This is a genomic window from Aminiphilus circumscriptus DSM 16581 (assembly GCF_000526375.1).
GTDB classification, from domain to species: Bacteria; Synergistota; Synergistia; order Synergistales; family Aminiphilaceae; genus Aminiphilus; species Aminiphilus circumscriptus.
Genome location: NZ_JAFY01000002.1, coordinates 1 through 115,343 on the forward strand (window position 1 = coordinate 1; position 115,343 = coordinate 115,343).

A 115,343-nucleotide genomic window follows, 5' to 3' on the forward strand; every position below is an offset into this window, starting at 1 on the left:
TATGTGTTTCCATCCCTCGTAGGAAGGCTCACAACTGGGAAGGACTCAAGCTCTGCCTCGCTCATTGTTGGAGTTTCCATCCCTCGTAGGAAGGCTCACAACCTGGCATTGGTACGGTGAGCACAGAGCGAGAGCCAAAGTTTCCATCCCTCGTAGGAAGGCTCACAACACCGTCCTGCGCACCTTCAGGCCCCGAAGATAGTTGGTTTCCATCCCTCGTAGGAAGGCTCACAACCACCCCAGGGGGAAGATCGAAGACCGAGCCATACCCGTTTCCATCCCTCGTAGGAAGGCTCACAACGGCGTGCGTTTTTCGCTGCAGGCCTTGGGATGAGATGTTTCCATCCCTCGTAGGAAGGCTCACAACCGGACTGCCCCACAGAGGCGACGTGTATGACGTCGGTTTCCATCCCTCGTAGGAAGGCTCACAACGAGCAGGCGCACCAAGGCCACTCGGGGCGGCAAAATCGTTTCCATCCCTCGTAGGAAGGCTCACAACGATTCGAGACCCCTCCGCCTCCGCCACCGCCGCCGCGTTTCCATCCCTCGTAGGAAGGCTCACAACTGGATCTGCAGATTCGATACTGGTAGGCCCTTGCGAGTTTCCATCCCTCGTAGGAAGGCTCACAACACGTGGCGTACTGGATCGGAAGGGACCGGGTGACCGTTTCCATCCCTCGTAGGAAGGCTCACAACCCATGAAGGAGGTACGCAAATGGCGTTCAATCTGAAGTTTCCATCCCTCGTAGGAAGGCTCACAACGGAGACGTCATTGATCTCCTGCGAAAAGCACTTGAGATGTTTCCATCCCTCGTAGGAAGGCTCACAACAGAGGATGATTGATATGCCTACATATCTGAATGAAGTTTCCATCCCTCGTAGGAAGGCTCACAACGAGGCAGCCACAGGGTTGCTCTGGAGCGCGGCTATCCTGTTTCCATCCCTCGTAGGAAGGCTCACAACGAAATGACCGTTCAAGAGTTCCGAGCCGACGCCGATGTTTCCATCCCTCGTAGGAAGGCTCACAACGCGCACCCTGCGCCATATTCCCTCGTCGGTGCCACGTTTCCATCCCTCGTAGGAAGGCTCACAACCGACCGCGAACGAACATCAGTGGCCATCGGACGTGAGTTTCCATCCCTCGTAGGAAGGCTCACAACTCCCCAGATTGCCCCCGTCTATCTACGGGGACAAAGTTTCCATCCCTCGTAGGAAGGCTCACAACGAGAGTATGCTGGCGCTCTTTGGGCCAGGGAATTTCGTTTCCATCCCTCGTAGGAAGGCTCACAACATGGACGGGAGTATGAGGTTGTAGTGGTCGATCATAGTTTCCATCCCTCGTAGGAAGGCTCACAACCTTGTTTGGGCGCTCAGTTAGTCCCCGGATTTTTGGTTTCCATCCCTCGTAGGAAGGCTCACAACGACAACGCTCGACGGGATCTCCATGGAGGATGTCTCGTTTCCATCCCTCGTAGGAAGGCTCACAACTTCCCCCTTCTCAACCACCTCCCAATTCATAATCCGAGTTTCCATCCCTCGTAGGAAGGCTCACAACTATGACTGCGGTCGAGGTTGCGAAGGAATGCCTTCTGTTTCCATCCCTCGTAGGAAGGCTCACAACCGAGCGATGCCATTGCTGCCGAGTTAGCTGAAATTGGTTTCCATCCCTCGTAGGAAGGCTCACAACCATTTCGACAACAAGGCCTGCGATGAGACCAGCCGCGTTTCCATCCCTCGTAGGAAGGCTCACAACGTCCCTGACGAGATGCTTGGACTCACTGTCGCCAGTGTTTCCATCCCTCGTAGGAAGGCTCACAACGAGCGGGTGCGGGGTCTCGTGTCTGGATCTGGTTGGTTTCCATCCCTCGTAGGAAGGCTCACAACTCATCGAATCTTCTGGTTTCGTGGAATTCCATGGAAGTTTCCATCCCTCGTAGGAAGGCTCACAACCCAGAGTCGAGATCCGCGACGGCACGACGACCGCGCGTTTCCATCCCTCGTAGGAAGGCTCACAACCGCTTGTGATATCAGGCTCCCTACTGTCGATTGAAAGTTTCCATCCCTCGTAGGAAGGCTCACAACCCGCCGCGACACTCATCATACCCGCTTTTCCGTCGGGTGGCCAGAGCAAGAAACATTACGGTTGTCAAGATGCGTGTTGCGTCGAACTCGTTGCCGTCACAGAATTCGGGAGTCTTGCCTCGCTGCGTCGATCTCCCGGGTTTTACTCGCTACCGAGGGTGGACGCAGGCAAACTTCAAAGGCGGCGTCGGCTGGTCCCACATGGTGAACTTTCCCGGAGCAGAGCCACACAAACATGGACAGAAGAACAGGCACCACAGGGGCAACAAGAACAACAGCAACAAACACAACAACAAGGACGATAACGGTGTGGGCTCCAGACGGCGGACGAGGTAATCGACATGAGGCAACAAAACAGCAAGGACGACAGGAACGACAGGCGCATGAGAGAGTTTCGGATCCGGCATTGCCTTGACGCTCCGTCAGAGAAACTGATCCCCGCTTCCCCGCTCCTGACCCAGGATTTCCCGGGTAGCGTAACGCTCGGTGCGCCAGGTGTAGAAGATAACGCTGTCGTATTCCCTGTCGAGAACGTGCCGCATGTCCGCCTTGAGCTGCTGGTAGACCGCGGGCGAGAGTTCACCCTCGAAGACAGAGTTCTGTACCCAGGACAGATAGCGCCGCCCCACCTTCAATGCCCGGGCGACTCGCTTTTCCCCCACATCGTAGACCATGATGACGAACACGGCTACCACCTGGAAACAAAGGGCTCGTAGGGATGATCCCCGAGAATGTGCTTCTCCAGCTTGTAGGCTTCCATGCGCAAAAGAGTTCTGTAGCTCACCTTGCGGTTCAGCGTGGAGTGGTCAATGGTGCCCTGGAGGCGCTCCTCCCAGGTTTTGAGGACGATCTCCCGCCCCGCGTCGGTGAGCAGCACGCCCTCGCCGGAGGTGGAAAAATGTTTCGGCTGAAGCGCCTTTCGATTCAGCAGGGAAAAGATGACCCGATCCACGAGGATTGGTTTGAAAATCTCCGCCAGATCAAGGTTCAGGCTGAATCTGCGAAAGTTCGTCTCGTGCAGGTAGGCGATGCGCGGATCCAGATGCGTCCGGTAGATCTGGGAGAGCACCGCCACATAGCACAGGGAATTGCAGAAGCTGATGAGTGCATTCATCCGGTTTCCCGGCGGACGCCGGCTCCGGCCTCCGAAGAGAAAACGCTCGTCCTCCACGATGGCGTCGAAGGCGCCGTAATAGGCGTCTCTGGCATTTCCCTCGAAGGCCATGAGCTGTGCCACGTCCTCGGCGTCCTCCAGGCGTTCGCGAAAGCGACGGAGTTCCGCCGCAGCTTCGTCGATGCACTCTCGACGCTCCGGAATCTCCTTGCGATTGGCGTAGTAGGCAAGGACTTTCTCCATGTTCGACGTCGCCCCGTCCACGAAGCGCCGCGCCAAGACCAGGCGCTCCGCTCCGTCGAGGTAGGCCTTCACCTGGGCCACCACTACCGCGCCCGCGTTGAGGTGCTCCCGTGGATAGTAGGTTCCCTGATAATAACCGTAATGATTAAAGAAATGAAGGATCAGTTGCGTCGTCGTTGCGAACTCGAGAAAACGCTTGTTCAGCGTCACCTCCCCGAACACGAGAATTTCGTCCGTCGTCTCCACGGGAACGAAACGCCGTCCGGTCTCGCTCTCCACGACGATGGTGTTGTCCTTGCGCTTCAGCTCTCCCGATGAAAGAAGGTACAGCGTACGTCCCATTCGTTACCTCCCCTCGCGCATTCAGAAGCCTGGGGGAAAAACTCGGGTTCCGCGTTTGGGTGCAGAGCTTTACTTTAGGAAGCCTCTGAATAAGGCTGCGTCAGCCTCGCAGAGCCTGGTGCGACCCGAGTCAAGGAAAAGCGCAAGGCCTTTATTCAGAGCTTCCTTAGTGCTTGGAGACAAGGCTCGGGTCCCGCGTTCAAAGTCGCCGGTCTGGCTTCGGGCGCCCCTTCCACCCGATCGTTCAAGCCCCACGCCACTCCGGTTCTGCCCGCTTCGGCTCCGGCACGCATCCGGATCGGAGCACCTTCAACTCCAGCACCATTCGCCGTAGGCACAGGACCGGCAATAGGCGCAGCGCGCAAGAGGCGGCGGAGAGGCAGCGCTCGCAATGGCCCTGATCTCCTCGTAGATCCGGTCCAGGCGCTTCCGGAGGGGTTCGTCCAGGAGCACCTCCTCCCGGCGACGCTCCTGGGGAAAGAGCAGAACCCCCTTCGCCTCCTGGCCCTGCTTCTCCAGCTCATACAGATAGTGACCGAGCTGGAGCCTTGCGGCGGCCATGCTTCGCGAACTTTTCTTCACCTCCGCCACGACGAGGGTGCCGCCCTCTTCGCGGAGGATGTCGAAGCGGTTGTCCCCAAAGGAAATATCGTGCCGGTCGCGGACGTAGGTTTCCCGGTCGTTCAGTCGCCCGAGGCGGAGCAGTTCGTCCCGCCGGTCAGGCTCCACGCCGCGGGCCATGAGCCACACCTGGCGCGAACAGATCGCGGCGTACCAGACCAGCGTTCCGCCGATGCGGGCGGATTCAGAAAGAATCGGGCCAGTCATCGTCCTGCCGCGTCCTGGTGAAAAAGGCTTGCGAGATGCAACACTCGAACATGGGACATCTCCTCTACACAAAGCAAACAATCTGAGCATAGTGTATCACCTGATCCATCCCTAGGGTAAGTTTACCACGAATATTTCAGAGACTTTCCAATTTCAGCTGATTATGATAACATAGAGCGAGGAATAACCTTAACTAAAAATTTTTCAGAATTGTCGGATAAGATCTCGCTTGCGTTGGAAATCAGCTCGACCACGTCCACGGATTTCACGTTTTGTTTAAAAGTTTACTTTAACTATTGAAATAAATTCTTCATTTTATTGAGTTAAATAATTATTTCCACAAAAAACTTTAGAGTATTGTTGTGGCCAGAGTCATTGACATATCTTACTAACTAAAATTGCGAGCGAGAACCCTGTCAGATTCAGGCACGCGAAGCCCTCTCTTAAAGCACAAATATGAATAAAAAATAATTCACTAAAGAAGGTGGCGCTCCATGGGCTTTCTTGATGCAATAAAAGCACTTGGAAAAATGGAAGAAGAACTTACACAAGAGGGGGAGAGCGTTAAAAAAACAAATGAAAAAAACGATCCATTGGTAGAAATCGCCAATCTTCTTCAACTTCCTTTACCCTTGCCAAAGGGGAAGGGTACTCCGCCAAAGGTCATACGCATATGGTGCAAGGTTAGTGATTTGGAGAAAAATCTCGTCAACGAAGATCTCCCTCTCGACATCTTGGGCATAGAAAAGATTGACATGGTGGAGTACAGCGCCGGTGGGGATGCACCTGACCCAGAAGACATTAAAAAAAAGTATTTGTATCACTCCCCTGCTGGGACGAACATCAAGTGGCAATACTCCCCCTTGTATAAGCTGGGAAAGGCGAAAAAAAACGCAAACGCACAGGAAGAGCTTGTGGGAGAAGGCGGCTCTTGGAACGAGAATACAGAAACCAGGTTTTTCAAGCTTAAAAAGAGCGTTTTGCAAGCATATGAGACGTGCAGTGTGTGGACATCTGGAAGTGTCGAGCGAATCATGAAGGACCTCGAGGAGCACGTTGAGAATCTCGCTTCTCTTTGGAAAGATGCCAATGCCTCGACGCTTTTAGTGTTCGGCGCCAAATCTCCGTCAGGGGAATTTCTTTGGCCTGGTGAAATTCCAGCTTATCGCAGATATTTCAAAGAGAAGGTTAGGGAGAAGCTTGCCTCCTCTCCAAAGAAGACTAGAGAGAAGCTTGCCTCCTCTCCTACCTTGCGCTGCTCCTCTTGTCTTAGTGAAATCCATGCTTCCGAGCCTCATTTTAACCTGGATAAGATTTTCAAGTTTGCCACTCTTGACAAACCGAGCTTTCTGCCGGGCAACCAGGGGAAAGCCGTGTCCGGAAAGATCTGGCCCCTTTGTCAGAATTGCTGTGGCCTGATGTCTCGGGGAAGAGGGTATATCGAGGAACACTACATGCGAAGCGGCATCTTTCCGGGGCTTCACGTCTTCGTGATCCCGGAGTTGCTCTTCACCGATGGCGATATGTCGAAACATCTTCCGGCGGTGGCCGAAGAGACCAAGGATTTTCTGAGGCGCGGCATCAAGAAAGAGAAGAAACTCTTCAGTTTCCTGGCCAATCAGAAAGAGTCGCTGGTTTTCCATTTCCTGTTCTGGGAGAAAAACAATTCCCAGGAGAGAGTACATCTCATGGTTGAGGACATACCGCCGTCGCGACTCAAGCGACTGGAAGAAAAATGGAAGGGAGCAGTGACCGCATACCCTTTCACCCCTAAAGGCGAACTAACAAAACCTCAGCGTGATTATGTGGAGTCTCTGGACTACGCCTTTGGAGCCATCAGCAACTTCTTTCTCTGGAATGCCAAGGATGAAAGCCAGAAGAAGTGGCTTCGGGACAGAGCATTGAACATCATCGGAAGGCTCATGGGAGAGGAACAGGTGGATATAAGGGAGGCGAAGCGCCTCGCGGTTTCCAGGCTTCCCGCCCATTTCCACAACAGTGACAACAGAAGGGAAAAGAGCAGAGATAAAGGGGATGAATCCGGCATTAGGGAGGATCCTGTGATAAGCATGGCGCGGGTTGTGGATTTTCTAGTTCGAACGAATGAGAGGTGAATGTGCGTGAAACTCGACTTCTTCGATCGCTTTTCAGACCCCTATGTACAAACCGACGCGGGCAGGGGGGTGTTTTTGAGCGGCATCGTGCTGAGCATTGTGGCGTCACAGCAGGCGGAGAACCTTTTGGACGCACCGCTCTTCAAACAGATCTCCTTCGGAAGGATGCAGATGCGGGACCTCGAGAAACTCCTCTCTCGTGTACCAGAGCTCTCAAAGGCTTACCATCTGGAAAATGCGGGCAGAGTAGCACAACTTCTTGGCACAGCAGGCGATCTTCTGCTCTCGGACAAAGGGAAAGATCTCGGAGTGGATGGCAATTTCGCTTTCGCAATAGCTTTCGTCAACGCGTGGCGCTACTATAAAGACATTTTTCCAGAGGAGAAAATTGCACCTTCGGAGTCGAATGATCTAGACGCAAAAACAGAATAATTATAATCAAATTTTTTATTTCATAAAAGGAGGAATCACATATGGCCTTTGAGAGGCGCAGAGAATTTCTCTTCCTCTACAGCGTGAGGGATGCAAACCCGAACGGAGATCCTCTGAACGGCAACGCCCCGAGGAAGGACGAAGAGACGGGACAAATCCTGGTCTCTGACGTGAGGATAAAGCGAACCGTTCGGGATCAATGGATTCGCGAGGGAGGCAAGAACGTCTTCGTGGACGGAAAGGCCGTAACCCTTAACAAAAGAGTAGATGAGCTCAAGAGACAACTAGACAAAAAATTAAAAAATAATAAATCAGGAGACTCAATAAAAGACATAATAAATTCATGCATAGACGCAAGGTTGTTTGGCGTTACTTGTACTATTAAGGAAGAGAAAGCATCCGGCAAAAGCAAGAAAAACAAGGCCGCTGAAAACATGGAGAATGCGGAGGAAAATGTCTCCAGCAAAGGGAAGTCTTTTTCCTGGTGCGGTCCAGTGCAGTTTAAGTGGGGACGGAGCCTTCACAGAGTCCGGGAGCAGTTCGTCCAGGGCACTGCGGCTTTTGCCACGGAGGGAAAAGAGCAGCGCTCCTTCAGAAATGAGTATATCGTGCCCTTCTGCGTGATAGCGAGCTACGCCATAGCCAATCAGCACGCCTCAAAAGACTCGGGGGCCACAGAGGAAGACCTCAATGATCTTGTAGATACCCTCTGGAAGGGTACTGAAAACCTCATCAGCCGAAGTAAGGTGGGACACACACCCCTCCTGCTTCTAGAGATCACTTACCGAGAGGAATTTGATGGCCTCATAGGAGCCTTGGACGAGCGCGTGAGCCTCAAAACCCTTGACTGCAAAACGTTGGACGAGAACGCCCAGTACGCCCTGCGATCTCTGGACTCGGTATTGTTGGATATCGCCCTTCTTTTAAAGGCAGTGGAATCTAAAAAGGACAATATCGACCAACTTCGGCTGATCCACAACGGACAGCTCAACATCTCTGGTAAAGACGAACTGAAGAACATCCTCGGAGAAGAAAGGGTCAAGGAAGAGACGAGGTGAGGTCAATGGCCCTGGCTTTCGATATCAACGGCCCCATGGCTATGTTCCGAAAATCCTACACCACCACCTCGTCGATATCGTTTCCCTTTCCGCCTCCTACGGCAATAGCAGGGCTTATCGGTGCCATAGTGGGGTTTAAGAGTGGGAGCCACTCCAATGGCTGCGCTGCCGATTTCTGGGAGGAGATGAAAGGGAATCGTGTTGCACTGCGGATACTCCATGCCGGAACCATTGCCCGTCATGGACTCAACTTTTTCGATCACAGAGACAACACTCACAGCCCAGTGAAGCACCAGTTCGTCCTGTCGCCAAAGTATAGAATCTACGTGGAAGGAGCGGTGGAAGAACGTTTGAGGCCTCGCCTCGAGGCGGAAAGCTTCGTCTACACTCCATATCTTGGCGTGGCGTATGCCCTGGCAAACATATCTTACGCCGGTTCTTTTGAGCCGACGACTCTGAACGTAGAAGACGAAGAAGATAAAAAAATATGCGTGGACAGCGTGATCCCCTGGAAAGAAAACATGTCCATCGACGTTGTAGCTTCCGGGGGGGCGTTCAGGGAACGGATGCCCTTCTCCATGGATCGCCAACGTGCCCTCGAAAGAGTTATCGATGTGCTCTATAACCCAAAGGGCCGCAAGCTCTGCCTGACAGATAAAGGAGACGCCTATGTCACGAGATGCAATGATGACGTGGTGGCCTGGTTCCCTCACTGGTAAGAAAAGCCATCCGGACAAATGTCTCGTCGACCACCTGGAGGGTGTAGCAGCCTTGGCGAAACGCCTGGCCCAGACCCATGGCGTGCTAGACAAAGCGGACATTGAAAAGCTTTTTGATATGAGCCTTACCCATGACCTGGCAAAAGCACGGGACAAATGGCAGCGGTACCTTGAGGGAAAGGGAGAAGGAACGCCTCACTCGGAAAGCTCCTCCTTTTTCACCCTGGATCTAACGCACGATGTGATGGCAGCCGAACTAGTCCGTTGTCATCACGGTTCACTCAAGAACATTGAAGACGTGAAATCCTTTTGGGTAAATGATGACTTTAAACTATGCGATATCGTCTCAAAAATAAAAGAAATCTTGCCGGAATGGGAACCCTCGCTGAACGACGCAACGTGGGAAAAGATTAATAATGACCTGCTCTTCGAATTTAAGACAGACGAGAACTTTTGGTTAAGATATCGCGCTCTACTATCGTATTTTATTGCCGCCGACAGAATGGATGCCCTGGGAGTCTCGGGCTTCGACCCCACGCCTCTTCGGTTCAAGCAACCCAGCTTCGACCAAAGGAATGACCTCGACAAGTGGAGGCAAGAAGTCCGGGTTGAGTGTCTTGATAATGCAAAGTGCAGGGGAGAACCCGGAGTGTATACCTTGACGCTTCCCACCGGGACGGGAAAAACCACCATCGGCCTTGAGATAGCCCATATGTGGGCGAAAAAACACGGTTATCAGTCCATCATCTACGCTCTACCGTTCATCAGCATCACCGAGCAGAATGCAGAGGTAGCCCGTCGGCTCCTCGGCGAGGACGCAGTCCAGGAAGATCATTCCATGATTAAACGAGGTGGGGATGACGACACTCCGTCTCCTTTGAAAAGAATGGAGGCACTGTTTCGTTATTGGCATCTTCCGGTGGTAATTACCACCATGGCTCACCTCTGGGAGGTTCTTTATGGTGACAGGGTCAACTCCACCATCAATTTCCATCAGCTCGGGAAGTCGGTGGTTATTTTGGACGAACCCCAATCTATTCAGGCAGAGCACTGGGCAGGATTGGGCAAGACACTGCATCTCGTTTCGAAAAAGTTCAAAACCGCTTTTATTCTCATGACAGCAACACAACCCCATATAGCGGAATCCGCCACGGAAATCGCTCCGTGTGCATGCCAAAAACCCATATCAAATAGATACCACTGCAAGATCCTGCGCGAGGAACTCTCCCTCGGGAAATTACCGGATGTACTTAATCACCATCTTCCCTTAAAAGAGCCCTCGGGGCTCATCGTGGCCAACACCCGCAGAGAAGCGCTCAAAATCCACAAAATCATGTGCGAAATGCAGGAAAAGCAACAAATTTCTCGGGGGCCGGTCCTTTTCCTCTCCACGTGGATGACACCGGCGCACCGCAGGCGAACCTTGAAAAAGCTCAGGGACCTCGAGAAAGAAGATCATCCGCGGTTTCTGGTTTCTACGCAGGTAGTGGAAGCAGGGGTAGACCTGGATTTCCATTGGGTAGCCCGGGACGAGGGCCCCTTAGACAGCGTAATACAGGTGGCGGGCCGCTGCAACCGCCACGGCAAGCGTAACGTCGGCATGGTACTGGTCGTGAGGCTCAAGAATGATAGAGGAAAACGTTTCTCCCGCATGGTTTATGACTCTATATTGCTTCAGGCCATGGAGGAAGTAACAAGCGAAATTTCGGAGTTCGAGGAGCGTCAGATCGGAGATGTGGTAGGTAAATACTATGAACGAGTCTCGGGAAGCAAAAAAGGCAGCGGCCTTTGGGATGACATCGTCAAGGGAAAATGGGCGACGCTGCCTCCCCTTTACGCGAAAGAAAGACCAGCGCTGGTGACGCTGGTGGTGGAGGCGGAAGATTCCAACGTAGGCGAACTTGTGGATTTTTTAATCAAAGAAGAATGGAATCTCAAAAACATAGAAGAAAAGAAGTCTTTTCTCAGGGAAATTCAACAACATGCCGTAGAAATTCCTGAAAAGCTTCTTCTAAAATGCCGCGAAAAGTCTTCCTCTATTCTTTCCTCCAAAAATCCGTTAAGACAGATCAACAACAGCGACATGTGGTTCCTGTCGAAGGAAGCTGTGAGCATACTCTACGACCCGGTGACGGGCTTCACTCCCCCAGAAGAAGAGGACGACGACATAAATGGGTGCTTCGTCTGATTCTTCTGAAGGAGTGATCCTACCGTACTTTTAATGGACATTCTAAAAAGTAAGTACAACACCTATCAGAGGTAGACCATGAGCGAACGCATGACCGCCGAGTTGGTGCGCGATGTGCTTCGAATGGCATTCCCCGTTCATTCGGACTGTGGGAGCCGCTATTGCTCCGCCTTGTACCGAGATTTACCCACGCGGCACGAACTGTGCTGTCGCATGGGCGATAAGGAAAACTGTTTCGACAACGCATGCACCGAGAGTTTCTTCATTATTCCCTTGAGATCGAGGCGATTCACGACAACGACAACCACTTTCCACGCAAGAGGTGTTCCGACAAACGGTCTTCGAGTATATTCCGTCACCTACAACCGCGTCCGGCGTCACACTACTTTCGGAAATGTGAGTTCCGAAACTTTCGAAGCGATGTTTGCCGCAAAGTCGTGTGTCCACGACTACTGATGGGCAAAATCAGAGGGTTATCTGGATTATCCTCAAGGGAGCCCTCGATTCCCAAATAAATCACATGAATTCACCTTTTACAAAAAATACGTGATACAACTCCCCCTCAAGGCCGCCCTCCGGCCCGGAACCTTATCCGCAAGGAACCGCGGAAACCGCTCCGGTCGCCTCCTCCGCATCTCCCGCCTCCCGCACCAGTTCGACGCATCCCCAGCCGCTCGAATTCTTCGCACCCAGCCCCGCGTCTAGTGCGAGCTGCAACAGCTCCTGCGGCCCTTCGAGACGGAACAGGCCGTCCCACCCCTTCACCGGAAAGGTATCCCCGGGAGAAAAAAAGCCGGTCACGCGATGCACCCTTCCCACGGGGCGAAAACGAAGCAAAGGGTCTTGCGAAACCTCCGCGTCGTCGCGTTCGCCGGGGCAGTTCTTCTCCGCAGTTCCGGCGAGAGCGGCCTGTTTTTTTCGGAGGTTCGACGCAATCTGTTCTGAAAAGGCCGTTTCCTGCGGCTCGTAATACACCGTGTAGGGGCGCCCGTCCCCTCTGCGCAGCGTGGAGTAGACCGTAATGGGCGAGAGCGTGCGCAGCAGGACCCGCGTTCCTGCCACCACGGGAGCCGTCACTTCCACGCCGGAACAGAGCAGTTCGTTGTTCCCCAGACGGAACAGCCGCCCCGAAAGAAGTCCCTGGGCGCACTCCTCGAGAATATCCAGCACGGGAGAAGAAAGGACGAACGAGAGAGGCGAGTCGAAGAGAAGAACGTCTTTCTCTCTTCGAGGAGGGGAGACGCTTTGAAGCCGGGAGAACGTGAAGAGGCGGAAGGAACGTTTTTCGAAGAGAAATCCCGGACCGTGGAGGAACGCCGCGAGGTCCTCCGAGAGGAGCCCGTATACGGCGGCCTGCAGATAATGCCGATACGCTTCGGGGAGACGCACGGGACCGCTCTGTTTGGATTCAATATGAACCGTCATGCGCATGGCGCTTTCTCATTTTTCCAAGAAACAAACAACATTGCCAATCCACCTCCAAAAAAGAGGAGCTTTTTCTCAGTATATTCATCCTCTCTTATTTTTCAATCCTGCCGCAAGTCCCGATTGTCCGCCTTCACCCCCGCGAAATCCCACAATTCCTTGTGGAATCTCTGAATAAGGCTGCGTCAGCCCCACAGGGCGCCTCGTAGAGCCTGATGCGACCCGAGTCAAGGGAAAGTGAAAGACCTTTATTCAGAGCTTCCTTGCGATTTACAAAGGCAATCCCTCATAGGAAACCTAAGTCATATGTGTTGTTTTCCACGAGAGCAATAATGTTTCCAACCCTGATAGAAATATTTTTCAAATAGTATCACGCAAAATAATAACCTTAACCACCATAGCCACTGGAAATAATTTACTGCCTTAGAGTATTTAAAACAAAAATCAAAACATCTTCATCCTTGGGCATCTTGATATCTCACCTCCAGCTTCTCTCTCATGATAGTCGCATCATAACACCAACCCTCGACTTGCATATTTCAACAAGAGATATAATCAAAAAATTTTTTGAACGTAAAAAAAACCCCCTCTTAGATCTCGAGATGCTATGCAACAATCCTTCCTGGTTCACCGCACAACTCGGAGAGCCCTTCCGTGCGAATCGTCAGGAATACCCGAAAACGGCCCTGCCCATGACAGCCACAGTCGCTCCGGCCCGTTCCATCTCCTCCAGACAATCCCGACTCAGGTCGCCGTCGACCCAGATCTCTGCAGCGGGAAACAGACGCGTGCTCATTCGTACTTTGGCAATCATGACCGGGAGAAACTCTTGCCCCCGGCCATCAGGTTCCGCGGTGAGGACCAGGACACCATCGAGGCGATCCGCCAGGTACAGGAGGGGTTCCGGTGATGTTTTTGGGTTGAAGGCCAGTCCCGCTCGAAGCCCGGCTTTCCGGGCCAAGGCGAGAAAATCCGAGGGGTAGTCCAGGGCCTCCACGTGGGCAAAGACAATGGAAGCCCCCATCTCGGAGATGTCCTCCAGGTAGGTCGACGGCCGGTTTACCATGAGATGAAAAGAAAATGGAAGAGCCGTGACCCTCCGGAATGCTCGGACGGCCTTCATCCCGAAGGTGATATTCGGGATGAAGTTTCCGTCCTCAATATCGATGTGTAGATCCCGGTAACCTCCCTGCTCCACCGCACAGAGCGCCTCGCGCCAGCGCAGCGGATCGGCGGAGGCAATGGAGGGGGAAATTCTCATCGCCCGGTCTCTCTTTCCTCCAAGGCGGCAGGAGGAAAGAGCAGAAGGCGCAACGCCTCTCCCTCCGTCTCGACGTTTCCGAGACGCTCCAGCAGCGTCGGATTCTGCAGGAGTTCTACCAGTTCTCGGATCAACCCTACCTGCTTCTCTCTTTCCCTGATCGCCAAGAGGAAGACGATCTTTGCCGTGACCGTGCTGGATCCGTCTGTTCCCATCAGTCCGAAAGCCGCGGGCGACGCAAGGATACCGACAGCGATTCCCGAGGCGGAGACCCGGTCCGGATCGGCATGAGGAATCGCCGTTCCCAGAGGTAGCGTGGGCAATCCGGTGGGATAGATCTTCTCCCTCGCAACGGCGTCATCCGCGTACCCCGGCTCCGCGAACCCCTTTTCGACCAAGCGAGACGCGAGAGCACGAATGACCGTCTCCGCATCGGAGGCCTCCACGTGAACCGCGATGAGATCTTCCCTCAGAAGGTCGGCAAGCGAGCGCTGCATCAGACACGCATCCCTCCGCTCACGCGCCGAAGAGAAGCTGGGTGATCTTCATCATGATCCAGGCAATCCAGTTTCCGTTGGAAAGCCCGGAGATCATCGTCGCTCCCTCGGGAATGGCGTAGACACCGCTCGACCGGGCGATATCGGTGATGACCGGCGCAAAAGAGCCGGCGAGATAGAGAATCATCGCCATGATGATCGTGCCGTAGAGAATCGTGCGGAAAAGATTCCCTCTCGTCATGGGCGGAACCATGCAGACAAAGAACGCAGTGGCCGCCAAGTCCGCGAAGGGCAATACCCGGTTGCCCGGAAGAACGAAGGCGAGAAGAAGCGTGATCGGAATCAGAACAATGGCTGCCGCGATGGTGATGGGGTGTCCTATGAGAATGGCCGAATCGAGACCGATGTAGAAATCGCGCCCCTTGAAGTGCTTCTGCATGAACTGTCTCCCCGCCTCAGAGAGAGGAGTCAACCCTTCCATAAAAATTGCGATGATGCGCGGAACCAGCAGCATGACCGCCGCCATCTGAACCGCCAGGAGAAAGGTATTTTTCGCGAAACCATAGGCGAAGAAGCCCAGGAACAATCCCAGGACCGCTCCCATCGTGACGGGCTGTCCGAGAACGCCCAACTTCTCCCGGATAGTCTTTTCGTCCCAGTTTATGTTCCTCAGACCGGGAATGCGCTCCATGATCCAGTCGAGAACGGCAATGATCGGGACGCTGGTGACGCACCACCCTTGGGGAATGGAGATGTTCGGCAGGTGAAAGAATTCCTGCACTCTCTTCGCCGTATAATCCCCGATGAGCAAGGCAATCACGCAGTGTGCTCCTCCAGCCGCGAGGCCCAGGATCAGCCCCTTGCCGCCGCCACCCGAGACTAAATAGACCACCGATCCGGTGAACGCGAAATGCCAAAAATTCCACATGTCCACATTGAGAGTTTTCGTGGTTTTCGTGAGGAGCATTACGATGTTGATGCCGAAAGCCAGTGGAATGATGAGGGCACCGATGGTAGTGCTGAACGCGATTGCAGCACCCACTCCCCACCCGACGTCGACCGCTTCGAGCTTGACGTCGGTAGCGGCAATAAGGGCCTTGGTCGCAGGATCCAGGGCGCCCAGCAACAGACCGATCACCAAGTTCAGTCCGACGAATCCAACACCCACCGTAATTGCCGAAGTGAGGGCCCTTCCCGGCTTCTGCCCCAGGATCAAGCCCAGGCAAAAAACCACGATTGGAAGCATGATGGTGGGACCCAATCCCGTCATGAAATCACTGATCGTCTTGATGCTTTCCATCTCTTACCCCACTCCTTTCGATTACGTGGCAGACATGTTTTCGTCGAGTTTGGCGGCGATTTCGTCCACGAGCTCCTCCATGCCGATTCCCGTCAGGAAAGCAATAGCGCTGGTGAATACAGGGACGGAAAGCTCATAAGGGACCTGAGCCGTCGAGACGACCGCGTCGGCATCTTCCGCATAGGCTGGTATTTCCGGAACGCGGCACTGCACGATCTCGACACGGTCCTTTCCACGCTCGGCAAGCATTTCCTTCAGCTTAAGAGCGACATGCGTCGATGTGGCAATACCGGTTCCACAAGCTACAACGATCCGATACGTTCTTTTCACCGCATCCATGGACACTCCACCTTTCCCGAGAGAATCAAGGGTGAACGCGTCGAAAACGACACATTCCTCCGCCAGCGACTCGGACGTTCCATGGCGCCACCGCCAATCCGCAACCCGCTTCTCCCAACGCATTGAGTCATCCACCGTGTTTGATCCGCCCCCTTTCGCTCACCCGCACGTCTCAGGCGAGCGTGACCGCCACGCCATTCCTGCGGAGAGCATCTAGAGCTGCAGGGTCGGCTCCCCTATCGGTAACGATCCGCGTGATGCGTTCCATACCGCAGATTTCCACCAGGGCCGTCTTTCCGAACTTGGAACGGTCCGCGACGACGATCACTTCACACGCCGATTCGATGAGGAGCTGCTTGACGGCCGCTTCTTCGAAGTTCGCATTGAAGATTCCCCGGTCCGGGTCAATGGCGTCCGCCCCGAGGAAAGCCTTATTCACCCGCACGCGGCGGAAGAAACGTTCCGTCTCGCTCCCGAGAGTCAAACCGAACCCCCGACGAACCCTGCCCCCCGCCAGAAGAACCGAACTCGTCGGGTTGTAGTCCACCGTTCCGGCAATCAGAAGATCGTACGTCATGACCGTCAAGTGCCTGAGATTGATCAGCCTCCTGGCGACTTCCAGCGTCGTCGAACCCGCATCCAGAGCGATGGCCTCTCCATCCGCCGCCAGCGCGGCTGCAACGGCGCCGATACGACATTTTTCCTCCAGGTTCTTGAACTGTTTTTCCGCATAACTGTCCTCGAAAGCCGTACTGGTCCCGGGAGAGACAGCGCCGCCATGGGTCCGGCTCACCAGCCCCTTGGCGCTGAGTGCTTCGAGATCCCGCCGAACCGTGGCCTCGGAAACTCCGAGATGACTGACCAGACCCTCCACCGTCACCCCGCCACCGGAGCGAATTGCTTCCAGAATTCTTCTCTGGCGCTCCGCCGGAAGAATCGAAGGATGAGCCTGCCTCTGCATATTCCGTTCCTCCCCGTACATGGGATGAAGAACCGCTGGTCCCGCAGCGCATCGCACAGCGATTCTCGATTCATTAGACACCAGTGTACGGGAGGCACACAAAGAAATCAATATCGATCATTTTTTTTGATTGATATTGATCAGTAAAAGTCACCGTGGCAGCGACAAAGCAAGAAGACATGCACGGCAGGAGAAGATCCGGCCTTTACCGAAGGCCGGATCTTTTTTCAAGACACACAACTCCGGGAGATCCGACGGGAAAGGACCATTAAACGCCGGGCCCCGTCTTTGAGAGTGGGATTTTCTGCGGATACGGAAAAAATCCGGGAACATCCTCGAAGAAGAGGGCTTTGTCCCCGCTACTTTTCGCCGTAGTGACTTTTCGGAAGATATAGGGAAGCTCTGAAGAAAGACCTTTCGCTTTTCCTTGACTCGGGTCGCGTCAGGCTCTGCGAGGCGCCCTGCGAGGCTGACGTAGCCTTATTCAGAGATTCCATAGGGCGAGGCTTGAGAGAAGCGCCGCAAGCACGCCGCAGGCGAGCTTGAAGGCGCTGTCATAGAGCAGCGGCGCCAGAAACCCCGAGACGACGGCGAGGATGAGGGTCTGGACGAAGGCCTGCAGCGAAGCCGCCAAGCCCCGGCTTTCTGGAAAGAGTGCAAGGGCCGTGACGGTGATCCCCGGCGCAGCGATGTTCATGCCGAAGGCGTAGAGCATGAGGGGCAGGACCGCCCAGGGGAGTGCGGGGGCAAACAGGGCGGTGTAGGCCACGTTGCACAGCGCCGCCACCCCCATGACGCCGAAGCCGATCCGGATGATGGCCCCGGTGGAAAAAGCGGCGCGTCAGCCGCGCCGAGGTGGCGGCCCCCGTGACCATGCCGGCCACGAGGGGAACGAAGAGCCAGCCGAATCCGGTCTCGGGCTGGTGGAGGATGTTGATGACGAAACTGGCCGCCGAGCCGATGTAGAGCCCGAATCCGATGAAGAAGGTTCCCATGGACAGGATCAGCCGGAGAAAGCGCATGTTCCGGACGACCTTTCCGTAGTCGGCGAGGATGCCCGCGGGTCGGAAGCGGTGGCGCATCCCCCGGGGAAGGCTCTCCGGAAGCAGACGGAAGAACGCGACGCTCATGAGCAGGGCAAAGGCCGCGAGGAAGAGAAAGACCGATCTCCAGCCGAAAAGCACGTGCAGCCATCCGCCGAGAATGGGGGCGATAGCGGGAGCGAGGCCGAAAACCATGGTGATGTAGGACATCACCCGGTGCGCCTCTGCACCCGAGGCGAGATCCTGCACGACCGCCCTTCCCACCACGGCTCCGCCCGCCGCCGCAAGATCTTGCACTCCTCGACGCGGCGTGCCCTGCACCGCGGCGCAGGGCACGCTTCCACGACGGCGCGACCGTCGCGAGGGCGGCGTTCCGCCGCAGCCTTACGCGGCGGAACGACACGAAACCTACAACCCGAGCAGCGGCAGGAGCGTGTCCAGGTCCTTGTCACCCCTGCCGGAGAGGTTCACCAGGAGGATCTGTTCCTTCTCCATCGAGGGAAGCCTCTTCAGCGCGTAGGCGAGCGCATGGGAACTCTCGATGGCGGGAATGATGCCCTCTTCCCGACAGAGGCGCCCGAAGGCGGTGATGGCCTCCTCGTCGGTGACGGCCACATACTGCACCCTCCCGGTATCTTTGAGATAGGCGTGCTCTGGGCCGACGCCAGGATAATCGAGCCCCGGAGCAATGGAATAGACCGGAGCGGGCTCGCCCGCGTCGTCGGCGAGCACATAGGTGTTGAAGCCGTGGACGACGCCGGGAGAACCCGCTACGAGAGTGGCCGCGTGGGCGCCGAGGCCGAGGTGCAGCCCCTTGCCCGCGGGCTCCACGCCCGTGATGGCCACCTGCGGGTCCGCAAGAAATCCGGAGAAGATGCCGATGGCGTTGCTGCCGCCGCCGACACAGGCCACCACTTCGTCGGGAAGCCGTCCCTCCCGCTGGAGCATCTGCGTCCGGGCCTCGCTGCCGATGACGCTCTGAAAGAAGCGGACGATTTCGGGATAGGGAGAGGGGCCGACGGCGGAACCGAGGAGATAGAACGCCTCGGGATCCTCCATCCACGCCGCGAGCGCGCCGTCCACCGCCTCTTTGAGCGTGGCCTGACCGAAGGAGACGGGGACCACCGTTGCGCCGAGGGCACGCATGCGCCCCACGTTGGGAGCCTGACGCGCCACGTCCACCGCGCCCATGTAGACAACGCACTCCATGCCGAGCAGCGCCGCCGCGGTGGCGCTGGCCGTTCCGTGCATTCCCGCGCCGGTCTCGGCGATGAGGCGCTTCTTTCCCATGCGCTTCGCCAAAAGCCCCTGTCCGAGAGCGTTGTTGATCTTGTGCGCCCCCGTGTGGTTCAGGTCCTCCCGCTTCAGAAAGAGCCGCCCGCCGCCGCACGCCCTGGAGAGGTTCCGGCACTCCGTCACGGGGGAAGGTCTGCCCACGAACTCCACCAGCACTTCGTCCAGCTCCTTCCGGAACGTCGGATCCGCCACGGCCTCGTCGAAGGCCTTCTCCAGCTCTTCCAAAAGCACCGCGATCCCCTCGGGAACGAATCTGCCGCCGTAAGGGCCGAAATAGCCCCGCTTCGTCCGCGCCGCACCCTGTTCGTTCAAAACCGCCGTTCCGCCTTTGCTCATCTCTGCCATGTTCCTCGCCTCCTCTGGTTTCTTTCGATGTCCCTCCGCTGCGCTGCGTTTTTCTTCCCCTTCTCACCGCTCCTCTTCTTTCCCCTTCCCTTCTCCACTCCTCGCCTTTTCTCTGCTCTCTTCCTTCTTCTCCATGCCCCTTTCTTCCGGGCGCTCTTTTCCGTTCGCTCCGCGTTCTCCCGCTTGCGTTCGCGTCGTCCGCGCCCGCCGCTTCGCGACGGACCGACATACAAAAAGGGCCGTCGTCGCGACGGCCCCGAAAAGGACAACGCAGGGGGCCGCGGGAATGCGCCTGTCCCGCGGCCCCCCTTGAAAAACAGGTCAAAGGCGGCGGGACCCTAAGGCCACCACCACCAGAAATGCGTCAGACGAAAACCGTTCCTGGACACTGCACCCTTCTGCGTCATGGACGGGACCATACCACGGAAACCGCGCCTCTGTCAACGCCGTTCCGTCGCCCCTCCACCGAGCGAGAACCCCGTCACGACGGCACCCGCCGAAGCGAGACACGACATCCCCCACTCCAGCAACAGGCAGCGAAAATGACCCGGCGGCCTGTCCCGGACAGATGCACCTTCTCCCGAAGCCGTTGCACGCGACACAACAATCCCGACATCGAAAAACTTTATTGCCCTCGGATCCAACTGCGTCCATGCTCTTGTATTGCGCTACAGGACTTGTTATAATACCTTTATTATCTTACTAAGTTAGATTATATCTAACCACAAGGGCCTCGTCGCTGCAAAACGCTCCCGCGTAAAACACGGTTCCGGTCCAGCTCCTTCGGCACGGCAGCGGCGTGCGGACAAAATCCGCCGCGGAGCACCCGCACTCGGAAAAAAGCACGACATCCGCCGTCGCGGCGATTTCTGCACTTCGAAGACACGGCGTTTTTCCCGTTCATGTTCATGTTCACGTTCATCACAAACACGCATCGATGAAAAAGGAGGAACTCCGCACATGAAACCGCCCACGAGCATCGAAAAAGCGGCCTCCGTCCTGGACAGACTGGCCGAACCGCCCTACACCATGTCCCTCACGGAGGTGGCGGATTTTCTCTCCATGAGCAAGCCCGGTGCGCTGAGCATGCTCGACGCCATGGAACAGTGCGGGTTCGTCTTCCGCGATTCCCTGACAAAGCGTTACACCCTCGGGGCCTCTCTCGTCCGGCTCGGCAAGGCCTTTCTGGAGCAATCCGATCTGGAGGACACGGTCATGCCCCATCTGGTCCGCCTCAAGGAGACGACGCCCGGAGGAAGGGGACACACCTATCTGAGCATCTGGGACGGGCGGAAGTGTTTTCTGCTCCTCTCCGTGGATTTTCTCCACGACCGGCGGACCTACGGTCCCTACGAGGGAGGCGGAATTCCACTCCACGCGGGACTCACGGCGATCCTCCTGGCGGCCTACCAGGACCAGGCGACGATCCGGCGCATGCTGGAGGCGGCGGTCCCGCTGAAGAAAGTGACGGAGAACACCCTCACGGACATCGATCAGATCATGGAGCACTATCGCAGAGTCCGCGAACAGGGGTACCACCTGGGCAACGAAGGATACCGCATCGGTTTCGTGGGCATCGCCGCACCGGTGTTCGACAAGGACGGCAGAGCCTTCGCCGCGGTGGCCCTCTCCTGTCCCAAGACACTGCTCTCCCGGGAGGCGCTTGTGGAGAGCTACCTGGACGGCGTGCTCGAAACGGCCCGGGTCATCACCCGAAAGATCGCCCTTCGGGGGTGATTCCGCCCGAAGCCGCCACCGCCGCAGGTTCCGAAGCGATGGCACGGCGCCGGACGGGATGTCCTGTCCGTTCGGCGAGCGGACAAAAACGACGGCGCAAAGGGGCGCCGCAGGAGGAGCAGGAGAACGAAATGGAAGGTGAAACGATCATGCGCGGAGAAACCGCTCCCGGGAAGGACGTCTCCGCCGGGAAGTTCTTTTCGGAAAAACGCTTCATCGAAGACTACGTCCGCCGCAACCGGGAGAACATGCTCGACTTCTGGGAAGCACTGGTGAACAGAGAAAGCTTCTCCGGGGACAAACCTTCGGTGGACGCCCTGGCGGCGTGGCTCGCCGAACGCTTCGACGAGATCGGAGGAACCTGCGAACTTCTGCGCTTTGCCAAGGCCGGGAATGGCCTCGCCGTCACGCTGAACGGAAACGCGCCCGGCAGGCCGGTCCTTCTGCTCGGCCATTACGACACGGTCTTTCCCCCGCTCGCGGAAGAGCGGCGGACGTTCCGTATTGAGGATGGGCGTGCCTACGGCCCGGGGGTCCTGGACATGAAGGGGGGCATCACCATCGCCTTTCACGCCGTCCGGGCCCTTCTCGAAGGGGGGTTCAGGGAGCGCCCGATCCGGGTTCTCCTCGCGGGAGACGAGGAGACCGGGCACCCCGAGTCCGACATGGGGGAGCGTTTCCGCGCCGCCGCCGCGGAATGCGTCGCGGCCTTCAACCTGGAGACGGGCGCTCTCGACGACGGGGTCATCGTGGAACGCAAGGGCATGAGCCGTTACCTTCTCGACGTGCGGGGCAGAGCGGCCCACGCGGGGCGCGACCTCGAAGAGGGGCGGAGCGCCGTGCTCGAGGCGGCGCACAAGACCGTCGCCATCTCCGCCGCGTCGGGAGAGGACATGGGCTTCAACGTGGGTGTCTTCCGGGGAGGCACCGTGGCAAACGTCGTGGCGGACAGGGCGGAGCTGCACATCGACGTGCGCACCCGCACCACCGGCGCCGCCGCCCGGGCGGAAGCGCTGCTCCGGGACGTGGCCCGCCGCAGCACCGTGGAGGGTACGGAGGCGAACCTGTCAGGGGGAATGTTTTTCCCTCCCATGGAACGCACCCCGGGCAACCTGGCGCTCTTCGAACATCTCCGGTGGGTGGCGGACTCTTTCGACCTGCCTCCGGTGCACCCCGCCGCCTCGGGGGGGAGTTCCGATTCGGCCTTCACCGTCGCGGCGGGAACCCCCACGGCGGATCAACTCGGCGTCAAAGGCAGGCACAACCATTCCCCCATGGAGTGGGCTGACGTGGCCTCGCTCTTTGAGCGCACACGCTTTCTCTTTTGCGCCGTCGCCACCCTGGGGAACTTCGAGAAAACGTGGACGGCAGCGGAACGAAAGGATTCCCACGGGAAGAACCACGAGAAGGGGGGTGTCTGAAGACAGAGGCGGAGAGGACACATCCCTTTCGTGTCGGCGCGACAGGGAGCGGACGCGGCACGCAGCCTCCGGCACGGGTTCACCCGCGTCCTTCGGTGGTTCCACGGCCCCATTTGGAGAGGAGTGAAGGAAATGAAAAGGAAAATCGCTCGTGTGTGTCTCGGCCTCCTGTTGACACTGAGCCTCGTCGTTCCCGCGATGGCCCGGGAGCTGGTCATCGTGGCGGCGGAGGAGATCGAGAACACGGACATCCAGCAGTGCACCACCAGCTTCGCGACGCACGACTTCCTCTACGCCCCCATGCTCGTTCTCGACAGCGACATGACTCTGCAGAAGGGATACGTGTCGGACTGGAAGGTCTCCGAGGATGGAATGGTCATCACCATGACCATTCCGGAGGGACTGAAATTCTCCAACGGCGACCCCGTCACGGCGGAGGCGGTGATGCGCTCCTTCGTGCGCTACGCGGAGACATCCTCCTTCGGGGCGGATTTCAAGAAGGACTGCAGCTTCAGCGTGAACGGCAACGACTTCATCATGACCTGGACGGACTCCCCCGCCGCGAACTTCGTGGACATGGCAAGCGCCTTCACGGGCCTGGTGGACGTGGCCGCCGCGGAACGCACGGACAAGGACGAATTCGCCCGCAAGGCCGTGACGTTCGGCCTCTTCGCGGTGGACGAGTGGGTCCAGGGATCGCACATCATCCTCAAACGCAATCCGTACCACCGGACGAACATTCCCTTCGTGGAGAACAAAGGCATCGCCCTCGTGGAATCCGTACGAGTGCGCTTCGTCCCCAGCGGCTTCACCCGCGTGTCGGAAATCCAGGCGGGCAAGGCGGACATCGCCTTCAACATCCCCATCGAGAACGTGGACGAACTGGAGAAGAACGACAACGTCGAGATGATCCGCTATCTCCTCGCGGGAGGGAGCATGTACTACCTGAACGACAAGGTTCCCGGCCTGAATGATCCCGCAGTGCGCCAGGCGATCATCCGGGGCATCGACAAGGAGGAACTCGTGGCGGTTCTGGACGACAAGGCCCAGGCCCGGTACGGTTTCATGCCCCCCACCATGTCGGGCTACAGCGAGGCCGCGGAGGAAGCGTTCTCCCGGGACTTCGGCTACGACATGGAAAAGGCGAAGGGGCTTCTTGAGACCGCGGGGTGGAAGGCCGGCAAGGACGGCATCCGCGAGAAGGACGGCGTGCGGCTGAGCTTCACCATGATGGTTCCTCTGGACATTCCCGAGATGGCCTCCACGGCGCCGCTGATCCAGGCCCAGCTCAAGAAGCTCGGCATCGCTGTGGAGATCCGGGAGTTCGAGCACAACTACGTGAAGAACCAGACGCGCAAGGGCGAGTACGAGATCGCCGGACGACGCTACAACTGGCCCGACGGCAGCATGGTGAACTACCTTTTCGAATCGACCTACAAGTACACGAGCGACCCCGAGGTGGACGAGGTGCTCAAGGTCGCCGTGAACGAGACGAACCCGGCGAAGCGCATGGAGCTCTACGCAAAGGGGCAGCGCCTGGTGCTGGAGAAGGGGCTCGGCGTTCCACTCCTCACGCCCTTCCGCTACCTGGCGTTCAGCAAGCAGATCAAGGGATACAAGATGACGGGGAACACGATCCTTCTGCTCAACGACGTGGAATTCGTGAAATAGACTACCCGCCTTCGGAACGCGCCGGAGATGGACGGAGAAAGCCCTTCCGCCGCCCGCGCGTTCCGCACCGAAGCATTTTTCGCGGCAGCGTCATCTCCGTCGCTTGTCACGGGACTTTTTCCCGTCACGGCGGCGGGCTCCTGCGGGGCTCTCTTTCGGAAATGTCCCGGCGGGCATCCGTCCGTGAAGAAGCCCTCCGGTAACGACGCGGCGGACAAAGAAGGCGGAACAAGAGCGACGGAAGGAGGATCTCCGTTGGGTGATTTTCTCGCGTTCACGGCAAAACGTCTCTTCCAGGGAGCACTCGTGGTGCTCACGGTCTCCTTCGTGCTCTTCTCCATCATGCACATGATGCCCGGAGACCCCATCCAGCTCATCGACAATCCAAGGGCATCGGAGGAGACCATCGAGCGCCTCCGCAAAGAATGGGGACTCGACAAACCCTTCCTGGTGCAGTACGGCTACTGGCTCGGCAACGTCCTCCGGGGCGATCTGGGAAGATCCATCACCACGGGGCAGTCCGTGACGTCCCTCATCGCGGGGCGCTTTCCCTTCACGCTCAAGCTCACCCTCACGGCACTGCTGCTGCAGTATCTCGTCGCCACGCCCCTCGGACTCTGGGCGGCCTACAAGCGGGACTCCTGGTTCGACAAGTGCTGCGTGGTGGTCACATCGGTCCTCCGGGCCATTCCCTTCTTCTGGCTGGGCATCCTGCTCATTCTCGTCTTCAGTGTCCACTTCGGCCTTCTTCCCGTCTCGGGGGCTTCAGGGCCGGCATCCTACATCCTGCCCGTGCTGACCCTCATGCTCCCCCGTCTGGCGGAGACACTGCGCATCACCCGCTCGGAGGTGCTGGAGATTCTCCGGGAAAAGCACGTGGCCACGGCCTACGCCAAGGGACTGAGCGAGCGGGCCGTCATGATCCGCCACGTGCTGCGCAACGCCCTCGTGCCCGTGACAGTCATGTTCTTTCTCGCCGTTCCCTGGCTCATCGGGGGCTCCATCATCACCGAAACCATCTTCGCCTGGCCGGGCATGGGGCGTCTGCTCTGGAAATCCGTGTCGGTGCAGGACTTCCCGGTCGTGCAGGGCATCGTGCTCCTCATCGCCATCCTCACCGTGGTGAGCACCACTCTGGGGGACCTCCTCACGGGGCTGCTGGACCCGCGCATTCGGGTGGAACTGAGGAGGGAACAGGCATGAAGACGGAAGCGTTCCGCACCCACCTGGGCGAGGCCTGCCGCAACAGAACCTTTCTCGCGGGGTTTCTCATTCTGGCGAGCGTGGTGGTGGTGGCCCTCTTCGCCGAACGCATCGCACTCCGCCCCTACGACGAAATCAGCGTGCGGGAGAAGCTGCAACCCCCCTCGGCGTCCCACTTCTTCGGCACGGACCATCTCGGGCGGGATCTCTTCTCCCGGGTGATCCACGGCTCCCGGATCACGCTGAAGATCGGCGTCATCGCCGTGACCATCCAGGTGCTTTTGGGCGTCACCCTGGGACTTCTCGCCGGTTTCTACGGCGGCTGGCAGGACAAGGTGATCCTCTTCTTCACCGACGCCACCTGGGCACTGCCGCCGACGATCCTCGCCATCGCCATCTGTGCCGCCCTCGGCCCGGGGCTGACGAACGTGATCATCGCCGTGGCGCTCGTCTCTTGGGCGCGGTTCACTCGCGTCATCCGCGCCAAGACCCAGAGCATCAAGAATCTTCCCTTCATCGAGTCGGCCCGGGCCTTCGGCGAGAACGACGCGGCGCTCCTCTTCCGCTACATTTTCCCCAACGTGGTTCCCGTGACCATCGTGCTGGCAACCCTTTCCCTCCCCGCCACGATCATCACCACCACGGCCCTGGGCTTCCTCGGCCTCGGCGCGCAGCCGCCCTCGCCGGACTGGGGCGTGATCCTCTCGGACGGCATGACCTACATGACCCGCGCCCCCTGGCTGAGCGTCTTTCCGGGGTTGGCCATCATCTACGTGGTGCTCGGCTTCAACCTCATCGGCGAGGGACTCCGGGATCTCCTCGATCCCCGGCTGAAGATCTGACGGGAGAGACGGAACGATGACGAACGTGTGGAACAACCCAAACGGACACGAAAAACGCTTCCACCGCCATGAGAGAGGAAACGGCACCGCCGGAGACACTCTTCCCGGGGCCGGGGCAAGAAGCGAAGGCGAATCCCTGCGCACGGGACCGGGCGGTGCCGACGGAACGGCACTCCTTTCCGTGGAGAACCTGGCGGTTTCCTTCCGCACGGCCCGCGGAACGAGCCGCGCCGTGGACGGGGTAAGTTTCTCCATCCGCCCCCGGGAGATCTACGCTCTGGTGGGCGAATCGGGATGCGGCAAATCGAGCACCGCCCAGGCCGTCATGGGTCTTCTCTCGGAGACGAACGCACCGGGACGGCGCATCACCGGCACGATCCGCTTCGGGGAGCGGAACCTTCTCGATCTGCCCGACCGGGAACTCTCCGCCATCCGGGGAAGCCACATCGGCATGATCTTCCAGAACCCGCTGGACTCCCTGAATCCCCTCTACACCGCGGGGTACCAGACCTGCGAGGCGGTTCTCCTGGACGGCCTCGCCAAAGCCCCCGCGATGCGGCGAGTGCTGGAACTCTTCCGGGGCGTCCGCCTGGCGGACCCGGAGCAGAAGCTCCGAAGCTATCCCCACGAACTCTCCGGCGGCATGCGCCAACGGGTGATGATCGCCATGATGCTCGCCCGGCACCCCAAACTGCTCATCGCCGACGAGCCCACCACGGCGCTGGACGTGTCGATCCAGGCCCAGATTCTCGACCTGATGCTGGAGCTGCGAAGGAGCTTCAACATGGCGATGCTCCTCATCACCCACGACTTCGGCATCGTCTCCGAGACGGCCGACCGCGTGGGTGTCATGTACGCGGGCAAGCTCGTGGAGGAAAACGAAGTCTTTGCCCTCTTCGACGCGCCCCGGCACCCCTACACGCGGATGCTCATGCGCGCTCTTCCCAGGGGGACCAAACAGGGCGGGCGGCTGGAGAGCATTCCCGGAACCCTGCCGGATCCGACGGAGCCGTACCGGGGGTGCCTCTTTTTCGAGCGCTGCCCCCTGCGCGTGGGGCGCTGTGCGACGGAGGAACCCCTCCTGCGCCGCCTCGGAGAAACCCATCGCGTGGCCTGCTGGCGCGCGGAAGAGGAGGAACAGCCATGACCTGCGCGCACCCCCTGCTCGACGTGCGTCACCTGAAGAAACACTTCCGCGTCTCCGGCGGTTTTCTGCGGAAACCGGGCACGGTCAGGGCCGTGGACGACGTGAGCTTCCGTCTCGACGCGGGGAAGACCCTCGGCCTCGTTGGCGAGAGCGGCAGCGGCAAGACCACCGTGGCCCGGCTTGTGCTGCGCCTTCTGGCCTGCACTTCCGGGGAGATCCTCCTGGACGGAGAGAACCTGGCCACCGCTCCTTCCGGGGAGATGAAGCGCCTGCGCCGGAAGATGAGCGTGGTCTTTCAGGACCCGAACGCCTCGCTCAATCCGCGGATGACCATCCGCCGCTCCCTGGAGCGCCCTCTCCAGGTCAACGAGGAGGGTGCGGACGACCCGGAGGAGCGGATCCGGGAAGCCATCGCCCGAGTGCATCTCCGGGAGGAGGTGCTGCACCGCTACCCACACCAGCTCTCGGGAGGCCAGCAGCAGCGGGTCTGCGTGGCCCGGGCCATGCTCCTGCGCCCCAGGCTGCTCGTGCTGGACGAGCCGACCAGCGCCCTGGACATCTCCGTCCAGGCCCAGGTGCTCAATGTCCTGACGGACCTGCAGCGCACCCTCGGCCTCGCCTATCTCTTCATCTCCCACGACCTGCACGTGGTGCGCTACGTAAGCGACCACACGGCGGTCATGTATCTGGGAAGGATCGTGGAGACCGGTCCCTCGGAAATGGTCTTCGAAAACGCACTGCATCCCTACACGCAGGGGCTCTTCTTCGCATCGCCCCCGACGTCGCCCAGAGAGCGCGGGCGCAGGCGGACCCTGCTCTCCTCCGATCCGCCGAGCCTGCTCGATCTTCCCCCGGGGTGCCGCCTCGCACCGCGGTGCCCCTACAGAACCGACCTGTGCGACACCGAGGAACCCGCCATGAGAGAGGCCGCTCCGGGACATTTCGTGGCGTGCCACCGGATCGCGGAATGAGCAGCCTCCGGGCGGAGCGACACCTTGCCGCCCGGAACGGAGAGACCTTCGGACCCCGACGACAAGGAGACGATACCGTGTACGACCTGCTCATTCGCAACGCGACGATCTACGACGGAACGGAAAACGAAGAGGCCCTGCACGGCGCCATCGCCATCGCGGGAGATACCATTGCCTCAGTGGGACACTGCGACGGAACGGCCCGAAGAACCCTCGACGCCGACGGCCTCGTCGCCTGTCCCGCCTTCATCGACATCCACTCCCACGCGGATCTCAACATTCTTGCCAAACCCACCGCGCCGAACTATCTGAAAATGGGGGTCGGCACCGTGGTCACCGGCCAGTGCGGCATCTCCATGGCTCCTCTCGGGACGACGGAAGAACTGTTCGCCCTCTCGAAAAACAGCACCGGCGGCGCCGTGCCGGAGGATGCGCGTTTCCGGTGGACCTGGCGCGGCTTCGGCGAGTTCTGCCGCCTCGTGGAGGAGATCCGCACCGGCGTGAACATCCTCCCCATGGTGGGACACGGCAGCGCCCGAACCGCCGTGAGTAGCTTCCGGAAGGAACCTCTCGGCGGGGAGGACATCGCCCGCCTGGTGAACCTGCTCGACGACGCGCTCCGGGAAGGCGCATGGGGCGTCTCCACGGGGCTGTTCTATCCTCCTGGGTGTTTCTCTTCCGAGGCGGAGATGGACGCCGTCTTCCGCCTTCTGGGGCGGAGAAAGGCGCTCCACGCCACCCACATGCGCGACGAGAGCGACTTCGTGGTGGAGTGCGTGGCGGAGAACATCGCCCTGGCGCGACGCTGGGGCTTTCCGCTCCAGATCTCGCACCACAAGGCGTCGGGCCGGAAAAACCGGGGGAAGGTCCGCACCACCATGGAGATGCTCCGTCGCGCCAGGGACGAAGGCCTGGACGTCGCCTGGGACGCCTATCCCTACCATGCCAGCTCCACGGGAATCACCATCTGTCTTCCCGACAGGGCTCTGGAGGGGGGCAAGGAGGCGATGCTCGCCCGGCTCCGCGATCCCGACACGCGAACCGCGCTGCGGCGGGAGATGCTGGAGAATCCGCACAGCATCTTTCCCCGGGAGTCGCCGCCGGAGTCGATCATGATCGCCAACTGCCCCGCCCTCCCCCGCGACCAGGGGCGCATGCTGAGCGACATTCTCGGAAACGGGTCTCCCGAAGAACGGACGGAACGTTTCTTCGACTGGCTTCTCGCCTGCGGCGGCGACGCCCGGGCCATCTTCTTCGCCATGGACGAGGAGGACGTGGCATACGTCATCTCCCGGCCCGGAACGATCATCGGCTCGGACTCACGGATCGCCGATCCGGCGGACGACGGCGCGCCCCATCCCCGGGTCTTCGGCACCTTTCCCCGTTTTCTGCGCCATTTCGTCCTGGAGAGAAACCTTCTGTCCCTCGGGGAGGGAATCCACCGCATCACGGGTCTTCCCGCCAAGAGGCTCGGCCTGCGGGACCGGGGCGTTCTTCGCCCTGGAGCCAGGGCGGATATCGTGCTCTTCGATCCCTCCCGCCTCGACGGGGGCCCCGGATTCGGTGAGCCCCCCCGCTTCGCCGAAGGGATCGTCCATCTCTTCGTGAACGGGGTCGCCGCCGTGGAGGAAGGGCGCCTCACCTCCAGCCGCTCCGGCCGGGTCTGCCTGAAGACATCCACAGGGACGTGATCTTCGAACCGCCTCCCATCCTCCGGCACGCCCCCCCGGAGCTGCACACCGCTTCCGGAACGGGCCGCTCGGAGGGGAAAAACCGCGTTTCGTTCACCGAGCCCGGAACCGCTCTCACCCGACCGAGCCAGGTTTCACCGCGGACCGGGCGTCCCGCCGGATCATTCCGTGTGCTTCTCCGGAAGCGGCTAAAATCGGCACGGTACCCGCGAAAGAAGACCGGGTTGTACAATTTGGACGGACAGACAACACATCTTGCACCGAAGGACATTTTCCTGCCGAGGAGGCATGTTCCCCCATGGAGAGCCGGTTTCAGACAGATCACGATATCCAGCGCTTCCACCCCACCCGCATGGAAATCTCCCTCTCCAGCCTGAGACGAAACTACGCGACCGTCCGCGAACTCCTGCCCCCGCAGTGTGACATCATGGCCGTGGTGAAGGGCGACGGCTACGGGCTGGGCATGCATCCCGCGGCGGAGGCTTTTTTCGGCGAGGGGTGCCGTCGCTTCGCCGTGGCCACGATCGATGAAGGGCTCTCGCTCCGGGCGGCGTTGCGAGACGTGGAGATTCTTCTCCTGGGAATTCCTCCCGTCTCCGCCACCGAGGCGGTGGTGCGACAGAACCTGTGCGCCACCTGCGGCGACATGGCCTTCGCCTCGGCCCTGCGCGACGCGGCGAGGGCGGTGGGCAGGCGGGGACGGATCCATCTGAAGGTGGACACCGGCCTCGGGCGGATCGGCTTTTTTCCGGACGAACTCGTCGAGGCGGCCCGAACGATCCTCTCCTGGGGCGACCTGGAAATCGCCGGAATCTATACCCACTTCGCCACCGCCGACGAGGAGAATCTGGACTACACGCGGGCGCAGTACCGGCGTTTTGCGGAGAGCATCAAGGACCTGGAGCGCAACGGCATCTCCCTTCCACTGCGGCACGCCTGCAACAGCGCGGGGCTCATCAACGTCCCCGAGGCACATCTCGACGCGGTGCGCGCGGGGCTTCTCCTCTACGGCTACCGGAGCGGCTTCGAAAACCGTGTTGTTCCCAAGGCGCCCGCCGTCACGGTGAAGAGCGCCCTCGCATCCGTCCGGACCCTTCCACCGGGGCATCCCGTGGGATACGGCCTGCGCTACGTCACCAGGGGCACCCAGCGGCTCGGCATCATCCCCATGGGCTTCCACGACGGCCTGGTGCGCTCCATGAAGAACACCCAGTTTCTCCTCCGGGGACACCGCGTCACGGCGGTGGGCGCCATCTGCATGGACTCCGTCACCGTGGACCTCACCTCCCTTCCGGACGCCGCCGTGGGAGACGAGGTAGTCTTCATCGGTCGCCAGGGGGACGAGGAAATCACCGCCCAGGAAGTGGCGGACCGTCTGGACACCATCGTCGCTCAGGTTTTTTCCTTCTTTTCTCCCCGGGTGAAGCGCATCTACCTCGACTGAGGCTCCCCACGGGCACCTTTGCTCCGGTACACCCGCACCACCGGAATCCGTGACGAGGCGGGCGCTTTCTTCGGAAAACGCGCCCGCCTCTCCCTCTTCCGGCAACGCGCTCCCGCCCAATGCGTCCTCATTGCCATCGCCATGCCGCACCCTTTGCGAGCATAAGCGCCGATGCGCACTGAGCCATCGTTTCTTCCGTGGCTTCGTCCTCCGAAACCGGACTTCCCCGGCAGATGCCTGTTCACGCACCAAGAACCGCCGCGATTCCTCCATCGTCATGAAGATTTATGAAGACGTCGCCCCTGTTCGTCATGGGTGCCCTTTTCTCGTCCCGCTCAGGGGCAATAAGATCAGTGCCCTGTTACACCAAGGCACACATTCCTAGTCTCCGCCATGTGCTCCTTTGCTATAATCGAAGCCACCTCTACGTGAAAGCCATAGATGAAATGAAACGAAACGTGACGTACAAGGAGTTTTCCCAGAAAGGCAGGAAGCTCTTCGGGCACATCACCCGAAGGTCTTGAAACGCGAGGGAACGTGAAAGGAGTTTTTCCAGAGCCTGCGCGTCGTTCTGCCCCTGCGGCGGGGCCCAAAGGGATGCGCGCCGGACGCACCTGCCGCGCCTCGGCATGGAGGAGGAATTTTTCTGTCCCTGACTATTTCCACCTACTACAGCCTTGCGGAACTGCGGGAAGGGCTCGCCCGGCACGAGGCGGCGCACACGAGCGCACCGCCGGTCTTTCTGGTGCCTTCCTCGGAGGATCGGGCGCTGCTCCGGGCGCTGCTTCCCGAACCCGCGACGCTTTCTCGGGAGCGACCTCGGGTTTGGCTCTGGAACGACCTCTACCGCGAGGCGGCGGACCTGCTCGCCCCGCAGGAGATCCTGCGGCGGCAGATCGATCCTCCGGACCACCACCTCATCCTCCTCCGGCTGGTGGCGGAGGAACGCCGCACCGCCGCGGAAACGTTGCTCCCGCCGTTGCGGCACCGCGGTTTCGTGACGATCCTGGGCGAACAGGTCCGAGAGCTGCTGCGGGAGGATGTCTCCCCCCGGGACCTGGCGCTCTCCCTGGGATGCGGAGATGCCTGCGGCACCTCCACCGCAGCGGCGGAAGCGCCCGCTCCTCCTTCCTGTCCGAAGGACGACCCGGCGGCGGCCCTCCTCTGCCACCTCTACCACCGCTACCTGGACTACCTGGAGCGCCAGGGGCTCGCGGACAGTGCCGCCGTGCCCTCCCTGACGCGGGATCTTCTGGCGCGCCTCCGCACCGCGCCCGCTCCGGCGGGGGAGCTGGTGCTCGTGGGCTTTCTCTCCTTCACCTCCGCCCAGTTGAATCTGATCCGGGAGCTCGCGGCGATCCTTCCGGTGACGCTCTTTCAGCCCGATCCCCGCCTCGACGGCGTCTACGACGCCCGGGAACAGCTTCGGGCCGCAGTCAGGGTTGGCGCGGCTCCGTCAGGCATCGAAATCGTTTCCGACGCCTCCGGCGGCGCGGGCACCGCGCCCCAGCGGTGCCTCGAACTTCCCGTTCCCGACGTCTCCCGCCAGGCGGACCAACTGGCCCGGGAATTACTGCTCTGGCGGGAGGGGATGGGGCGCCTCGCCCCGCTGGGAACCTTTCCAGGTTGGGGAGCACTGGCCCTCCTGGCGACGGAATCCGACGCGCCGCTCTTCACCTGGGCTTTCCGGCGCTACCGCATTCCCTTCGTCCGCGCCGAAGGCGAATCCGCCGCGGCGTCACCCCTGGGATATCTCCCCAGGGCGATCTACGGCGCCTTCCGCGAAAACTGGCCCCCCATAAAGACGGCGCATCTTCTGGCCTCTCCCTGCCTGCTCGGCACGCTGCACACCCAGGAGTTTTTCCTCCGCGCCGCGAGCAGCCCAAAAGAGCGGGGAGAGAAGCTGGTGCGGCATTGCCTGGGGCGCCTTGCCCACCGGCACGAAGACGGCGAGGCGATCTTCGAGGCCCTCCTGGCCTTCTGCCGCCGCATCGAGGAGGGGGACACCCCGCGGGGCCTTCTGGAGGCACTGCGCCTTCTCGCCGCGGGACCTCCCTCGTGGCTCTCCCGCCTCGCCGCTTTCGCCGAGGACGACCCAGGCCTGGATGAATCGGTGCGCCTGCTCGCGGGATCCCTCGCGGAACTGGAGCGGAAGTGTCTCTTCCTGGACGAACTCACCCCCTCCCTCGGCGAGGCCGGAGAGGTGCGGCTCCGCGGCGGAGACGCCCTGGCCTTTCTCGCCGAATGGGCGGAGAACGCCACCACCTCGCCTCCTCTCGGCACCGCGGAGAGCCTGCGGCTGTACGACCGGCAGCCCCCGGTCCTCGCGGGAGCGCCGGTGTGGATTCTCGCGGACGTCACGGCGGCCGCCTGGCCAGGGACGCTCCGGCAGGCCCCCTTGGCGGGGGAGGCGCTCCGGGAGCGGGTGAACGAGACCCCCCGCGCGAGGGGCGGGGCGATGCATCTTCCGCTGCTTGCGGAGCGCCGGTTGGCGCGGCAGGCCCTCTTCAGCCGCATGACCGCCCTTGGAGAACGCGCGACGATCTTTTTGCGCCCTCTTGCGGACGACAAGGGACGCCCCCTCGCACCGTCGCCCTTCGTGCAGCACCTCCGGGAGGATCCCCGGTGGCGCTTCGTCGAGCCTGCCCCGCCGTGCGAGACGTCCCGCGAGGGCGGTGACGACGACCGGGACGAACCACGCGATGCACGCTCCCGGGAGACAAAAACACTTCCGCCGGGGGGCTTTCTGCCGGTGGAGACGGAAATGTGCTTCTTCCCCGCGGAGATCCGCCGGAACGCCCCTCCCTTGTCTCGAAAGCCCTTTCCCCGGGTGGCAACCTTGGGCGTGACTCCGGAGGCGGAACAGGCTCCCTGCGCCACCGCTTCTCTGAGCGATCTGGACATTTTCGTCTCCTGCCCCTTCCGCTACTGGTGCACCCGGGTATTGCGCCTGGAGGAGCCCCCCCGGGAGCTCTTCGACAGCGCCGCGGCGGGACAGGCCCTCCACACGCTCTGGCAGCGGGTGTGGCAGCGCCTCGCCGAGGAGGAGCGCTTCGCCGAGGCGGGAAATCCCCTGTTCTTCCGGGCCCTCGCGGAGGAGGAGTGGCACCGCCTCTTTCCGGAAGAGGGCGAAGGAACTCCCTCCCCGGAGGCGCTCTATCCCCAGCTCGTGCGCGATCCCCGCCTCGCCGCCGCCGCGGCGCGCCTGCACCGTCAGGTCCTCGCCCTGGCGGACGCCCAGGCCGCCACGGAGGCACGCCTCGTCGAGGCGAAGATCCGCCGCCTTGGCGTTCGCCTGGAGGTGCCCTGCCCGGACCTGACGATTCAGGGCGTCCTCTTCCGGGGGCGGTGCGACCGCATGGATCTTCTCGACGCGGGAACGGTGATTCTGGATTACAAGCTCGGCGGGGCCGCGCGCCTGCGGTCGCGTCTCCAGACCGCCGCCTACGCGGTGGCCTTCGGCCTCGATTCCTGCGGCGGCTTCGGCTTTCTGGGACACGGCGACGGCGCGACAGCGGGAGTTTTCGCGCCGGAGGTGAAGTGGAGCTACACGGGCAAGAGGGCGACGAAGCGGGACACCACGCCCGAGGCGCGCATGGAGGAGGCCCGCCATGCCCTCGAGGGCATGGCGACGAGCCTGAAGGAAGGGCGCTTCGAGGCGGACTACGAGAGCGACCTCTGCCCAGGCTGCTCTTTCCGGGGACTCTGCCGGAGGAGCGAGTACCGGGGCGAGGGACGCGGCGAGGAACCGGACGGACCGGAGGACTTCCCCGGAGACGGAGCGGACGATGCATAAACGACAGAAGTCTCTTTCCGAAGGACTGGCGCCCCTTCTCGCGGGGGCGCGCCCGGAGCAGCGGGAGGCCGTGACGGCGCCGGAGCCGCTGGTGGTGGTGAGCGCCGGAGCCGGCACGGGGAAAACCTTCACCCTGGCGGCGCGCTTCGCCTGGCTCCTCGCGTCGGACCCCTCCTGCCGGATCGAGGAGATCCTCACCCTCACCTTCACCGACAAAGCCGCGGGAGAGATGCGGGAACGCATCCGCACCACCCTTCGAAACCTGTACGAAGGGGCTCCCGAGGCGCTCCCCCATCTTCGGGACGCCCTGGCACGACTGGACGACGCCTACATCGCCACCATCCACGCCTTCGCCTCCCGGGTGCTCCGGGAGGCGGCCCTGAACCTGGACCTGGACCCCCGGGCCACTCTGGCCGCTCCCCCCTGGGAGGAGCAGTTCTGGGAGGACGCGGAGGAAGCACTCTCACAGTTCGACCCGGAGTGGTTCGCCTCCCGCCTCGCTCCGCCCTGGCGCGAGCGGGCAAGAACTTTCTTCGCCCAGGAGGATGTGCTCTCCCTGGCGGGAGGTTTTTCCGCCGCGGACCTGGCGACCCTCGCCCGAACCTGCGCGAGCGTCATCGGCGGCGCGGGAAAGACGCCGGAGACGCTCTGGAACTGGGACGAGGAGGCGGACCGCGCCGCGGCGGCGCCGCTGCTTCCAGCGCTGCGGCAACGGTGGAACCAGGCCTGGGAACTCTGGCACGAGAGACTTTTCCCCGAACTGGAAACGGTTCTCTCCAGAGAGAAGAGCGCCTTCGCGGGGGCTCTCGGGGAGTTCTGGAAGGCCTGGAAGCACGAAAGGGCCGACGCGACGGAAACGGAATCAGCGGCGCCGGGCGCGGCGCGCTTCCTCGGCGCCCTTCTGGAGGGACCGCTGGCGAAACTTCCTCCGAAGAGCGACGCAAAGAGCCGCATCGAGGAGATGCTGGGGCGCCCTCTCAAGGAGTGGCGCGACGAGGCCCGCGAGGACTGGCAGGTTGCGGCGATTCTCCTGGCGACTCCCTTTCTGGGAGAACCGGAACGCTCCTTTCGCACGCTCCTCTTCCGCCTCGCCTCCCTGGTGTGGCAGACCTGGAACGAAACCAGAGCCTCCGCGGGAGTGCTCACCTTCGACGACCTCATCCGCTTCGCCGGCGAGGCCCTCGCACCAAACGGGCGAGACGGAGCGGAGGCGATGTCCCCGGGAACACGTCTCCGCTTCCGGCACATTCTCGTGGACGAGTTTCAGGACACGGATCCGCTCCAGGACCGGCTCCTCCGGCGGCTCTGGCGCCCCGGAGAGAACACGCTCTTTCTCGTGGGCGACCTCAAGCAATCCATCTATCGCTTCCGCCACGCGGACCTGCGCCTTTTCGCGGCATACATCCGTGCCGCCCGGAGCGGAACCTGCGCCTCCCTTTTGGAAGACGGCGCCCCGAAGGCGGCTTCCGCCGCCCGCTACGTGTCCCTCGCCACCTCCTTCCGGAGCGCTCCGGGAGTGCTGGAGGCGGTGAACACCCTCTTCGGATTCCTCTGGCGGAAAGGGCTCTCCGGTGCCTCGGAGGTGCCGCTTCCCTACGAGCCGCTCCGCTCCCCCGAGGGAGAGAACGGCGCTTCGCCTTCCGGAAGTCCCGACAATCCCGAAACCACCGAAAAAGAAGGCGCCGGCCCTCTGAGACCCCTCGGAGAGACCTTCCCGGGAAAAGCGAACGCCGCCGTGCCTCGCGGAGACGATGCGCCCTCTCCGGACACCCGCCTCCGGAACGACGGCACACCGCCCCCCCTGACATTGCTCGTGGCGGTGCGCGGAAAGGGTTCCGGAGAAAACGGCGCCCCCTCCGGTCCTTCCGGGAAGGGGCGCGGCAACGACGCGGAAAGCGGAAGCACGCATTCCGGCGAAACGGAGTCCGCCGCGACAGCCCCCGGTGACGTACTCCCGGGAGGGGACGACGGTGAGGAGGAAAAGCTCGCCTCGGCGCGGAGCCGCCTCGCGGAGGAACTGGCGGCGCTCCTGCTCGCCTGGCGGCGCGAGGGATGCGCGGTCCGGGAGAGAGAGGGAACCACCGTCGTGCACCGCCTCCTCCGCTGGGGAGACGTGGCGGTGCTCACCCCCGCACGAAGCTTCTACGGCGTTCTGGAGCAGGCCTTTGAGCGGGCGGACATTCCCGCCCGCTTCGAGAAGAACCGCTCCTTCTTCACCCGGGGCGAGGTCTCGGACCTGACAAACGGTCTCGGCGCCCTGGCCGATCCCGAGGACGATCTGCTCCTGGCGGGATGGCTGGCCTCTCCGTTCTCGCTCGTTTCTTCCGAAGAGGCCCAGAGGATGCTGGACGAGGCGGCGACACTGCGGCATTGCGGCACGAGGGGCGAAAAAGCGGCGCCTGGACGGGGAATGCTGCATTCCCTCCTCGCGGAACGACATCCTCTCGGGGCGGAGCGCTTCGAGACACTGCGACGACGAGCGCTTTGCGAAGGCCCCGCGGCGGCCCTCGCCTCCCTGACGGAGGATCTGCGCTGGCTCCGGAGCTACCCCGCCGCAACCCGGTCCAGGGTGGCGGCGAACCTGCAGCGCACTGTGGAACTAGCCCGGGAATACGAGAGCACCTTCGGCCCCTCCCTGGCGGGCTGCGCCGCCTACCTCGGGCGGGCGCTCCGGCGGGAACGGGACGTGGAGGAATCCGGCGGCGACGAAGGCGCCGACCAGGTGCGCATCCTCACGGTGCACGCCGCGAAGGGGCTCGAATTTCCCGTGACGGTGCTCTTTGGCTTGGAGCGAACCCCCTTGACGGGACATCGGGAAGGGGCACTCCGGACCTCCCGCGCCCTGGGCGTCGTGGCAACCCGCACACCCGACGGGGAGAGCGATCCCGCGATCCTTCCGGCGAAACGCCTCGCCAAGGCCCTGGAGGAGCAGGAGGAGCGGGAGGAGCAGGCCCGCCTCTTCTACGTGGCGGCCACCCGGGCCAGGGACGCCCTGGTGCTCTGCGGCGTGGCGAAGAGGAAAGAACGGGACGGAGAGGCGAACCTTTTTCCACCGGAGCATTCCTGGCTCGCCTGGACTCGGGATGCTCTGGGAGATTTGGAGCGGCATCCGGCGGTCCGTCTGCTGGAGGTGGAGGACGCGCTTCCGGAAACAGGCGCTCTTTCCGGGAGCGCGCCGGAAGCGGGCGCTCCCGGCGTCGCCGGAGCTGGAGCAGCACCGGAGCCGGAGGGCCGGTGCGTTGTGGTGCACCTTTCTCCCCGGGAGGAGATGCCGCGCTCTCTGGAGCGCCTGAGCGCCACCTCCTTCGCCCTGTGGGAGTACTGCCCGAGGGCGTGGCGCAGACAGTACCGGCAGGGAAGGGATCTGGAGTGGGAGCGCTTCCGCGAGGGAGGAGAGAGTGAAGGCGGGGCCGATCTCGGCAGTCTGGCCCACGAACTTCTCAAAAGGTGGAATTTCCTCCCCGACTCCCTGGACCGGCTGCTGCCGGTCTCTCCCGACGCGGCGCGGCAGCTTCTGGCGAAACGCCTTCCGCCGGCTCTTCGGGGTGTGCTCAGGAACCGGAGTGCGCTGACGCACCTCCGGGGCTGGCTTTCCGCCTTCGCGACAACGGAGGAGGGACGGCGTCTCGCTGGCCTCGCGGCGGAGGAAAGCGTCCCGCTCTTCCGGGAATGGCCCTTCCACATCTCCCTGGAAACGCTCGTGCTGGAGGGCGCCATCGACCTCTTCTGGATCGACGGCGAAGGGCTCCATCTCCGGGATTACAAGACCGGTCCTCGGAGGAGCGCGCCGGAAACGCTCCATGAAGACCAGCTCCGGTTCTACGCCGTGGCAGTCCTGCGACGCATCGAGGAGGGGCGTTCCTCTTTCGGGGAAACGCCCCGGACCATACCACAGGCACTTCCACTTCCGGCGGACCTGCGGATTCTCTACCTCCGCCCCCCCCTTCAGTCGGTTTCCGTGACGTTTCCGGAAACCACCCAGGGCTTACGGGAGCTGGAGCAGCGCATCCTCCGCGCCGGGAAAAACGCCGCGAACGGCCCATGGCCCCGGGGACACGGATGCGCACGCTGCCCCTGGAGACAGACCTGCGGCGACGCGTCGTAGATCCACCCCGCATCCTTCGGAAGCGGAGACCCGGATCGCCGCAAGGTCCTTCGGGTCATTTCGTCGACGAGAAGAGCACTGTTTGGACATTTCCCTCCGGAACAGACTCCGCCTCCCGCGGAGATGGAGCATCGCCTCCGGCGCTCGCGGGCACGTCCGGGGAGAGCGCCCCCGCGGGATGCTCTCCCTCGCGGAGGAGTGCCTCGGGAAGAATCTCCGCCACCTTGCGCCAGATCCGCTCCGCATCCAGCGCCAGGTCGGGGAGGTGACGCCGCACCAGGGCGAGTCCTGCGGCGAGGCTCCGCACCTCGCTCTCGGAAAGCCCCAGATTCAGCAGATATTTCCCCGTTCCCCGCAACACGTAGAATCTTTTCGACCGATCGAAGCCAACTTCCACCTGGAATTCGTTCCGCAGATATTCCAGGTCCCGCTGCAGCGCCCGAACCGCCCCGCGTCTCGTGTTCGTCCCGTTGCGGTAGCCAAGCTCATCGAGTATTCTGTCCGTCGTTCCCCGCCGGTTCATGAAAAAAAACTGCATCAACCGATTGAGTCTCGAAATGCGGATGGAACTGAGATCCTTGCCCATGCACCATTCCTCCTTCCAGAACATGCCGCGTCCTTGCGGCTTTGGCGAAAACTTGCCCTCGCGTGCCCCGTGCACGCCTCCGGAGAATCCGAATTCTCCCGGTGATACACAGAGAGCATACCGATGCGAGGCGACAAGATAGGCGATACGGGGCAAAACGGACGCCCCGTCTTCGATGAGGACAGGTGTCAAAAGGCATCCTTTTGATTTGTATTTTTTATCGAAACAGGAGCCGTTCTTCAAAAAACACGCTTGCGACGGAACGGAGTGCATGCCGACACCATCGGAAGCGGAACGTGCGCTCCTCCTGCCCGTGTTCGTGTGCTGTCACCACCCTGCGCATCTCTCCCGATGCGTGCCGGGGGACCGAAAACAGGGCGGACGCCGTTTCTGACCACGACGACGCAGGAGAGGCCGCGGAAACGCCTGAGGGTGCAAACAAACATGCGGAAGAAACCGGGCCAGAGAACACGCGAACGGAAGCAGGAAGAGACACGGCGGAGGTGGTTGTGGGATCACCGGATGGCGACATTTCCGAGGCTGGGGAAGAACACCCCGGAGAGGAAAGCGCAGAACGAACAGCGCGGGGAGTTCCCGAAACGCAAGGAACTCCCCGCGGACAAGCAGCGACGGCGGAAAGCGTTTCCGTGGAACGGATCCTTTCCTCCGCTACGTCTCCGACCGGAGCTTTCTCTTCGCGATTTTTTCCTTGTACATACTCTGGTCCGCCTCATCCATCAGTTCCGAAAGCGTACAGGGTGTCTCGGGGAGGCGCATGGACACGCCGAGGCTCAGGGAAAGGCGGACGGAGGGGTTCTCGTTTCGCACGTTGGCCTGCTCCAGGGTGTGGCGCAAACGCGCCATGACCGCGCCGATTCCCTCCGGGCCGTCCTGAACCAGAAGGACCGCAAACTCGTCGCCGCCGATGCGGCCGAGGACATCCGCGGCGCGGAAGGTGCGCCGCAACACATCCGCGGTCTCCCGGAGAACCCGGTCTCCCTCCTCGTGGCCGAAGGTGTCGTTCACAGCCTTGAAGCCGTCCAGGTCGGCGAAGAGACAGACCACGGAGAAGCCGAGGCGGTCCGCCAGGGCAAGACGCTCCTCCCCGAGCATGAGAAAACCCCGGCGATTGTAGAGGCCCGTGAGAGGATCCGTGATGGCCTCTTCCTTCAGACGCTCCCGAAGGAGCACCATCTCGGTGATGTCCCGGATCGTCACGAGGCGAACCACCTCGCCGTCCCAGCTGGAATTCACCACCCGCATGTCCCCCACGAGAATGTCGCCGTTCGGGCTGGTGATGTTGATCTCCCGTTTGCCCTCCTCCTCCAGGGGAAAGAGAAAGGGCGTCCCCGTGAGTTCCTCCGCCCGGACATCGAAAAGCAGCTCCGCCGCGGGATTCACGTAGCGCACCGTCCCCTGGGCATCCACCACCAGCACCGCATCCCCCGTGGTCTCCATGAGGGTCCGGAAGTTGGCCTGGGCCTGCTTGATCTCCTCCAGGGCGTGGCGGTAGTCCCCGTTCAGTTTCTGGAGCTGGGTGCTCTGGAGGACCGCCGCCTCGAAGGTGGAGAGCAGCAGGTCGATGATCTGAATGCGGTCCGCGGTGAGGCGGTGATGCTGCCCGGCGAAGAAGACCTCCACGGTCATCTGGGCGTGCCCCTCCCTGCGGAGTTCCAGATTCACCAGAATATGGTGGAGCCGTCGCAGGAGATGGGCGTCCTCGTAGGGTTTCGTCAGAAAGTTGTCCGCGCCGCACTGAAGCCCCCGGATCACGTCCCGGGGATCCGAGAGGGACGTGAGAAGAACCACCGGCACATCCCGGAGCGTTTCGTCGCCCTTGATCCGGCGACAGAGTTCGTATCCGTCCATCTCGGGCATCATCACGTCCGTGATGACCACCGTCGGTTTTTTCTCCCGGGCGAAGGCCAGACCCTGAAAACCGTTCCGGGCGATCCGAACGCCGTACCCGTGTTCCTTCAGGAGGCGTTCGAGTCGCTTCGCCTGAGTGAGGCTGTCCTCCACCACCAAAATCTCCGAGGCATTCCGCAATGCCGCCGTCCGATCTTCCATCACAAGTCCATCTTGCATACTCATCACCACGATTTCTTCACTTTTTTGTTCCAATTCCTTTATTTTTCCAGAACGATCCTCGCCAGCACCTGGGCGATGCGATGCGGCGGCAACACGTGTTCCGCTCCACCGTAACGAACCGCAGCGCCGGGCATCCCCCAGGCGACGGAACTCTCCTCGTCCTGGGCGAAGGTGAGGCCACCGCTCTCGCGGATGCGTCGCAGTTCCGCCGCGCCGTCCTCTCCCATTCCCGAGAGGAGAATCCCCGCGACGGCACCGCCGAAGGACTCCAGGGCGGAACGGAAGAGCCGCGACGCGGAAGGCCGGACACCGTGCTCGGGCGGCGCATCGGTGAGATGCACCACCCCTCCGGAAAGGACTTCCGTGTGGCGTCCGTCCGGCGCGACATAGACCCTTCCGGAGGAAATCCTCGTGCCTTCGGCGGCGAGCTCCACCGGAAGGGATGAGCTTCCCTTGAGCCATTTCACGAACCCCGGGGTGAATCCGGGACTCATGTGCTGCACCAGAAGGATGGGCAGGGAAAACTCCCGGGGCAGTTCCGAAAGGAACGTGCGGACCGCCACGGGACCTCCCGTCGAGGCGCCTCCCACCACGATCCGAAGCGCCCTGTCGGAAACGGGAACAACCAGCGCGGAACAATGGGCGGCCGCACCCGGAGGTTTGGAAATCCGGGAACGCACCTGCGTCGCCGCCGCCTCCCGCACGGTTTTCACGAGTTCGGCGGCACGCTCTCCCGAGAGAGAATCCGGCTTTGGAAGAATCGCCACGGCTCCCGCCGCCATGGCCTGGAAAGTCTTCTCCAGCTCCAGAGGTTCCCAGCCGGAACTGATCACCACGATGGGCACGGGGCGCAGGGCCATGATACGTCGGGTGGCCTCGAAACCGTCCATGCCGTCCATGTGAATGTCCATAGTCACCACATGAACGGTGTTCTCCTCGAGGAAGTCCAGGGCCTCTTCGCCGCTCGCCGCCTGTCCCACCACGCGAATGTCCGGCTCGCGCCGGAGAAGGTGCTCGAGGTACTTCCGGAGTACCGCCGAATCGTCAACAACGAGAACGTCGATCATTCTTCGCCCCACCTCCGGAGGAAACGCCTCACACGAGGCGGCGCACCACTTCGAGCAGGTGTTCCTGGTCGAAGCTGCTTTTCACGATATAGGCGTCGGCACCGACGGAAACGCCCCGTTCCCGATCCTCCCTCGATTCCAGCGAGGTGACGAGCACCACGGGGAGATGGGCGAACCGCGGTTCCGAGCGGATGCGTGCGGTGAGGTCGAAACCGCCCAGCCGGGGCATCTCCACGTCGGAGACCACCACGTCGAAGGGCTCTTCCTCGAGGGCATTCCATGCCTCCATGCCGTCCACCACGGCCCGGACCTCGAACCCAGCGGAGGCGAGGACGTTTCGGAGCAGCGTTCGGGACGTGATGGAATCCTCCGCGAGAAGAACCCGCCTCGCCCCAGCCCTTCCATCGGAATGCGCCTCCTTGGACCGCCCGGAAAGAGCGGCACCGCTCCCCAGAGCGGAACGGATCAGGTCGGAGGCGCTCAGGACGAGCGCGACATCTCCGGAGCCGAGCACCGTGGCGCCCGCCACGTTGCGGACCCTTCGAAGCTGCGGGCCGAGGTTTTTGAAGAGGATCTCCTGTTCGCCGAGAATCCGTTCCACCTCGAAGGCAACAGCATGTTCTCCTCCCCGGGACGCCCTGGTGTCGCACCGCACCACCAGGAGTGAGACCTTCCGCTCCCGGGAGGTTTCTCTCCGCGCTCCCCCCGGGGCGGAGAATCGCCGCTCCGGCTCCGCTCGGGAAGGCGCCGGCCCTGTTCCGAGCACTTCGCCGAGACGACGGAACACCAGGGGGCGCCCGTCCAAAAAGACCGTGTCCCTGTTCCCAACGGTCTTGATCTTCCCCGCGGGAATACGGGCCACCCGCTCGACATTCGCCGTGGGCACCACAAAGAGCCGTCCCGCCTCCTCCACCAGCAGACCCCGGAGGGTGGCGAGCGTCAGGGGAAGGGAAAGGCGGAAGGTCGTCCCCGCACCGGGCGTGGATTCCACGGCGACGCTGCCTCCGAGTTTTTCCACGCCTTCCTGGACGATGGCCATGCCAAGTCCTCTTCCGGAGATGCCCGTGATGATCCGGCTCGTGGAAAACCCGGAGCGGAAGATGAGGAGAAGGGCTGCCCGATCGTCCAGATTTCCCGCCTCCTCGGCGGAGACGATGCCCATTCGCACCGCCTTCTCCCGGACTTTTTCCGGATCGATGCCGCTTCCGTCGTCGGTGACACACACCTCCACACGCCCTCCGGAGGCGCGGGAGACCGTGATGGCAAGCGTCCCCCGGGGAGGTTTTCCCGCGGCGGTTCGGGCCTCGGGGGTCTCCATGCCGTGGTCGACGGCATTGCGCACCAGATGGATGAGCGGGTCCTTGATGCCCTCGAGAATGCGCTTGTCCACCTCCACTTCGCTGCCGCGGATCTCCGTTTCCACGTCCTTTCCCAGTTCCCCGGAAAGATCGCGCACGATTTTGGGAAACCCCTGGAGGATTGCACCGAAGGGGAGCATGAGCACCGTCTTCGCTCCCTCCAGAAGATTTTGCACCAGCGTTCCCGCTTCGGTCTGATCGGCCCGGAGGGATCTCCTGAGTCGGCGGAGGCGCTCCTCCAGATCGGCGAGGCGGGTTCGGTTGTCCGCGAAGACATCCCGGAACGGCGCGGACGCCGCGGGCGAGAGCGCGTTCCACAGACGGAGCGAAGTCTTTTCCCATTCCTCCCTCCAAAGAACCACTCCGGAGAGAAGTTCTTCCAGATCCGCGAGACGCTGCTGCAGCGAGAGCTTCACCGAGAGGAGTTCCTCCGCCTGGAGAAAGAGCGCGTCCAGCTTCGCCGCGGCGATGCGGATCGTCTCCTGGGCGGCGAGCTTCGGCAGCGGGATCTCCTCGCCGGTCTTGCCCTCCCGGGCAGGCACTCCTTCGGCACGACGGGGAAGCGCGGAAGGATCGGGGGCATTCCGTCTCTCCGGCACGGAGGGCACAACGGCGTTTCGGGGCTGCACCACCTCGTCTCCGCGAGGCCGCCGCTCCGTTCCGGAGAGAGAACCCTTCGTCGAGGCCCTCGTCGGAAACGGAGGCGCGGGGGGGGCTGCGGCGACTCCACCGGAATGGGCCGGAGGCGCTTCGGACTGTTCCGGTGGAGTCGGACGCTCCGCCCTGGAAAGCGGACGCGGCGGCATCCTCTCTTCCGAGGAGATGTCCCGGGATGCGGGAAGGATGTTTTCGAGGCGGGGGAGTTCCGTTCCGGGAAGTTTCCGTCCCGCCGCAAGACGTTCCAGCTCCTTGATGCAGTCCTCCGCCTTCGCGCTCTCTTTTCCCGCCACAAGGGCGGCCACGGCGTCGATACTGCGCTGGAGCAGGTCGAAATCCTTTCTCTCAAGAGAGAAGAAGCCGGACTTCAGGCCGGAGAAGACGCTCTCCATGGGCTGGCACAGGGCGGCCACGGCGGGAAGCTGCACCGCATGGGCCGCTCCCTTCAGGCTGTGCGCGGCCCGATACACCGCCTCGATGACGGTGCTTCCGGGATTCTCCTCCAGCTCGATCAAGCCGGACACGATGGTCTGGAGGTGCTCCTCCGCCTCGAGGACAAAGTCCCTGCGCAGCTCTTCCAGAAAAGCCTGTTCCGAGAGATCGGGCATTCCACTCATGCACCCGCGCCGCTCCTACAGTCTGTAGCGTCCCAGCAGATCCGTCAGCCGCCGTCCCATGTCCTTCAGGCCCTCCGCGGCGCCCTCCAGATCCTTCATGCCCGCCACGTTCTGCTGTCCCGCTTCTTTCACGTTTTCCATGGCCTGGGTCACCTGGTCCACGCCGAGGAGAAGCTCCTCCGTCGCCGCGGCGATCTGGACCGCCGCCTGGGCATTTTCACCGAAGCGCTTCATCATGGCCTGAATGGACTCCTGCGAGGGGACGGCGTCCCGGGCTCCCTGCTCCACCGCCTTCGATCCCTGTTCCGTGGCCATCACGGCCGCTCCCGTGGCCTTTTGGATATCCCGGAGGATGCGCTGCACCTGCTTGGCCGCCTGCCGGGACTCCTCGGCGAGGCTCTTGATCTCTTGGGCCACCACGGCGAATCCCCGTCCCTGTTCGCCGGCCTTCGCGGCTTCGACGGCAGCGTTTACCGCCAGAAGGTTGGACTGCTCCGCCAGATCCTCCACGGTGTCGGTGATCTCCCCGATTTCCTGGCTCTGCTCGCTGAGCTTGACGATGGTCTCCGCGATGAAGCCCATCTGGTCGTTGACGCGCTGGAAGCCGTCCACAAGAGCATCCGTGGCCTTCTTTCCGCCCTGGAGGATTTGCAGCCCCTGCTGGGCGCGCTCCGCCACGCTCCGGGTCTTGTTGTTCGTCGCCTCGACGGTGGCGCGGATCTCCTCCATGGTGGCGGTGGTCTCCACCACGGACGCCGCGGACTCCTCCACGGTGGCCGTGGTCTGGACGACCGAGGCGGCGACCTCGCTCGCCGCGGTGCCGAGAGAGGCCGCCGCCTCGGCCATGGTACGAACCTGGGTGCGCAGGTCCTCCGTCAACGCCTGGAGCGCCTTCGCCAGTTCCCCGATCTCGTCCCTTCTCGCACGGAGATGTTCCGGAACATCCTGGGAGAGATCCCCCTCACTCAGGCGAACCAACACCGCCACGCCCTCGCCTATGGGGCCGCTCACGCTTTTGGAGATGATCACGGCGAAGAGAACGGAGAGGACCACCGCGGCGATCATGGCCACGTTCAGGGCAAGTTCGACGTCGCGGGTGCGCTTTGTGTCCTCGCCGACGAGGGTGCTCATGCCGCTCTCGATGTGCGACGTGAGAAATCCGAAGGTCTCCTCCAGGGAATCGGACACGGGCAGCAGACGCTCCAGCAGGATTCCGTATTCCTCCCAAAGCTCCGAAGAACGCTCCGTCTCCGTACCAGTTTCCGCGAGAGCGGCGAGAACGCGGTCCATCTCGGCGTGGATGCGCCGCCAGGATTCGTACTGCGTCTTGAGGAGACTCAAAAGCTGTCGTTCCTTCGAACTCCCCTCGGGAAAGGCCAAGAGCGTCTTCCATGCGTCGTCCACCCGCTTCCAGAGGGCTTCCCGACGGTCCGCGATGGCACGCAGCTCCTTTCGAGGATCCTCCTTCCGCTGGGAGAGCGCGATTCCGAAGGTCTCGACGCGGACAGCCATGCGCAGATAATTCAAGGTCCAGAGCGTGCGAAGATGCGGCACACTCCGGTTGTTGAGGTGCTCCATGTCCTGCGTGAGCCGGGAAAAACCACGGATCCCCACAAAGCCCACAAACAGAACGGCGATCACGACGAAACCGAAACCGAGGGTCAGTTTTCTCCCTATTCTGACGTTCTTCAGCATTGCATCCTCATCCTCCCCACGCTGCACCACCCCGAACGCCGGGCTGTTCCGGCGCACATTTTCCGTTCCGTCGCAAGACCCTTTTTCTTCCCGGAAGCTTCGTCGTCATTCCGGAAGTTCTTCCTCCACCACGAGGGAACGATCTCGCAAAAGCGCCCTTCCGTCCAGGAGAATCAGGTCCTCTCCCAGGACACCCTTCAGATAGGCCGATCGAGGACCGGGCATACTCGGCGGCGCCGGACGGATCTCCTCTCGAAGAAGCGTTCGCACGCCGAGGAGGGCGTCCGCCAGAACGCCCAGCTCCATCTCCTCCGAGCGGAGAAAGAGCACCATGCCCTCCGGATCTTGGCGCGGCAGGTCGAAGAAAACCCGAAGGTCGAGCACCGAGAGAATCTGTCCCCGGAGATTCACGATGCCCGCCACGAAGGACGGCGTGCCCGGGACGGGGACGAGGTTCCGCAGAGGAAACACCTCGCCCACGCAGGTTGATTCCAGGGCATACACTTCCTCGGCCAGACGAAAGACCACCACTTCCAAGGCATCCCCGATGGAGACGAGCTGCTTCGGCTCCCGGGCCAGCAGGATCGCCCGCTCCCGGAGGATGCGGGCCCTCCGTTCCCGAAGCGCACTCTCGCTCCTCCAGGACAGGGGAAAGCCCGTCGGAACAGCATCGTTCGTCTCCGCCTCCGCCGGAGGCGAAAAAACCATCTCTTCGGGAGAAACCTCTCCGGAGTGACCTTTCTCTGGTTTTTCCACAGCATGTCCTCCTCTTCGGATCCGGGAAAACACCCTCACTCCACCTCCGGGCCGGGTCATCACCCTTCACGCAAGAGGACAGCCCCGCCCGCTCCTCCCGATGCGCTACCGGGACGACCCTTCCGAAGCAGCCTCCCATGGGCTCAAAAGACGCATTGCTTCGAGAAGAGCCCGGGAGGACATGTCCTCCATCTCGGGCACCGGCGCGTCCTCGGGCAATCCCGCAAGGAGCGTCGAGGCATTGCGGAAGTGCCGCCGGACCTCCTCGGTCCGTCCTCCCCGAAGGGCGAGGACGCCGAGGGAATAATGGGCCGCCACGAAGTCCGGATCGAGATAAAGAGCCCGCCGGAGCGCCTGTGCTCCCTCGTCGTCCTCCCCCCGCTCCTGGTGAATCAGGGAGAGAAGATAAAAGAGGACAGGATCTCCCTTTTCCCTGTCGAGGGCCTGGCGACACAGATCCAGAGCACGGTCGTGCCGTCCCCGGTCCGCCTCCAGGCGCACGAGAAGCCTTCCCGCCGAAGCGGAATGAGCCGCCAGAGGTTCCAGAAGGCGCTCCGCCTCCTCCCAGTCCCCTCGCCGGAAGGCGTCATACGCCGCGTCCTCCGGGCTTACTTCGGACGAGGGTGGAGCATGTCCGATGGCGGCGGAGACACCGTTCCCGCCGCCATCGGAAGCGAGGTCCTCCGGAAGCTCCTCTCCGAACGCATCGGAAAACTCCGGGGACATCTCTCCACCGGCCTTCCCGGCAAGCACCGAAAAGGGTTCAACCCCCTCTCCGCCGCTCCCGAAAGGGTGCTCTTCGTTCGCGAAAAAGACGCCCCCGTCGAGCAAGGAGTCCCCGTCGCCGAGCGCCGCGGAGACGACCCGCAAAGGGCTCTCTTCCGGCGGAGCCTTCCGGAAGGCCGTGACTCCCTCGACGGTAACCGGAACGAACGCGGGGCGCCGCACGAGAGCCGTCTCGCAGGATGCGACGAAAAGCCATCCCCCCGAGGCGAGGAGACGGGAAAAGCGCTCCAGAACCCGCCGGATCGTGGGAGGAGCGAAGTAGATCAGCACGTTGCGACAGAAGATGACGTCCACCGCACCGGAATCCCCCCAGGGGGAGCCCGTTTGCTCCACGAGGTTGTCCGGCGCGAAGGTGACGCATTTCCGAAAGCGGGGATGCACGGCCCAGACATCTCCCTCGCGGCGGAAATCGGCCTCCCGCCGGGCGTCGGAAACACCTCGGAACGACCACTTGGAGTAGACGCCCCTCCGGGCTTTCTCCAGAAAACGTTCGTTCAGGTCCGTGCCGAGGATCCGCACGGGAGGCAAGGACATCTCCCGGGCCTTTTCCTCCACGAGCATGGCGAGCGTGTAGGCCTCTTCGCCGGTACTGCATCCGGCGCACCAGAGGCGCAGCTCCTTTCCGGAGGAACGGGCCAGAGCGGGCAGCGCCTCGTCGCGGAAGAGACAGAGCGCTTTTGCCTCACGGAAAAAGTAGGTCTCTCCCACGGTGAGGTGGGGTGTCAGTCGTGTCACCACGTCCTCCGAAAGGGGTGCCGCGGCGAGACGCGCCAACACCGTCGCCGCATCCTCTCCGCTCTCCCTCGCGAAGTCCCGCACAGCACGCCAGAGATCAATCCTCCGGTTCTCCGGAAAGGTGAGCCCCAGCCGTGCCTCCACCTCCGCTCCGAGAGCACGCAACGCCTCTTTGAACTCGGAGGGGAACGCGTCCCGCGCAGCTCCGGCGCTATTCGGAAGGGACATGCATGTCCTCGCCGGTGCTTCCGCCTCCCGACGACACGAGAAGGGAACGGATGCGACGGAGAGCCACCGGAACGTGCTCCCCCGGGGAAAGTGCAACCCTGGCATCGCCGTCGGAAGAAACCGAGACATCCTGAGGTTCGAGGGCACACACTCCTTCCACACCGTCCGTGAGGAGCGCGAAAAGGCGGCCTTCGTCCCGGACAAGAAGAAAGCGGTCGGAGAGGAGCATGTCCCGCCTCGGGGCTCCGAGACGCTGCCGCAGGTCCACCACGGGAGCCGCCTCGCCGCTCACGTTCACCACCCCGAGAACGAAGGGAGGCGCGTCCGGGAGCGGCGTCGTCTCCGCGGCGGCCACAACCCGCTCAATGTCTTCCACGGGAAGGGCAAACCGCTGTTCCGCCACGGAGAAAACGAGAAAGACCTCACGCACCACACAAACACCTCCAGAAAAAGGGAAAAAGGACGAACGGACGGCAAGGACGCCTCATCGCTCACGCTTTCATGTCTTTGCAGCGTAGCAAAGAACCACTCCGGAGGCAAGATGCTCCCGGAGCGGACACTTCCGGAACGAGGACGTTCTCACGCCCCCGCCTCCTCCAGGGGAAGGAGAATCGTCACCGTGGTTCCCTTTCCGGGCACGCTCGTCACCGACAGGGAGCCTCCCGCGTCGTCCACGAGGCGCTTCACCATGTGCAGCCCCAGGCCTGTTCCGGAGACATGGCGCGCGGATTCTCCGCGGAAGAAGGGATCGAAAAGACGCGGGAGATCCTCGGCGGAAATGCCCATCCCCTCATCCGCCACGGTCAGCTCGAGACAGTCGTCACGGCGTCCCACGACGACCTCCACAACGCTTCCCGGAGGAGAATATTTCACCGCGTTGGAAAGCAGGTTCGTGAGGAGAATACGAAAGCCCACCGGGTCCAGCGAGGCCACGAGAGGCTCGGCGTCCGTCACGCCCTCGCCGGCGACGCACCGAAGCACCGCATTCCGTCCTTCGCCGGCGGCGAACTCTTCCACGAGGCGGCGGCAGAAGGGCAGCACCTCCATGGAAACGCGTTCCCCGAATCCTCCCTCCGTGCAGATCCGGCCCTCCCGCCCATTTCCGGTGCACCCGAGAAAAAGCCCTTCCCTCGCCAGGGCCGAAAGATGCCGCACATTTTCCTCGATGCGGTGAAGATGTCCCCTGCGCCGCTCCTCGTCCATGGTGGCCCAGAAATCCTCCAGGAGCTGCACCGATGTGAGAATGGACGAAAGAGGCGTGCGGAATTCGTGGGAGACCAGAGCAAGCCGCTCCGCCTTCCGCCGGAAGCCGTCGAGTTCCTCCTCCATCTCCCGGAGACGGCGTTCCAGCTCGGCACGACGTTCTCTTTCGAGGAGGAGCGTTTCATTGTTCGCGGCAAGTTCCTCGTTCATGGCCGTGAGTTCCTCGTTCATCGCGGAGAGTTGTTCGTTTGAAGCCCCTACTTCTTCGTTCATGGCGGACAGCTCCTCGTTCAGTTCCGCAAGGCGGGCGTTTTTTTCCTCGAGTGTTCGGTTCGCCTCGACGAGTTCCTTCGTCCTGGCCGCCACACGTTCCTCAAGTTCCGCGTTCAGGATCCGCAACTCCTCGAAGGCCTTCCGCCGTTCCGTGGTGTCGAGGAAGAACCCTTCAGCGCCCACCACGCGACCATTCTCCACAACGACAGTGAGACTGTAGGTGTGATACCCCAGGGAACCGTCCCTTCGGAGACGGGCGGATTCGCCCGAGACGGCCCGCTCGCCCTGAAACAGGCGTTCGAGCAACGCCGCCGTCTCCCGTATCTGCTCGGCGGGAACGTGGTGGAGGAAATCCGTGCCGAGCACGTCCTCCGGGGCGGCAAAGCCGTGCAGGGAGAGCCACGCACGGTTCACATTCCGGACGATCCGGTTCGTGTCGCAGAAGACGTATCCCGCCTCGCTGTTCTCGACGATGGTCCGAAAACGCCGTTCCCGCTCGCGCAATGCCGCGTGGACCCTGCGCCGCTCCTCCGCCTCGGCCTGGAGTTCCCGGTTGGCCCGGGTGAGTTCCTCCGTGCGGTATGCCACCTCTCCGGAAAGGGAGACGTACCGCCACAGCGCCGCGTGGACGAAGAGCGTGAGAACCAGGAGCAGAAGTCCTTCCCCGAGCAGGAAATAACGGAGTCTTTCCCGGATCGCCCCGTTCCAGCCACCCCTCGGCACGGCTCCGAGTTCCCAGACATTTCCTCCGTAGGAGATGGTCTGTCGCACCGGATCCGCCTCGAAAACCTCGGGGATTCCAAAAAAGACATCTCCGTTCGGGTTCCGCAACGCAAGGGAGAACTCTTCCCACAGGACACCGAATCCCACCTCGCTCAGGAGTGCCGGGAGCGTCACCACCATGGAGGCGAATCCCCAGAAACGCCCGGCGATATAAATGGGAAGGAGCCCGATGATGCCCCTTCCTCCCTGGCGCAGTTCAACGGGGCCGGTCACGGAGAGCCGCCGTTCTTCCAGAGCGCGGCGCACCCCCTCGTCCTGGCGCGTCTCGTCCCACCCCGCGAGGAGATCAAGCCCCAGCGCTTCCTCGTTGCCCTCCAGCGGAAAGACGAGACGAATCACCCCTTCCGGGGCCAGAGCCACCGTGCGCACGCCCTCCACCCGGGCGAAAACCCGTTCCGCATAGGAAAGGAAGTGGAACTCCGGGTAGGAAGAGTCTTCCGCTCCATGAATGTCCACGAAGCCCGCAAGTCCCTCCAGGTGAAAGAAACGCCGCTCCAGTGCGTTGGCGAATCCCGCTCGAAGGGGCATCACCTGGGTCAGCACGGAACGCCTCGCCTCGGCAAGGAGCTGGGCCTGAAACCAGCGGGCAAGCCCCCAAAAACCCATCCCGACAAGGCACGCGAAAAGCAGCGCGCCACCGAGAGGCAGCAATCCGGCTCTGCGCGTTGCCTCCATCATGGGACACCGTCCTCTCCCTTCGGGTTTCGGAAACGGCTATCCTTTTGAATAGTATAGCTTTTTTGCCGCACCGTGTCCGTTTGGGAGTGCGCGCCGCCTGCCACCTTTTTTGTGACGGCAAAATGTGTGACGGCGGAATTGCGGAGAGGTTACACCTTCGTGGACGTCGTTGACGCCGCGCCGCTTTCTGTGCGAAGGTGACACCGGCGCTTCCGCACGCTTTCGAGACGGAGAACCCTCGCGGTCGGCTCCCGTCTCGAAGAGGATACAACCGGGCCGCCACCGCCCTTCGGAGGGTTTCGCCTCCGCCGAGGGCGATCCGATCCCCGAGAAGGAGGCTTTCCCGCCATGAAAATCTGCATTGCCACCGACGCGTGGTTTCCCCAGGTGAACGGCGTCGTTCGCACCCTTGCCGCCACGCGGGAACGTCTGGAACACCTGGGGCACACGGTGATGCTCCTCTCTCCGGACAGGTTCCCCTCGCTTCCCTGCCCGACCTATCCGGAGATCCGCATCGCCTGGGGAGTGTGGGGAGCGGGGCCGGAGATCGCCGCCTTCCGCCCCGACGCGGTGCACATCGCCACGGAGGGCCCCGTGGGGCTCGCCACGCGGAGCTGGTGCCTCGCCTCGGGAGTCCCCTTCTCCACGTCCTTCACCACCCGCTTTCCCGAATATCTCTCGCTCCGTCTCGGCATGGCGCCGGAGTTCTTCTACGGCTATTTCTCCTGGTTTCACAGTGCGTCGTCGAGCGTCATGGTGGCCACGCCGAGCTTGGAGGAGGAACTGCGAAACCGGGGTTTCCGGAATCTCCGCCGATGGGGACGAGGCGTGGATGCCGCGCTCTTCCATCCCTGGACCGGAAGCGAGGCGGAACGGCACGCCTTCGTGGCGTCTCTCCTTTCCGGCGACGACCGGAGCGAAACCGTCGGAACGGAACCGCCGTTTCTTCTCTACGTGGGGCGTGTCGCGGCGGAAAAGAGCCTTCCGGACTTTCTGAACCTGCGCCATCCCGGCACCAAACTCGTCGTCGGAGACGGCCCGGATCTGGAGATGCTGCGGAAAAACCATCCGGACGCACGCTTTCTCGGCGTACGGAACGGACAAGAACTTGCCCGGATCTACGCCGCCTCGGACGTCTTCGTCTTTCCCAGCCGAACGGACACCTTCGGCATCGTGCTCCTGGAGGCCCTCGCCTCGGGCGTTCCCGTGGCGGCCCGTCCCGTGACCGGGCCTCGGGACATCCTGGAGCATGGGGGCACGGGATGGCTTGCGGAGGATCTGGAAGAAGCCGTGAAGCAGGCGCTCCGCCTGGACCGGGCCGCCTGCCGCAACGCGGCCCTCCGTTCCTCCTGGGAAGCCTGCACGGAACAGTTTCTGGACAATCTCGTTCCCGTCGGCGGCGTTCGGTTGGAACCTCTCGCGTCGTGAGCGACGGAAACGTTTCTTTTCCGCCCGGCAGCGCCGTGGCGACCGCTGCTCCGGAAAGCTTCGTCATGACGAAAGAGGGCACACGGACGTTCTGAGACGGGAAGCGCTCTTCTGCCAGAGAGTCCGATTCGCGGGCCGATGACAATGCTCTCGCGCTCGTCTCTGGTAAGATAGTGGTGGCTCATGGCCGGTTTCTCCCGCTAGTTGGCTGTTATGGTGACTCCATCTTAGCGAAGGGCTTGCCATGGGCCTCCCTGTTTTTCCCGGGAGACTGTCCCTTAGCCCTTGTTGCGTTTGAAGTGCACATCCACCCACCAAGGAAAAAAGGGGCTCCTTCGAAGAGGAGCCCCTTTTTCGCGCAAACGCCGAAGCGACACGCTGGCCTCGCCCGGTCGAACCTCCGGACCGTACAGAAAAACCTCCGATCCGGGCGGATCACTTCACGATCAGGGCTGGCAATCCCACGGGTACAGAGACGGGAAGCGCCTGTGTCGGAAACAGCAGAGGCGCTCCCACCGGAATCCACGAGGGCGACGCCACGACCACCGGCGAGGCCGCGACGCCCACGGGAACCACCGAGAGGGGCACCACCGACACCAGGGGAGAGCCCACGTAGACGATCTGCCCGGAGGCGGTGCGCACGGCGGGATAGCCGTCGGCGGTGAGAAACACGGGGAGTGCCCCGGGAACGATGGTCCAGGAGAACGCCGGAGCGGGGACAAGCCGAACCGTGTAGCCGTCGGTGTAGTCCGCCACCGTGATGAGCGCCGGGGCGTTCGCCGCGGCGGGAAGCACCGCACAGCACAGCAGAACAAGAGCAACGAGCGGCATAGACAGGAATTTGCGTTTCATGAGAGCCTCCTCCTTCGTCGCAGGACCTGCGCTCACCGCACGCCCAGGGCCAGATGTCCCATCCACAGATATCCCCAGATCGTGGCTTGGTTCGCCAGCGCGGGGGTCTCTGCGTCATTCCAGAGAAAGCCGTTCTGGTTCACCATCCGCACCAGGGAATAGATGTTGTGCCGGAGGATGTCCGCCACACCCAGACCGTCCCCGGGGGATTTCATGGCGTACCAGCTCTTTCCCGTCCAGGCGAAGAGCACCGATGGCGCGTCTCCCTTCCATGCGATGGGAACGCGGGGTTTGTCGAGAATGGCCATACGGTCCACCAGGGCATTCCATCGGCTGACTTCGAGAAACGTCGGATGCACCATCCACCAGGGAACGACGGGCACGGCGGAAGCGACCGCCGTCACCGGCACCGAGGGAGGAGCGGCGGCCACCACATCCGCCGGGGCCTGCACGACCACGCCCGGAGAGAACGCCCCCTCGGATTGGGGCTGTACCGTTCCCGGCGAGGGCGCCGCTCCCTGGGAAGGAAAGAGCGGCATGAGCTGCACCGCTCCGGGGACGACGGAGCCCACCACGTACCCGCTGGGGACAATGCCCTTTCCGTCGTAGAAGCCGTAGATCCATTTCCCGTCCTTCGCCTTCATCACCGGATAGCCGTCGAAGGTGACGAACCATCCCGCGGGCATGTTGTAGGGCCGATACACATAGAAACTCATGCCCGCATAGGCAGGCTGCGTCACGAGCACCGGCTCCGCGATGAGGTGCCCCGGAGCGGGCGCGCACCAGGCCGCACCGGCAAGACCGAGCGTTCCGAGCAGCACCGCGCCGATCCAGAGCGCCGCCTTTCGCATTCTTCGTTCGTCCGTTCTCTTTCGCATCATTCCACCGCCTCCTTCGTCCATGGCCGGCTTTCCATCCCTGGATGCCACCCTGTTCTCCCTGCGCGAAACCGCACCGAAACACACTGCATGTGCTCTTTTTCTCATTCCTCCTCGAAAAACGACGCCAACGACCGCGCATCCATCTCCACGAGGGCGAGCGCTTTCAGCAGGTGCGCCCTTCCTCTCCCCCGGGCGCGATCCGCCAGGGCGGACATGTCGTTCCAGGCCTTCCAACGCGCCGAAGAGGACGTTCCCGCCGCCTCCCGGGCCTTCCAGTCCGCAAGAAGGGCCAGTGCCTCCTCGCGGAAGCGCTGGGCCCTTCCGAGCCAGTCCCGTGCCTCCGCGAGAAGCCGCTGTGCCTCCGGAGGAACGCCCTCGGGAAGCGGTACCGCGGCAAGCTCCCTCAGGGAGTTCCGGAGCGCACGCCTCGTTTCCTCCTGAATCGCGGGGAGAGGCTCTCCGGGAAAACCGGCATCGCGCATTCCCGCGACAAAGCGGAGGCTCTCCTCCCAGGCGACGTCGCCTCGGCGGGCGGCCACCCGGAGGGCCTCCGCGCAGTCGAGCACGCGCTGCTGGGCAAAGGTCGTGTAGGTTCCCCGGAGCCGCACCACGTCCGACGCACCATTTCGCACCAAAACAACCAGGCAGGACCATCCTCCGGAAAGGCGCCGTTCGAGATGGGTTTGAACCTCCGAGGGGGTCTTGCCGGAAAGAACGTCTCCGTCCACTTCCACGAGAAGATCTCCCACGCGGAATCCCGCCTCTTCCGCGGGACTCCCGGGGAGAATTGCCGCCACGGGAAGAAATCCCCCCGCATCAGGTGGAGCGAGACGGAGTCCCGTTTCGTATGCCGAGGCCGTTTCCGGAAGAGCGCACAAAAGAACGACCAGGAGCAGCAGCAACGCTCCAGGACGCGCGGGGAAAAAACCGGCATGCCCCCGGCATTCCGGGGAGCATCGCCACGCAGAGGTTCTCCCCGAAAAAACGCCCGCCTGGCCCCTCCTTCCCCGCATGCGCATCCTCCTCCGTTCTTCCACGTCATCCATCTCCGCAAAAACGGCAGGGTGAAAAAAGACTTTTCCAGCGCGCCGCAGTACTGCGCTCATTCTATCACAGGCACCGTTCCTTTTCAGACCGCTTCGCTCGTCTCCGCCCTCTCCCTGTTCTTTCCGGACCACCCGAACCGACCCGGCGGAAAGAAATCCGGGAAGAAGTCTTTTGCTTCCGCGAACAGACATCGGTCGTTCCGCAAAGAAAAACGCTTTTCCTTTTCTCTCGCTTCCTTCATAATCAATCATAATCAATCCATTCGGACGGCCCCCGTTCCTGCATCCGAAGCGGTTGTTCCGAAAACGCCCCGACGGGGCAGAACAGAGGAGGTCCGGCAACATGCCCGCGAAAAACACCGTCTTCGCACCCGCCGTCTTGGACAGTCTGAGCGCTCTGGTGGTCGTTCTCGACGCCCGGGGACATATGGTGTACGTCAATCGCTCCCTGGCGGACATGACGGGATACGCGCCGCAGGAACTGGAGGGGCAGCCCTACCGGGAACTCCTTCCCGCCGAGGACGCGCCGCAGATCCACCGGATCCTCGACGCACTTTCGGAAACGGGCGGGTCAGAGCGGACCGAGGGGCGGATTCTCTGTCGCGACGGCTCGGAGCGACTGGTGGAGTGGACCATGACACTCCTTCCCGAAGGCGGCACCGGATCCCCGCTGGTGGTCGGCACGGGCACGGACGTGACGCTCCAGACGGCGCTCCGCCGGACCCTCGAAGAGAACGAGGCCCGTTTTTCCGTGGCGCTGGAGAGCAGCGGCGATGGCATCTGGGACTGGGACATCGCCTCGGACACGGTGCTCCTTTTGGGCCCGCTCGGAAGGGCGTTGCTCGGCTCCGAGGAAGAGACGATCACCATCTCCGCCACGGCGTGGCTCCGGCGCATCCACCCCGAGGACGCCCTCCGCGCCCGGGAAGCGGTGCGCCGCCACCTCGACGGCGAGACGGACGTCTACGGCGCGGAGTTTCGGGTGACGTCACAGAGCGGAGCCATCCGCTGGCTCCGGGACAGGGGCAAGGTGGCGGTCCGAAACGCTTCGGGAGCGCCCCTGCGGGTCATCGGAACCGCCGTGGACATCACGGAGCGCAAGGAGGCGGAACTCGCCCTCCTCCGGAGCGAGCAGCGCTACCACACGCTCTACGACGCCGTGTCGGGAGGCGTGGTGGTGCAGAACAACGAGGGCGTCATCGTGGAAGCCAATGCCACCGCCTGCGATATCCTCGGCTACGACCGGGAGACCATGCTGGGCACGACCTTCGCGTCATCCATCTGGGAGACCGTCCACGAGGACGGATCACCCTTTCCTCCGGGCGAACACCCCGCCATGCAGGTCCTCGGAACGGGAAAGCCCGTCCGGGGCGTCATCATGGGCGTCCGCCATCCGGGAACCGGAGACTTCCGCTGGCTCGTCATCAACGCCCAGCCCGTCCCGAGCGCCGAGGGAGACCGGATCGAGGCCGCCATGGCGACCTTCGTGGACATCACCGCCCAGAAGCTCCTGGAGGAGCGCCTGGACGCCCTCTCCGCCGTGGACGACCTCACGAAGCTCTACAACCGGCGGGGCTTCTTCCGTGCGGCGGAGCAGCTCTTCGAACTGGCGGGACGTCAGAAGCGCCCCCTCTTTCTGGCGCTCGTGGACGTGGACGGCATGAAGCACATCAACGACACCCGGGGACATCAGGCGGGTGACGAAGCGCTTGTCGTCACGGCGGAGCTGCTCCGGAAGACCTTCCGCAAGGCCGATCTGATCGCCCGCTTCGGCGGGGACGAGTTCATCGTTCTCGGCATGGAGACAGGAACGCCTCTGGAGGACGCGTCGGAACGTCTCGCGAACAACCTCGCCGCCCACAACGCACCGCTTCCGCCAGAGCAGCATCTCTCCTTGAGCATGGGCATCACGTCCTGCCGGGAAGAGCCCCTCTGCTCCATCGACCGCCTCATCACCGAGGCGGACGCACGCATGTACGCCGAAAAGGACGCCAAAAGGCGCCGGAGGCGCTGAGTCCTCCGGCGGAATCTTTCTTTCGGATTTCGACGAAACGGAAACTCCCGGAGCGGAGGCGAAAGGGTTCAGCGCCGTCCGCTCCGCTGCAGACCCCGTTCCGCCTCCCGGGCTCTGCGCAGAATGTCGTACATGCCGTCGTCCCCGGGAACGAAGCCGTCGATGGCGAGTTGTTTCATCGACGCTCCCGCCAGAGGATCCGAGGGGGAAAGGCGCAGGAGTTCCCGGGCCAGGAATTCCACGAACTCCCGTGGGGCATCCTCCCGCACCGCGAGGGCATCCTTGGGAATATCCTCCGTGCGGGCGAGAATCTGCAGACCGCTCAGATCCATCTTCCGGGACGCCGCATCCCAGGCATCGGTGTAGGTCGCCCCCGCGGGGACCTCTCCCTTCGTCAGAGCCTCGAGAACCCGGTCGTGACTGCCGAGAAAACGGACCTCGCCGAAAAAGTTGTCCGGGTCATACCCCTTCTCCTGAAGCAACACCCGGGGGTAGAGGTACCCGGAACCGCTGGCGGGATCCACAAAGGCGAAGACCTTTCCCCGGAGTTCCGCCAGGGAGGAGATTCCTGCGTCCTTTCTGGCCACGATGAGCCCCTGGTAGGCGGGGCGCCCTTTCACCTTTGGAATGGCGAGAACCCGCAAGGGAACATGATCCGCCGCCACCACGTAGGCCAGAGGACTGAACCACCCCAGGTCCACCCCCCCCTCCGCGACGAGCCGCCCGAGGGCCTCGTAGTCCGCGGAGACAAAGAGCCGCAACCGCCGTCCCGCCTTCCGGGCCAGCGCCTCCACGATCCCGCCGAAATTTTTCTTGATGTATCCTGGCTCCGCGAAGGGGGTGAACCCGACCCACAGCTCATTCCCGGGACGATTTCTGGCGGTTTCGAACTGGAGTTCCAGCACCTCCCGGGACATCTCTCCCATGGTGGCGGCGAACTGCTCCGCGGAGCGGGCTTCTTTCGTCATGGCCTCACCGAGGCGGCTCACCTCGTCGATCACTTGCTCGGTGTCGCTGCCGATGACATGAGCCTCCGAGGCGATAACCTCCGCAGCTCGCGCCTGTTCCTCCACAATACGCACCAGATCGCGGAAGCGCTCTCCCAGGGCGACCACGGATTCCCCGGCATCTCCGATGACGCGGACGGCACTCTCCGTTCCGGCGTGTCCCTGGTCGATGACCGCCCGCTCTCGCGTCATGCCATCCACAACCTGAGCCAGGTGAACTCGCATGTCCGCCACCGCGCGATCGATCTCCCCGGCGACGCTCTGGGTGGAGACGGCAAGCTTGCCGACCTCGGAGGCCACCACGCTGAAACCTCGCCCCGCATCCCCGGCCCGGGCCGCCTCGATGGCGGCATTCAGGGCCAAAAGCTGCGTCTGCCGGGTGATCTTACTGATCCGCGCCAGCAACGTCACCACGTCCTGCGTGGCCGAAAGAAGCTCCTGCACCAGAACACCGTTGGTTTGAGCCACGTCCCGGATCTGCCCCAGCTCCTCCCGGAGGGAACGGACGGTCTCCACCGCGTTCAGGACTTCGCCCCTGGCTCGTTCCTCCCGTGCGGAAAGCTCCGAACCGATGGCGCCCAACTCCTCGCTCTGGGCGGCCAGGTTCTGCACCTCGCCGATGATCCGTTCCACCCGAGGCGCGTAGGTTTCAATACGTTCCCGCGTGGCGGCCACGACCCTGCGGAGCTGTTCCGCCGCCTTGGCCTGTTCCTTGCTGACCCAGAGCGTCTGCTGCAGCTTCAGGCCCAGGGTCTCCGTCGTGTCCAGAATCCGGGAAGAAAGACACATCTGCTCCTGTTCCTGCCTCATGGTTGCACCACGACCTCCTCGTCGCTCCCCGTTCCGGTGGCCCCGGCACATGTCCAAGGACCACGGCGAAGCGACGCGCTCTTCCCTCTCTGGTCGCTTCGTTTCCCGATAAACATGAAAACATTCTGTGCGGCCCTGCGTTCCTCTTCGTCCCTCGGATTCAGCCGCTCCACGCCACACGTCCCGTCACCGTCGCTTTTTTCGCTTTCGCCTCCTTCTCGAAACAAAGGCCCTTCCGCTCCGACCGATGCAAACGCGCCGCAAGAAAACTCCCGGTGTTCCGTCGCGCACGCCGTCACCGGTGGTCCGCTCCACACAATTCTTCTTTCCATTCTAACAGATACGAAAACAATCCATCTCTTTCAAAAATTTCCCCGGTGGAAACAAAATGTATTCAAAATAATATCAAAAGGAATTCCTGAAACACCCGTGCCTGCGCACAAAAAAAGAAGAAGCGTCCCGAAGGACGCTTTGAACAGGTCTGTTCAGGTTACGGACACGGGCACGCACGTTCCCGACAACGTCCGGAAGAAGTCCCGGAAAGACTTCCGGGCGCTCGTCACGCCGGCGCCCGGAAACATTCCTTCGCATCGCGGAAATTCCGAAACGCCCCGGGGAGGTGTTCGGGCACATTTCCCCGAAAACGGTTAAAAAACGCTCCCCCAGGCGGTGATGGAGCGCGCCAGATCGTCCCGGTAGTCCGGATCCTTCGGACGAAGGGAATTTTCCAGGACGCCTCCGGACTTGCCCGTGGAGTGCACGTACCGTCCGTCGCCGAGGTAGAGACCGATGTGCCCGGGCCAGAAGAGGAGATCTCCCGTCCGAGCGGCCTCGGCGGCGACGGGGCGCACGGGGAAACCCTCCCTGATGGAGGCGTCGCGGTAGATGACAAGGCCGTTGAGAAGATACGTCATGGAGCAGAGGCCGGAGCAGTCGATCCCCTGAGGAGTCTTCCCTCCCCAGCGATACTGGGTCCCCAGGTAGGCGAGGGCATCCTCCGCGAGATGTCGCCGGGTGCACTCCTCGCCCTCCTCGTTCCAGTTCCGAGCCGGGCGCAGCGCACAGGCCCGGACGAAACCCTCCCTTCCGTCCGCCAGGGTGACGGAGCGCCACTCGGCGTCCTCCCCTGCGGCGGCTCCTCCGGCGAGCACCGCCCCCCGGGGAAGGGTCACAAGCACCGAGCTGCGGTACGCGGGGGCGGAAAGCACGTCCGCGAAGGGGCGAATCACCACCGAGCGCGCCTCCACCTCCCAGGCGAGGGCGTCTCTCTCGCCGAGAGCACCCGGACGGGCGAACCCCTCGTAGCGGTAGCGGGTCCGGAACCGGAGCCACCCCTTTTCCTCCCCGAGCACGGTGACGACCATGCCGTAGAGCACTTCGTCGGCAAGCTCGCTCCCCTCCCGCGGTTCCAGAAAGAGGGGACAGATGGGAACGGTGACGACCGCGTCACGCATGGAGCCACTCCTTTCTCGTCTCGTAAACGTAACGGGACAGGCGCCCGATGAGTTCCTTCGCCTCCGGTTCGGGCATGCCCGTGGTAAACACGCCGAAGAAGTAGGCGTCCTCAGGCGCGCTTCCGCTGCCCGGCACATTCCCGCAGGCGGACGCGACATCCCTCGCGCCGGGGAAAAAGATTCCCGCATCGTGCCGCACATAGGAAAGTCCGCCGGGCTTGTGCGCAAGAAGACATTCTTCCTCGGTGAAATAACGGAGGAGCATGGAATCCGACCGGACGTGGAGCAGGATCTCCAGCGCCTTTCGCGCTCCCTCTCTTCCGCCCCAGGGGATGCTGCTCCGCTCCGAAAAGGCGTTCAAACCGGAGGAGGACATCGCGTCCGGAAGGGGAAGTCCCCGGGAGACGGCGAAAAGCTCTTCGTAGAGCAGCGCCTGATCCGCAAGGGTCGTGACGTTCTCACGGCCCCGACGGGCCGCGTCGAAATCCATCATCTTCCGACGAAACTGCGTTCCCGAAAGCCCCAGCGCCCGACCGACCCGGTTCACCCGGTCCATTCCCAGACGGTCCAGGAGGAGATTCGTGGCAGTGTTGTCGCTGTAGAAAATCATGAGCCGCGCCAGGTCGCCCACGGACCAGACGGGGTTGTCCAGAAGCGACACGAGGCTGTAGGGAACCTTCTCCTCCTCCCGAGGCGCAAGCGTCTCCTCCCAGGAAATGCCCTCTTCGAGAAGGGCCGCGAGGAGGAGAACCTTGATGGTGCTCGCCGCGGGCATCTCTCTGTCGACGTTCCGGCAGAAAAGCGTCCTTCCCCTCCCGTAATGCCGCAACAGTATCGCGACGGTGCCACCGCAGGCGGCACAGCGCTCTTCCATCGATTTCCAGTCCATGGCCATGCTCGTACCGTCTCCTCCTTCGCCCCCCGGAGGGAGCGAGACTTTCCTTTCCACCGGAGCGACAAAGCCGAAAGCGTCCGGCGGTGTCCGCCGGACGCTCCGAAAACAGGGACGTTCGACGAAAAAATCAGTGGTCTTCGATAACGATATTCCCCATGTACCAGGAACCCATCTTGGTCCGCTCCAACCCCTTCACGTAGGGACGGATCACGCTGTCGTCCACGGGGTAAAACAGGGGCAGGATGGGCATGTCCTCCATGAAGAGCGCGTGGGCCTTGTACATGGCCTCGTCGCGCTCCACGCCGGAGACTTGGCGGGCTTTCTGGATGAGTGCGTCGTACTCGGGGTTGCTCCAGCGGGGCCAGTTGGTCCCTGCACCGGTGGTGAACATTTCGAGGAAGGTCATGGGATCGGGATAGTCACCCCACCAGTTGCCGCGACCGACGTCGTAGTTGCCCTCCCGGCGGGTGCTGGCATAGACCTGCCACTCCTGGTTCCCCAGCTCCACGTCAATGCCCAGGTTCTTCCGCCACATTTCCTGCACGGCCTCGGCAAGGCCTTTGTGCTCCTCGCTGGTGTTGTAGAGAAGGGTGAACTTGGGGAATCCTTTGCCGTCGGGATAGCCCGCCTCGGCGAGGAGTTTCTTCGCCTCTTCGGGTTTGGCCTTCCCCTCGGGGTCCAGACCGAAGCATCCCGAGGTCTTGCTGAAATCCTTGCCCGTGCTGTCCTTCAGCCCCTCGGGGACGAGACCGCAGGCGGGAATCTCGGAACTCTGGCGCACCTTCTCCACGATGGCCTTGCGGTCGATGGCCAGGGCGAGGGCCTTGCGGACCCGCACGTCGTCGAAGGGCTTCCGGGTGGTGTTCACCGTGTAGAAGAAGGAGATGATGCGCGGATAGGCCACGTACCCCTCCATCTTGGAGACCCGGGGCAGCTCCTGAAGGGGAATGTTCTCCATGATGTCCAGCTCGCCGTTCTCGAAGGCCGTGAGTTCCGTGGAATGCTCGGGGATCACCACCGCATCGATCCGGGACAGTTTCACGTTCGCCGCGTCCCAGTATTCGGGGTTCTTTTCGAGCACCACCAGGTCGGGCTGGAAGGTGGTCATCTTGTAGGGACCGTTGCTGATGTAGGTCTCCACTTTGCGGGCCCAGTTGTCGGGAGCCTTCTCCACGATGTCCTCCCGGACGGGCATGAAGACCATGAAGGCCACGAGATCGAGGAAGTAGGGAGTGGGGTTCTCCAGGGTCACCACGAGTGTCTTGTCGTCCGGGCAGGAGATGGCGATGTCCTCCGCCTTGCCCTCTCCCTTGTAGAAGGCCTCGCCGCCCTTGATGTAATAGAAGATGAAGGCGTAGCCGGAACCTACCTTGGGATCGAGGGAGCGCCGCCAGGAATATTCGAAATCCTGGGCACGGACGGGCTTGCCGTCGGACCACTTGGCGTCCCGGAGCTTGAAGGTGTAGGTCTTGCCGTCCTCGGAGACGCTCCAGGATTCGGCCATACCAGGCACGAGCTCGCCGTTCCGGTCCCGGAGAAGCCCCTCGAAGCAGTGGTCGATGATGAAGCCGCCGATGAGGTCGCCGTTCAGAACAGGGTCGAGCGTCTTGGGCTCACGGGCCAGATTGTAGCGTATAACCTGCTCCGCCGCGGCCGCGGGAAGCGCCGCCACGCACAGGCCGATCAGGGCGACGAGGAGCAATAGAACTACGGATCTTTTCATCTCATGTTCCCTCCCTGCAAAGGTCTTCTGATGCCGCTGCAACTCCCTTTCGCAAACCTTCGGGTCCGGAATTTCGCGAGACGAGCGTCCCCCCCTTCGCTGCCACACCTCCTGCGGAAACTCTCTCCCGCACACCTCTCCCCACGACACGACCGCTTCCGGAGATGTCTATGACGAGACTTTCCAACATGCCACGTAATGCAGGGACGCGATCTCCGCAAGTCCCGGCGCGGGCATCTCCGCGCACCGGGACTCGGCGTAGCGGCATCGCGTCCGGAAGGCGCACCCCGAGGGCGGATCGAGAGGACTCGGCACGTCCCCCTCGAGGACGATGCGTCTCTTTCCCCGCCCTCCGTCGCCGATGACGGGAATGGCGGAGAGCAGTGCCTGGGTGTAGGGGTGCTGGGGATTCTGGTAGAGTTCCTCCTTTTCCGCAACCTCCACGAGCCGCCCCAGATACATCACTCCCACACGGTCCGACAGGTGCCGCACCATGGAGAGATCGTGGGCGATGAAGAGATAGGTCAGGCCGAACTGCTCCCGCAAATCCTCCAGCATGTTCACCACCTGGGCCTGGATGGACACGTCCAGGGCGGAGATGGGCTCGTCGCAGACGATGAACTCGGGATCCACCGCAAGGGCCCGGGCGATGCCGATGCGCTGGCGCTGTCCGCCGCTGAATTCGTGGGGATAGCGCATGGCGTGGTCCGGATTGAGCCCCACCCGACCGAGCAGATCGTGAATGCGTTCGAGGCGCTCCTTCCCCTTGGCGAGACCGTGGATGTCCAGGGATTCCCCGATGATGTCCCCCACAGTCATGCGGGGATTGAGGGACGCGTAGGGATCCTGGAAGATCATCTGCATGCGCCGCCGATAGGGCTTGAACTGCTCTTCGGACAAGGCCGCCACGTTCACGCCGTCGAAGAGCACCTCCCCCGCGGTGGGCTCGTAGAGGCGTACGATCGCTCTTCCCGTTGTGGACTTACCGCACCCGGATTCCCCCACCAGACCGAGGGTCTCGCCCCGGCGGATGAAGAAATCCACCCCGTCCACGGCGCGGAGAACCTGCGGCCGTTCGAACCATCCCTCCTTCTCCACGGAGAAATGCTTGACCAGGCCCTTCACTTCGAGAAGCGGGCGCTCCGACGGCACGGAGGTGACGTTTTCCCTCGCCTTCGTTTCGACGACGTTCATCGGACAGCCTCCCTTCGCGCAGAGCGGTCTCCCCGGGCGGCGAAGAGCCGCTCCCGAGCGGATGCGGGCGCTCCCGGGTCATGGAGCCAGCAGGCGACGCGGCGCCCCGGCCCGGGACTGGAGAAACGGGGCGGGCGCTCCCGGCAGACGCGCAGTGCCAGAGGGCAGCGCTCCACGAAGGGACATCCCCGGGGAGGATGCAGCAGGTCCGGCGGCGTTCCGGGAATCGGCACCAGCCGATGTTCCGCGTTCCCCCGGCGGGAATAGCCGGGAAGCGCCCGCAGCAGTCCCACCGTGTAGGGGTGCAGCGGCGTCGCGAAGAGCTCCTCCGACGCGGCCTCTTCCATGACCTGACCGCCGTACATGACGAGGATGCGCGAGCACACCTCGGAGACCACGCCGAGATCGTGGGTGATGAGGATGATGGCGGTGCGGATCTTCGCCCGGAGATCGTTCATGAGGTCCAGCATCTGGGCCTGGATGGTCACGTCCAACGCCGTGGTGGGCTCGTCGGCGATGAGCAGGGCGGGCTCGCAGGCCAGGGACATGGCGATCATGGCCCGCTGGCGCATGCCGCCGCTGAACTGATGAGGATAGTCCCGGACGCGTTTTTCCGGCGAGGGAATGCCCACGAGGCGCAATCCCTCCACGGCGCGCTCCCAGGCCTCTTTCTTCGAGATTTTCCGGTGGAGGCGCAGCACCTCCACAATCTGCTCCCCCACGGTGAACACGGGATTCAGGGAGGTCATGGGATCCTGAAAGATCATGGTCAGGTCGTCCCCTCGGAGGGAGCGCATCTCCCGCTCGCTCTTGGCGAGCAGATCTTCGCCCCGGAAGAGCACCCGTCCCGCCGTGACCCGCCCGGGATAGGGAAGAAGGCGCAGAATCGACAGGGAGGTGACGCTCTTGCCGCTTCCCGATTCCCCCACGATGCCGAAGGCCTCTCCCGCCTTCAGGGAGAAATCGATGCCCCGCAGGGCCTTTACCTCTCCCACGTGGGTGAAGAAGGACGTGTACAGGTTCTCGACCCGCAACAGTTCCGCCGTTTCCATTTTCCCGGCGGCAACGGAGCGGTCTTCGGGGGGATACGACCCGACGGTCTGTTTTTTTTCCGTTCCGATCATCGCCTGTCTCCTCCCCTACTTCCGCAGCCGCGGGTCGAGGGCGTCGCGGAGTCCGTCGCCGACGAAGTTGAATCCCAGCATGGTGATGCAGATGGATGCCGCGGGAAAGAAGAGCTGGTAGGGATAGGAGCGCAAGCCCCCCAGTGCATCCGAGCAGAGCGAACCCCAGGACGCCATGGGCGCGGAAATGCCGATGCCGATGAAGCTCAGAAAGGACTCGGTGAAGATCGCTCCGGGGATCATCATGGTGGCCGTCACGAGAATCGGCCCCATGGCGTTGGGAATGAGGTGCCGCGTGAGGAGGCGCCACGTCCCCGCCCCGAGCACCCGGGCGGCGAGGACGAACTCCTGTTCCTTCAGGGCAAGGACCTGACCGCGGACGATGCGCACCATTCCCACCCAGTACACCAGTCCCAGGGCGATGAAAATGTTGTGCAGCCCCGTGCCGAGGAGCACCATGAGGAGGATCGAGTAGAGCACGAGGGGAATGGTGGAGGCGATGTCCACGAGACGCATGAGAATGTTGTCCCAGCGCCCTCCCATGTACCCCGAGAAACCGCCGTAGAGAACGCCGATGACGCAGCTCGTCGCCGTGGCGATGATCCCAACCAGCAGGGAGATGCGCCCGCCCATCATGACCCGGACGAAGAGGTCCCTGCCGTGGGCGTCCGTGCCAAACCAGTGTTCGGCGCTTGGAGATTCGTAGGCCCGGTCCAGATTCTGCTCCCGGTAGGAATGGCTCGACAGGATGGGGCCGAAGATGGCGAAGGCGAAGATGAGCGCCAAAAGCACAAGGCCGATGAGTGCCGTGGGATTGCGGCGAAAGCGGCGCCATGCGTCCTGCAGATAGGTGAGACTGGGGCGGCTGATGTGTTCCCCCTGCTGTTCCAAGGCGGGGATGGGCTCCCACAGTTCGGGGGAAAGCGTTCCTTCCTCCGTCATGCCTGTAGAAAATTCCGGATACGACGTAGACATGGATCAGAACCTCCTCACTTGCCGACCTTGATCCGGGGATCGAGAAATCCGTAGAGGAGATCCACCGCAAGGATCGCGACGCAGAGAATGATGGACTGGAACAGAGTGAGCCCCATGAGAACCGTGTAGTCCCGGCTCGTGACGCTCTCCACGAAGAATTTTCCCATGCCGGGAATGGCGAAGATCTTCTCCACCACGAAGGAACCGGTGATGATGGAGGCGATGAGAGGGCCGATGTAGGTGACCACGGGAATGAGGGCGTTCCGGAGAGCGTGGCGGAAGACGATGGAGAATTCCGAGACGCCCTTTGCCCTGGCGGTGCGGATGTAGTCCTGCTGCAGCACCTCCAGCATGCTCGACCGGGTGAGGCGGAGGACGAAGGAGAGAGAGTATCCTCCGAGGGCGATCACGGGAAGCACGTAATGTTTCCAGGTCCGGAGGCCGAAGGAAGGAAACCAGTTCAGCCTTGCGCTGAAGACGTAGATGAGAAGCGTCGCCAGAACGAAACTCGGAATGGTCTGCCCCAGCGTGGCGAGAAAGCGGATGAACTGATCCGAGGCATGCCCGCTCCGCACCGCCGCGAGCACCCCCAGGGGAATGCCCAAAAGGAGCACCACCCCCACCGCGAGGAGACCGACCTTCATGGACACGGGAAAACTCTGACCTATTATTTCCTCCACGGAGACGCCGATCTTCTGGAAGGATGGACCGAGATCCCAGGTGAGTATGCCCTTGAGGTAGTCCACATACTGCTTCGGAAGGGGGTCGTCCAGGTGGTACTTGGCCTCCAGGGCCTTGACCACCGCGTCGGGAAGCTGCTTTTCCAACTGGAACGGCCCTCCAGGCACCGCGTGCATCATGAGAAACGTGACGGTCACCACGGCCCAGATGGTCAACAACACGGAGATGAATCGATTGAGCAGAAAACGAGTCAAACTCTTCCCCCCTTCTGCGTCTCCGACCCGCAGTGGTCGGAAGACGCATCCTTCCTGTCGTTTTCTCCATCCTTACGCAAGAGACACTCCCAAGGAATGTCCTTCCGAAACGGATGAATTTCTGAAATCTCTTTACTTTCTTTCGATGGCGACATGTCCCGGCCAGTCTGACGCCTACCATACCCCATCATTTCAGAAAAAGCAATTTCCCCCGCCAAAAATTTCTCTTCAGTCCGACTGAGTGTATATTGAACACATAACGACTCATCACAGGTTTTTTCGCCTCTTTTTCGGAGCGCTTCTTCCTTTCGGCCTCCGCGAAGGAAGACGGTCTCGCAGAAAAGAATCCGGGAAGCGATTGTTACAGAGCTGTTGCAGACGTGCTAGAATTGAATATGAAGTATCCCGTTCTCTTACGGGCACATGCCCCAAAACAACCATGGAGGAGGAATCTACCCATGAGAAGAGTATTCCTGTGCTGTGCGGTAGCGGCGTTTCTCCTTTCCCTGCCCTTCACGGCCTTCGGAGCCTATCCGGAGAAACCCGTGACGCTCATCGTGGCCTCCGAGCCCGGGGGCGGAACGGATACCATGGCGCGCCTCTTCGCGAAGTTCGCGGAAAAATACTTTCCTCAGCCCTTCGTCATCGAAAACCGCCCCGGCGCGGGAGGCCAGATCGGTTTCGAGGCTCTTGCCCGAGCCAAAAAGGACGGCTACACCATCGGCACGCTCTACACCCCCCACGTGGCGGCCCATATTTCCGCAAAGCGGGCAAAATACACCCTTGAAGATTTCGTCCCTCTCTTCAACTTCGTGTCCGATCCCGGCGTGGTCGTGGTGAACGCCGCGAGCCCCTTCCAGACCCTGGAGGATCTGGTGACGGCGGCGAAGGACAAGAAGCTCAACGGCTCCACCTCCGGCCCCGGCGGAGATGACTTCTTCGCCCTGACGCAGCTCAACGAGGCGGCGGGAATCGAGATCAAGAGCGTTCCTGAAAAAGGTTCCTCGGGACAGAAGGCGGCGGTGCTCGGCGGACACGTGGACGTGGGCTTCATGAACTGGTCCCAGATCAAGCCCAATTTCCAGAGCGGCGAGATCCGCATCCTCGGTATCATGACGCCGGAGCGGATCGCGGAACTCCCGGACGTTCCCACTTGCCTGGAACAGGGCTACCGGGTGATCTCCGACTCCTCCCGGGGATTCGCGGCTCCCGCGGGCGTCTCCGAGGAAGTCCTCAAGGCCCTCGACGAAACCTTCCGGAAGGTGCTGGACGACGCGGAATTTCAAGAGGCGGCGAAGGAGCAGCTCGAGATGAACGTTCTGGACGGCCCCGCCTACAAGGCGTACCTGGAGGAACTCCTCACCGTGACGAACAAGGCCTTCGAGAAGGAACCCTGGTAGGCGCATTCCACATGCGACGCACCACGTCGGACGGACTTTTCGGAGCAGCCGGCCTGGCGCTGGCGGCGGCGGTCGCCCTTGCGGCGACTGACTTTCCCGAGCGCGCCGACGCGGCGGTGCGCTATCTGTACTTTCTTTCGCTCGTCCTCGGCCTGCTCTCGCTTCTTCTGGTGTCTCAGAGCCTTCTCCGCTTCCGAAAGGAAACGGAGAAGGCCTCCTCCGTGGAATGGGTGCGCGCCCCGCTCCCCTTCCTGGGAACGCTTTTTGCCATGCTCTGCTACGCCTGGATCACGCCCCGCCTCGGTTTTTTCCCCGCGAGTTTCCTCTTCATGCTCTGCCTCGGCTGGTTCCTCGGGTTTCGGAAACCTCTCCCCCTTTTGGGAGGAACGGCGGGGCTGCTCGCCTTCATCTGGCTGATCTTCGTCAAGTTTCTCGCCGTGCCCGTCCCCGGCGGCCCCTGGGGGTGACCGTACCGTGACCGAACAGCTTCTTCCCGCCCTGGCAACGCTTTTGGAGCCATCGGTGCTGCTTGCGGTCCTCACGGGCACCATCGGCGGCATTCTCGTTGGGGCCATTCCGGGGCTCACCGCCACCATGGCGGTGGCACTTCTGATTCCCGTCACCTTCGGCATGAATCCCGCGGCGGGATTGGCCCTCATGGGAGGCGTCTACAGCGGCGGCATGTACGGAGGGGCCATCTCGGCGATCCTTCTCTCCACGCCGGGCACACCCGCGGCGGCGGCCACTTCCTTCGACGGCTATCCTCTGGCCCGCCAGGGCAAGGGAGGCATGGCTCTCGCGGTGGCCACGGTAGCGAGCTTCTGGGGAGGCATGCTCTCCACGGCGGCGCTGCTTCTCCTCGCTCCTGCGCTGGCGCGGTTCTCCCTGCGCTTCGGTGCGCCGGAGTACTTTCTCCTCTCCATCATGGGGCTTGCGAGCATCGTCACCCTCACGAAGGGAAACATGGTCAAGGGGCTTCTCTCGGGCACCCTCGGGCTTCTCCTCGCCACGGTGGGCATGGATCCCCTGTCGGGGTACCTCCGTTTCTCCTTCGGAGTGGTGGAACTCTACGACGGCATCTCCTTCATGCCCGCCCTCATCGGCCTCTTCTCGGTGAGTCAGATCCTGGAACTCACCGCGGAAAACCGCATTCTCCAGAAAGTGGAGGCCGATCCGACAACGCTGAAGCGGGCGCCGATCCCCAGGGGACTGGCTCCGACCATCCTCCGGGGCGGCCTGATCGGGACCCTCGTGGGAATGCTTCCCGGCGCGGGCGCCACCATCTCGGCCTTCATCTCCTACAACGTGGCCAAACAGCTCTCTCCGGAGCCGGAGACCTTCGGCAAGGGAAACCCCGTCGGCGTGGCCGCGGCGGAGAGCGCGAACAACGGATGCGTCGGCGGCTCCCTCATTCCGCTGCTCACCCTGGGCATTCCCGGCAACTCCGTGGCGGCGGCCCTCATGGGAGGGCTCCTGATCCACGGACTCATTCCCGGACCGGAACTCTTCACCCGCTTCGGAGCCGTCACCTACGGCTTCATCCTCTCCCTCTTTCTGGCGAACGTGCTCTTCCTCGTGCTGGGACTTTCCTGCGCTCCCCTCTTCGCGAGGGTGGTACGGCTTCCCAACGCACTCCTCATTCCCGCCATCGCCATTCTCTCCGTGGTGGGCAGCTACGCCATCAACAACGCCCTCTTCGACGTGTGGCTCATGCTGGCCTTCGGCGCGACGGGGTACTTTCTCGACCGGGCGGGGTTCTCCCTGGGCGCGCTGGTGCTGGGGCTCATCCTCGGCCCCATCGCGGAACTCGGCTTCGGCCAGTCCCTCATCATGTCCGACGGCTCCTGGCGCATCTTCTTCGAGCGCCCCCTGTGCCTGCTCCTCTGGCTCCTCATCGCGGCGCTCCTCATTCCCGCCTTCCGGAAGCCCCGCAGCGCAAAGGCATCGGCCTGACCGGCCGCATCTTTCGAAAAAGGCGCACACCATGGGGGAGAAGGTTCTTTGGATTCTCGAAATCGTCGGGGGGCTCGCCCTGTTCCTCTACGGCGTGGAGGAATGCACCCGAAGCTTCCGACAGGGATTCGGCGGACGGACAAAAACCTACATGGCCGCTCTGTCGCGGCGGAAACCCGCGTCCTTTCTCTTCGGAGTCCTGCTCTCCGCCGCGGCCCAGAGCAGCTCCGTAGCGACGTCCTTCGCCCTGGGCATGACCGACGCGGGGCTTCTCTCCCTGGGCGGCGCGGTGGTGGTCATGATGGGCGCCAGCGCCGGAGCCACCTTCGTGACGCTCCTGCTCTCCCTGGAGATCGTCACCTTCGCTCCGCTGCTTTTGGCCCTTTCCCTGATAGGATCGCACCTGAGCGACGGAGGAATCCTGGAGAAATGGAGCGGCCTGCTCCGGAGCATCGCCCTCCTGCTCACGGGGATGTTCCTGCTGAAGCTCGGTGTGGGTCCCCTGACGGCGGATCCGGAAACGCTCCGTCTCCTCGCCGCCGCCGCGGGCAATCCACTGACGCTCGGCATCGTCGCGATGGCGCTCACGGCACTGCTCCAGAGCAGCTCCGCCGTGATGGCCCTGGCCCTCGCCCTGGCCGGATCGGGTGTGCTGGAGACCTCCGCGGCTCTTCCGGTGGTCTTGGGAGCGCATCTCGGCTCCACCGGAACGATTCTCCTGGCGTCCCTCGGGGGCAAGACCAACGCCCGCCGCCTCGGCGCCGCGACGTTTCTCTACAAGCTGGCGGGAACCGTGGCGGCCGTCGCGGTGGCGCCTTTTCTGGGACATCTCGCGGAGGGCGGCGGGACGAAAGCCGCCCTCGTGACAACCCAGATGGGAGTGGCCTGGCTCAACGCCCTGCTGCTCTTTCCCTTCTCGGAACGGCTGGAGGCGCTGACAACCCGCCTCTTCCCGGGAGGAGTCACCCGGATCGGCGAGCCGCTTTATCTCAACGACGATCTTGTGGACTTTCCCCAACTCGCCCTCTTTCTGCTGAAGAAGGAGATGACCCGCCTGGCGAGCGCCCTGGAGGGATTCTCCCTGCTCCTCTTTCGGGACGGACCGGCCCGAAAGGAAGTCCTGCAGCTCCGGGAAGGCGTCACAACCCTGGGAGAAACCTGCCTGGATTACACCTTCCGCATCGCCTCCCCCGGGAACGATGCGGGGCTCCTCGCCGACCAGGCCCGCACCTCCTACGCCATGATCGCCCTCAAGGGATTGACGGACCTGCTCGCCCAAGGGTTCTTTTTCTTCTGGCAGGGCTCTTTCGCTCTCCTGCGCCCACTGCTCTCCGAGGACGCCCGATGGAGAAAACTGGAGGAACTGCTTCAGGATGTGCTGCGCCTCTCTCTCCGGGCCTTCGTGCTGGGAGACTCCGCTTCGTCCAGAGAAGCACAAGGGCAGAAGGAAGCACTGGAGAAACAGGCGGAACTGCTCCGCCGCTCCCTGGCGGGCAGGGAACAGGGCACGGCGGGAGAAACGACGGCGCTTCTGGAGTATCTTTTTCTTGCGGGACGGATCGCCGGATCGGCGACGCAGGTGGCCAGGGCGGAACAGAACGAAGAACGTCCTCCGAACCGGAAGAACGGAGAAAACGAACCTCTCTGAGAACGTTCGGACAGCGTTTCCCCAATACCTCGCCGTTCTGGGTTCTCCAAGGGGTGGGGCTTTTATGCGTGCGCTCCGGGTGCGACGCACCGGTGAGGACTGGGCAGCACTGGACGAAGGAAGTTTTCCCCGATGGCCCGTCGCGTGACGGAAATGGAGTGGAGGGATGTCCCATGGAGAGACGAGAGACGCGAAACGATCCGATGGCACAGGTGGAATCCCTGCTTTACGGAGCGGACCGGGAACGCATCCTCGCCCTGGTGGCGGAGATGGGAGAGTTGGCCGCCACTGCGGTGGAGGAGGCGGTGCACGCGCTTCAGGCGCAGGACGATGCGCGGTGCGACAAGGTGATCTCCGGCGATGACGCGGTGGACGAGCTGGAACATCGCATCGATCAGGAGTGTCTCGCCTCGATCGCACTCAGACAACCCGTTCGGGAGGATCTGCGCTTCGTCTTCGCGGTGCTCAAGAGCATCGCCGATCTGGAGCGCATCGGCGACCAGGCGGTGAACATCGCGGAAAAGGCCAAGGTCCTGAACCGGGCACCTCTGGTGAAGCCGCTGGTGGACATCCCCCGGATGAAGGACATCTGTGTCGCCATGGTTCGGGACGCACTCAAGGCCGCTCGCAAGGGAGATTCATCCCTCGCGGAGGAGGTGTGTCGCCGCGACGCCGAACTGGACAGACTGAAGGAGATGGTCTCGGAGGAACTGTTTTTTCTCATGGCAACCCGTTTCGGAGGTGACGCGACGTCTCTCCGGGGTGCGGCGGGGCTCCTGTGGATCACCCACCATCTGGCCCGCATCGGAGACCACGCCACGAACATGGCCGAACGGACCTATTATGCGCTGCGCGGCGAGGATCTGAAGAGTCGCCTCAAGCAGGAACAGGAAACACAGCACCACGGCTGAAGTCGCCGATTCCCCACATTGCGCCCTCCCGGCGGACGGCGGGTGCTTACGGTCGTCCGGGGCGTTCCGGGCATTCCGCACAATGGCGCCTCCAACCTCCGGGAGAACATGCGCTTTCTGCACGAAGAAAGTGCCGTTTCGCCCTCCCGGCGGACGGCGGGTGCTTACGGCCCTCCGCGGCGTCCCGGGCATTCTGCACAACGGCACCTCCAACCTCCTGGAGAACATGCGCCTTCTGCACGAAGAAAGTGCCGTTTCGCCCTCCCGGCGGACGGCGGGTGCTCTTCTCAGACCTTGAGCCCGCTTACGAATCGCTCGCGTCCGCTTCGGCCCTCCGGGGACCGTCGCAGAGCCGCCCTCCCTGGCGGCGCTGCGACTCTCCGGGGCATCCTGCCCCTCCGTCCCCTGCGGTCTCTCGCTTCCGCTCGCACGCGGGCCAAAGGATCTTCGAAGACCATCCCTTGTCCGCCGTTATCTCACCCTCACAAGGAATTCCGCTTGTTCGGCCCACAAGGTTCTCTCCCGTAAAAACCCCTTCGCTAAAGGAAACTCTGAATAAAGACCTTTCGTCGCTTTCCCTTGACTCGGGTCGCATCAGGCTCTGCAAGGCGTCCTGCGGGGCTGATGCAGCCTTATCCAGAAGTTCCTAAATTCATGAGCACTCCCCTCTAAAATACTCGTCACCAGGAACTCCGGCGTTCGGCGGATCTGTCGTATCGTTGTGTTTTTTCGCCACTCCGGATAGAGTGATATTGCAACAGGAAACAATCGGTTCAACAACACCGAGGAGGCGAAAAAATGTCCCGAAACGACGGTCTTCCTGAAACACTCCGTTTCGATTCCCTGGCCATCCACGCCGGATACGAACCCGATGCGGCGACACTCTCCCGCACGGTGCCTATTTATCAGACCACGGCGTATCGATTCAAAAGTGCCGCTCATGCGGCAAGCCTTTTTGCTCTCGAAGAGGAGGGAAATATCTACACCCGCATCGGCAACCCCACCACGGAAGTGCTGGAAAAACGCATGGCGGCACTGGAAGGCGGCGTTGCGGCGGTAGCCTTCGCCTCGGGACACGCCGCCGTAAGCGGCGCCATCCTGAATATCGCGGGCGCGGACGACGAGATCGTCTCCTCTTCCGCCCTCTACGGCGGAACGGCGAACCTCTTTGCCGCCACGCTTCCGCGATACGGCATCACCGTTACGTTCGTCGACTCCCGGAACCCGGAAAATTTCCGAAAAGCCGTAACCCCGAGGACAAAAGCCTTCTACGGCGAGGTCATCGGCAATCCCGACGCGCAGGTGCTGGACATTCAGGCCGTGGGCGACATCGCCGCCGAATGCGGCGTTCCTCTCGTCGTGGACGCCACCTTCGCCCCCCCCTGCCTCTGCCGCTCTCTCGAATGGGGCGCGAACATCGTGCTCCATTCCGCCACGAAATTCCTCGGCGGACATGGAACCTCCATGGCGGGCATCGTGGTGGACGGCGGCCGTTTCGACTGGGGCAACGGACGGTTTCCCTCCCTCTCCGAACCCGACCCGAGTTACCATGATCTGCGCTATACCGAAACCTTCGGCGCAGCGGCCTTTGCGGCACGACTCCGCACGCAGGTTCTTAGGGATTTCGGCGCCTGCCTGAGTCCGTTCAACAGTTTTCTCATTCTTCAGGGGATCGAGACACTCCCGCTCCGCATGGAGCGCCATTGCAGCAACGCGCTCGCCGTGGCCCGATTCCTGGAACGGCACCCTGCCGTCGCCTGGGTGAATTATCCGGGGCTTTCCTCCCATCCCGATGCGTCACTGGCAGAAAAGTACCTCCCCAAGGGAGCAGGGTCGATCTTCACCTTCGGCGTCAAGGGCGGATTGGAAGCGGGACGACGCTTCATCGACACCGTTCGACTCTTCTCCCTGGTGGCGAATGTAGGCGACGCCCGTTCGCTGGTGATCCATCCCGCCAGCACCACCCATTCACAACTCGACAGCACCCAACTCGCCGCAGCGGGAGTACGGGAGGATACCATCCGCCTCTCCATCGGTTTGGAAGATCCCCGGGATCTTCTCGAAGACCTGGACCAGGCCCTCAGGAAGGCCACCGATCCCGGTGTTCTCTCCTAAAACGCTTCGCCCCTGCGGACCCTGGAGGAACGCCGTGCCGCCCAGAGAGAAAGAGCCTCTGCGAGCCTCTGAAGGAACACCATATCGCCCAGGCGGGGAGATCTTCTTCGCATCCTCTCCGGAATGCCGCGCCACCGAGGCAGGAGAGAGTAAGGCCGCCAAGGCCCTTTGGCCCGCGTGCGAGTGGAAGCGAGAGACCGCAGGGGACGGAGGGGCAGGATGCCCCGGAGAGTCGCAGCGCCGCCAGGGAGGGCGGCTCTGCGACGGTCCCCGGAGGGCCGAAGCGGACGCGAGCGGTCCGTAAGCGGGCTCAAGGGCCGGGTGGCCTTGCTCTCTCCCGCCGGACGGCACGAAGACAGCACAGCGACCACACGGAAACACACGGAAACTCGCCGCTTCTCAACTTCATAAACCCGGGGAGAAGCGGAAGACGAAAACACACCGAAGCGGCAACCAGCGGGCCGGGTGGCCTTGCTCTCTCCCGCCGGGCGGCACGAAGACAGCACAGCAACCGCAGGGAAACACACGGAAACTCGCCGCTTCTCAACTTCATAAACCCGGGGAGAAGCGGAAGACGAAAACACACCGAAGCGGCAACCAGCGGGCCGGGTGGCCTTGCTCTCTCCCGCCGGGCGGCACAAAGACAGCACAGCGACAGCACGGAAACACACGGAAACTCGCCGCTTCTCAACTTCATAAACCCGGGGAGAAGCGGAAGACGAAAACACACCGAAGCGGCAACCAGCGGGCCGGGTGGCCTTGCTCTCTCCCGCCGGGCGGCACAAAGACAGCACAGCGACAGCACGGAAACACACGGAAACTCGCCGCTTCTCAACTCCATAAACCCTGGGGGAAGCGGAAGACAAAAACACACCGAAGCAGCAACCAGCGGACCGGGCGGCCTTGCACTCTCCCGCCGGACGGCACGAAGACAGCACAGCAACAGCAGGGAAACACACGGAAACTCGCCGCTTCTCAACTTCATAAACCCGGGGAGAAGCGGAAGACGAAAACACACCGAAGCGGCAACCAGCAGGCCGGGTGGCCTTGCTCTCTCCCGCCGGGCGGCACGAAGACAGCACAGCGACAGCACGAAAACACACGGATACTCTCCGCTTCTCCACTCCATAAACCCAGAGAGAAGCGGAAGATAACACAGACTCTCGCCCATGACCAAGGAGGTGCGATGAACATGATGGAGATCACAGGTAACGGTGTTCAGGCGGAGAAGACCTTCGTCTGCTTCGAGGACATGCTGGACTCACTCTCCGTGACCGTCGTCGCGGAGGATTCCGTTCCCTACGAAAGCCCCCTGCTCGGACAGCACGGACTTTCCCTGTACGTCGAGGCAACCCGCCAGGACACGCGCTTCCGCTGCCTCCTCGACGTGGGACAGCATCCCGACGCGCTCGCCTTCAACATGGAACGCCTCGGCATCGACCCCGCCACACTCGACGCGATCATTCTCACCCACTGTCACTACGATCACACCAAGGGCGTCGCGGCTCTGCTCCGCCGCGCGGGAAAGAAAAACCTCCCCGTGGTGGGACATCCCACACTCTTCCGCCCCCACTTCTGCACGGCCCCTTCGCTCCAGCTTCTCGGTGTCCCCCCGGAGGACAGCCTCTCGGAAATCACCGCCGCCGGAGGCGTCTTCCTCGCCGTGGCCGATCCGCTCCAGCTGCTTCCGGGGCTCGTCGTCACGGGGGAAATCCCGAGAGTCTCCGGGTTTGAGCGCCCCCCCGCAGGACTTCACACCGTCGAAAACGGTGCGGTGGTCCCCGATTCGATGCGGGACGACCTGGCTCTTGCGGCATGCGTTCGCGGACGGGGCATCGTGGTCCTCACCGCATGCAGTCACGCGGGCATTGTGAACACCACGCGCTACGCCCTCGGGCTGTGGGGGCCGGACACATTGGTGCAGTGCGGCGGCAGTTCCGCCCTCGTCGGGATCGTCGGAGGATTTCACCTCGTGGAGGCCGACGACGAGTGCGTCGCCAAAACCGCCTCCGCCCTGGCGGAGCTGGAACCTCAATGGATCAGCGCCGGGCACTGCACGGGATGGAAGGCCCAGATCAGCCTTCAGGCACACCTGGGGGACCGCTTCCGGCCTCTTGCGACAGGGTTGCGTTTCTTCGTGGAGGCACCTGCGATCATCCAAGGCATGCCGGACACCCGTTCCTGAGGTGCCGCCGTGAATTCCCGGGAACACCGTTCCTTTCTTCTGAAGATGGTCCAGGACTCCCTGAAGGAGATGACCTTTGCCAGGGCTCTTCCGGACCGCGCCTCCGTCACCGCCGAGGGGCTCCGGTGGAACGGCATACTCCAGGAGCCGCCTTATTTTCTCCTCGCCCTCGGCAAAGGGGCCCCGGAGATGGCCGCGGCCATGGCGGAACTCCTTCCGGAACACCTGTTCCTGGGAGGGCTGGTGGTGACCAAGGACGGACATGGAGGACTCCTCATGGAAAAGGGGCACCCCTGGACGCTTTGTTCCTCCTTTCCCCAGGAGGCACCGCCGTCTCCGCCCCCCCTGGTGCTCCGCGAGACCGCGCATCCCATCACGGACGCCCGGGCCATCGCCGCCGCGGAAGAAGCGCTTCACCTCCTGAAGAACCTTCCGCTCCGCTGCACCGTCATCGTCCTTCTCTCCGGGGGCGGTTCGGCCCTCTTCGAACTTCCCAGACCACCATTGACGCTTGAGGATCTGGACGCGGCGAACCGTCTTCTCGTCACCTGCGGTGCCTCCATCACGGAGATCAATTGCGTGCGGAAACATCTCTCCGCCGTAAAGGGAGGCGGTCTCCTGCGGCATATCTTCCCCAGAAACTGCCTCTCCCTCCTCGTCTCGGACGTGGTGGGAGACCCCGTGGACGCCATCGCGTCGGGCCCCACCTCGGCGGACCCCACCACCTTCGGGGATGCCCTGGATGTGTTGCGCCGTTACGATCTGGAGACAACTTTTCCTCCAAGGGCGCTCTCTCTGCTTCGGGAGGGACACCGTGCCGCCGCGGAAGACATGGACACTCCGGGCTTTCCCCGGGAATCCCTCGAAGAGACCGTCAAGAACACCGCCTCTTTCGCCGTCACCACCGAGGTGGTGCTGGGCAATCGGGCATTGCTGGACAATCTCGGCCGCCGCCTCGCCCAGGCCGGGCTGCACACGCTGCATCTCTCCACCTTCGTCTCCGGCGAGGCCCGGGAAGTGGGACGTTTTCTCGCCGACATAGCCCGTGAAATCCGCGCCTCTGGCAAGCCCGTCCCTCTTCCCGCGGCGGTCCTCACCGGGGGTGAGACGGTGGTGACGCTCCGAGGCAGGGGCAGGGGGGGCCGAATCAGGAGACGGCGCTGGCCTTCGCCATCGCGGCCCGGGACCTCCCCGGAGTCACCCTGCTCTCCCTCGATTCGGACGGCACGGACGGCCCCACCGACGCCGCCGGGGGCATCACCGACGGGGGGAGTTTCGCCCGCATGCACGCCGACGGAATCGACCCGTGGAAGGCCCTTGCGGACAACGACGCCTATGCGGCCCTCGACGCGGCGGGAGATCTCCTCCGCCTCGGCCCCACGGGGACGAACCTGAACGACTGTCGGGTACTCCTGGTGGAATGACGTCCGAAAAACTTCCGCTTTGTGGTATAACCGAAAAATATCTCCGGAGTGGAGAAATATCCTTCTTTCGGAGAGGAGAGAATGTGCGCAACCGGCTCCGGCCGCTGCAGAACGTGTCGTGTCTTCGATTCAAGAAGAACAAGAGAACGTGTCCACAGAAAGGAGTTTTCCACAGTGCTTGAACGAATCCGTGCCCGGGCGCGGGAACTCGCCCCGGAGATCGCCTCCTGGAGACACCATTTCCACGCCCATCCCGAACTCTCCTTCGAAGAGACGGAGACCACCCGCAGGGTGGTGGAGTTGCTCCGCTCCTTCGGCTACGAAAACCTCCGGATCGGCACGGCGGGGCTTCCCACCGGAGTCGTGGCCGACCTTAATCCGGACAAACCCGGACGGTGCCATGCGCTGAGGGCCGACATGGATGCCCTTCCCATGACCGAGGAGGGAACATGCCCCTACCGCTCGACAAACCCCAAGGCCATGCATGCCTGCGGGCACGACGCACATGTGGCGATGCTCCTCGGCGCGGCCAGAATTCTCAAGGAAATGGAAGAGGACCTTCCCGGGCGGGTACGCCTGCTCTTCCAGCCTTCGGAGGAGTCACCCCACCGCAGCGGCGCCCGGGCGATGATCGCCGAAAACGCTCTGGCCGGAGTGGACACCATCTCGGGCGTGCACGTCTGGTCACCTCTCGAAAGCGGCACGCTGGGCTACCGTACCGGCCCTCTCATGGCCTCGGCGGATCAATGGGAGTGCACCATTGAAGGAAAAGGAGGGCACGGAGCACTTCCCCATCAGGCGGTGGATCCCGTCGTGGCCGCCTCCCTGCTCGTGAACGCACTCCAGACCATCGTGAGCCGCGAACTCAACCCCCTGGATACGGCGGTTCTCACCGTGGGCAAAATCGAGGCGGGCACCACCTTCAACATCATTCCCGACAGGGCGGAAATGATGGGGACCGTGCGCACCCTCGACCAGGGCGTGCGAAAGGACATTCAGGTCCGCATGCGACGCATCGTGGAGGGACTCTGCGAAACAATGCGCTGCAAGGCCGATTTCCGCTATAAGGAAGTCCTGCCTCCGACGGTAAACGCCCCCGGTCTCGCAGCGAAAGCGGCGACCCTGGCAAAAACCCTCTTCGGAGAGGACAACGTCCTTGAGATCCCTCCCGTCATGGCCTCGGAGGACATGAGCCTGTACCTGGAAAAAATCCCCGGGGTCTTTCTGTTCCTCGGCACGGGCAATGCCGCGAAGGGACTTACGCAGGCGCATCACCATCCCCGTTTCGACGTGGACGACGACGTTCTTCCCCTGGGCGTCTCTCTCCATTGTCTTCTGGCCTGGGCGTCCCTGGCCGGCGCGCTGTAAAGGCCGAAACGGTCGTACCCACGGAGCGCACGCGCCTCGGCGCTCCGCATTTCCATACTTTCTGGAAGAAGAACGCTTGTGCGGTGAACGCGGAATTTCTATAATGATGTTGCTCGTCACCGTTCTTTGTCGCAAGAGCGCCTTCCTAGAGTCCGAACGGGCAAGGCGCACGAGGGGAGGGACGAACCTTGGGCACCGTCCGCGTGGATGATCTCAAATCGGGCATGACGCTTGCAAAACCCGTCGTCGCTCCGAACGGACGCTTTCTTCTTCCCGAGGGAGCGGTCCTCAAGGACAAGAACATCCAGGTCTTCAAGATCTGGGGTGTCACCGAAGCACATGTGGTGGGACACGACCAGGAACGAATCGAGGAACAAAGCATCGCCCGCTTCAGTCCCGAGCATCTTCGCCTCGCCGAGGCACATCTGGCCGTGCGTTTTCCCCAAAACGTCGCCGAATCGCACTTTCTTGCGGAGACACATCGTCTCTGCCTTCTCCGTCTGGCGGAACACCTCGCGGAGGGACGCCCGCTTCCGGAGCAGCCGCCACTTCCGGAGACACCCGTTCAGAAAACACGGGGTGCCTCGAGGAAAACACTTTCCCTTCAGGAGCTGGTGGAAGGCGAGGTGCAGCTCGCGTCCTTTCCGGACGTGTATTTTCGCATTCAGGAGGTTCTGGAGGACGCCCGGAGTTCCGCAAGCCACATCGCCGACGTGGTGAGCGAGGACACGAGCCTCACGGCGAAGCTTCTCAAGCTGGTGAACAGCTCCTTCTACGGTTTTCCCTCCCGTATCGAGTCCATCTCCCGGGCGGTGGCCCTCATCGGCACCAACGAACTTTCCACTCTCGCCCTGGGAATTTCCGTGGTGCACTGCTTTCGAAACATTCCGCCCTCGGTGTTCGACATGAAATCCTTCTGGCAGCATTCCGTGGCGTGCGGCGTCTTCTCCCGCATTCTGGCTCGGGAAAAATCGGGGCTCTCGGAGGAACGTCTCTTCGTGGCGGGACTTCTGCACGATGTGGGGCGCCTCGTCCTCGCCCGGAGCAGGCCACGCCAGCTCGCCCAGGCCATGGCGCTGAGCCGGAAGAAACGCATTCCGCTCTTCGAGGCGGAGCGGGAAATCCTCGACTTCGACCATACCCAGGTGGGAGGGCTGCTGCTCAGGACCTGGAAAATTCCGGGCGCCCTGGAAACGCTGGTGCGGTTTCACCACGCACCTCTTTCGGCGCATCCCGCCGCGGAGGCGGCGGTGGTGAACATCGCCGATGCGCTGGCCATCTCCCTCGCCATCGGCGGCAGCGGTTCCTTTTACGTCCCCTTCACGGACGACGAGGTCTGGGGCACGCTCCATCTTTCTCCAAGCGTACTCTCTCCCACCGTCGCCCAGGCGGAACGTCAGATCAAAGAGATCACCGATCTCTTTCTCTCCTCCGAGGCCGTGGAAGAATGACCCGCGAGACGGGCGAGCGGCGCGAATCCGCACTTCGCGAGGAGATTCCGGAGAAACACCTGTCCGACTCCTCCACGCCTCAGAAAGGACGGGGAAAGAAAACGGCGCCTCCCCTTTCTCCGGAGGAACGCCTTGCCATCTACGCGGAGGAGAGGCGCGCCGCCCTCGAAGCCCTGGGCGTCGCCGCGTCCCTCGCCCGCTTCGACACCGGCACGAGCCGTCTGGAGGATCTCCGAACAATTTTGAAGGAAACCGAAAACCGGGCGAACATGCTCGTTCGTTTCAAGGCACTGGCGTTCTACCTGGTGGACGAATCGGATTCCAGCTTTTACCAGGCCTATTGCAGCGATCTCCTGTGGGAGCGATTCTTCGAGGAGGAACTGCAGCCCCTCATCGACGACCGCACCTTCGCCTGGGCCATCTCCCGGGAGCGGTGCGTCATCGTCTCTTCGAAAAAACGCACGGAGCGTCTGCTCCTCCATGTCCTCGCAACCCCCTCCCGCACGCGGGGAATGTTCGTGGCCGTCCTCGATCAGGACAAGAAAACCATCCGGGACCACTCCCTCTCCCTCCTGTCGGTGGTGATGTTCACCGCCGCCGCGGCGCTGGAGAGCTTTTTCCTCTATAAGAACGTGCGGGAGCTGAACGCCAAGCTGGTCTCCCACATCCAGCACCTGGAGACCACTGAGAAGGAACTCGCCCGCTACCGCAACCGCCTCGAGGAAGAGGTGGGGGAACGCACGGTGGAACTGCAGAAGACAAACCGGCGCCTCCGGGAGGAGATCCGGCAGCATCAGGAGGCGGAACGCGCTCTCGCCGAGAGCCGTGAGCGCTTTCGGGCTCTCGTGGAACATTCCTCCGACGTGGTGTGGGAGATGGACGGAGAAGGGCGTTTCACCTACGTGAGCCCCAAGATCGAGGAACTTCTGGGCATTCCTCCCGAAGCGGTCCTCGGCATGTGTTTCTGCGACACGTTCGACTGCGGTGAAGAGGAGCGGGAGCGGTTCCGCATCGGTCTGGAGAACCTCAAAAAGCGCGGAGCTCCTTTCACGCAAGTGGAATGCGCATGGCGCGCCGCGGACGGTCGGCGCTTCTTCTTCGAGGCGAGCGGCCAGCCCTTTTTCGATGAGGTGGGAACGCTTGCGGGATACCGAGGCGTCAGCCGGGACGTGACGGAAACCAAAAAGGCTCTGGAACAAATAACGTTCCAGGCGACACACGACCCGCTCACGTCGCTTCCTAACCGTGCACTCTTCGCGGACAGGCTCAACATGGCCCTCGCTCTTGCGCGGCGCAAGAACGAACTGGTGGCGGTGTTCTTCCTCGACCTCGACGGATTCAAGACCGTGAACGACTCCCTGGGACACGATGTGGGAGACCGCCTTCTCGTTGCCGTGGCGAACCGTCTTCGGGAACAGATCCGGGACATGGACACGGTGTCCCGGATGGGAGGCGACGAGTTCACCTTCATTTTTCCCGGAGTGCACGACCGGGCCGAAACGGCCCGCATCGCCGAGCGAATTCTCGCCGCAGTGGCGGAGGAAATCCGCCTGGAAAGCGAGGAGAGCACCCCTCCGCTCGACATCTCCGTGACGGCGAGCATGGGCATCGCCCTCTTTCCCTGGGACGGAGAGGACGTACAGACCCTGATGAAGCGCGCCGACGCGGCCCTGTACCGGGCAAAGGTGCTCGGGCGCAACGCCTACCGTTTCTGGAACGCTCACGAGACGGAGGTCTTCGGGGAGATCGTGGACGATGCGATGATGCGCAAACGTCTGGAAGAGCACCTTCAGGAGACACGGGGATTCCTCGAGGCCGTTCTCAACGCCGTAGGACATCCCATTTTCATGAAGAACGAGGAGCGCCGCTACGTCCTCGCCAACGATGCCTATTGCCGCTGGATCGGGCGCCCGCGGGAGGAAATCCTGGGAAAGTCCCCTGAGGATCTCTTTCCTGCCGAGGACGCGGCGGCCTTTTCCGAGACGGACCTGCGAATTCTCGAAACGGGGGAGTCCATCACCGCGGAAGAGAGGATCGCCGTAAAAACCGGAGCGGACGGTAAACCCAGGACGGTGCTCATCTCAAAGTCCCCCTACACCGACGCAAAGGGGCGGCGCTACGTGGTGGGCAGCATCCTGGACATCACGGGCAGAAAGGCCGCGGAAGATCTTCTCTCCCTCGGCGAGCAGGATTTCCGCGCCATCTTCGACCAGGCGGCGAATCCCATGGTGATCCTCGCTCCGGAGGGACACTTTCTCGCGGTGAACAGCGCAACCCTCCGAAACCTGGGCTACACACGGGAGGAGTTTCTCCGCCTCACGCCAAGGGATCTCGTTCCCGAGGGCCATCACTGCCTTTCTCCGGAGAACCTCGCCGTGGTCTGTACCAAGGGAAGCCTCACCTACGAAACGGTGCAGCGGAGACGAGACGGCACACTCGTCCCCGTGGAGATGCACGCCGCCCGCATCGTCTTCGAGGGCAAACCCGCCGTGCTTGCCCTCAACCGCTTCCTGAAGGAAGACGGCAACAGGAACGAACCATGAACATCGGGGACACCTCGCGTCGCGAAGCATCCCCGATGTCGCACGAATCCCGTAAACCTTCCTTTCCGCACCGGCGCGGCAGTTCCTTCCGCCCCGGTGTGGCGCGCTCCCTTCGCTCAGGCGCCGTCGCCCCCGAGCACCGCCAGAGCGTTCGCCACCGTGACGGCCACCCCCACGGGGAGGCAGGCCGGATCGATGTCGAAGTGCGGATTGTGCCCCTCCACGACGAGCCCCTTCTTCCGGTTCGCCGAACCGAGGCGGAAGAAGGCCCCCGGAACGGCCCGGGCGAAATAGGCGAAATCCTCCACGCCGAGGCTCGCCGTCTCCAACACCTCCACGTTCTCCGGTCCCAGCAGGCGCGCTCCCGACGTCGCCACCAGGTCCACGAGAGCCCGGTCGTTCAGGAGGGGTACGTACCCCTCCTGGCGGCGAACCTCCGCGCTTCCGCCGAGTCCTTCCGCCACGGTTTTCACCACCTCCGCCACCCGAGCGTTCACCTTTTCCCGCGTCTCCGGCAGGAGGGTCCGCACCGTGGCCTCCATCTCCACCCGGTCGGCGATGACGTTCCGGGCCGAACCGCCCCGGATCACCCCCACGGTGACCACCGCGCTGTCCCGGGGATCCACGTTCCGGCTCACCACCGACTGAAGCGCCGTCAGCACATACCCCGCGATGGCCACGGCATCGACTCCTCCGTGCGGATAAGCCCCGTGGGAGGAGCATCCCCGGAGCACAATGTCCAGCGCGTCCGAGGCGGCGCACATCTGGCCGTACCTCACGCCGATGCGTCCCGCCTCCAGCTCGGGGCAGACGTGGAGTCCAAAGACCGCGTCCACTTTGGGGTTCTCCAGTACCCCCTCCCGGATCATGGGCTCCGCGCCGCCGTCGGACTCCTCCGCGGGCTGGAAGAGAAACTTCACCGTCCCGGAAAAACGGTCCCGCAGTTCCGCGAGCAGACGAGCCGCGCCGAGGAGGATCGCCGTATGGGCATCGTGTCCGCAGGCGTGCATCACCCCCGGCGTCCGCGACGCATAGGGCACGTCATTTTCCTCCTGAATCGGCAGCGCATCCATATCCGCCCGGAGCGCCACCACCCGGGGAGCACCGCCCGAAGAAGGCGCGGTCCCCTCCAGCACACCGAGCACGCCCGTCCGGGCGACGGTGCGGCAGGAAATGCCCAGTTTTTCCAGCTCCTCCCGCACACGACGGCTCGTTCGAACCTCCGCGAACCCCAGCTCCGGATGGGCGTGGAACTCCTCGCGGAGACCCCGCACCCATTCCGCCAGTTCCCGGGCCCTCCCGAGCAGGCCGAAAGCCGTATCCTCCACGACAGTGCTCTCCATTTTTCCATCCGTCATCTCCGACATCGCCTCCTCAAACATCCTCCCAGAAGAACGCCGCAGCGCCCCTCTGCATCGATGCGTCAGTGCCACACCACGTTCCGGATCTCACGAAACCCGAGCCCCGGCCCTTCGCCGAGGAGAATACGGGGACCGTCGCAGGTGATGCCTCCCTCCACGGGATCCTCCGCGCAGAGATCCGGCGTGTCCAGATCGATCCGGGTGATGCAGGGACAGGCCGCCGCCACGTGCGCCGCGGCGGTGACGCTCAATTTGGTCTCCATCATGCTGCCGATCATGGCCTCCACGCCGAAGCTCTCCGCCACCGCCGCGATCTGGAGCGCCCGGCGAATGCCGCCGCTCTTCATGAGCTTGATGTTCACCAGATCCGCCGCACCCTCCGCCAGAATGCGCGCCGCATCCCGTGGAGAATACACGGACTCGTCGGCCAGAACCGGCACGGACACGGCGTTCCGGACGAGCTTCATTCCCTCGATGTCCTCCGCGGGAACAGGCTGTTCCACCAGCTCCAGGTTCGGATCGGTCTCCTCCAGCTTCCGGAGGATGCGCACCGCCTCCTTGGGGTTCCACCCCTGGTTTGCGTCGAGCCGAAAGGCGACACCAGGCCCCACCGCATCCCGGATGGCGGTGATGCGCACCAGGTCCAGAGCCGGATTCTTTCCCACCTTGAGCTTGAGGATACGGAACCCCCGGCGCACCGCCTCGAGGCTGTCCGCCACCATCACCTCCGGTGTATCGACGCTGATGGTGAGGTCCGTTTCGAGTTCCCGTCGCCCGCTGCCGAGCAGGCGGGCCAAAGGCGCTCCGTACCGCTGCCCCCAGAGATCGTGGAGCGCCATGTCGAGCGCCGCCTTGGGAGACGAATTGTGCACGAGGCTTTTGTCCAGCCGGCGGAGGAGATCGTCCAGATCCTCCACGTCCCTCCCCAGAAGAAGGGGTTTCAGGTGGTCCTCCAGCGCCGCGACGATGCTTCCCCGGATATCGCCGGTGATGACCGCCGTGGGCGGCGCCTCGCCGTATCCCACATGCCCCGCGTCCGTCTCCAGGCGCACGACGATGTCCTCCACGGAGCGCACTTCCCGCAGCGCCGTCCGGAAAGGTTTCTTCAACGGCACTGACAGAGTTCCCAACCGCATGTCGGTGATCCGCACTTCCATCGCACCTCCTCGAAAGCCATAGAAAAAATCGTTCCCGTCACCGCTGTCGCATGTTCGCCCTCCGCAGCATACACGAAAAATGGCCTTTCGGTCCGGAAAGGTGCGACGCTTCTCACAAAAGAAGCCTCTTTCCCTGCGGGACTGCGACCAATTCATCTTGCATGACTCCGGAGAACAGGATAGCATGAAATTCCAGGATGTCCGGCCTGCCCAAGGCAGGCCGCAGGCACGGGGAAAAGGAGGTGCGGGAGATGACGGAGACAACGGGGGAACAAGAACAGCTCTTTCCTGAGATGGGCCCTTCCTTTCGCGAGTTCATCGAGGCCAGCCCCTCGGTCATGTTGCTCATCGATCCCGAGACCAGCGCGATCGTCCAGGCGAACGAGGAGGCAACGGCCTTCTACGGATATCCCAAGGAGCGGCTCGAACGCATGGGCATTTCGGAGATCAACATCCTCCCCCCGGAGGAAATCCTCCGGGAGATGACCGCCGCAAAAACCAACCGCAAGAGTTTTTTCCGCTTTCGCCACCGCCTTGCCTCGGGAGAGCTGCGAGCCGTGCACGTCTATTCCTCCCCCGTCCAGATGGAAGGAAAGCGGCTGCTCTGTTCCATCATCCAGGATGTGACGGACCTGAAAAGCGACGAGGACCGGGCGGAACGACGCCGTCTGGAGGAACACCTCGCCCGCAGCGTGGCCCTCCTCGGGGCCGCCATCGAGTCCGTGGCGGAGGGCATCATCGTGGTGGACATGAAGGGGCGGGTGCTCATCTACAACGCTAACTTCGAACGCTTCTGGAACACCCCCTCGGGGTGGAGCACCGCCTTCGATCCGGAGGAACGACTGACCTTCCTGAGCAATCTCGCCCGAGACCAGGAGGAGTTCATGAAGCTCATCCAGACCGTCCGGAACCAACCCGACCTGGAGCGGAGCGGCACAATGCACCTGGCGGACGGGCGGATCTTGGAGTTCGAGTCCCGCCCCTTCCGGGCGGAGGAGACCATTCTCGGGCGCATCTGGAGCATCCGGGACGTGACCGAGCGGGAGGAGGCCCGAAAGGCCCTCGAGACCTCCCTCCGGGAGAAGGAATTGCTCCTGCGGGAAATCCACCACCGGGTGAAGAACAACCTGCAGATCGTGGCGAGCCTCCTCTCGCTCCACCTGGGAACCGCGGAGAATCCCAAGGTGAGAGAGGCCCTGCTGGAGAGCCGCGGCCGCGTGCAGAGCATGGCGCTCATCCACGAGAAGATCTACCGCTCCCGGGACGTCTCCGCCGTCAATCTGGAGGAATACGTGGCGGACGTGGTGCGGAGCGTGGCCGGAGCGTTCGGTCTGCCCAGCCGAACCGTGACGCTCGACATCGAGGCGGAACCGCTTCCCTTGGACATCGACCGAGCCGTTCCCTGCGGCCTCGTTCTCAACGAACTCGTGACCAACGTGTACAAACACGCCTTTCCGCAGGGGCAGGCGGGAACGCTTTTCGTGCGCATCGCCGCGGACCGGGAAGGATCCGCCCACATCACCATCGCCGACGACGGCGTGGGGCTTCCCGACGGATTCGACCCCAAAACACTGCACTCGTTGGGGATCACCATCGTGACCGCCCTGGTGGAGCAACTCAGAGGAACACTTCGTTTCTCCTCCGGCCCGTCGGAAAAAGGCACGGCCGTACACATCCGCTTTCCCCTCGGAGACGACCGAAACGGCAAGACTCCGGTGCAGACGGTGTAACGAAAACGTCATTGCCTTCCCAAAGAATCTTGCCTATAATGACGATGTGCCACGTCATAAGGAGCCGAATGACACTTGTGTAACGCATTCCGGGCTTTTTCGAAGGAACGAAGGAGACCGGGCAATCGAAGCGCGCCGGGGAACGTGCGGTACGCGGTTATTCCGAGGAGGGGATCATCGTGGAGGTGTCGCAGGTTTTGAGCGTGGAAACCATCGGAGAAGCGGCGGGAGTGGTCTGGTCCCATCTCAGCGAAAACGGAAGAACGACCCTCACGGCGCTGCACAAAGCCATCCCTCTGCCGGACAGGCTCGTGGACACCGCGGTGGGCTGGCTCGCCCGGGAAAAGAAGATCGCCTTCGAGACCGAGGGACGAACGACCTACCTCTTCCTTCTTTAGCGAACACACACCCCTCCCGGTTTCAAACGGGAGAGGTCGTTTCAGCGGAGCATTCCTTCCACGCAGGCGGTCCTTCGGGGCAACCCAGGAGCATTCGTGGCATTTCTTCCGTGAACAGTGAAAAAACTGTTACAAACATCTCTTGACCTTCCCTGGAAAGAGAACTAGCCTTAAGAAACAAGAACAGGGAAGGATGTGGCACCCCATGACCGACCGTGAGGAATCACTGGCAAACCGTCGCGTACGGGTCCTCGATCCCGCGCGGGGCATGCTTGAGTGCAGAGAATGCGGCGCCAGATGGATCGTTCCTCCGCATCCCAGAGAGGAAGGACTCCCGCCGGGCTATTGGAAATGTCCCAATCGCTGCAACTGTTCTGACGAGAGCCGGGAGGAGGAGCGCTGACGGTTCCGTGCCGTCCCGAAGGAAGTCCCCCGGCAAACAGCACCTCCGGAAAAACGGGAAGGTCTGACACACCATGGATGACGAGAAGAAACAGCACCGGTTCGCCGCTGCGGAAGCGGGCAAGGCGATGATGTCCCTCATGCTGGGGCGTCCCGCGTCTCCACTCTCTCTTCCTCCTTTTTCCCCCGAGAAAACCCTGAAAAAGTCCGATCCGTTTCTTCCCTCCCACCTGCGCGATCCCCGGCGACGACGCGCCCTCGCGGAAGGGCACGTCCTCTTCGCCCTGAGCGGCCTCGCCGCGGTGCGTCTTCTCCTGGACGACCGGACCCGACCCGACCTGGACGATCCGGACGTGCAAAGCGCCTACGACGCAGCCCGCTCCGTCTGCGGCAGCGAGGAGGAGTGCGCCGCCTTCGTGGAATGGCTCTGGCAGCGATGCATTGCGCTGCTTTCTCTTTCTCCCAGGCCCGAACGAATGCGCGCTCTGGCGGAACAGCTTCTGCGGAAGGGAAACCTTTCGGAACGGGAGATTCTCCGCCATCTCTGACGGGAAGAGCACTGTTTCCGTCCGTTTTTCAAATTCTTTACACTTTCGACATGACAAGGACACGCAAACAGGGTACACTGGGAACCGTCGCGGATCGAGCGAACCGGAAGAAAACGTCTCCGCCGCTTGCGAAACGCGGAAGGAGGAAACCCGTCATGACGCAATTCCGCAGTATTTTCATCTCGGACATGCATCTCGGCTGTCGCTGGTGTCAGGCCAAACTTCTCGCATCCTTCCTCTCCTCCGTCGAATGTGAAAACCTCTTCCTGGTGGGCGACATCATCGACGGCTGGAAGCTCAAACGCCGGTCGAGCTGGCCTCAATCCCACAACAAGGTTCTCCGGAAGATCCTCAAGATGTCCAAGAAAACCAGGATCTGTTACATCCCCGGCAATCATGACGAATTCCTCGACGAATTCGACGGATACCATTTCGGCCACATCGAAATCGCGCGGAGCGCCAAACACGTCACCGCCGACGGCAGGCGTTTCCTCGTGATTCACGGGGACGAATTCGACCTGGTGGTGAAATACAAGCGCTGGCTCGCCGTGCTGGGTGATCTGGCCTACGAGATCTGCCTCCAGCTCAACAGTTGGCTCAACTCCCTGCGCTCCCTCCTCGGCCTGGGATACTGGTCCTTTTCCGAGTATCTCAAACACAAGGTCAAGGACGCGGTGAACTTCATCGGCGACTTCGAGAACGCCCTGCTCCACCGGGCACGGACCTCCGGCGTGGACGGGATCATCTGCGGCCATATCCACCGCCCCGCCATCCGCCAGGTGGAGAACATCACCTACGCCAACTGTGGCGACTGGGTCGAGAGCTGCTCCGCTCTGGTGGAACATCCGGACGGCACGCTGGAAATTCTTCGCTGGAAGGACATGGTCTCCCGAATCCCCTTCGTCACCACCGAGGGAGAGATGGTCTTCCGCGACCCCGATTCCGCGCCACGCCCCACACCGGATTCCACTCTTCCCGAGCCGGTGGCCTCGCCTCTCTGACGTTCTCTCTTCCGATCCGGGCCGAAACGGCCCGGATCGGTTCTTTTCACCCATCCACTCAGGAGGTGCGTTTCAGTGGGATACGAAAGAAATCTCGCCATCCAGCAGAAGCACCGGATTCAGCAGTCGGACCGCCGCATCCGCATGCTTGAGACGGAGGCGGAGACCCTCCGAGGAGCCCGAAAGATTCTCGAACGGTGGAATTCGAGCCTGGAGTGCTGGATGTGCGAAATCGACCGCATCACCACGGATCCGCGGGTGCGTCACATCACGCGGAGAGCGCTTTCGTTCCTGCGGGAGCCCGTTCCGGTCGGGGAAAACCTGGATCTGTACGAAAGCGCCCTTGATTTCATCAAATGGGAGCGCCGGAGCCGGACATCGGCCTTCGCCGAAGGCAAGGACACACCCCGCAAGCACCTCCGGAAAGAGACGAGGGATTCGGTAGTGTCCCGGGGCTGACCCGGGGAAGGGCAACGCGAAACACGCGCCGGAGTCCGTGCGGCGCCTTCGGGCGCTGCTCCGGCAGACAACCGGCGATCGCCTTTTCCGCAACAGCGCAAAGAGGCGAGGCTCCTCCTCCGAGGAATGCCTCGCCTCTCCAAAACGGAACCTGACGGACCGCCCCGGTCGGAAGAGCCTGCATCCTCCCCGGGGTACAGGTGAAGCGGCGCCTCACGCCTTCTTCCGGGGAACCCCCTTTGCGGGAAGGGCCGGGGCTCCCGTCGGCGCTGGAACGAGCCCCGCTTCCGCTCCGCCCACGCTGAACTGCGACAGAAGCTTCTGAATCCGCTCCGCACCGGTCGCGGTCTCCTGGGCCTCTCTGGCCACGTTCTCCGACGCCTTGGCGGTGCTCTCCGTGGCCTGCCGGATGTTTTCGATGGTGTCCACCACGGTGAGCGTTCCCTTGGTGACCTGGTCTATCCCCGAGGCCATCTCCTGGGCGGCGGCGGCCTGCTCCTGCGAGGCGGCGGCGATGTTCTGCATCACGTCGTTCACCCGGGCGATCTGGGCAAGAGACTCCTTCAGCTCCTTCTCCGCCTCCGCGGCAGCCGCCACGGTCTCTTTCATGATGGTTCCCGATTCGGTGGTGATGTCAAGGGACTGCTTCGTGTCCGCCTGGAGGGAGCCGATGAGGCTCTCCACCTGCTTGGCCGCCACGTTGGATTCCTCCGCGAGTTTCCGCACTTCCTCCGCCACCACCGCGAAGCCGCGTCCCGCCTCGCCCGCCCGGGCCGCCTCGATGGCGGCGTTCAGGGCCAGAAGGTTCGTCTGGTCCGCGATCTGTTTGATGGTGGTGACGAACTGGGTGATGGAACTCACCGACGCGGCCACGCGGTTGATGCTCTTGACGGAGTCCTCGGTCCTCGCGCCGACGGCCTGGATCTTCGCGATGACGCCCTCCACCCGGGCCACGGATTTCTCGCTCATTCCGGCGGTCACGGCGGTGGCCTCGGCACCTTCCGACGCGGACTGGGCCGCCGTGGTGGCCGACGAGGCCACTTCCTCGACCCCCGCGTTGGTCTGCTGGAGCGCCGCGGAGTTGCTCTCCGACAGGGAGGCCACGGTCTCGATGGCACCCTTCACCTCTTCCATGGACGCCACGGTCTCCTCCGACAGGGCCGCGAGGGATTCGGCGCGCTGGGCGGAGAGAACCGCCTCCTCCTGAAGCTCCAGTACCACCTGGCGCTGCCGGGCGATCATGGCGGCCAGTGCGTCCGCCATGGTGTTCATCTCGTCCCGGGTGTTCACGTGGAAGTCCTCCCGGGTGAAGGAGAGATCCCCGTCCCGTGCCCGCTCCGCCAGGGCCACCACGTTTTTGATGGGGCGGGAGATGGAATTGCCCAGCAGATAGGAGATGATAAAAAAGACCACCACGATGGCCCCCACGAGCCCCGCGAGGATTTTCGCCAGGGCATGCGCCGTGGCGTGGAGTTCCTCCACCGGCACGGCCACGCCCAGAGTCCACTTGGGGGCGTGCGGCACGGGGAGACTGAAAAGAGCGACCTCGCTTCCGTCGGGACGGGTGAAAACTCCTTGTGTCGCCTCGCCCGCCATGACCCGGCGGACGACGGTGTCAAGGTCCTTGAAACCCAGCGCCGCCGACTCCAGGACGTTGAGCTTCATCACCTGCTCCTTGTCCGGATGCGCCATGACGAGCCCGGTACTGTCCACGATCCAGCCGAACCCGCCATTGCCTATCGCAATGTCCTTCATCATTTCGCTCACCGCGTCGAGACGGAGCGAAGCTCCCAGCACACCCACAGGCTTCCCTGTGTAGTCCTTGATGGCGTGGGCGATGACGAAAATGGGCTGGTTGGTCGTGCGGGAGATCACGGGATCGGTGATGGCCATGTCCCGGGCGCCGCTCATGATCTCCTTGAAGTAGGGACGGTCGGCGAGGTTTGCCGACAGGCCCTCCACCGTGGTCGGGGCGTGTCCCGAGGCGTCCGCCACGAAATACATCTCGATGAACCGGGATTCCCGTTCCTGAAGCAGTCGCAAATCACCCTTCATGGCGTCCCAGCTCATGGTGTGGACGATATCCATCTCCGCGGCACCCCGCGTCACGTCGATCATCCGGAGGAGCCACTCCCCGAGCTGATCCGCCCTGGCACGGGCGATTCCCATGGCCATGTCGTCCGCGAGAGCCGTGACGGAACTGTTCACCTGCCGATAGAGAACCATCCCGAGAGCACCACAGAGCACCACCACGGCGGACACGAACCACACCAGTATCTTTCCCCGTATCGTCCTCATGAGCCACATCACTTCTCCCTTCCTCTGTTCCGGCGCGCTGCATCGACGTAAAACCTCTTGAAAAGAAATTCTAGGTCAAACACAACGAAAAGTCTATTGAGCATGGACTATGGCTCGGTTGTTATGTCTGCATCATGTCTTCCTGTTGAAACGCTTGCATTTTAATTTCATATATTTTCTCGGCGATCTTCTTCCGCCGGTTCTGAGCGCCCCCTTCCGAAAAAACATTTCCGCGGGCTCTCCAGGTTTCAGAGAAGAATGCTCAGACCGCATTCGAAGGAACGGTGCGTTCCGCATCGCACGGCGAGAGGAATCGCATACCGACGGACGCGTTTCACTCCTCTTCGGACGCACGCACAGACACACCCCACGACAGAAGCGGGGCGCCTCGAAAGAGGCGCTCCGCTTCTGTCGTGGATCCCGTTCCGTTCATGCGTTTCGATTGGTTCCCGGAGAGGATGTCCCCGGTTCGCCGACACCGCTACTTCTTCCGGATTCCTCTGCCCTGGGAGACCGCCGGACCCTGAGCCAGGGCGGGGATGAGATCCCCCGCCGCCGCGCCGACCCGGAATTGGGCCAGAAGTTCCTGGATTCGCTCCGCACCGGCGGAGGTGTCCTGAGCCTCTTTGGCCACGTTCTCCGACGCCGTGGCGGTATCCTCCGTCGCGGAATGGATGCCCGAAATGGTATCCACCACGGTGAGCGTTCCCTTTGTGACCTGGTCTATCCCCGAGGCCATCTCCTGGGCTGCGGCGGCCTGCTCCTGCGCCGCCGCGGCGATGTTCTGCATCACGTCGTTCACCCGGGCGATCTGGGCGAGAGCCTCCTTCAGTTCCTTCTGCGCCTCCGCGGCGGCGGCAACGGTCTCTTTCATGATGCTGCCCGATTCGACGGTGATGTCCAGGGACTGTTTCGTGTCCGCCTGGAGGGAGCTGATGAGGCTCTCCACCTGCTTGGCCGCCACGTTGGACTCCTCCGCGAGTTTCCGCACTTCCTCCGCCACCACCGCGAAGCCGCGTCCCGCCTCGCCCGCCCGGGCTGCCTCGATGGCGGCGTTCAGGGCCAGAAGGTTCGTCTGGTCCGCAATGGTCTTGATGGTGGTGACGAACTGGGTGATGGAACTCACCGACGCGGCCACGCGGTTGATGCTCTTGACGGATTCTTCCGACTTGGCTCCCACGGCCTGGATCTTTTCGATGACGCCCTCCACCCGGGCGACGGCCCGTTCGCTTCCCTCGGCGGTCACCGAGGCTGCTTCGGCACCCTCTGCAGCGGACTGGGCCGCCGTGGTGGCCGACGAGGCCACTTCCTCAACTCCCGCGTTGGTCTGCTGGAGCGCCGCGGAGTTGCTCTCCGACAGGGAGGCCACGGTCTCGATGGCGCCCTTCACCTCTTCCATGGACGCCACGGTCTCCTCCGACAGGGCCGCGAGGGATTCGGCGCGCTGGGCGGAGAGAACCGCCTCTTCCTGGAGTTCCACCACGACTTCCCGCTGCCGGGCGATCATGGCGGCCAGCGCGTCCGCCATGGTGTTCATCTCGTCCTTGGTGTTGACCTTGAACTCTTCCCGGGTGATGGTAAGATCCCCGTCCCGTGCCCGCTCCGCCAGGGCCACCACGTTCTTGATGGGACGGGAGATGGCGTTGCCCAGCAGGTAGGAGATGGCGATGAAGACCACCACGATGGCGCCCACGAGCCCCGCGAGAAGTTTTGCCAGGTGGTTTGCCGTGGCGTATACCTCCGCCTCGGGGACGGAGACCGCAAAGGACCATCCGGGCGTGTTGGGAACGGGAGCGCCGAAGACAAAGAAATTCACGCCGTCGGGGCGAATCATCTCTCCCCGGGCCACCTCACCGCGCACCATGCGCCGCGCCACCTCGTCGAGCTTCTTGAATCCGGCCTCCCCGGACTTGAGCGCGTTCAGCTTCATGACGAGATCCTTGTTCGGATGGGCGAGGATCAGCCCCGTGCCGTCGATGATCCAGCCGTAGCCGTTCTCCCCCATCTTGATGCTTCCCGCCATGTCGCTCGCCGTGGAGAGCAGCACCGTGGCCCCCAGCACGCCCACGGTCTTTCCCGATGCATCCTTCACGGCGTTGGCGATGACGAAGATCTGCTCTCCCGACACCCTCGAAACAAGCGGATCGGAGACCACCGAATCCTTGGCGCCGCTCATGATCTCCTTGAAGTAGGCCCGCTCGGACAGATCGACGGGCTCGCCTCCAGCAGTGGTGGGAGCCCTGCCCGTGGCGTCCGCCAGAAAGTACATCTCGATGTATCGGGCGTCGCGTTTCTGGAGCCGAATCAGATCTTCCTTCATGCCGTCCCAGTCCATGGCGCGGACGATGTTCCGATCCGCCACGGTCTTCGTCAGAACGGCGAGGCCGGAAATCCACTCCCCGAGCTGGTCCGCCCGGGCCTTCGCGATTTCCTCGGACATGTCCTCGGAAAGCGCACCCACACTGCTGTTCACCTGCTGGTAGAGTACAACACCAAGGGCACCGCAAAGCACAAGCACCGCAGACACAAACCACGCAAGAATCTTTCCCCGTATCGTTCTCATGACTCTCTCCTCTTTCGTACTCCCGGTCGACGAGTGCCTCGTCCGTGGCGTTTTCGCGCTCCGAGTTCCCGCTCTTGCTCCCGTCTCTTTCGGAGCTTTCCCTCCAGGAGAGAGGATTTTCTCTCCGAAAAATGCTCCTTGCGACGCACTCACAGCGGGATCGATTTGCCATACCACACAGAAAACAAGCCACTCTCAGAAAATCAAACCATTTTGGATGCAAAATTTTTCGCTCCGCCCTTGTGAGAACCATCATAGCGGGGACTCGAAGAAACATGCGTTAGGGAGCCGTGAGAGTTCACTGTCCGAAAAGAGCGTTTCAGGGAAGCGGGAAGTGGAAGGAAGACATGCCGGCGCCAGGCCGGCAAAGGACACGACCGAACGGCTGCGCGGAAGCGAGGAGAGACGAAAGGGGCTCCCGGTTTTCGGGAGCCCCTTGTTCTGTCCTGTGTGCGTCCTCGTGCGGAAACGGTCCCTCCCGTTCCTCGCCCCGGACCCGGCGGGATTTTCCTTCCCGCTCACCGTCCGCGGGGAAACGCATCAGCGCATGGAGGCGGCCTCGCGCTTCCAGCCGTAGAGGAAGAGAGGCAACGCCGTCAGAGGCAGAAGCGCCGTGACGAACATGGTGGTGCCGAGACCGAAGTGGTCCGCCACGGCGCCGAGCGGCGACGTGACGAGCCCTCCGAGCCCCCAGGAAATACCCATGACGAGAGAACTCGCCATCCCCCTGGCCTGGGGGGAGAACTCCTGAGCCATGGCGGCGGTGATGGGCATGGTGGTGTTGAGCAGGGCCAATCCCGCCATGTAGAGCACCACGGACACGGTTCCCTTTGTGAGAGCCGCCGCGGCGAGCACCCCCGGAGAAAGGAGCAGCGCCCAGGTGAGCACCCGCTTGCGCCCCACCAGATCCGCCAGCTTGCCCGCCACGAGGGAGGAAAGCGTTCCCGCGAGCGTCACCGCGAAGAGCACGCCGCCCACCCGGGCCAGGCTTCCCCCCTGCTCCGTCACGACGAGAGGAAGAAAGAAGCGCAGTCCCTGAAAGGTGGTGTCCACGATGAAGGTCACGATCCACACGAAGTAGATCTTCCGGAACACGCCCGCAAGGCTCTTCCAGAAACCGTTTCTTCGGGATGTCCCGCTTCGGGCCGGCGTTCCCTCTCCCGCAAGGGAGGGGATGTTGCGGTACACGAAAAACCCGAGGATGATCGGAGGAATGACCACGGCGAGAGGAAGCAGCCGAAGCCCCACGGTCTTCACAAGGCCGATGGCGTAGAGCGGACTCAGGGAAGAACCGAACATGCCCGCGGCGCTGAAGATGGCGATGGTGAACGCCAGTCGTCCCGGCGGCGAAAGATGTCCCATGGCGGCGTTGCCCTGGGGATGATAGGCGGAGCTGCCCAGCGCCCAAAGGGCGACGAGCACCAGGGCGATCGCGTAGGACGGCGCCAGCGGAAGAAAGGCGATGGCCAGGGCCGTCAGGATCGGGCCGAGGATGATGAACACCGGAGCGGGAGAAAGATCCGCCAGATGTCCCAGGAGAGGCTGGGCCGTCATGTTCACGAAACCGGACATGGAGTTCAGGAACCCCGCCTGGGCGAGAGACAGGCCGAGGCGCGGCACGATCTCGGGCAGAAAGGCGGGCAGGAAGGCGGAGTGGAGATCGTTCAGCAAGTGTCCGAGGGACACCAGGTTCGTCTTGTAGAGGACGCTTCGCTCCTCGCTCCCGTTTTGTCTGTCGGGGCGGAGGCTGCTCTTCACGGAGGAATTCGTTTCGACACGGGCATTCATGTTCCGGACGGTCTCCTTTTCTCCCGTTCCGACGGAAACGGCACGATCCGCCCACGGGTCTCGGGTCCGGAACAGTATACGACAAAGGGCGATCTCCCAAACCGACCAAAGGGGAAACCGCCCGTCAGACCACCGTTTTTCTCCGAAAAGAAGAAAGTTATTCCTCTTCGCCGCCGGCGAAGACGTACCCTCTTCGGGAAATGGTGAGAATCACCTCGGGCTGTTCCGGATCCGTCTCGATCTTGCTCCGGAGATTTCTTACGTGCCAGCGCACCAGCCCCGTATCGGTCGTTCCCTGGGGAAATCCCCACACCTGCTGGAGCAGTTCCTGGCTGGAAAGCACCTCTCCCGCGTGGGTCATGAGGTAGGCCAGAAGGTCGCACTCGGTCTTGGTGAGGCGGATCTCTTCACCCCGCACGAAGGCCCGCCGCGACTCCAGGTTCAGAGCGACATCGCCGAGATCGACCATCTTCGCCTTGCCGTTTCCTCCGGGAAAAGCCGCCGCCGTCTCGGAAACGGCACGCTTGCCGCGCCGCAGCAGCGTGGAGACCCGGGCCAGCAACTCCTGAAGGTAGAAGGGCTTCACGAGGTAATCGTCCGCGCCGTGCTCCAGCCCGAGAACCCGGTCCGACACGGAGGAACGGGCGGTGAGAAAGAGCACCGGCGTGTCCGCCGTGTCACTGTGACGGCGAAGTCTCTGAAGGACCTGAATGCCATCCATGCGAGGCATGACGATATCGAGGATGATCAGATCCGGTCGGTGTTCGAGCGCCGCGGCAAATCCCTCGCTCCCCCCCGAAGCGGTGACCACGTGATAGCCTCTTTCGACAAGCCCCTTGCGCACCACTTCCACCAGGTCGGGATCATCGTCCACGAGAAGAATCTTCTGTGCCACGAGTCATTCCCCCCCTCTCTCCCTTGTTCGAAGACACCGCAGCGGCGAAAGGCCACTTTCCCCGAGACGCGGTTTTCAGCCATGTATTCTTCGTGATTCTCATGGTAGGGGAGAAGGTCCTTTTTCTGCGTTAGGGTTTTGTGAGAGTTTGTGCCGACAGTTCGAAAAAAGGACACTTTGAACCGGTGGAGAGAAAGCCTTCCCCTCATCCCCTTACAATGAGGGGATGAGGGGAAGGCGAATCGTGACCGTGGTGCCTTTGCCGAGTTCGCTCGCGGCGGCGATGCTCCCCCCGTGCGCCACGAGGATGCTGTGGGTGACCGAGAGCCCGAGCCCCATGCCCGAGGCGGGATCCGTGGAAAAGAAGGGATCGAAGATGTGGGGAAGATCCTGGGGATCGATGCCGCACCCGTCGTCCTCGATGGTGACCACCGCCTCACCGCCGCTCTTCTTCCCCCGCACCCACAGATGCCCCAGCGGGCGCTCCATGCGGTTCACCGCCTTCACCGCGTTGAGCAGCACGTTCACGAAGACCTGGAGCAACTGCTGGGAATCCGCGGAAACCCGGATGTCCGTCTCGACCTGCATGTCCATCTCCACGTTCGCCACGCGCTTTCGGTCGGAACAGGCCAGCTTCCACGATTCGGCGAGACACGACGCCAGAAGGACGGGCTCCACGCGGATCTCCCTGCGGCGCGAGAAGGATTTGAGCCCGTCTACAATGCGCTCCAGCCGTTCCGTGAGGCGCACGATGGCATTCACGTAATCCAACCGCTCCTCCAGGAGTTCCGCCTTGTTCTTGCGCCGCGGCGTGGTCAGGTTCTCCCGGAGCAGTTCCGCGTTCATGCGGATGGATGCCACGGGGTTGTTGATCTCGTGAGTCACGCCCGCCACCATGGTGCCCATGGTGGCGAGACGGTTCGCCTGTAGCGCTTGATTCATCTCCCCGAGCTGCGTCAAGAGCCGCCCCGCCTTGGCGAGCTCCACCTCCGTTTGCTTCACCGCGGTGATGTCCACGTGAACGCCGCTCATGCGCAGAGGGCGCCCCGCCTCGTCCCGGGCGGTCACCTTCGCCCGGGAGAGAACCCATTTTTGCGCTCCGTTTTTGGCGCGAACCCGGACCTGCACTTCGAAGAAGGCGATCGTTCCCTCCAGGTTGGCCCGGATCGCGCTCTCCACCATGGGAATGTCGTCGGGATGAACATAGCTTCGCCAGGAGTTCAGGTCCGCTGCTTCGATCTCGCTCGGATCGTACCCCAAAAGTTCCGCACAGCGGGGGCTATGATAGACCGTTCCCGCCGGGATGTCCCAATCCCAGTACCCCTCGCCGCTTCCTTCGAGAACCAGGCGAAACCGCTCCTCGCTCACCTCCAGGGCGTGACGGGTCACCACCAGATCCGTCACGTCGTTGGCGAAGACCGCCACGCGGAACACGCGCTCGTTCCGGAAGATGGGAACGACGGTCATGTCGAAGAACGTGCCGTCCGCGGCACGGTCACGGAAGGACACCCTGCTTCTCGAAGCGACGGCCTCCTCGAATCTGGCGCGGCGAGAGGCCGCCAGTTCGGGCGGAAAGAGATCGAACACCACCGTACCAAGCAGCGCCTCCAAGCTCTTGCCGAACCGAACGCAGCAGAGACGGTTCGGAAAGAGAATCCGCCCCTCCGGATCGAGCAGGATCGTGTAGATCGTGGCGGCATCGAGAAGCGTTCCCAGAGACTCCGCCATCTCCGCGGTCTCCAGGAGGTGGATCAGAAAGTCCGCCGATTCCAGAAAGCGGCTGTTCCGGGGAAGCAGCATCCGGCGCACGGAGTCTTCCGCGGCGGGACAAGTGCAGTCCTCCTCCCGGGAAGATTCGCCGCAGGACGCACACGGAGAGGACGCAACCTCCTCCGCGCCGTGCACCGATTCTCCGTTCCGTTCCTCCGGCCCCTCCGGACCGGAAACGACCGGAGCCCGCCCGTCCTCCTCGACCTCGTGCACCTGAAACACCTCTCCTCCACCCCGTGGGCGATTTCGTCCGTTTTCCGGGATGCGGTCGGCACCCCCTCCCCGACGAAGACCGACGCACAGCCGCGCAAGTCCTTCCGGGCCGTTTCCTCCAAAAACGCCGCCGAGAAAGAGGCGAATGCGAATGTGGAACCGGCTCTGTGGAGGCGCGCTCCGGACGGTCTTTTGGAACGATTCTTGTCTCCACTATACGCTCCCCGAGGCGAAAGCGCAAAAACGGAACCGTCGACGGGAGCGTCCGCGGGGAATCCCCCGAGACGCACATCGCCGCGGGGAATCCCCCGCGGCGATGACTTCATGGCCTGTATTTTTTCCCGTTCCGGGACGGGCGAGATCTAAAATCCCTGCTCTTTGTAGTAGCGTTCCGCACCCGGGTGGAAGGGGAACTCGATCTTCTCCGAGGCCGTTTTGAGCTCCAGCGCTTCGAGGGCCTTTACGGCCGCGGCCATCTCGTCCCGGTGCTCGAAGAGAAGTTTCGTCATGGTGTAGACCGTTTCCTCGGGAAGGTCCACCCGCACGACCATGGAGGTCATGGCCCCCACGGTGGGAATGTCCGTCGTGGCGCTCTTGTAGCTTCCTTTGGGGATGAGATACGCCTGGGTGCCGAAACGATCCCACATCTTCTTCAGAATCTCGTTTTCGAAAGGAAGAAGCACCACGTCGATCCGGCTCTCAAGATCCATGATGGCACTGAGGGGCAGCCCCGAGGAGACCACGTAGGCGTCCACGTGGCCGTCCGCCATCTGGTTGACGCCGTCCGCATAGGAGCTGTAGTTCACCTGTCCGCCCCAGGCGGTGAAATCCTCCTCGGTGACACCGTAGGCGTCCATGATCTGGCGCACCAGAAATTCCGTGATGTTTCCCCGAGCAAGCGTGGCATAGCGGAAGGGAAGCTTCTTGTTGAAGAGATCACCCACGGTGGTGATGCCGTTCTTGTCGGCGAAGTCCTTGCGAATCACGAAATAGACGTACTGGGGATAGAGATGAGCCAGCAAACGGACGTTCTCGAGACTCTGCCCCTTGAACGGTCCCTCGGGGTCGACGGACATGCCCGGATAGAGCACGGTGAAGGCCACGTCCACCTTCCCCTGGCTCATGTTGACCAGGTTCGGAATGGACCCCCCCGTGGTGACCGACACGGGAATGCCGTTCTTGCCGAACTCTTCACCCATGACGCCCCCCATGGCGTTCCAGATGCCCCCCGACGCGGCCGTGGCAAAACGGAGCGGTGCGTCCGCACACGCCATCGACGCACTCAGGAGCGCCACCATCAGAGCCACCGCACAGCAAAGATTCCGACGCATTCCCGTTCTTCTTCCAATCACATGAAGCCCCCCCTTCGTTTTTCCCCTCCGCATCGCCCGAACCCCCCGGACGCTGCACGATCTCTTCAGAGGAGAAACCACTCCCTCACTCGATGAAACAGGTTGTTAACAGAAGTCATTATACCCGCCCCACCGCTGCGAGCAAGATGCAAAACTCATGCATCATTTTCGTCATACTCCCCCAGAGCGATCACGGGATCGGAATCGGGCTCTCCGGAACGCCCGCTCCCGGGAGCGGCACCGTACGCTGGACGAATCTTTTAGGGAACCTCTGAATAAGGCTGCGTCAGCCCCGCAGGGCGCCTCGCAGAGCCTGATGCGACCCGAGTTCAAGGGCAAGCGAAAGATCTTTATTCAGAGCTTCCTTAGAACAGTTCTTTTCTCCACGCGACACTTCCGAGGACAAAACACCACACAACGGAGGCCGTTGTGGAAAATTTGTAAGATTTTTGTTTCGAAAGCTCTTCTGGATCACCTTGGTATTCCAGAAGGAACTGTGGTACAATTCCTCCGTTGTTTCGGTTTTTCCCTTTTCCTGCGATGAAAAACACCGCTACTCCGCTTTTTCTTCTGACACGGCTCCACCGTCAGATATCAAGGAGATCCGTCTCGTCTTTTCATCGCCCAGGCTTTGTCGTTTTTCTGCACTTCTTGACCATAAAACTATTCTTTCGTACTATGCATACCGTCATCCCTACGGCATTTCACATCCGAAAGGAGGAGTCGGCATCATGAGAAAGTTTCTGGTAGCAGCACTTGCGGTCATTCTTGTTCTCGGTACGCTCGGCACGGGATTCGCGGCGAAGGAGGGGTGGCCCGATCAGCTCCGGTTCATGGCGGGGCCTCCCGGAGGCAACTGGTTCGCCATGGGCGGAGCCATGGCGGATCTGTGGACGAAGGAAGTCCTCCAGACCACCAGCAGCACCGGCGGCGGCGTGGCGAACATCGTGAACGTGAACGCCGCGAAGGCGGACATGGGGCTCTCCGTGACCTCCATGATGGGCGCAGCGGCAAAGGGAGAGGATCCCTACAAAGAGGTCCTCGGCAACGCGGGGCTCTTCGCGAACCTCTACCGGCAGTACACCTACTTCATCATGCGCAAGGACTACGCGGAAAAGAACGGCATCAAGACGCTGGGCGACGTCATGGAGAAGAAGCTCCCCATCCGCTTCGCCACCCTGAAACCCGGCACGGCCTCGGAATTCGTCATCAAGTCCATTCTCCAGAAGGGATACGGCGTCTCCTGGGAGGACATCAAGAAGTGGGGCGGCTCCGTGGAGTTCAGCAACTACGATGACGGCGGCAATCTCCTCGCCGACAACCATCTGGACTGCTTCGCCTTCGCCGTGGGGCGGGCCGCGTCGGTGGTCATGAAGATCGAGAGCCAGACGGAGGTGGTACTCCTTCCCGTGGACGAATCGGCCCGGAAGGCCATGGCGGACGCCTACGGCACCACCACCTTCGACATCGAGCCCGGCATCTACAAGAGCGTCACCGAGCCCGTTCCCGTCGTGGGAGACTACACCTGCGTCGTCATCCGCCAGGACCTCCCGGAGGACCTCGTCTACGAGCTGGCGAAATCCCTCTGGGGCGGAAAGGCCACCATCGCCTCGGCCATCAAGGACCTGGAGGAGCTGGATCCCAAAGAGGCCATTTCCGTGGGCGTCCCCGCTCATCCCGGCGCGGTGAAGTTCTGGAAGGAAGCCGCGGGCAACTAGGACATCGGGCACCGGGGCAGCAAGAGACGAACAGGGCGGGAAGAATTCCCGCAGATGTTTCCCCGGGAATTTCGAAGGCACCGCCCCTCCGGGCGGAGGAGCAGCGTCGGGCGGGCGGCCTCGAAGGGCATCCCGCCCTGTTCATCTTCCGATCCGGTTTCCATTCCACGAGCGGGATCTCCCGCACCCGCGGAACAGGCTCACCGAAACGGGTGACGAAAAGAGAAGGAGGACTCGGCCACATGCGGGAACTTACGGGCAGGACCAAGCAGTTCATCTACGTCTATGTGATTCTCATGGGATGCTTCCATCTCTACACGGCCATCTTCGGCTCCTACGAGGCCTATCTCCAGCGGGCGATCCATCTCTCCTGGGTGCTGCCCCTCGGCTTTCTCCTCTATCCGGCCACGAAATCCGCTCCCAAGGACAGCATCCCTCTCTACGACTGGATTCTGGCCGCCCTCTCCGCCGTTCCTGGGCTGTACGTGATGCAAAACTACAGCAACATCGCCATGCGCATCGTCCAGGTGGACCCGGTGACGACGGTGCAGATCGCCCTGGCCTTTCTCCTCACGGTACTCCTCCTGGAGGGTACGCGGCGAGTGGTGGGCTTTCCTCTGGCGCTCATCGCGGCGTTCTTCGCGGGATACATGTACTTCGGCCACCTGCTGCCGGGAATCATGAAGGGACTCTCCTTCACCATCCCCGAGGTGGCGGAGCAGCTCTTCCTCACCGACGAGGGCATCTACGCCATTCCCCTCGGCGTCTCCGCCACCTTCGTCATGGTCTTCCTCATCTTCGGCGGCTTTCTCGAAAAAAGCGGCATCGGGGCCTACTTCATGGAGTTCGCCCAGGCCTTCGCGGGCACCACACCGGGCGGCCCGGCGAAGATCGCCGTGGTGAGTTCCTGTCTCTTCGGCTCCATCTCGGGCTCCGCCGTGGCGAACGTGTACGGCACGGGGACCTTTACGATTCCCCTGATGAAACGCCTGGGGTACGCCCCCTACTTCGCGGGGGCCGTGGAGGCCGTGGCGAGTTCGGGAGGACAGATCATGCCGCCCATCATGGGAGCCGGAGCCTTCATCATGGCCTCCCTCCTGGGAATCCAGTACGGCAGAATCGTCATCGCCGCCATCGTGCCCGCGCTGCTGTACTACGCGGCGGTGTTTCTCATGGTGCACCTCCGGGCCCTCAAACGGGGGCTCAAGGGACTTTCACCGGAGGAACTTCCCTCCAAGCGGGGCGTGGTGAAACGCCTCTACAACCTGATTCCCATCGTAGGACTCGTGTGGATGCTCATGACGGGGTACTCGCCCATGCTCTCGGCGGTGCTCGGCATCGGCATGGCCTGGCTCGTCTCCCTTCCGAGCAGGGAGCACCGCATGGGGCCGAAGGCGATCCTCGACGCCATCTACGCCGGAGCGAAGAACATTCCCGTGGTGGGCATCGCCTGCGCCTCCGCGGGCATCATCGTGGGCTCCGTGGCACTCACGGGCTTCGGCTTCAAATTCGTGGGGTTCATCTTCTCCTTCGCGGGAAACATTCCCTTCCTGGCACTGCTCCTCATCATGCTCATCTCCCTCGTCCTCGGAATGGGGCTCCCCACCACGGGCGCCTACATTCTCGCGGCGGCCCTGGGCGTTCCCGCGCTGGTGAAGATGGGGTTTTCCCCCCTGAGCGCCCACATGTTCGTCTTCTACTTCGCCATCGTCTCGGCCATCACGCCCCCTGTGGCGCTCGCGGCCTACGCGGCCAGCTCCATCGCCGGGGCAAGCCCGAACCAGACGGGTTTCCAGGCCATGCGCCTGGGCATTCTGGCCTTCATCGTCCCCTTCGCCTTCTGCTACGACCCATCGCTGCTCCTGCAGGGAACGGCCCTGCAGAACCTCGCCGCCGTGGCGGGAGGCGCCACAGCGGCCCTGGCGATGGGCTTCGCCATGGAGGGCTATCTGGCGGGACTGCTCTCCCTGTGGCAGCGAGGGATCTTTCTCCTTGCGGGACTGGCCTGCCTCACGCCGCTGTACACCCTCAAGGGGGCGGGCATCGCCCTGACCATCGCAGGTATGGCGCTCTTCTGGGGAAAGGGACCGAAGCAAACACCCCGGACACCCGCACAAGCGGCGTAACCCGAAGGAAACCGACACAGCGCAACCGCGACACGGACACGAACCTCCCGAAAAGAACGCGACAACACCGACAGCACTCCGGTCCGACCGGCGACACGAAAAAGGGCGAGAGAGGCCGCAATGTGCGGCCTCTCTCGCCCTTTTGGAAAGTCCTCTGAAAACGTCCTCGCCGGATTCGCCCGCTTGAAAACGGCTCACAGGAATTCCGCGGCGGCTTTCACAAGGATTCCTCGGGTCTCTTCCTGTTTTCCGTCACAGCTTTTCTCTAGGCAAGAGTCCTTCCTTGCATCCTCTTCTCATGATGACTTTTACACACTCTTGAGCGCATACTCCGCCGCAACTCCCTCACGTGCCTCTTCATCATGCGTGCATACGTGAGAGCGGCTACATGGTTGCATGAGGGCTGGTGTTGCGCGACGGAGGCCCCCCGCACCTCTTTCTTTACCGGCTGACCTCCAGGCGCACCTGCACGGCCGTGTCGGGGAAATCCGTGAAGAAACCGTCCACGCCGAGAGCGATCCACTTGCGGTATTCCTCCCGGGGATCGCCGTTGTATTCCGCCGCGAGATACTTGGCCTCGTTGCGCATGGTGTAGATGTGCACCGCAAGCCCTGCCGCGTGGGCATCCTGCAACAGGTTCGTCTCGGGCTGAAGCTTGTTGTCCTTGTCCCTGGCGAGGATGAGTTCTTTCCACGGTCCGATGCCGTAGGCGTAGGTGGCGATCTCCTTCAGCATCTCCGGCGTGGCCATGTTCCGGTAGGTGGTGGTACCTCCCTTGGCGAGCACGCATCCGGGTTTCATGTCGTACTCGTCGAAGAGCTGGATGAGGCGGATGTTCGTCTTTCCCTTCAGTTCCTTCAGGTTATCGATCTCGAAGGACTGGATGAACACGGGAGCGTCGGCCCGGTCGTAACCGTTCTGCTTCAGGACCGCCAGAAGGGGCTCTTCAAGGGAGAGACCGATGGCATCATGGTAGGAGGGATGTTTGGTCTCGGGATAGATGCCGATGACCCGCCCCTTCTCCTTTTCCTTGGCTTTGACGAGGCTGATCATCTCCTGGAAGGTGGGAATCTCGTAGAGCCCGTCCTTGGAGTGATCCCGAAAATCCGTCCGCTCCTTCACCCGCAGGGTCTTGATCTCCGCAAGGGTGAAATCCTCGGCGAACCATCCCTCTTCCTCCACGCCGTCGATGACGACCTTTTTCTTTCTGTCGGGGAATTTCTTCGCCGCGTCCGTGGTGGCGCCGATTTCGCACTCATGACGGCAGATGAGCACTCCGTCTTTGGTGGAGACAAGGTCGGGTTCCACATAGTCCGCGCCCATCTCGATCGCCAGTTCGTAGGACCTGAGGGTGTGCTCCGGCACGTAGCCGCAGGCCCCCCGGTGGCCGATCACCAGGAAACGCTTCCCCATCTCCTCCGCGGCGGCCATTCCCGCCAGGAGACACACCACCAGCAGAGCCAGGAACATGTTCCGCTTCATCATCTCTCCTCCTCGTTCTCCGGGACACGAGTCCCCATGCGTCTTCCCCCACATCCGGAGGAAGCGGAGACAGCATAGGGATTTCCCGTTTCAGCGCAATGGAGAAACGATGACTCTTTTCTTGCAGCGCAGGCACATTTCTTCTCCGGAAACGTCAGGAAAGCGTTACGCCTCCGGAACAGTAGCTTCGGAAAAGCACGGCTTCAGGCGTTTCCGTTCTCCCGCGCTCCGCCCTGTCCGTCGAGCCAGGCGAGAAAGGCATCGGCGGAAAAGGCTGTCATCCCCGCCTCGAAGAGCAGGTCCGCCATGGAAAAGGCGGGATCCAGCGGCGGCTGCGGCAGAGAGGGGATGGCCACGCAACGCATGCCCGCCCGGACCGCCGCTTCCACGCCGTACTTGGCGTCCTCCATCACCACGAGGGAATCCGGAGGAAGCGCAAGGCGTCGCGCCGCCTCCAGAAAGATGTCCGGCGCGGGTTTGCCCCGGGGCACCTCCTCGGCGGAGAGCCGAAGGGGGAAATGGGCGTCGATGCCCGCCACGGCAAGGACTTCGTCGATGACGGACGGGGACGACCCGGAGGCGATGGCCAGGGCGAGCCCTCGCTCCTCCAGAAGGGGGAGCAGGCGCCGCATCTCGGGAAAGGCAGGGGTGTTCCGCCGGGCCAGATCCAGGTAGATGGCGTTCTTTTTCTCCAGAAGCACCTCCGGTCCGTCGGGAAGGTTGTAGTCCCGGTGGAGTTCCTCCATCATCAGGAAGTTGCTGTACCCCACGTACTTCTTCTTCATGTCCGGATGAAAGGCGACGCCGTACTCCTCCAGCAGGATTCGGTCCGCCTCGAAATAGTTGTCCTCGCTGTCCACGAGGGTGCCGTCCAGGTCGAAGATCACCCCCGCAAGAGGAGGCGCGGCGAAGGGACGAATCCGGCGGCAGAACTCGATGCGGTTTCCCTCGGGATCCGTGAGAGTGAACTCCCGGAAGCCGTCCCCGGTGTTCCGGGGGGGCGTCAGGTTCGGAGCGCCCAGGGCGCGCAGGCGCTCGTATTCGCCCTCCACCGAATCCACCTCAAGGGAGAGATGCCCTTCTCCGGCGACGGCTCCGTCCGAAACAGCGGGAATCTTTTCGGGATCCGCCGTCGAGAGCAGCTCCACCACCGCGTCCCCGCGGCGCAGAAAGACCGTCCGAAGTCCCGGCGTATTCCGGCTCGAATACCGGTACTCCGTCGCAAAATCCAGCATGGTCCGGTAGAACAGTTCCTGGGCGTAGAGGTCGCGCACGACCAGGCCCACATGATGCATTCGCATGGCCTCAATCCTTTCATTGTGAAGGGGAGAGGGCATTGCGCCCGCTCCCCTTCGAGATCGCTCCGTCAGTGACGGGTCTTGTCGGGGTAGGGGGGGCGCACCGGACGCACCGGCGGATTCGCCTCAAGCTGTTCCAGAACGATGCGGATGGCCGCATCGAGCTGGGGATCCCCTCCGTCGAGCACCGCCCGAGGATCCTGCTCCACCTCAACGTCGGGGGCGATGCCCACGTTCTCCGCCACCCAGCCTTCATCGCTCCAGATGCCGAGGGAGGGCGCGGTGACCCATCCGCCGTCCATCAGGGGTGGATAGGAAGAGATGCCCACGAGACCGCCCCAGGTGCGCTTTCCCACCAACGTGCCGAGGCCGAGCCTGCGAAAGGCCCAGGGAAGCATGTCCCCTCCCGATCCGGCGCACTCGTCGATGAGCATGACCTTCGGGCCGGGCACGAAGGTCCCCGGTGCGGTATAGTCCATGCCGGGGCGCAGGGCCACCCCGGCGGTGAAGTTCCGGCGCAGCACGTCCAGCACGTAGTCCGCGAACTGGCCGCCTCCGTTGCTCCGCACGTCCAGGATCACCCCGTCCCGGGGCGCCTGGGCGAAGAAGTAGCGCTTGAAGAACTCCTGCCCCGCTCCGGCGGTGTTGGGAAGATACACGTACCCCACCCGTCCGTTCGTGGCGGCCTCGACTCTGCGGACGTTTCCCTCCACCCAGGAGCGGAGGCGCAGCGCCCGGTCCGAGGCGACGGGGACCACCGTCACGGTGCGGGGTTTCGTTCCTTCCGGGTCCTCCGCCACAACCAGCTCCGTCGCCCGCTCCGCAGTCTGTTCGAAGAAGGCGTACACGTTGTCCGAGCCTCGCACCTCCCGGCCGTTGACCCGGAGGAGGTAGTCCCCCTCCTTCACGTCCACTCCGGGTTCCGCGAGGGGTGCACGCAGGTCGGGGTTCCAGTTCAGTCCGCCGTAGATCCGGGCAAAGCGGTACCGCCCGTTCTCCACGGCGAAGTCCGCGCCGAGCACCCCCGGTTTCGCCGACTCCCCGTCCTCGGGGATATCGCCGCCGAAGATGTAGAGATGCCCCACCCGCAGCTCCGAGAGCATCCAGGCGAGAAGACGGTTCAGGTCGTTCCGGCAGGCCAGGTGAGGCAGGAAGGGAGCGTACTTGGCCCGCACGGCCTCCCAGTCCTGGCCGTGCATGCCGGGATCGTAGAAATAGTCGCGGTTGATCCGCCAGGCCTCGGTGAACATCTGGGCCCACTCCGCCCGGGGCTCAACGGGAACGCGAACGCCCTCCAGGGGAAGCGGCTTGCCGTCCCCCCGCCCTCCCGAGGCGGACAGAATGCTCCACCCCGCCTCTCCGGCGACGAGCATACGCTTGCCGTCCGCGGAAATCCGGTATCCCCTCAGGGAGGGAAGCACGCCCGTCTCCTCCCGCTCCTTCAGGTCGAAGGAGAAGAGGGCCGTGCGGAATCCCGTCTCGGAGGGAACGGTACGGGTGTAGAAGATCTTCCCCGGCCCGCCCGCCTGAAGATCGTCCAGCGCCCCCGGCGGAACGGGGAGGGGCAGGATGCGGCCCGCCAGTCCGTCCACATCCACGGAGATGGGAGGAACGGAGGGCTTGTCCTTCCGCGCCGCCTTGTCCGCGCTTTCGGGAACGTCGGCGCTCGCCGCCGGAAGATCCGGAGAAAGAGGAGCGTCCGTCGAAACGGGGAGGGCCTCTCCGAAGGGGCCGGCGCCGGAAGCGTTTTCGCCGCCGGGAAGCGGCGTTCCTCCGTCGCCGTTCTCTTTTCCGCCCTCCTCCTTTGCCTCGTCCTTTTTGTCGCCGTCCTCTCCCTTGCCCGCCTTCTCCGCCTCGTCTCCTCCGTCGTCGCCCGGGTCCTCACCTTTTTTCTCCGGCGCTCCGCCGGAGAAGGCGGCTTCCTCGTCGCTCTCGGGGGCCAGCGGCGAAGGCGTTTCCGCGGCGAGCACCGCCGCGTAGACCGCCCGGGTCACGTTCATGTCCCGGGTGGACATGTCGAGGCCGAACTTGGCAGGCCCCGCGTCGGTGGAGCCGAAGAAATAAAGGTACTTGCCGCTCCGGTCGAAGACGGGACAGGACACGTCCCCGGCGCCGTCGGTGATCCGGAAGGAACGGTCCTGTTCCAGCGAGTAGAGATGGAGCTGCTCCAGGCCGCTCTTCTCGTTCAGCGTGTAGGCGATCCACCGGGAATCCGGGGACCATTCGGGGGTGCGTCGCTTGCCCATGCCGAAGAGAGGTTCCGCGGCGATCTTCTTCGCCCTGGGAGGATCGGGGAGAAACGCGAGATCCGACGAGAGCGGGTCCGCACTCGCCGCGGCGGCGCAGAGCGAGGACAGGTCGATCCAGTAGAGATTCCAGTCGTTGTCGCGGTAGGCGAGTTTCGTGCCGTCGGGGGACCAGGAGGGGGACTCGTAGAAACCGCGCCCGTCGAGGGGAACGGACCAGACGGGTCCTTTGCCGTCCTGCCGCCGCAGCAGCAGGGAATACTCTCCGGTGAGGTCCGCGAACCAGGTCACGAAACGCCCGTCGGGAGACCAGAGGGGCCACCGATCGTGCACTCCCGGCGACGCGGAGAGATTCCGAGGCTCCCCCTTCTCGGCGGGAACGGTGACGATGTCCCCCCGGAGGGCGAAGAGCGCCCGGGCTCCCGACGGAGAGATGGCCGCTCCCTGGATGAAATCGGCCCCCTTCGCGTAGCGCTCCCGGGTCTCCGGAAGATCCGCGGGAACGGAGAGCGGCAGAGGAAGCGTCGCGCCTCCGGAGAGGTCGTAGCAGTGGAGCAGCCCCGCCTGTTCGTAGACGAGACGCTCCTCCGTGCCGGAAAAGGAGAGCACGGGAAAGTCGTCGTGCCGAGTGAGCTGGCGCAGGTCCTTCGTGGCGGGATCGTAGGAGTAGAGGTTGAATTCCCCTCTCCGGTCGGAGCGGAAGTAGATGCGTCCCCCGATCCACCGGGGGTCAGCGTCGTTGCACCCGCCCTCGGGCTTGGGCACCGCCACCGCCTCGCCGGAGGCCATGTTGTAGAGCATCAGGGTGGAGATCATGCCGCCGCGGTAGTCCTTCCAGACGAGAAAGGCCGGGGGAAGGGGGTTGTAGGCGATTCTCGTCCCTCCCGGTTCCAGGGAAGCCCGGAACGCCTGGGGAAGGGGCATGCGCCGGGGAAAACCGCCCTCCACGGGAACCGCATAGAGCTGATATTCCCGGTTGAAACGGCTCTCCCGATTCGTGACGAAGAGCACCGTGCGTCCGTCGGCGGAAAACTGCTGCACCAGATCGACCGCACCGTGCCAGGTGATGCGGCGCAGGGCTCCGCCTTCCGCGGGAAGAACGTACACGTCGATGTTGCCGTTCCGCTCCAGGCTCACCGCGAGAAGGCGTCCGTCGGGCGAAAAAACCGGAGCCCCCACCACGCGCCCCTCGGCGGTGAGACGCCGGGGGAAGGGAAGCGCCCCGGAGGTGCCGAAGGGTGCCCCCGGAGGCAACTCCACGCCCCAGAGATCCTCCCCGTAGACGAAAGCGAGCCGGTTGCCCGAAAGGGCCGGTGCGGTAAGCATCCGGGTCGCGCCGGCGGGGCCGGGAAGCGACGTCGAAAGCGCTCCTCCTCCCGCAGGCAGCAACGCGCCGGAGCGCCCGGTTTTTCCGGAGGGGGAATCTCCTGAAACCGGCGCGCTCGAAACGACATCCCCGGAGGTGTCTTCCAGAGAGGACGCCTCGGAAACACACTCCAAGGAGGCGATTCCGCCCAGGAAAAGCCAAAGCAGCGCAATGCCGACGAGAAGAGCGCTTCGTTCCCGCAGCCGTCGCATCCAGACTCTCTTCGTCATGGTTTCAACTCCCTTCGGCATCTCAAAATCTCAAAAAAGCGGAGAACATCTGCACGGATGTCTCCTCACGACCGATCACGCACACCCCACGGAACGCTCCCGCCGGGACGCGACACGAGAATGCTTCGACCCTCTTCGAAAACAACTTTAGGGAAGCTCTGAAGAAAGATCTTTGGCTTTTCCTTGACTCGGGTCGCGTCAAGCTCTGCGAGGCGCCCTGCGGGGCTGACGTAGCCTTATTCAGAGACTCCTTAGGAAATGCGCGTCACCAGGGTTCCCACACCCTCGACGGTGACGGCGATCTCGTCGCCCCGCTGAAGGGGACCCACTCCGCTGGGCGTCCCCGTGAGGACCACGTCGCCGGGATAGAGAGTCATGAAAGAGGAGATGTAGCTCAGAATGCGCGCCACGGGAAAGATCATCAGGGACGTGCGGGAATCCTGGGCGACCCGGCCGCTCACCACCGTGCGGATGCCCA

The 115,343-nt window shown here is 62.6% G+C and carries 78 protein-coding genes, 2 pseudogenes and 1 CRISPR repeat array (1 of these 81 running past the window's edge); of the genes and pseudogenes, 37 read left to right on the forward strand and 43 right to left on the reverse strand.

The window, feature by feature from the left end; all coding sequences use genetic code 11:
* The first annotated feature begins 5 nt into the window (after positions 1 to 5).
* Positions 6 to 2,082: a CRISPR direct-repeat array (repeat unit 30 nt; unit sequence GTTTCCATCCCTCGTAGGAAGGCTCACAAC).
* A gap of 422 nt (positions 2,083 to 2,504) precedes the next feature.
* The 3 genes from cas2 to cas4 form a co-directional block, all read right to left on the reverse strand.
* Entirely contained in the window at positions 2,505 to 2,768 is a 264-nt protein-coding gene (cas2, locus tag K349_RS0100630) for a CRISPR-associated endonuclease Cas2 (RefSeq protein ID WP_026367979.1), read from the reverse strand.
* A 2-nt stretch (positions 2,769 to 2,770) separates the two neighbouring features.
* Positions 2,771 to 3,781, reverse strand: coding sequence for a type I-B CRISPR-associated endonuclease Cas1b (cas1b, locus tag K349_RS0100635; RefSeq protein ID WP_026367980.1), 1,011 nt, complete (start codon positions 3,779 to 3,781; stop codon positions 2,771 to 2,773).
* 309 nt (positions 3,782 to 4,090) lie between these two features.
* Positions 4,091 to 4,609 (reverse strand): CRISPR-associated protein Cas4, encoded by a 519-nt coding sequence (gene cas4 / locus K349_RS0100640; protein ID WP_034264145.1) that lies wholly within the window; start codon positions 4,607 to 4,609, stop codon positions 4,091 to 4,093.
* A gap of 755 nt (positions 4,610 to 5,364) precedes the next feature.
* Between cas4 and K349_RS0100645 the strand changes: the two are divergent.
* The 4 genes and pseudogenes from K349_RS0100645 to cas3 all read left to right on the forward strand — a co-directional run bounded on the left by K349_RS0100645 (position 5,365) and on the right by cas3 (position 11,120).
* Positions 5,365 to 7,155 (forward strand): annotated as a pseudogene (locus K349_RS0100645) (TM1802 family CRISPR-associated protein).
* Between the two features lie 41 nt (positions 7,156 to 7,196).
* Positions 7,197 to 8,213 (forward strand): type I-B CRISPR-associated protein Cas7/Csh2, encoded by a 1,017-nt coding sequence (gene cas7b, locus K349_RS0100655; RefSeq protein ID WP_026367984.1) that lies wholly within the window; start codon positions 7,197 to 7,199, stop codon positions 8,211 to 8,213.
* 5 nt (positions 8,214 to 8,218) lie between these two features.
* Complete coding sequence (gene cas5b / locus K349_RS0100660; protein WP_026367985.1) at positions 8,219 to 8,932, forward strand: type I-B CRISPR-associated protein Cas5b; 714 nt, start codon at positions 8,219 to 8,221, stop codon at positions 8,930 to 8,932.
* Positions 8,901 to 11,120: a CRISPR-associated helicase Cas3' gene (gene cas3 / locus K349_RS0100665; protein ID WP_274703379.1), complete on the forward strand. Its 2,220-nt coding sequence runs from the start codon at positions 8,901 to 8,903 to the stop codon at positions 11,118 to 11,120. Before cas5b ends, cas3 begins: the two co-directional genes overlap by 32 nt.
* Positions 11,121 to 11,708: 588 nt before the next feature.
* Here the strand turns inward: cas3 and cas6 are convergent.
* The 8 genes from cas6 to trpB all read right to left on the reverse strand — a co-directional run bounded on the left by cas6 (position 11,709) and on the right by trpB (position 19,578).
* Positions 11,709 to 12,545, reverse strand: a complete 837-nt coding sequence (cas6, locus tag K349_RS0100670) for a CRISPR-associated endoribonuclease Cas6 (protein WP_026367987.1) — start codon at positions 12,543 to 12,545, stop codon at positions 11,709 to 11,711.
* A gap of 664 nt (positions 12,546 to 13,209) precedes the next feature.
* Entirely contained in the window at positions 13,210 to 13,806 is a 597-nt protein-coding gene (locus K349_RS0100675; RefSeq protein ID WP_026367988.1) for a beta/alpha barrel domain-containing protein, read from the reverse strand.
* Positions 13,803 to 14,303, reverse strand: a complete 501-nt coding sequence (locus K349_RS0100680; RefSeq protein WP_026367989.1) for a PTS sugar transporter subunit IIA — start codon at positions 14,301 to 14,303, stop codon at positions 13,803 to 13,805. The genes K349_RS0100675 and K349_RS0100680 overlap by 4 nt, the downstream gene beginning before the upstream one ends.
* A gap of 19 nt (positions 14,304 to 14,322) precedes the next feature.
* Complete coding sequence (locus tag K349_RS0100685) at positions 14,323 to 15,603, reverse strand: PTS galactitol transporter subunit IIC (RefSeq protein WP_026367990.1); 1,281 nt, start codon at positions 15,601 to 15,603, stop codon at positions 14,323 to 14,325.
* A 21-nt stretch (positions 15,604 to 15,624) separates the two neighbouring features.
* Positions 15,625 to 16,065, reverse strand: coding sequence for a PTS sugar transporter subunit IIB (locus tag K349_RS0100690; RefSeq protein ID WP_211240302.1), 441 nt, complete (start codon positions 16,063 to 16,065; stop codon positions 15,625 to 15,627).
* Positions 16,066 to 16,114: 49 nt separating this feature from the next.
* On the reverse strand, positions 16,115 to 16,903 hold the full coding sequence (locus K349_RS0100695) for a DeoR/GlpR family DNA-binding transcription regulator (RefSeq protein WP_051464156.1): 789 nt from the start codon (positions 16,901 to 16,903) through the stop codon (positions 16,115 to 16,117).
* Positions 16,904 to 17,457: 554 nt separating this feature from the next.
* Entirely contained in the window at positions 17,458 to 18,282 is an 825-nt protein-coding gene (locus tag K349_RS15905) for an MFS transporter (protein WP_051464157.1), read from the reverse strand.
* 72 nt (positions 18,283 to 18,354) lie between these two features.
* The gene (trpB, locus tag K349_RS0100705) at positions 18,355 to 19,578 is read right to left on the reverse strand and encodes a tryptophan synthase subunit beta (RefSeq protein ID WP_157367308.1); all 1,224 of its coding nucleotides are present in this window, start codon (positions 19,576 to 19,578) and stop codon (positions 18,355 to 18,357) included.
* Between the two features lie 969 nt (positions 19,579 to 20,547).
* Here trpB and K349_RS0100715 point away from each other — a divergent pair.
* The 11 genes from K349_RS0100715 to K349_RS0100770 all read left to right on the forward strand — a co-directional run bounded on the left by K349_RS0100715 (position 20,548) and on the right by K349_RS0100770 (position 39,615).
* The gene (locus tag K349_RS0100715; protein ID WP_026367995.1) at positions 20,548 to 21,324 is read left to right on the forward strand and encodes an IclR family transcriptional regulator; all 777 of its coding nucleotides are present in this window, start codon (positions 20,548 to 20,550) and stop codon (positions 21,322 to 21,324) included.
* 131 nt (positions 21,325 to 21,455) lie between these two features.
* Complete coding sequence (locus tag K349_RS15910; RefSeq protein ID WP_169731278.1) at positions 21,456 to 22,745, forward strand: M20/M25/M40 family metallo-hydrolase; 1,290 nt, start codon at positions 21,456 to 21,458, stop codon at positions 22,743 to 22,745.
* A gap of 132 nt (positions 22,746 to 22,877) precedes the next feature.
* On the forward strand, positions 22,878 to 24,416 hold the full coding sequence (locus K349_RS0100725; RefSeq protein ID WP_157367228.1) for an ABC transporter substrate-binding protein: 1,539 nt from the start codon (positions 22,878 to 22,880) through the stop codon (positions 24,414 to 24,416).
* 255 nt (positions 24,417 to 24,671) lie between these two features.
* On the forward strand, positions 24,672 to 25,619 hold the full coding sequence (locus K349_RS0100730) for an ABC transporter permease (protein ID WP_034264318.1): 948 nt from the start codon (positions 24,672 to 24,674) through the stop codon (positions 25,617 to 25,619).
* A complete protein-coding gene (locus K349_RS0100735) occupies positions 25,616 to 26,461 on the forward strand; it encodes an ABC transporter permease (protein ID WP_026367999.1) in 846 nt (281 codons plus the stop codon). Before K349_RS0100730 ends, K349_RS0100735 begins: the two co-directional genes overlap by 4 nt.
* 16 nt (positions 26,462 to 26,477) lie before the next feature.
* Entirely contained in the window at positions 26,478 to 27,608 is a 1,131-nt protein-coding gene (locus K349_RS0100740) for an ABC transporter ATP-binding protein (protein ID WP_026368000.1), read from the forward strand.
* Positions 27,605 to 28,579, forward strand: a complete 975-nt coding sequence (locus tag K349_RS0100745; RefSeq protein ID WP_026368001.1) for an ABC transporter ATP-binding protein — start codon at positions 27,605 to 27,607, stop codon at positions 28,577 to 28,579. The genes K349_RS0100740 and K349_RS0100745 overlap by 4 nt, the downstream gene beginning before the upstream one ends.
* A gap of 77 nt (positions 28,580 to 28,656) precedes the next feature.
* Positions 28,657 to 30,270, forward strand: coding sequence for an N-acyl-D-amino-acid deacylase family protein (locus K349_RS0100750; RefSeq protein ID WP_026368002.1), 1,614 nt, complete (start codon positions 28,657 to 28,659; stop codon positions 30,268 to 30,270).
* 298 nt (positions 30,271 to 30,568) lie between these two features.
* Positions 30,569 to 31,714: an alanine racemase gene (gene alr, locus K349_RS0100755; protein WP_026368003.1), complete on the forward strand. Its 1,146-nt coding sequence runs from the start codon at positions 30,569 to 30,571 to the stop codon at positions 31,712 to 31,714.
* A gap of 745 nt (positions 31,715 to 32,459) precedes the next feature.
* On the forward strand, positions 32,460 to 35,510 hold the full coding sequence (locus K349_RS0100765; RefSeq protein ID WP_026368005.1) for a PD-(D/E)XK nuclease family protein: 3,051 nt from the start codon (positions 32,460 to 32,462) through the stop codon (positions 35,508 to 35,510).
* Positions 35,503 to 39,615, forward strand: coding sequence for a UvrD-helicase domain-containing protein (locus K349_RS0100770; RefSeq protein ID WP_026368006.1), 4,113 nt, complete (start codon positions 35,503 to 35,505; stop codon positions 39,613 to 39,615). Before K349_RS0100765 ends, K349_RS0100770 begins: the two co-directional genes overlap by 8 nt.
* A 55-nt stretch (positions 39,616 to 39,670) precedes the next feature.
* On the opposite strand, the gene K349_RS0100775 is transcribed toward K349_RS0100770, so the two are convergent.
* The 9 genes from K349_RS0100775 to K349_RS17600 form a co-directional block, all read right to left on the reverse strand.
* A complete protein-coding gene (locus K349_RS0100775) occupies positions 39,671 to 40,201 on the reverse strand; it encodes a hypothetical protein (protein ID WP_157367230.1) in 531 nt (176 codons plus the stop codon).
* A 669-nt stretch (positions 40,202 to 40,870) separates the two neighbouring features.
* Entirely contained in the window at positions 40,871 to 42,295 is a 1,425-nt protein-coding gene (locus K349_RS0100780; RefSeq protein ID WP_034264329.1) for a diguanylate cyclase, read from the reverse strand.
* Between the two features lie 35 nt (positions 42,296 to 42,330).
* Positions 42,331 to 43,359: a chemotaxis-specific protein-glutamate methyltransferase CheB gene (cheB, locus tag K349_RS0100785; RefSeq protein ID WP_026368009.1), complete on the reverse strand. Its 1,029-nt coding sequence runs from the start codon at positions 43,357 to 43,359 to the stop codon at positions 42,331 to 42,333.
* A 28-nt stretch (positions 43,360 to 43,387) separates the two neighbouring features.
* Positions 43,388 to 45,991, reverse strand: coding sequence for a hybrid sensor histidine kinase/response regulator (locus K349_RS0100790; RefSeq protein WP_026368010.1), 2,604 nt, complete (start codon positions 45,989 to 45,991; stop codon positions 43,388 to 43,390).
* Positions 45,992 to 46,006: 15 nt separating this feature from the next.
* On the reverse strand, positions 46,007 to 47,686 hold the full coding sequence (locus K349_RS15915) for a methyl-accepting chemotaxis protein (protein WP_026368011.1): 1,680 nt from the start codon (positions 47,684 to 47,686) through the stop codon (positions 46,007 to 46,009).
* A gap of 105 nt (positions 47,687 to 47,791) precedes the next feature.
* A complete protein-coding gene (locus K349_RS15920; RefSeq protein WP_169731279.1) occupies positions 47,792 to 48,442 on the reverse strand; it encodes a chemotaxis protein CheW in 651 nt (216 codons plus the stop codon).
* 105 nt (positions 48,443 to 48,547) lie between these two features.
* Entirely contained in the window at positions 48,548 to 50,191 is a 1,644-nt protein-coding gene (locus K349_RS0100810) for a CheR family methyltransferase (RefSeq protein ID WP_026368013.1), read from the reverse strand.
* Positions 50,175 to 50,624 (reverse strand): chemotaxis protein CheW, encoded by a 450-nt coding sequence (locus K349_RS17595; RefSeq protein WP_026368014.1) that lies wholly within the window; start codon positions 50,622 to 50,624, stop codon positions 50,175 to 50,177. The genes K349_RS0100810 and K349_RS17595 overlap by 17 nt, the downstream gene beginning before the upstream one ends.
* 146 nt (positions 50,625 to 50,770) lie before the next feature.
* Positions 50,771 to 53,128: a sensor histidine kinase gene (locus K349_RS17600; protein ID WP_026368015.1), complete on the reverse strand. Its 2,358-nt coding sequence runs from the start codon at positions 53,126 to 53,128 to the stop codon at positions 50,771 to 50,773.
* A 348-nt stretch (positions 53,129 to 53,476) separates the two neighbouring features.
* On the opposite strand from K349_RS17600, the gene K349_RS0100830 reads away from it, so the two are divergent.
* Positions 53,477 to 54,556, forward strand: a complete 1,080-nt coding sequence (locus K349_RS0100830) for a glycosyltransferase family 4 protein (RefSeq protein WP_026368016.1) — start codon at positions 53,477 to 53,479, stop codon at positions 54,554 to 54,556.
* 435 nt (positions 54,557 to 54,991) lie between these two features.
* Here the strand turns inward: K349_RS0100830 and K349_RS0100840 are convergent, their stop codons facing one another.
* From K349_RS0100840 to K349_RS18985, 3 genes are all read right to left on the reverse strand, one after another.
* Positions 54,992 to 55,408, reverse strand: a complete 417-nt coding sequence (locus tag K349_RS0100840) for a hypothetical protein (protein WP_026368017.1) — start codon at positions 55,406 to 55,408, stop codon at positions 54,992 to 54,994.
* Positions 55,409 to 55,440: 32 nt separating this feature from the next.
* The gene (locus K349_RS18980; protein ID WP_157367233.1) at positions 55,441 to 56,289 is read right to left on the reverse strand and encodes a hypothetical protein; all 849 of its coding nucleotides are present in this window, start codon (positions 56,287 to 56,289) and stop codon (positions 55,441 to 55,443) included.
* A gap of 101 nt (positions 56,290 to 56,390) precedes the next feature.
* Positions 56,391 to 57,302, reverse strand: a complete 912-nt coding sequence (locus K349_RS18985) for a PDZ domain-containing protein (protein WP_157367234.1) — start codon at positions 57,300 to 57,302, stop codon at positions 56,391 to 56,393.
* A gap of 376 nt (positions 57,303 to 57,678) precedes the next feature.
* On the opposite strand from K349_RS18985, the gene K349_RS17605 reads away from it, so the two are divergent.
* Complete coding sequence (locus tag K349_RS17605; RefSeq protein WP_026368020.1) at positions 57,679 to 59,349, forward strand: sensor domain-containing diguanylate cyclase; 1,671 nt, start codon at positions 57,679 to 57,681, stop codon at positions 59,347 to 59,349.
* Between the two features lie 68 nt (positions 59,350 to 59,417).
* On the opposite strand, the gene phnD is transcribed toward K349_RS17605, so the two are convergent.
* The 8 genes from phnD to K349_RS0100905 all read right to left on the reverse strand — a co-directional run bounded on the left by phnD (position 59,418) and on the right by K349_RS0100905 (position 69,466).
* Positions 59,418 to 61,166 (reverse strand): phosphate/phosphite/phosphonate ABC transporter substrate-binding protein, encoded by a 1,749-nt coding sequence (gene phnD, locus K349_RS0100860; RefSeq protein ID WP_026368021.1) that lies wholly within the window; start codon positions 61,164 to 61,166, stop codon positions 59,418 to 59,420.
* Positions 61,167 to 61,813: 647 nt separating this feature from the next.
* Positions 61,814 to 62,620 (reverse strand): C40 family peptidase, encoded by an 807-nt coding sequence (locus tag K349_RS0100875; protein ID WP_026368024.1) that lies wholly within the window; start codon positions 62,618 to 62,620, stop codon positions 61,814 to 61,816.
* A complete protein-coding gene (locus K349_RS0100880) occupies positions 62,613 to 63,515 on the reverse strand; it encodes a serine hydrolase (RefSeq protein WP_026368025.1) in 903 nt (300 codons plus the stop codon). Before K349_RS0100880 ends, K349_RS0100875 begins: the two co-directional genes overlap by 8 nt.
* A 127-nt stretch (positions 63,516 to 63,642) precedes the next feature.
* On the reverse strand, positions 63,643 to 65,238 hold the full coding sequence (locus tag K349_RS0100885) for a peptide ABC transporter substrate-binding protein (RefSeq protein WP_026368026.1): 1,596 nt from the start codon (positions 65,236 to 65,238) through the stop codon (positions 63,643 to 63,645).
* A gap of 168 nt (positions 65,239 to 65,406) precedes the next feature.
* Positions 65,407 to 66,432 carry an ABC transporter ATP-binding protein gene (locus K349_RS0100890; protein WP_084460101.1) on the reverse strand — a complete coding sequence of 342 codons (1,026 nt, stop codon included), beginning with the start codon at positions 66,430 to 66,432 and terminating at the stop codon, positions 65,407 to 65,409.
* Positions 66,429 to 67,556 (reverse strand): ABC transporter ATP-binding protein, encoded by a 1,128-nt coding sequence (locus tag K349_RS0100895; protein WP_274703374.1) that lies wholly within the window; start codon positions 67,554 to 67,556, stop codon positions 66,429 to 66,431. Before K349_RS0100895 ends, K349_RS0100890 begins: the two co-directional genes overlap by 4 nt.
* A 15-nt stretch (positions 67,557 to 67,571) precedes the next feature.
* Positions 67,572 to 68,531: an ABC transporter permease gene (locus K349_RS0100900; RefSeq protein ID WP_245587980.1), complete on the reverse strand. Its 960-nt coding sequence runs from the start codon at positions 68,529 to 68,531 to the stop codon at positions 67,572 to 67,574.
* Between the two features lie 14 nt (positions 68,532 to 68,545).
* On the reverse strand, positions 68,546 to 69,466 hold the full coding sequence (locus K349_RS0100905; protein WP_026368030.1) for an ABC transporter permease: 921 nt from the start codon (positions 69,464 to 69,466) through the stop codon (positions 68,546 to 68,548).
* Between the two features lie 458 nt (positions 69,467 to 69,924).
* Between K349_RS0100905 and K349_RS0100910 the strand changes: the two genes are divergently transcribed.
* The 12 genes and pseudogenes from K349_RS0100910 to K349_RS17610 all read left to right on the forward strand — a co-directional run bounded on the left by K349_RS0100910 (position 69,925) and on the right by K349_RS17610 (position 86,464).
* Positions 69,925 to 70,866 (forward strand): Bug family tripartite tricarboxylate transporter substrate binding protein, encoded by a 942-nt coding sequence (locus K349_RS0100910; RefSeq protein WP_026368031.1) that lies wholly within the window; start codon positions 69,925 to 69,927, stop codon positions 70,864 to 70,866.
* Between the two features lie 11 nt (positions 70,867 to 70,877).
* The gene (locus K349_RS0100915; protein WP_026368032.1) at positions 70,878 to 71,333 is read left to right on the forward strand and encodes a tripartite tricarboxylate transporter TctB family protein; all 456 of its coding nucleotides are present in this window, start codon (positions 70,878 to 70,880) and stop codon (positions 71,331 to 71,333) included.
* A gap of 7 nt (positions 71,334 to 71,340) precedes the next feature.
* Positions 71,341 to 72,819: a tripartite tricarboxylate transporter permease gene (locus K349_RS0100920; RefSeq protein ID WP_026368033.1), complete on the forward strand. Its 1,479-nt coding sequence runs from the start codon at positions 71,341 to 71,343 to the stop codon at positions 72,817 to 72,819.
* Between the two features lie 31 nt (positions 72,820 to 72,850).
* Positions 72,851 to 74,467: a Na/Pi cotransporter family protein gene (locus K349_RS0100925; RefSeq protein WP_026368034.1), complete on the forward strand. Its 1,617-nt coding sequence runs from the start codon at positions 72,851 to 72,853 to the stop codon at positions 74,465 to 74,467.
* Between the two features lie 173 nt (positions 74,468 to 74,640).
* Positions 74,641 to 75,378, forward strand: a complete 738-nt coding sequence (gene phoU / locus K349_RS0100930) for a phosphate signaling complex protein PhoU (protein ID WP_026368035.1) — start codon at positions 74,641 to 74,643, stop codon at positions 75,376 to 75,378.
* A gap of 798 nt (positions 75,379 to 76,176) precedes the next feature.
* On the forward strand, positions 76,177 to 77,493 hold the full coding sequence (locus K349_RS0100940) for an O-acetylhomoserine aminocarboxypropyltransferase/cysteine synthase family protein (RefSeq protein WP_026368036.1): 1,317 nt from the start codon (positions 76,177 to 76,179) through the stop codon (positions 77,491 to 77,493).
* A 1,192-nt stretch (positions 77,494 to 78,685) separates the two neighbouring features.
* Positions 78,686 to 79,678 carry an MBL fold metallo-hydrolase gene (locus K349_RS0100950; protein ID WP_026368037.1) on the forward strand — a complete coding sequence of 331 codons (993 nt, stop codon included), beginning with the start codon at positions 78,686 to 78,688 and terminating at the stop codon, positions 79,676 to 79,678.
* Positions 79,679 to 79,723: 45 nt separating this feature from the next.
* Positions 79,724 to 80,467: pseudogene (locus K349_RS20010) on the forward strand (glycerate-2-kinase family protein); the annotation flags it as partial.
* Between the two features lie 383 nt (positions 80,468 to 80,850).
* Complete coding sequence (locus K349_RS20015) at positions 80,851 to 81,102, forward strand: MOFRL family protein (RefSeq protein WP_420834453.1); 252 nt, start codon at positions 80,851 to 80,853, stop codon at positions 81,100 to 81,102.
* Between the two features lie 174 nt (positions 81,103 to 81,276).
* Complete coding sequence (locus K349_RS0100965; protein WP_026368039.1) at positions 81,277 to 82,470, forward strand: M20 metallopeptidase family protein; 1,194 nt, start codon at positions 81,277 to 81,279, stop codon at positions 82,468 to 82,470.
* A 188-nt stretch (positions 82,471 to 82,658) separates the two neighbouring features.
* The gene (locus K349_RS0100970) at positions 82,659 to 83,921 is read left to right on the forward strand and encodes an HDOD domain-containing protein (RefSeq protein WP_026368040.1); all 1,263 of its coding nucleotides are present in this window, start codon (positions 82,659 to 82,661) and stop codon (positions 83,919 to 83,921) included.
* Positions 83,918 to 86,464, forward strand: coding sequence for a PAS domain S-box protein (locus K349_RS17610; protein WP_026368041.1), 2,547 nt, complete (start codon positions 83,918 to 83,920; stop codon positions 86,462 to 86,464). The genes K349_RS0100970 and K349_RS17610 overlap by 4 nt, the downstream gene beginning before the upstream one ends.
* A gap of 116 nt (positions 86,465 to 86,580) precedes the next feature.
* Here the strand turns inward: K349_RS17610 and K349_RS0100980 are convergent, their stop codons facing one another.
* Positions 86,581 to 87,822 (reverse strand): M20 metallopeptidase family protein, encoded by a 1,242-nt coding sequence (locus K349_RS0100980; protein WP_245587981.1) that lies wholly within the window; start codon positions 87,820 to 87,822, stop codon positions 86,581 to 86,583.
* 65 nt (positions 87,823 to 87,887) lie between these two features.
* Positions 87,888 to 88,982 (reverse strand): dipeptide epimerase, encoded by a 1,095-nt coding sequence (locus tag K349_RS0100985; protein ID WP_245587982.1) that lies wholly within the window; start codon positions 88,980 to 88,982, stop codon positions 87,888 to 87,890.
* Positions 88,983 to 89,233: 251 nt separating this feature from the next.
* Here K349_RS0100985 and K349_RS17615 point away from each other — a divergent pair, with 251 nt between their 5' ends.
* The 6 genes from K349_RS17615 to K349_RS0101020 all read left to right on the forward strand — a co-directional run bounded on the left by K349_RS17615 (position 89,234) and on the right by K349_RS0101020 (position 93,520).
* A complete protein-coding gene (locus tag K349_RS17615) occupies positions 89,234 to 90,712 on the forward strand; it encodes a sensor histidine kinase (protein WP_051464159.1) in 1,479 nt (492 codons plus the stop codon).
* A gap of 179 nt (positions 90,713 to 90,891) precedes the next feature.
* Entirely contained in the window at positions 90,892 to 91,110 is a 219-nt protein-coding gene (locus tag K349_RS0100995; RefSeq protein WP_211240303.1) for a winged helix-turn-helix domain-containing protein, read from the forward strand.
* A gap of 205 nt (positions 91,111 to 91,315) precedes the next feature.
* Entirely contained in the window at positions 91,316 to 91,513 is a 198-nt protein-coding gene (locus K349_RS0101000) for a hypothetical protein (protein WP_026368046.1), read from the forward strand.
* 73 nt (positions 91,514 to 91,586) lie between these two features.
* Positions 91,587 to 92,060: a hypothetical protein gene (locus K349_RS0101005; protein WP_026368047.1), complete on the forward strand. Its 474-nt coding sequence runs from the start codon at positions 91,587 to 91,589 to the stop codon at positions 92,058 to 92,060.
* A gap of 155 nt (positions 92,061 to 92,215) precedes the next feature.
* On the forward strand, positions 92,216 to 93,061 hold the full coding sequence (locus K349_RS0101015) for a UDP-2,3-diacylglucosamine diphosphatase (protein WP_026368048.1): 846 nt from the start codon (positions 92,216 to 92,218) through the stop codon (positions 93,059 to 93,061).
* A gap of 75 nt (positions 93,062 to 93,136) precedes the next feature.
* On the forward strand, positions 93,137 to 93,520 hold the full coding sequence (locus K349_RS0101020) for a hypothetical protein (protein ID WP_026368049.1): 384 nt from the start codon (positions 93,137 to 93,139) through the stop codon (positions 93,518 to 93,520).
* A gap of 213 nt (positions 93,521 to 93,733) precedes the next feature.
* Here the strand turns inward: K349_RS0101020 and K349_RS0101025 are convergent, their stop codons facing one another.
* The 6 genes from K349_RS0101025 to K349_RS0101070 all read right to left on the reverse strand — a co-directional run bounded on the left by K349_RS0101025 (position 93,734) and on the right by K349_RS0101070 (position 104,399).
* A complete protein-coding gene (locus tag K349_RS0101025; protein ID WP_026368050.1) occupies positions 93,734 to 95,827 on the reverse strand; it encodes a methyl-accepting chemotaxis protein in 2,094 nt (697 codons plus the stop codon).
* A 472-nt stretch (positions 95,828 to 96,299) separates the two neighbouring features.
* Entirely contained in the window at positions 96,300 to 98,381 is a 2,082-nt protein-coding gene (locus K349_RS0101040) for a methyl-accepting chemotaxis protein (protein ID WP_026368052.1), read from the reverse strand.
* Positions 98,382 to 98,921: 540 nt separating this feature from the next.
* Positions 98,922 to 100,169, reverse strand: coding sequence for an MFS transporter (locus K349_RS0101050; RefSeq protein ID WP_026368054.1), 1,248 nt, complete (start codon positions 100,167 to 100,169; stop codon positions 98,922 to 98,924).
* 157 nt (positions 100,170 to 100,326) lie between these two features.
* Entirely contained in the window at positions 100,327 to 101,064 is a 738-nt protein-coding gene (locus tag K349_RS0101055) for a response regulator transcription factor (RefSeq protein WP_026368055.1), read from the reverse strand.
* 213 nt (positions 101,065 to 101,277) lie between these two features.
* Positions 101,278 to 103,047: a PAS domain-containing sensor histidine kinase gene (locus K349_RS0101060; protein WP_026368056.1), complete on the reverse strand. Its 1,770-nt coding sequence runs from the start codon at positions 103,045 to 103,047 to the stop codon at positions 101,278 to 101,280.
* A 362-nt stretch (positions 103,048 to 103,409) separates the two neighbouring features.
* On the reverse strand, positions 103,410 to 104,399 hold the full coding sequence (locus K349_RS0101070) for a TAXI family TRAP transporter solute-binding subunit (RefSeq protein WP_169731280.1): 990 nt from the start codon (positions 104,397 to 104,399) through the stop codon (positions 103,410 to 103,412).
* Positions 104,400 to 105,130: 731 nt separating this feature from the next.
* Between K349_RS0101070 and K349_RS0101080 the strand changes: the two genes are divergently transcribed.
* Together K349_RS0101080 and K349_RS0101090 are read left to right on the forward strand one after the other, a co-directional pair.
* Positions 105,131 to 106,117 (forward strand): TAXI family TRAP transporter solute-binding subunit, encoded by a 987-nt coding sequence (locus tag K349_RS0101080; RefSeq protein ID WP_026368060.1) that lies wholly within the window; start codon positions 105,131 to 105,133, stop codon positions 106,115 to 106,117.
* 242 nt (positions 106,118 to 106,359) lie between these two features.
* Positions 106,360 to 108,243, forward strand: a complete 1,884-nt coding sequence (locus K349_RS0101090) for a TRAP transporter permease (protein WP_026368061.1) — start codon at positions 106,360 to 106,362, stop codon at positions 108,241 to 108,243.
* Between the two features lie 441 nt (positions 108,244 to 108,684).
* Here the strand turns inward: K349_RS0101090 and K349_RS0101095 are convergent, their stop codons facing one another.
* From K349_RS0101095 to K349_RS0101115, 4 genes are all read right to left on the reverse strand, one after another.
* A complete protein-coding gene (locus K349_RS0101095; RefSeq protein WP_211240304.1) occupies positions 108,685 to 109,725 on the reverse strand; it encodes a glycerophosphodiester phosphodiesterase in 1,041 nt (346 codons plus the stop codon).
* A 203-nt stretch (positions 109,726 to 109,928) separates the two neighbouring features.
* On the reverse strand, positions 109,929 to 111,026 hold the full coding sequence (locus K349_RS18395) for an HAD-IA family hydrolase (RefSeq protein WP_169731281.1): 1,098 nt from the start codon (positions 111,024 to 111,026) through the stop codon (positions 109,929 to 109,931).
* A gap of 65 nt (positions 111,027 to 111,091) precedes the next feature.
* Positions 111,092 to 114,865 (reverse strand): S41 family peptidase, encoded by a 3,774-nt coding sequence (locus K349_RS0101105; RefSeq protein ID WP_169731282.1) that lies wholly within the window; start codon positions 114,863 to 114,865, stop codon positions 111,092 to 111,094.
* Positions 114,866 to 115,116: 251 nt separating this feature from the next.
* Positions 115,117 to 115,343, reverse strand: partial view of a fumarylacetoacetate hydrolase family protein gene (locus K349_RS0101115; protein ID WP_245587983.1) — the 3' end only. Its footprint extends 478 nt past the window's final position; only the last 227 of its 705 coding nucleotides appear in the window; its start codon lies beyond the right edge, outside the window; its stop codon occupies positions 115,117 to 115,119.

Coding starts and splice junctions, on each gene's coding strand:
- K349_RS0100740 (WP_026368000.1), top strand. CDS start 26,478: ATGACGAACGTGTGGAACAACCCAAACGGACACGAAAAACGCTTCCAC.
- phoU (WP_026368035.1), top strand. CDS start 74,641: ATGGAGAGACGAGAGACGCGAAACGATCCGATGGCACAGGTGGAATCC.
- K349_RS17610 (WP_026368041.1), top strand. CDS start 83,918: ATGACCCGCGAGACGGGCGAGCGGCGCGAATCCGCACTTCGCGAGGAG.
- K349_RS0100875 (WP_026368024.1), bottom strand. CDS start 62,620: ATGCGTGACGCGGTCGTCACCGTTCCCATCTGTCCCCTCTTTCTGGAA.
- cas6 (WP_026367987.1), bottom strand. CDS start 12,545: ATGACGGTTCATATTGAATCCAAACAGAGCGGTCCCGTGCGTCTCCCC.
- K349_RS17600 (WP_026368015.1), bottom strand. CDS start 53,128: ATGATGGAGGCAACGCGCAGAGCCGGATTGCTGCCTCTCGGTGGCGCG.
- cas5b (WP_026367985.1), top strand. CDS start 8,219: ATGGCCCTGGCTTTCGATATCAACGGCCCCATGGCTATGTTCCGAAAA.
- K349_RS0100915 (WP_026368032.1), top strand. CDS start 70,878: ATGCGACGCACCACGTCGGACGGACTTTTCGGAGCAGCCGGCCTGGCG.
- K349_RS18980 (WP_157367233.1), bottom strand. CDS start 56,289: ATGATGCGAAAGAGAACGGACGAACGAAGAATGCGAAAGGCGGCGCTC.
- phnD (WP_026368021.1), bottom strand. CDS start 61,166: ATGAGGCAGGAACAGGAGCAGATGTGTCTTTCTTCCCGGATTCTGGAC.
- K349_RS0100985 (WP_245587982.1), bottom strand. CDS start 88,982: ATGGAAGTGCGGATCACCGACATGCGGTTGGGAACTCTGTCAGTGCCG.
- cas7b (WP_026367984.1), top strand. CDS start 7,197: ATGGCCTTTGAGAGGCGCAGAGAATTTCTCTTCCTCTACAGCGTGAGG.
- K349_RS0100770 (WP_026368006.1), top strand. CDS start 35,503: ATGCATAAACGACAGAAGTCTCTTTCCGAAGGACTGGCGCCCCTTCTC.
- K349_RS0101005 (WP_026368047.1), top strand. CDS start 91,587: ATGGATGACGAGAAGAAACAGCACCGGTTCGCCGCTGCGGAAGCGGGC.
- K349_RS0100925 (WP_026368034.1), top strand. CDS start 72,851: ATGGGGGAGAAGGTTCTTTGGATTCTCGAAATCGTCGGGGGGCTCGCC.
- K349_RS15915 (WP_026368011.1), bottom strand. CDS start 47,686: ATGCTGAAGAACGTCAGAATAGGGAGAAAACTGACCCTCGGTTTCGGT.
- K349_RS0100690 (WP_211240302.1), bottom strand. CDS start 16,065: ATGCGTTGGGAGAAGCGGGTTGCGGATTGGCGGTGGCGCCATGGAACG.
- K349_RS0100790 (WP_026368010.1), bottom strand. CDS start 45,991: ATGAGTGGAATGCCCGATCTCTCGGAACAGGCTTTTCTGGAAGAGCTG.
- K349_RS0100735 (WP_026367999.1), top strand. CDS start 25,616: ATGAAGACGGAAGCGTTCCGCACCCACCTGGGCGAGGCCTGCCGCAAC.
- cas4 (WP_034264145.1), bottom strand. CDS start 4,609: ATGACTGGCCCGATTCTTTCTGAATCCGCCCGCATCGGCGGAACGCTG.
- K349_RS0100885 (WP_026368026.1), bottom strand. CDS start 65,238: ATGAAAAGATCCGTAGTTCTATTGCTCCTCGTCGCCCTGATCGGCCTG.
- K349_RS0101000 (WP_026368046.1), top strand. CDS start 91,316: ATGACCGACCGTGAGGAATCACTGGCAAACCGTCGCGTACGGGTCCTC.
- K349_RS18985 (WP_157367234.1), bottom strand. CDS start 57,302: ATGCGGGGAAGGAGGGGCCAGGCGGGCGTTTTTTCGGGGAGAACCTCT.
- K349_RS0100680 (WP_026367989.1), bottom strand. CDS start 14,303: ATGCAGCGCTCGCTTGCCGACCTTCTGAGGGAAGATCTCATCGCGGTT.
- K349_RS0101080 (WP_026368060.1), top strand. CDS start 105,131: ATGAGAAAGTTTCTGGTAGCAGCACTTGCGGTCATTCTTGTTCTCGGT.
- trpB (WP_157367308.1), bottom strand. CDS start 19,578: ATGAGCAAAGGCGGAACGGCGGTTTTGAACGAACAGGGTGCGGCGCGG.
- alr (WP_026368003.1), top strand. CDS start 30,569: ATGGAGAGCCGGTTTCAGACAGATCACGATATCCAGCGCTTCCACCCC.
- K349_RS0101095 (WP_211240304.1), bottom strand. CDS start 109,725: ATGAAGCGGAACATGTTCCTGGCTCTGCTGGTGGTGTGTCTCCTGGCG.
- K349_RS0100695 (WP_051464156.1), bottom strand. CDS start 16,903: ATGCAGAGGCAGGCTCATCCTTCGATTCTTCCGGCGGAGCGCCAGAGA.
- K349_RS17605 (WP_026368020.1), top strand. CDS start 57,679: ATGCCCGCGAAAAACACCGTCTTCGCACCCGCCGTCTTGGACAGTCTG.
- K349_RS0100810 (WP_026368013.1), bottom strand. CDS start 50,191: ATGTCCCTTCCGAATAGCGCCGGAGCTGCGCGGGACGCGTTCCCCTCC.
- K349_RS0101090 (WP_026368061.1), top strand. CDS start 106,360: ATGCGGGAACTTACGGGCAGGACCAAGCAGTTCATCTACGTCTATGTG.
- K349_RS0100950 (WP_026368037.1), top strand. CDS start 78,686: ATGATGGAGATCACAGGTAACGGTGTTCAGGCGGAGAAGACCTTCGTC.
- K349_RS18395 (WP_169731281.1), bottom strand. CDS start 111,026: ATGCGAATGCATCATGTGGGCCTGGTCGTGCGCGACCTCTACGCCCAG.
- K349_RS0100895 (WP_274703374.1), bottom strand. CDS start 67,556: ATGATCGGAACGGAAAAAAAACAGACCGTCGGGTCGTATCCCCCCGAA.
- K349_RS0101105 (WP_169731282.1), bottom strand. CDS start 114,865: ATGACGAAGAGAGTCTGGATGCGACGGCTGCGGGAACGAAGCGCTCTT.
- K349_RS0100900 (WP_245587980.1), bottom strand. CDS start 68,531: ATGTCTACGTCGTATCCGGAATTTTCTACAGGCATGACGGAGGAAGGA.
- K349_RS0101015 (WP_026368048.1), top strand. CDS start 92,216: ATGACGCAATTCCGCAGTATTTTCATCTCGGACATGCATCTCGGCTGT.
- K349_RS0100880 (WP_026368025.1), bottom strand. CDS start 63,515: ATGGCCATGGACTGGAAATCGATGGAAGAGCGCTGTGCCGCCTGCGGT.
- K349_RS0100675 (WP_026367988.1), bottom strand. CDS start 13,806: ATGAGAATTTCCCCCTCCATTGCCTCCGCCGATCCGCTGCGCTGGCGC.
- K349_RS0101050 (WP_026368054.1), bottom strand. CDS start 100,169: ATGAATGCCCGTGTCGAAACGAATTCCTCCGTGAAGAGCAGCCTCCGC.
- K349_RS0101040 (WP_026368052.1), bottom strand. CDS start 98,381: ATGAGAACGATACGGGGAAAGATTCTTGCGTGGTTTGTGTCTGCGGTG.
- K349_RS0100830 (WP_026368016.1), top strand. CDS start 53,477: ATGAAAATCTGCATTGCCACCGACGCGTGGTTTCCCCAGGTGAACGGC.
- K349_RS0100890 (WP_084460101.1), bottom strand. CDS start 66,432: ATGAACGTCGTCGAAACGAAGGCGAGGGAAAACGTCACCTCCGTGCCG.
- K349_RS0100685 (WP_026367990.1), bottom strand. CDS start 15,603: ATGGAAAGCATCAAGACGATCAGTGATTTCATGACGGGATTGGGTCCC.
- cas1b (WP_026367980.1), bottom strand. CDS start 3,781: ATGGGACGTACGCTGTACCTTCTTTCATCGGGAGAGCTGAAGCGCAAG.
- K349_RS0100745 (WP_026368001.1), top strand. CDS start 27,605: ATGACCTGCGCGCACCCCCTGCTCGACGTGCGTCACCTGAAGAAACAC.
- K349_RS17615 (WP_051464159.1), top strand. CDS start 89,234: ATGACGGAGACAACGGGGGAACAAGAACAGCTCTTTCCTGAGATGGGC.
- cas3 (WP_274703379.1), top strand. CDS start 8,901: ATGACGTGGTGGCCTGGTTCCCTCACTGGTAAGAAAAGCCATCCGGAC.
- K349_RS0100725 (WP_157367228.1), top strand. CDS start 22,878: ATGAAAAGGAAAATCGCTCGTGTGTGTCTCGGCCTCCTGTTGACACTG.
- K349_RS0100780 (WP_034264329.1), bottom strand. CDS start 42,295: ATGAGTATGCAAGATGGACTTGTGATGGAAGATCGGACGGCGGCATTG.
- K349_RS0100840 (WP_026368017.1), bottom strand. CDS start 55,408: ATGAAACGCAAATTCCTGTCTATGCCGCTCGTTGCTCTTGTTCTGCTG.
- cheB (WP_026368009.1), bottom strand. CDS start 43,359: ATGATCGACGTTCTCGTTGTTGACGATTCGGCGGTACTCCGGAAGTAC.
- K349_RS0100940 (WP_026368036.1), top strand. CDS start 76,177: ATGTCCCGAAACGACGGTCTTCCTGAAACACTCCGTTTCGATTCCCTG.
- K349_RS0100910 (WP_026368031.1), top strand. CDS start 69,925: ATGAGAAGAGTATTCCTGTGCTGTGCGGTAGCGGCGTTTCTCCTTTCC.
- K349_RS0100980 (WP_245587981.1), bottom strand. CDS start 87,822: ATGACGGATGGAAAAATGGAGAGCACTGTCGTGGAGGATACGGCTTTC.
- K349_RS0101025 (WP_026368050.1), bottom strand. CDS start 95,827: ATGTGGCTCATGAGGACGATACGGGGAAAGATACTGGTGTGGTTCGTG.
- K349_RS15910 (WP_169731278.1), top strand. CDS start 21,456: ATGGAAGGTGAAACGATCATGCGCGGAGAAACCGCTCCCGGGAAGGAC.
- K349_RS0100715 (WP_026367995.1), top strand. CDS start 20,548: ATGAAACCGCCCACGAGCATCGAAAAAGCGGCCTCCGTCCTGGACAGA.
- K349_RS0100775 (WP_157367230.1), bottom strand. CDS start 40,201: ATGGGCAAGGATCTCAGTTCCATCCGCATTTCGAGACTCAATCGGTTG.